General features: G+C 64.0%; 131 protein-coding genes and 1 tRNA gene. 88 read left to right on the top strand and 44 right to left on the bottom strand.

Features of this window, described 5'->3' with window-relative positions; translation table 11 throughout:
• The first annotated feature begins 141 nt into the window (after nt 1–141).
• From fusA to ASE85_RS17890, 27 genes are all read left to right on the top strand, one after another.
• Nucleotides 142–2,235, top strand: a complete 2,094-nt coding sequence (gene fusA, locus ASE85_RS18015; protein ID WP_056691718.1) for an elongation factor G — start codon at nt 142–144, stop codon at nt 2,233–2,235.
• 136 nt (nt 2,236–2,371) lie between these two features.
• Nucleotides 2,372–3,562 carry an elongation factor Tu gene (tuf, locus tag ASE85_RS18010; RefSeq protein WP_056691715.1) on the top strand — a complete coding sequence of 397 codons (1,191 nt, stop codon included), beginning with the start codon at nt 2,372–2,374 and terminating at the stop codon, nt 3,560–3,562.
• Nucleotides 3,563–3,769: 207 nt separating this feature from the next.
• Nucleotides 3,770–4,078, top strand: a complete 309-nt coding sequence (gene rpsJ / locus ASE85_RS18005) for a 30S ribosomal protein S10 (RefSeq protein WP_006960299.1) — start codon at nt 3,770–3,772, stop codon at nt 4,076–4,078.
• 315 nt (nt 4,079–4,393) lie between these two features.
• Nucleotides 4,394–5,143, top strand: coding sequence for a 50S ribosomal protein L3 (gene rplC / locus ASE85_RS18000; protein WP_056691712.1), 750 nt, complete (start codon nt 4,394–4,396; stop codon nt 5,141–5,143).
• A gap of 2 nt (nt 5,144–5,145) precedes the next feature.
• A complete protein-coding gene (gene rplD, locus ASE85_RS17995; protein WP_056691710.1) occupies nt 5,146–5,769 on the top strand; it encodes a 50S ribosomal protein L4 in 624 nt (207 codons plus the stop codon).
• Nucleotides 5,762–6,079 (top strand): 50S ribosomal protein L23, encoded by a 318-nt coding sequence (locus ASE85_RS17990; protein ID WP_056691707.1) that lies wholly within the window; start codon nt 5,762–5,764, stop codon nt 6,077–6,079. Before rplD ends, ASE85_RS17990 begins: the two co-directional genes overlap by 8 nt.
• A 1-nt stretch (nt 6,080) precedes the next feature.
• Nucleotides 6,081–6,917: a 50S ribosomal protein L2 gene (gene rplB / locus ASE85_RS17985; protein ID WP_056691704.1), complete on the top strand. Its 837-nt coding sequence runs from the start codon at nt 6,081–6,083 to the stop codon at nt 6,915–6,917.
• 5 nt (nt 6,918–6,922) lie between these two features.
• Nucleotides 6,923–7,198 (top strand): 30S ribosomal protein S19, encoded by a 276-nt coding sequence (gene rpsS, locus ASE85_RS17980; protein ID WP_056691701.1) that lies wholly within the window; start codon nt 6,923–6,925, stop codon nt 7,196–7,198.
• Nucleotides 7,198–7,584, top strand: a complete 387-nt coding sequence (rplV, locus tag ASE85_RS17975) for a 50S ribosomal protein L22 (protein WP_056691698.1) — start codon at nt 7,198–7,200, stop codon at nt 7,582–7,584. The genes rpsS and rplV overlap by 1 nt, the downstream gene beginning before the upstream one ends.
• Before the next feature lie 4 nt (nt 7,585–7,588).
• Nucleotides 7,589–8,284, top strand: a complete 696-nt coding sequence (gene rpsC, locus ASE85_RS17970; protein WP_056691695.1) for a 30S ribosomal protein S3 — start codon at nt 7,589–7,591, stop codon at nt 8,282–8,284.
• Nucleotides 8,285–8,305: 21 nt separating this feature from the next.
• A complete protein-coding gene (gene rplP, locus ASE85_RS17965) occupies nt 8,306–8,737 on the top strand; it encodes a 50S ribosomal protein L16 (RefSeq protein WP_056691692.1) in 432 nt (143 codons plus the stop codon).
• Between the two features lie 4 nt (nt 8,738–8,741).
• Nucleotides 8,742–8,945 (top strand): 50S ribosomal protein L29, encoded by a 204-nt coding sequence (gene rpmC, locus ASE85_RS17960; protein ID WP_056691689.1) that lies wholly within the window; start codon nt 8,742–8,744, stop codon nt 8,943–8,945.
• 12 nt (nt 8,946–8,957) lie between these two features.
• Entirely contained in the window at nt 8,958–9,221 is a 264-nt protein-coding gene (rpsQ, locus tag ASE85_RS17955) for a 30S ribosomal protein S17 (protein WP_006960320.1), read from the top strand.
• A 166-nt stretch (nt 9,222–9,387) separates the two neighbouring features.
• Nucleotides 9,388–9,756 carry a 50S ribosomal protein L14 gene (rplN, locus tag ASE85_RS17950; RefSeq protein ID WP_056691686.1) on the top strand — a complete coding sequence of 123 codons (369 nt, stop codon included), beginning with the start codon at nt 9,388–9,390 and terminating at the stop codon, nt 9,754–9,756.
• On the top strand, nt 9,756–10,067 hold the full coding sequence (rplX, locus tag ASE85_RS17945) for a 50S ribosomal protein L24 (protein ID WP_056691684.1): 312 nt from the start codon (nt 9,756–9,758) through the stop codon (nt 10,065–10,067). Before rplN ends, rplX begins: the two co-directional genes overlap by 1 nt.
• A complete protein-coding gene (rplE, locus tag ASE85_RS17940) occupies nt 10,067–10,639 on the top strand; it encodes a 50S ribosomal protein L5 (protein WP_056691681.1) in 573 nt (190 codons plus the stop codon). The genes rplX and rplE overlap by 1 nt, the downstream gene beginning before the upstream one ends.
• 51 nt (nt 10,640–10,690) lie before the next feature.
• Nucleotides 10,691–10,996: a 30S ribosomal protein S14 gene (rpsN, locus tag ASE85_RS17935; protein ID WP_007707881.1), complete on the top strand. Its 306-nt coding sequence runs from the start codon at nt 10,691–10,693 to the stop codon at nt 10,994–10,996.
• A gap of 12 nt (nt 10,997–11,008) precedes the next feature.
• The gene (rpsH, locus tag ASE85_RS17930; RefSeq protein ID WP_056691679.1) at nt 11,009–11,404 is read left to right on the top strand and encodes a 30S ribosomal protein S8; all 396 of its coding nucleotides are present in this window, start codon (nt 11,009–11,011) and stop codon (nt 11,402–11,404) included.
• Nucleotides 11,404–11,937 (top strand): 50S ribosomal protein L6, encoded by a 534-nt coding sequence (gene rplF / locus ASE85_RS17925; protein WP_056691676.1) that lies wholly within the window; start codon nt 11,404–11,406, stop codon nt 11,935–11,937. The genes rpsH and rplF overlap by 1 nt, the downstream gene beginning before the upstream one ends.
• Nucleotide 11,938: 1 nt before the next feature.
• On the top strand, nt 11,939–12,304 hold the full coding sequence (gene rplR / locus ASE85_RS17920) for a 50S ribosomal protein L18 (protein ID WP_056691673.1): 366 nt from the start codon (nt 11,939–11,941) through the stop codon (nt 12,302–12,304).
• A gap of 2 nt (nt 12,305–12,306) precedes the next feature.
• Nucleotides 12,307–13,029 (top strand): 30S ribosomal protein S5, encoded by a 723-nt coding sequence (gene rpsE, locus ASE85_RS17915; RefSeq protein WP_056691670.1) that lies wholly within the window; start codon nt 12,307–12,309, stop codon nt 13,027–13,029.
• A 5-nt stretch (nt 13,030–13,034) separates the two neighbouring features.
• Nucleotides 13,035–13,214 (top strand): 50S ribosomal protein L30, encoded by a 180-nt coding sequence (gene rpmD, locus ASE85_RS17910; protein ID WP_056691667.1) that lies wholly within the window; start codon nt 13,035–13,037, stop codon nt 13,212–13,214.
• Between the two features lie 352 nt (nt 13,215–13,566).
• Nucleotides 13,567–14,106 (top strand): 50S ribosomal protein L15, encoded by a 540-nt coding sequence (gene rplO / locus ASE85_RS17905; RefSeq protein WP_056691664.1) that lies wholly within the window; start codon nt 13,567–13,569, stop codon nt 14,104–14,106.
• A gap of 195 nt (nt 14,107–14,301) precedes the next feature.
• Nucleotides 14,302–15,666: a preprotein translocase subunit SecY gene (gene secY / locus ASE85_RS17900; RefSeq protein WP_056691660.1), complete on the top strand. Its 1,365-nt coding sequence runs from the start codon at nt 14,302–14,304 to the stop codon at nt 15,664–15,666.
• Nucleotides 15,667–15,719: 53 nt separating this feature from the next.
• Nucleotides 15,720–16,376 carry an adenylate kinase gene (locus tag ASE85_RS17895; RefSeq protein ID WP_056691657.1) on the top strand — a complete coding sequence of 219 codons (657 nt, stop codon included), beginning with the start codon at nt 15,720–15,722 and terminating at the stop codon, nt 16,374–16,376.
• Nucleotides 16,377–16,465: 89 nt separating this feature from the next.
• Nucleotides 16,466–16,648 (top strand): hypothetical protein, encoded by a 183-nt coding sequence (locus ASE85_RS23205; RefSeq protein WP_156358415.1) that lies wholly within the window; start codon nt 16,466–16,468, stop codon nt 16,646–16,648.
• 105 nt (nt 16,649–16,753) lie between these two features.
• Nucleotides 16,754–17,797, top strand: a complete 1,044-nt coding sequence (locus ASE85_RS17890; RefSeq protein ID WP_056691654.1) for an acyltransferase family protein — start codon at nt 16,754–16,756, stop codon at nt 17,795–17,797.
• Nucleotides 17,798–17,855: 58 nt separating this feature from the next.
• On the opposite strand, the gene ASE85_RS17885 is transcribed toward ASE85_RS17890, so the two are convergent.
• Nucleotides 17,856–18,626, bottom strand: a complete 771-nt coding sequence (locus ASE85_RS17885) for a CsgG/HfaB family protein (RefSeq protein ID WP_056691651.1) — start codon at nt 18,624–18,626, stop codon at nt 17,856–17,858.
• 177 nt (nt 18,627–18,803) lie between these two features.
• Here ASE85_RS17885 and lepA point away from each other — a divergent pair, with 177 nt between their 5' ends.
• From lepA to ASE85_RS17870, 3 genes are all read left to right on the top strand, one after another.
• Nucleotides 18,804–20,612 (top strand): translation elongation factor 4, encoded by a 1,809-nt coding sequence (gene lepA / locus ASE85_RS17880; RefSeq protein ID WP_056691648.1) that lies wholly within the window; start codon nt 18,804–18,806, stop codon nt 20,610–20,612.
• Nucleotides 20,613–20,638: 26 nt separating this feature from the next.
• Nucleotides 20,639–21,103, top strand: a complete 465-nt coding sequence (locus ASE85_RS17875; protein ID WP_235523607.1) for a hypothetical protein — start codon at nt 20,639–20,641, stop codon at nt 21,101–21,103.
• An 87-nt stretch (nt 21,104–21,190) separates the two neighbouring features.
• Nucleotides 21,191–21,556 carry a DUF2322 family protein gene (locus tag ASE85_RS17870; protein ID WP_056691645.1) on the top strand — a complete coding sequence of 122 codons (366 nt, stop codon included), beginning with the start codon at nt 21,191–21,193 and terminating at the stop codon, nt 21,554–21,556.
• Nucleotides 21,557–21,584: 28 nt separating this feature from the next.
• Here the strand turns inward: ASE85_RS17870 and ASE85_RS17865 are convergent, their stop codons facing one another.
• A complete protein-coding gene (locus tag ASE85_RS17865) occupies nt 21,585–22,136 on the bottom strand; it encodes a hypothetical protein (RefSeq protein WP_056691642.1) in 552 nt (183 codons plus the stop codon).
• 141 nt (nt 22,137–22,277) lie between these two features.
• On the opposite strand from ASE85_RS17865, the gene ASE85_RS17860 reads away from it, so the two are divergent.
• Together ASE85_RS17860 and ASE85_RS17855 are read left to right on the top strand one after the other, a co-directional pair.
• Nucleotides 22,278–22,664, top strand: coding sequence for a PH domain-containing protein (locus tag ASE85_RS17860; RefSeq protein ID WP_056691639.1), 387 nt, complete (start codon nt 22,278–22,280; stop codon nt 22,662–22,664).
• A 179-nt stretch (nt 22,665–22,843) separates the two neighbouring features.
• On the top strand, nt 22,844–23,527 hold the full coding sequence (locus tag ASE85_RS17855; RefSeq protein WP_200928400.1) for a hypothetical protein: 684 nt from the start codon (nt 22,844–22,846) through the stop codon (nt 23,525–23,527).
• Here the strand turns inward: ASE85_RS17855 and ASE85_RS17850 are convergent.
• From ASE85_RS17850 to ASE85_RS17840, 3 genes are read right to left on the bottom strand one after another with little or no spacing between them, the layout of a single operon-like run.
• Entirely contained in the window at nt 23,524–24,066 is a 543-nt protein-coding gene (locus tag ASE85_RS17850; protein WP_082462912.1) for a GDYXXLXY domain-containing protein, read from the bottom strand. The genes ASE85_RS17855 and ASE85_RS17850 overlap by 4 nt on opposite strands.
• The gene (locus ASE85_RS17845; protein WP_056691628.1) at nt 24,063–25,214 is read right to left on the bottom strand and encodes a DUF2157 domain-containing protein; all 1,152 of its coding nucleotides are present in this window, start codon (nt 25,212–25,214) and stop codon (nt 24,063–24,065) included. The genes ASE85_RS17850 and ASE85_RS17845 overlap by 4 nt, the downstream gene beginning before the upstream one ends.
• Before the next feature lie 46 nt (nt 25,215–25,260).
• Nucleotides 25,261–25,746 carry an Lrp/AsnC family transcriptional regulator gene (locus tag ASE85_RS17840; RefSeq protein WP_056691625.1) on the bottom strand — a complete coding sequence of 162 codons (486 nt, stop codon included), beginning with the start codon at nt 25,744–25,746 and terminating at the stop codon, nt 25,261–25,263.
• Nucleotides 25,747–25,839: 93 nt separating this feature from the next.
• Here ASE85_RS17840 and ASE85_RS17835 point away from each other — a divergent pair, with 93 nt between their 5' ends.
• The 7 genes from ASE85_RS17835 (at nt 25,840) to ASE85_RS17805 (ending at nt 31,137) form a co-directional block, all read left to right on the top strand.
• On the top strand, nt 25,840–26,802 hold the full coding sequence (locus ASE85_RS17835) for a DMT family transporter (protein ID WP_056692052.1): 963 nt from the start codon (nt 25,840–25,842) through the stop codon (nt 26,800–26,802).
• A gap of 44 nt (nt 26,803–26,846) precedes the next feature.
• Nucleotides 26,847–27,233, top strand: a complete 387-nt coding sequence (gene crcB / locus ASE85_RS17830) for a fluoride efflux transporter CrcB (RefSeq protein WP_056691623.1) — start codon at nt 26,847–26,849, stop codon at nt 27,231–27,233.
• A complete protein-coding gene (locus tag ASE85_RS17825) occupies nt 27,230–28,657 on the top strand; it encodes an RluA family pseudouridine synthase (RefSeq protein WP_056691620.1) in 1,428 nt (475 codons plus the stop codon). Before crcB ends, ASE85_RS17825 begins: the two co-directional genes overlap by 4 nt.
• On the top strand, nt 28,654–29,313 hold the full coding sequence (locus ASE85_RS17820) for an HAD-IA family hydrolase (protein ID WP_056691617.1): 660 nt from the start codon (nt 28,654–28,656) through the stop codon (nt 29,311–29,313). The genes ASE85_RS17825 and ASE85_RS17820 overlap by 4 nt, the downstream gene beginning before the upstream one ends.
• Nucleotides 29,310–29,567 carry a hypothetical protein gene (locus ASE85_RS17815; RefSeq protein ID WP_056691614.1) on the top strand — a complete coding sequence of 86 codons (258 nt, stop codon included), beginning with the start codon at nt 29,310–29,312 and terminating at the stop codon, nt 29,565–29,567. Before ASE85_RS17820 ends, ASE85_RS17815 begins: the two co-directional genes overlap by 4 nt.
• Nucleotides 29,564–30,259 carry an ATP12 family chaperone protein gene (locus tag ASE85_RS17810; RefSeq protein ID WP_056691612.1) on the top strand — a complete coding sequence of 232 codons (696 nt, stop codon included), beginning with the start codon at nt 29,564–29,566 and terminating at the stop codon, nt 30,257–30,259. Before ASE85_RS17815 ends, ASE85_RS17810 begins: the two co-directional genes overlap by 4 nt.
• Nucleotides 30,260–30,402: 143 nt before the next feature.
• Nucleotides 30,403–31,137 carry a hypothetical protein gene (locus tag ASE85_RS17805; protein WP_056692049.1) on the top strand — a complete coding sequence of 245 codons (735 nt, stop codon included), beginning with the start codon at nt 30,403–30,405 and terminating at the stop codon, nt 31,135–31,137.
• A gap of 41 nt (nt 31,138–31,178) precedes the next feature.
• Here ASE85_RS17805 and ASE85_RS17800 read toward each other — a convergent pair whose 3' ends face one another.
• From ASE85_RS17800 to ASE85_RS17790, 3 genes are read right to left on the bottom strand one after another with little or no spacing between them, the layout of a single operon-like run.
• Nucleotides 31,179–31,856, bottom strand: a complete 678-nt coding sequence (locus ASE85_RS17800) for a murein L,D-transpeptidase catalytic domain family protein (RefSeq protein ID WP_056691609.1) — start codon at nt 31,854–31,856, stop codon at nt 31,179–31,181.
• A gap of 52 nt (nt 31,857–31,908) precedes the next feature.
• Nucleotides 31,909–32,223: a hypothetical protein gene (locus ASE85_RS17795; RefSeq protein WP_056691607.1), complete on the bottom strand. Its 315-nt coding sequence runs from the start codon at nt 32,221–32,223 to the stop codon at nt 31,909–31,911.
• Nucleotides 32,224–32,232: 9 nt separating this feature from the next.
• The gene (locus ASE85_RS17790) at nt 32,233–33,681 is read right to left on the bottom strand and encodes a L,D-transpeptidase family protein (protein WP_056691604.1); all 1,449 of its coding nucleotides are present in this window, start codon (nt 33,679–33,681) and stop codon (nt 32,233–32,235) included.
• Between the two features lie 57 nt (nt 33,682–33,738).
• Between ASE85_RS17790 and ASE85_RS17785 the strand changes: the two genes are divergently transcribed.
• Nucleotides 33,739–34,632: a histone deacetylase family protein gene (locus ASE85_RS17785; protein WP_056691599.1), complete on the top strand. Its 894-nt coding sequence runs from the start codon at nt 33,739–33,741 to the stop codon at nt 34,630–34,632.
• Here ASE85_RS17785 and ASE85_RS17780 read toward each other — a convergent pair.
• From ASE85_RS17780 to hisB, 8 genes are all read right to left on the bottom strand, one after another.
• Nucleotides 34,629–35,210 (bottom strand): hypothetical protein, encoded by a 582-nt coding sequence (locus ASE85_RS17780; RefSeq protein WP_056691595.1) that lies wholly within the window; start codon nt 35,208–35,210, stop codon nt 34,629–34,631. The genes ASE85_RS17785 and ASE85_RS17780 overlap by 4 nt on opposite strands.
• Before the next feature lie 69 nt (nt 35,211–35,279).
• Nucleotides 35,280–35,600 carry a phosphoribosyl-ATP diphosphatase gene (locus ASE85_RS17775; protein WP_056691592.1) on the bottom strand — a complete coding sequence of 107 codons (321 nt, stop codon included), beginning with the start codon at nt 35,598–35,600 and terminating at the stop codon, nt 35,280–35,282.
• Nucleotides 35,601–35,639: 39 nt separating this feature from the next.
• The gene (locus ASE85_RS17770; RefSeq protein ID WP_056691590.1) at nt 35,640–35,924 is read right to left on the bottom strand and encodes a PEP-CTERM sorting domain-containing protein; all 285 of its coding nucleotides are present in this window, start codon (nt 35,922–35,924) and stop codon (nt 35,640–35,642) included.
• Nucleotides 35,925–36,097: 173 nt separating this feature from the next.
• Nucleotides 36,098–36,862 carry an imidazole glycerol phosphate synthase subunit HisF gene (hisF, locus tag ASE85_RS17765; protein WP_056691587.1) on the bottom strand — a complete coding sequence of 255 codons (765 nt, stop codon included), beginning with the start codon at nt 36,860–36,862 and terminating at the stop codon, nt 36,098–36,100.
• Between the two features lie 153 nt (nt 36,863–37,015).
• Nucleotides 37,016–37,753, bottom strand: a complete 738-nt coding sequence (gene hisA / locus ASE85_RS17760) for a 1-(5-phosphoribosyl)-5-[(5-phosphoribosylamino)methylideneamino]imidazole-4-carboxamide isomerase (RefSeq protein WP_056691584.1) — start codon at nt 37,751–37,753, stop codon at nt 37,016–37,018.
• Nucleotides 37,754–37,780: 27 nt separating this feature from the next.
• On the bottom strand, nt 37,781–38,407 hold the full coding sequence (gene hisH, locus ASE85_RS17755; RefSeq protein ID WP_056691581.1) for an imidazole glycerol phosphate synthase subunit HisH: 627 nt from the start codon (nt 38,405–38,407) through the stop codon (nt 37,781–37,783).
• Complete coding sequence (locus ASE85_RS17750) at nt 38,404–38,694, bottom strand: YciI family protein (RefSeq protein ID WP_056691578.1); 291 nt, start codon at nt 38,692–38,694, stop codon at nt 38,404–38,406. The genes hisH and ASE85_RS17750 overlap by 4 nt, the downstream gene beginning before the upstream one ends.
• A 21-nt stretch (nt 38,695–38,715) precedes the next feature.
• Nucleotides 38,716–39,303, bottom strand: coding sequence for an imidazoleglycerol-phosphate dehydratase HisB (gene hisB, locus ASE85_RS17745; protein WP_056692047.1), 588 nt, complete (start codon nt 39,301–39,303; stop codon nt 38,716–38,718).
• Nucleotides 39,304–39,388: 85 nt separating this feature from the next.
• Between hisB and ASE85_RS17740 the strand changes: the two genes are divergently transcribed.
• The 6 genes from ASE85_RS17740 to ASE85_RS17715 all read left to right on the top strand — a co-directional run bounded on the left by ASE85_RS17740 (nt 39,389) and on the right by ASE85_RS17715 (nt 43,879).
• Nucleotides 39,389–39,865: an SspB family protein gene (locus ASE85_RS17740; protein ID WP_056691576.1), complete on the top strand. Its 477-nt coding sequence runs from the start codon at nt 39,389–39,391 to the stop codon at nt 39,863–39,865.
• The gene (locus tag ASE85_RS17735; RefSeq protein ID WP_056691574.1) at nt 39,862–40,173 is read left to right on the top strand and encodes a hypothetical protein; all 312 of its coding nucleotides are present in this window, start codon (nt 39,862–39,864) and stop codon (nt 40,171–40,173) included. The genes ASE85_RS17740 and ASE85_RS17735 overlap by 4 nt, the downstream gene beginning before the upstream one ends.
• A gap of 99 nt (nt 40,174–40,272) precedes the next feature.
• Nucleotides 40,273–41,658 (top strand): class II fumarate hydratase, encoded by a 1,386-nt coding sequence (gene fumC, locus ASE85_RS17730; RefSeq protein ID WP_056691571.1) that lies wholly within the window; start codon nt 40,273–40,275, stop codon nt 41,656–41,658.
• Between the two features lie 60 nt (nt 41,659–41,718).
• On the top strand, nt 41,719–42,066 hold the full coding sequence (locus ASE85_RS17725; RefSeq protein ID WP_443018543.1) for a hypothetical protein: 348 nt from the start codon (nt 41,719–41,721) through the stop codon (nt 42,064–42,066).
• A 64-nt stretch (nt 42,067–42,130) separates the two neighbouring features.
• A complete protein-coding gene (gene gmk, locus ASE85_RS17720; protein ID WP_056691568.1) occupies nt 42,131–42,796 on the top strand; it encodes a guanylate kinase in 666 nt (221 codons plus the stop codon).
• A 33-nt stretch (nt 42,797–42,829) separates the two neighbouring features.
• Nucleotides 42,830–43,879 carry a glycosyltransferase family 4 protein gene (locus ASE85_RS17715; protein WP_056691562.1) on the top strand — a complete coding sequence of 350 codons (1,050 nt, stop codon included), beginning with the start codon at nt 42,830–42,832 and terminating at the stop codon, nt 43,877–43,879.
• A 31-nt stretch (nt 43,880–43,910) separates the two neighbouring features.
• Here the strand turns inward: ASE85_RS17715 and ASE85_RS17710 are convergent, their stop codons facing one another.
• From ASE85_RS17710 to flgB, 16 genes are all read right to left on the bottom strand, one after another.
• The gene (locus tag ASE85_RS17710; protein ID WP_056691559.1) at nt 43,911–44,975 is read right to left on the bottom strand and encodes a class I SAM-dependent methyltransferase; all 1,065 of its coding nucleotides are present in this window, start codon (nt 44,973–44,975) and stop codon (nt 43,911–43,913) included.
• The gene (gene lgt, locus ASE85_RS17705) at nt 44,965–45,831 is read right to left on the bottom strand and encodes a prolipoprotein diacylglyceryl transferase (RefSeq protein ID WP_056691556.1); all 867 of its coding nucleotides are present in this window, start codon (nt 45,829–45,831) and stop codon (nt 44,965–44,967) included. Before lgt ends, ASE85_RS17710 begins: the two co-directional genes overlap by 11 nt.
• A 638-nt stretch (nt 45,832–46,469) precedes the next feature.
• Entirely contained in the window at nt 46,470–47,642 is a 1,173-nt protein-coding gene (locus ASE85_RS17700) for a rhomboid family intramembrane serine protease (RefSeq protein ID WP_235523605.1), read from the bottom strand.
• A gap of 384 nt (nt 47,643–48,026) precedes the next feature.
• Nucleotides 48,027–49,076: a flagellar motor protein MotB gene (locus ASE85_RS17695; protein WP_056691546.1), complete on the bottom strand. Its 1,050-nt coding sequence runs from the start codon at nt 49,074–49,076 to the stop codon at nt 48,027–48,029.
• Nucleotides 49,077–49,079: 3 nt separating this feature from the next.
• Nucleotides 49,080–49,943, bottom strand: coding sequence for a flagellar motor stator protein MotA (gene motA / locus ASE85_RS17690; protein WP_056691543.1), 864 nt, complete (start codon nt 49,941–49,943; stop codon nt 49,080–49,082).
• A 127-nt stretch (nt 49,944–50,070) separates the two neighbouring features.
• Nucleotides 50,071–50,913, bottom strand: coding sequence for a flagellin (locus ASE85_RS17685; protein ID WP_056691540.1), 843 nt, complete (start codon nt 50,911–50,913; stop codon nt 50,071–50,073).
• 14 nt (nt 50,914–50,927) lie between these two features.
• A complete protein-coding gene (gene flgK / locus ASE85_RS17680) occupies nt 50,928–52,262 on the bottom strand; it encodes a flagellar hook-associated protein FlgK (protein ID WP_056691538.1) in 1,335 nt (444 codons plus the stop codon).
• Nucleotides 52,259–52,579 (bottom strand): rod-binding protein, encoded by a 321-nt coding sequence (locus ASE85_RS17675; protein ID WP_056691535.1) that lies wholly within the window; start codon nt 52,577–52,579, stop codon nt 52,259–52,261. Before ASE85_RS17675 ends, flgK begins: the two co-directional genes overlap by 4 nt.
• Entirely contained in the window at nt 52,579–53,709 is a 1,131-nt protein-coding gene (locus ASE85_RS17670; RefSeq protein WP_056691532.1) for a flagellar basal body P-ring protein FlgI, read from the bottom strand. The genes ASE85_RS17675 and ASE85_RS17670 overlap by 1 nt, the downstream gene beginning before the upstream one ends.
• Nucleotides 53,709–54,389: a flagellar basal body L-ring protein FlgH gene (locus ASE85_RS17665; RefSeq protein ID WP_443018547.1), complete on the bottom strand. Its 681-nt coding sequence runs from the start codon at nt 54,387–54,389 to the stop codon at nt 53,709–53,711. Before ASE85_RS17665 ends, ASE85_RS17670 begins: the two co-directional genes overlap by 1 nt.
• Nucleotides 54,390–54,398: 9 nt before the next feature.
• Complete coding sequence (flgG, locus tag ASE85_RS17660) at nt 54,399–55,187, bottom strand: flagellar basal-body rod protein FlgG (RefSeq protein WP_056691525.1); 789 nt, start codon at nt 55,185–55,187, stop codon at nt 54,399–54,401.
• 77 nt (nt 55,188–55,264) lie between these two features.
• Entirely contained in the window at nt 55,265–56,008 is a 744-nt protein-coding gene (locus ASE85_RS17655) for a flagellar basal body rod protein FlgF (protein ID WP_056691522.1), read from the bottom strand.
• 31 nt (nt 56,009–56,039) lie between these two features.
• Nucleotides 56,040–56,882, bottom strand: a complete 843-nt coding sequence (locus ASE85_RS17650; RefSeq protein ID WP_056691520.1) for a flagellar hook-basal body complex protein — start codon at nt 56,880–56,882, stop codon at nt 56,040–56,042.
• An 82-nt stretch (nt 56,883–56,964) separates the two neighbouring features.
• A complete protein-coding gene (locus tag ASE85_RS17645; RefSeq protein ID WP_056691517.1) occupies nt 56,965–57,624 on the bottom strand; it encodes a flagellar hook assembly protein FlgD in 660 nt (219 codons plus the stop codon).
• The gene (gene flgC, locus ASE85_RS17640; RefSeq protein ID WP_056691514.1) at nt 57,621–58,031 is read right to left on the bottom strand and encodes a flagellar basal body rod protein FlgC; all 411 of its coding nucleotides are present in this window, start codon (nt 58,029–58,031) and stop codon (nt 57,621–57,623) included. The genes ASE85_RS17645 and flgC overlap by 4 nt, the downstream gene beginning before the upstream one ends.
• A 2-nt stretch (nt 58,032–58,033) precedes the next feature.
• Nucleotides 58,034–58,402: a flagellar basal body rod protein FlgB gene (gene flgB / locus ASE85_RS17635; RefSeq protein WP_056691510.1), complete on the bottom strand. Its 369-nt coding sequence runs from the start codon at nt 58,400–58,402 to the stop codon at nt 58,034–58,036.
• Between the two features lie 243 nt (nt 58,403–58,645).
• Between flgB and ASE85_RS17630 the strand changes: the two genes are divergently transcribed.
• The 8 genes from ASE85_RS17630 (at nt 58,646) to ASE85_RS17595 (ending at nt 64,922) form a co-directional block, all read left to right on the top strand.
• Nucleotides 58,646–59,314, top strand: a complete 669-nt coding sequence (locus tag ASE85_RS17630) for a MotA/TolQ/ExbB proton channel family protein (protein WP_056691507.1) — start codon at nt 58,646–58,648, stop codon at nt 59,312–59,314.
• On the top strand, nt 59,311–59,808 hold the full coding sequence (locus tag ASE85_RS17625; RefSeq protein ID WP_056691504.1) for a flagellar motor protein MotB: 498 nt from the start codon (nt 59,311–59,313) through the stop codon (nt 59,806–59,808). The genes ASE85_RS17630 and ASE85_RS17625 overlap by 4 nt, the downstream gene beginning before the upstream one ends.
• 61 nt (nt 59,809–59,869) lie before the next feature.
• On the top strand, nt 59,870–60,439 hold the full coding sequence (locus ASE85_RS17620; protein WP_056691501.1) for a flagella basal body P-ring formation protein FlgA: 570 nt from the start codon (nt 59,870–59,872) through the stop codon (nt 60,437–60,439).
• Nucleotides 60,440–60,482: 43 nt separating this feature from the next.
• Nucleotides 60,483–60,758 (top strand): flagellar biosynthesis anti-sigma factor FlgM, encoded by a 276-nt coding sequence (gene flgM / locus ASE85_RS17615; RefSeq protein WP_056691498.1) that lies wholly within the window; start codon nt 60,483–60,485, stop codon nt 60,756–60,758.
• Nucleotides 60,759–60,773: 15 nt separating this feature from the next.
• Nucleotides 60,774–61,082, top strand: a complete 309-nt coding sequence (locus ASE85_RS17610) for a hypothetical protein (protein ID WP_056691495.1) — start codon at nt 60,774–60,776, stop codon at nt 61,080–61,082.
• 138 nt (nt 61,083–61,220) lie between these two features.
• Complete coding sequence (locus ASE85_RS17605; protein WP_056691492.1) at nt 61,221–62,036, top strand: hypothetical protein; 816 nt, start codon at nt 61,221–61,223, stop codon at nt 62,034–62,036.
• Nucleotides 62,037–62,045: 9 nt separating this feature from the next.
• A complete protein-coding gene (gene flhA / locus ASE85_RS17600) occupies nt 62,046–64,175 on the top strand; it encodes a flagellar biosynthesis protein FlhA (RefSeq protein WP_056691488.1) in 2,130 nt (709 codons plus the stop codon).
• 15 nt (nt 64,176–64,190) lie between these two features.
• Nucleotides 64,191–64,922, top strand: coding sequence for a sigma-70 family RNA polymerase sigma factor (locus ASE85_RS17595; protein WP_056691486.1), 732 nt, complete (start codon nt 64,191–64,193; stop codon nt 64,920–64,922).
• An 83-nt stretch (nt 64,923–65,005) separates the two neighbouring features.
• Here the strand turns inward: ASE85_RS17595 and mdoH are convergent, their stop codons facing one another.
• The 3 genes from mdoH to ASE85_RS17580 form a co-directional block, all read right to left on the bottom strand.
• A complete protein-coding gene (mdoH, locus tag ASE85_RS17590; RefSeq protein WP_056691484.1) occupies nt 65,006–66,895 on the bottom strand; it encodes a glucans biosynthesis glucosyltransferase MdoH in 1,890 nt (629 codons plus the stop codon).
• Nucleotides 66,896–66,958: 63 nt separating this feature from the next.
• Nucleotides 66,959–68,446, bottom strand: a complete 1,488-nt coding sequence (locus ASE85_RS17585) for a glucan biosynthesis protein (protein WP_056692044.1) — start codon at nt 68,444–68,446, stop codon at nt 66,959–66,961.
• Between the two features lie 211 nt (nt 68,447–68,657).
• Nucleotides 68,658–69,467, bottom strand: coding sequence for a flagellin N-terminal helical domain-containing protein (locus ASE85_RS17580; RefSeq protein WP_056691481.1), 810 nt, complete (start codon nt 69,465–69,467; stop codon nt 68,658–68,660).
• Between the two features lie 356 nt (nt 69,468–69,823).
• On the opposite strand from ASE85_RS17580, the gene ASE85_RS17575 reads away from it, so the two are divergent.
• The 26 genes from ASE85_RS17575 (at nt 69,824) to queE (ending at nt 93,878) form a co-directional block, all read left to right on the top strand.
• Nucleotides 69,824–71,116, top strand: a complete 1,293-nt coding sequence (locus ASE85_RS17575; protein ID WP_056691478.1) for a sigma-54 interaction domain-containing protein — start codon at nt 69,824–69,826, stop codon at nt 71,114–71,116.
• 20 nt (nt 71,117–71,136) lie between these two features.
• Nucleotides 71,137–71,484: a flagellar hook-basal body complex protein FliE gene (gene fliE, locus ASE85_RS17570; protein WP_056692041.1), complete on the top strand. Its 348-nt coding sequence runs from the start codon at nt 71,137–71,139 to the stop codon at nt 71,482–71,484.
• A 3-nt stretch (nt 71,485–71,487) separates the two neighbouring features.
• Nucleotides 71,488–73,242, top strand: coding sequence for a flagellar basal-body MS-ring/collar protein FliF (gene fliF, locus ASE85_RS17565; protein ID WP_056691475.1), 1,755 nt, complete (start codon nt 71,488–71,490; stop codon nt 73,240–73,242).
• Nucleotides 73,235–74,251, top strand: a complete 1,017-nt coding sequence (fliG, locus tag ASE85_RS17560) for a flagellar motor switch protein FliG (protein ID WP_056691472.1) — start codon at nt 73,235–73,237, stop codon at nt 74,249–74,251. Before fliF ends, fliG begins: the two co-directional genes overlap by 8 nt.
• 55 nt (nt 74,252–74,306) lie before the next feature.
• Nucleotides 74,307–74,936, top strand: coding sequence for a FliH/SctL family protein (locus ASE85_RS17555; protein ID WP_056692038.1), 630 nt, complete (start codon nt 74,307–74,309; stop codon nt 74,934–74,936).
• On the top strand, nt 74,933–76,261 hold the full coding sequence (locus tag ASE85_RS17550; RefSeq protein WP_056691469.1) for a FliI/YscN family ATPase: 1,329 nt from the start codon (nt 74,933–74,935) through the stop codon (nt 76,259–76,261). The genes ASE85_RS17555 and ASE85_RS17550 overlap by 4 nt, the downstream gene beginning before the upstream one ends.
• Nucleotides 76,258–76,683 (top strand): hypothetical protein, encoded by a 426-nt coding sequence (locus ASE85_RS17545; RefSeq protein WP_056691466.1) that lies wholly within the window; start codon nt 76,258–76,260, stop codon nt 76,681–76,683. Before ASE85_RS17550 ends, ASE85_RS17545 begins: the two co-directional genes overlap by 4 nt.
• A 2-nt stretch (nt 76,684–76,685) precedes the next feature.
• Nucleotides 76,686–79,310 carry a flagellar hook-length control protein FliK gene (locus ASE85_RS17540; protein ID WP_056691463.1) on the top strand — a complete coding sequence of 875 codons (2,625 nt, stop codon included), beginning with the start codon at nt 76,686–76,688 and terminating at the stop codon, nt 79,308–79,310.
• A 28-nt stretch (nt 79,311–79,338) separates the two neighbouring features.
• Complete coding sequence (locus ASE85_RS17535; protein ID WP_056691460.1) at nt 79,339–80,013, top strand: flagellar basal body-associated FliL family protein; 675 nt, start codon at nt 79,339–79,341, stop codon at nt 80,011–80,013.
• 148 nt (nt 80,014–80,161) lie between these two features.
• A complete protein-coding gene (locus ASE85_RS17530) occupies nt 80,162–81,046 on the top strand; it encodes a flagellar motor switch protein FliM (protein WP_056692035.1) in 885 nt (294 codons plus the stop codon).
• A complete protein-coding gene (fliN, locus tag ASE85_RS17525) occupies nt 81,043–81,378 on the top strand; it encodes a flagellar motor switch protein FliN (protein WP_056691458.1) in 336 nt (111 codons plus the stop codon). The genes ASE85_RS17530 and fliN overlap by 4 nt, the downstream gene beginning before the upstream one ends.
• 101 nt (nt 81,379–81,479) lie before the next feature.
• Entirely contained in the window at nt 81,480–81,743 is a 264-nt protein-coding gene (locus ASE85_RS17520; RefSeq protein WP_056691455.1) for a FliO/MopB family protein, read from the top strand.
• 37 nt (nt 81,744–81,780) lie between these two features.
• Entirely contained in the window at nt 81,781–82,554 is a 774-nt protein-coding gene (gene fliP / locus ASE85_RS17515) for a flagellar type III secretion system pore protein FliP (RefSeq protein ID WP_056691452.1), read from the top strand.
• 29 nt (nt 82,555–82,583) lie between these two features.
• Nucleotides 82,584–82,856 carry a flagellar biosynthesis protein FliQ gene (gene fliQ / locus ASE85_RS17510; protein ID WP_056691450.1) on the top strand — a complete coding sequence of 91 codons (273 nt, stop codon included), beginning with the start codon at nt 82,584–82,586 and terminating at the stop codon, nt 82,854–82,856.
• Between the two features lie 28 nt (nt 82,857–82,884).
• Nucleotides 82,885–83,667, top strand: coding sequence for a flagellar biosynthetic protein FliR (gene fliR / locus ASE85_RS17505; RefSeq protein ID WP_056691447.1), 783 nt, complete (start codon nt 82,885–82,887; stop codon nt 83,665–83,667).
• A 4-nt stretch (nt 83,668–83,671) separates the two neighbouring features.
• Nucleotides 83,672–84,808 (top strand): flagellar type III secretion system protein FlhB, encoded by a 1,137-nt coding sequence (gene flhB, locus ASE85_RS17500; RefSeq protein ID WP_056691441.1) that lies wholly within the window; start codon nt 83,672–83,674, stop codon nt 84,806–84,808.
• A 5-nt stretch (nt 84,809–84,813) separates the two neighbouring features.
• Entirely contained in the window at nt 84,814–85,986 is a 1,173-nt protein-coding gene (locus ASE85_RS17495; protein ID WP_056691438.1) for a glycosyltransferase family 87 protein, read from the top strand.
• 34 nt (nt 85,987–86,020) lie between these two features.
• Entirely contained in the window at nt 86,021–86,488 is a 468-nt protein-coding gene (locus tag ASE85_RS17490; protein ID WP_056691435.1) for a hypothetical protein, read from the top strand.
• Between the two features lie 168 nt (nt 86,489–86,656).
• Nucleotides 86,657–88,051, top strand: coding sequence for a flagellar filament capping protein FliD (fliD, locus tag ASE85_RS17485; protein WP_056691431.1), 1,395 nt, complete (start codon nt 86,657–86,659; stop codon nt 88,049–88,051).
• A gap of 19 nt (nt 88,052–88,070) precedes the next feature.
• Nucleotides 88,071–88,469, top strand: coding sequence for a flagellar export chaperone FliS (locus tag ASE85_RS17480; RefSeq protein WP_056691428.1), 399 nt, complete (start codon nt 88,071–88,073; stop codon nt 88,467–88,469).
• Between the two features lie 175 nt (nt 88,470–88,644).
• On the top strand, nt 88,645–89,841 hold the full coding sequence (locus ASE85_RS17475; protein ID WP_056691425.1) for an aspartate aminotransferase family protein: 1,197 nt from the start codon (nt 88,645–88,647) through the stop codon (nt 89,839–89,841).
• Nucleotides 89,842–89,943: 102 nt separating this feature from the next.
• A complete protein-coding gene (gene argF / locus ASE85_RS17470) occupies nt 89,944–90,870 on the top strand; it encodes an ornithine carbamoyltransferase (protein WP_056691422.1) in 927 nt (308 codons plus the stop codon).
• Between the two features lie 123 nt (nt 90,871–90,993).
• Nucleotides 90,994–91,899 carry an Hsp33 family molecular chaperone HslO gene (gene hslO / locus ASE85_RS17465; RefSeq protein WP_056691419.1) on the top strand — a complete coding sequence of 302 codons (906 nt, stop codon included), beginning with the start codon at nt 90,994–90,996 and terminating at the stop codon, nt 91,897–91,899.
• Between the two features lie 191 nt (nt 91,900–92,090).
• The gene (locus ASE85_RS17460) at nt 92,091–92,465 is read left to right on the top strand and encodes a DUF3617 domain-containing protein (protein WP_156358414.1); all 375 of its coding nucleotides are present in this window, start codon (nt 92,091–92,093) and stop codon (nt 92,463–92,465) included.
• A 59-nt stretch (nt 92,466–92,524) separates the two neighbouring features.
• Nucleotides 92,525–93,217, top strand: coding sequence for a 7-cyano-7-deazaguanine synthase QueC (queC, locus tag ASE85_RS17455; RefSeq protein ID WP_056691413.1), 693 nt, complete (start codon nt 92,525–92,527; stop codon nt 93,215–93,217).
• Between the two features lie 13 nt (nt 93,218–93,230).
• Nucleotides 93,231–93,878 (top strand): 7-carboxy-7-deazaguanine synthase, encoded by a 648-nt coding sequence (queE, locus tag ASE85_RS17450; RefSeq protein ID WP_056691409.1) that lies wholly within the window; start codon nt 93,231–93,233, stop codon nt 93,876–93,878.
• Nucleotides 93,879–93,884: 6 nt separating this feature from the next.
• Here the strand turns inward: queE and ASE85_RS17445 are convergent, their stop codons facing one another.
• The 3 genes from ASE85_RS17445 to lipB all read right to left on the bottom strand — a co-directional run bounded on the left by ASE85_RS17445 (nt 93,885) and on the right by lipB (nt 95,719).
• Nucleotides 93,885–94,577 carry a hypothetical protein gene (locus tag ASE85_RS17445; RefSeq protein ID WP_056691406.1) on the bottom strand — a complete coding sequence of 231 codons (693 nt, stop codon included), beginning with the start codon at nt 94,575–94,577 and terminating at the stop codon, nt 93,885–93,887.
• An 87-nt stretch (nt 94,578–94,664) separates the two neighbouring features.
• Nucleotides 94,665–94,952, bottom strand: coding sequence for a hypothetical protein (locus tag ASE85_RS17440; RefSeq protein ID WP_056691402.1), 288 nt, complete (start codon nt 94,950–94,952; stop codon nt 94,665–94,667).
• A gap of 59 nt (nt 94,953–95,011) precedes the next feature.
• Nucleotides 95,012–95,719, bottom strand: a complete 708-nt coding sequence (lipB, locus tag ASE85_RS17435; RefSeq protein ID WP_056691399.1) for a lipoyl(octanoyl) transferase LipB — start codon at nt 95,717–95,719, stop codon at nt 95,012–95,014.
• Nucleotides 95,720–95,796: 77 nt separating this feature from the next.
• Here lipB and ASE85_RS17430 point away from each other — a divergent pair, with 77 nt between their 5' ends.
• A complete protein-coding gene (locus ASE85_RS17430; RefSeq protein ID WP_056691396.1) occupies nt 95,797–96,612 on the top strand; it encodes a hypothetical protein in 816 nt (271 codons plus the stop codon).
• A gap of 5 nt (nt 96,613–96,617) precedes the next feature.
• Here the strand turns inward: ASE85_RS17430 and ASE85_RS17425 are convergent, their stop codons facing one another.
• Genes ASE85_RS17425 through ASE85_RS17415 form a run of 3 tightly spaced genes read right to left on the bottom strand, consistent with a single transcriptional unit; the run spans nt 96,618 to nt 98,565 of the window.
• Entirely contained in the window at nt 96,618–97,208 is a 591-nt protein-coding gene (locus tag ASE85_RS17425) for a GNAT family N-acetyltransferase (RefSeq protein WP_056691394.1), read from the bottom strand.
• A complete protein-coding gene (gene hemF, locus ASE85_RS17420) occupies nt 97,208–98,098 on the bottom strand; it encodes an oxygen-dependent coproporphyrinogen oxidase (protein ID WP_056691391.1) in 891 nt (296 codons plus the stop codon). The genes ASE85_RS17425 and hemF overlap by 1 nt, the downstream gene beginning before the upstream one ends.
• Entirely contained in the window at nt 98,095–98,565 is a 471-nt protein-coding gene (locus ASE85_RS17415; RefSeq protein ID WP_082462911.1) for a tRNA (cytidine(34)-2'-O)-methyltransferase, read from the bottom strand. Before ASE85_RS17415 ends, hemF begins: the two co-directional genes overlap by 4 nt.
• 194 nt (nt 98,566–98,759) lie before the next feature.
• Between ASE85_RS17415 and petA the strand changes: the two genes are divergently transcribed.
• From petA to ASE85_RS17390, 5 genes are all read left to right on the top strand, one after another.
• Nucleotides 98,760–99,326, top strand: coding sequence for a ubiquinol-cytochrome c reductase iron-sulfur subunit (gene petA, locus ASE85_RS17410; protein ID WP_056691384.1), 567 nt, complete (start codon nt 98,760–98,762; stop codon nt 99,324–99,326).
• 11 nt (nt 99,327–99,337) lie between these two features.
• Entirely contained in the window at nt 99,338–100,630 is a 1,293-nt protein-coding gene (locus tag ASE85_RS17405) for a cytochrome b (RefSeq protein WP_056691381.1), read from the top strand.
• 15 nt (nt 100,631–100,645) lie between these two features.
• Nucleotides 100,646–101,497 carry a cytochrome c1 gene (locus ASE85_RS17400; RefSeq protein WP_056691378.1) on the top strand — a complete coding sequence of 284 codons (852 nt, stop codon included), beginning with the start codon at nt 100,646–100,648 and terminating at the stop codon, nt 101,495–101,497.
• A gap of 89 nt (nt 101,498–101,586) precedes the next feature.
• Nucleotides 101,587–102,123, top strand: a complete 537-nt coding sequence (locus ASE85_RS17395) for an adenine phosphoribosyltransferase (RefSeq protein ID WP_056691375.1) — start codon at nt 101,587–101,589, stop codon at nt 102,121–102,123.
• A gap of 166 nt (nt 102,124–102,289) precedes the next feature.
• A complete protein-coding gene (locus ASE85_RS17390) occupies nt 102,290–103,213 on the top strand; it encodes an endonuclease/exonuclease/phosphatase family protein (protein WP_235523604.1) in 924 nt (307 codons plus the stop codon).
• Here ASE85_RS17390 and ASE85_RS17385 read toward each other — a convergent pair.
• On the bottom strand, nt 103,168–103,830 hold the full coding sequence (locus ASE85_RS17385; RefSeq protein ID WP_056691370.1) for a 5'-methylthioadenosine/S-adenosylhomocysteine nucleosidase: 663 nt from the start codon (nt 103,828–103,830) through the stop codon (nt 103,168–103,170). The genes ASE85_RS17390 and ASE85_RS17385 overlap by 46 nt on opposite strands.
• Before the next feature lie 108 nt (nt 103,831–103,938).
• Between ASE85_RS17385 and ASE85_RS23200 the strand changes: the two genes are divergently transcribed.
• Nucleotides 103,939–104,091: a hypothetical protein gene (locus ASE85_RS23200; RefSeq protein ID WP_156358413.1), complete on the top strand. Its 153-nt coding sequence runs from the start codon at nt 103,939–103,941 to the stop codon at nt 104,089–104,091.
• A gap of 67 nt (nt 104,092–104,158) precedes the next feature.
• Here ASE85_RS23200 and ASE85_RS17380 read toward each other — a convergent pair.
• Nucleotides 104,159–104,233, bottom strand: a tRNA-Val gene (locus tag ASE85_RS17380).
• 129 nt (nt 104,234–104,362) lie between these two features.
• On the opposite strand from ASE85_RS17380, the gene ASE85_RS17375 reads away from it, so the two are divergent.
• Entirely contained in the window at nt 104,363–105,694 is a 1,332-nt protein-coding gene (locus ASE85_RS17375) for a dicarboxylate/amino acid:cation symporter (RefSeq protein ID WP_056691366.1), read from the top strand.
• 181 nt (nt 105,695–105,875) lie between these two features.
• On the opposite strand, the gene ASE85_RS22650 is transcribed toward ASE85_RS17375, so the two are convergent.
• Nucleotides 105,876–106,939 (bottom strand): IS630 family transposase gene (locus ASE85_RS22650; protein WP_156358420.1). Its coding sequence is split into 2 segments (ribosomal slippage): nt 105,876–106,445 and nt 106,448–106,939, totalling 1,062 coding nucleotides; the frame shifts between segments, so codons are not numbered across the junction.
• Nucleotides 106,940–107,027 lie beyond the last annotated feature (88 nt).

The raw sequence follows: 107,027 nt of genomic DNA, 5'->3' as shown, positions 1-107,027 counted from the left end.
ATGTGCCCGCTTTGTCATTCGGCTACCAAAATCGGTCCGTTCGCCGGGGGTGTCTACCCATGGCGGACGGATTGGTTTAGGGGCCACGCGCAATATAAACGAATCCCCTCACAGCCGGTGCGCCGGCAACGGAGAAGCATCATGGCCCGCAGCCATCCGCTCGAACATTATCGAAACTTCGGTATCATGGCGCATATCGACGCCGGCAAGACCACGACGACCGAGCGTATCCTTTACTATACCGGCAAGTCCTACAAGATCGGCGAAGTCCATGACGGCGCCGCCACGATGGACTGGATGGAGCAGGAGCAGGAGCGTGGTATCACCATCACGTCGGCTGCGACGACGTGCGTGTGGAAGGCTGCCGAGGGTCAAGGCCCCGAGCATCGTCTGAACATCATCGACACCCCCGGCCACGTCGACTTCACCATCGAAGTCGAACGTTCGCTGCGCGTGCTCGACGGCGCGGTCGCCGCATTCGACGGCGTTGCCGGCGTTGAGCCGCAGTCGGAAACGGTGTGGCGTCAGGCGGACAAGTACAAGGTTCCGCGGATGTGCTTCATCAACAAGCTCGACCGTACCGGCGCCAACTTCTATTATTGCGTGCAGACGATCATCGACCGTCTGGGTGCCAAGCCTGCCGTCCTGTATCTGCCCATCGGTGCGGAAGCGGACTTCAAGGGTCTGGTCGACCTGGTCGAAAACCGCGCGATCATCTGGAAGGATGAAAGCCTGGGCGCCGAATTCTTCTATGAGGAAATTCCGGCCGACCTGGCTGACAAGGCTGCCGAATATCGCGAAAAGCTGATCGAACTCGCCGTCGAACAGGACGACGAGGCGATGGAAGCCTATCTGGAAGGCAATGAGCCGGACACCGCGACCCTGAAGACGCTGATCCGCAAGGGCACGCTCAACCAGTCGTTTGTGCCGGTGCTGTGCGGTTCGGCCTTCAAGAACAAGGGCGTTCAGACCCTGCTCGACGCGGTCGTGGACTATCTGCCTTCGCCGCTGGACATCGAAGACGTGCAGGGCGTCAACCCCGACACCGACGAGCCGGACAGCCGCGAAACGTCGGACGACGCGCCCTTCTCTGGCCTGGCGTTCAAGATCATGAACGATCCGTTCGTCGGCTCGCTGACCTTCCTGCGCGTCTATTCGGGCACCCTGACCAAGGGCACCTATCTGAACTCGGTCAAGGACAAGAAGGAAAAGATCGGCCGCATGCTGCTGATGCACGCGAACAGCCGTGAAGACATCGATGCGGCCTATGCCGGCGACATCGTCGCGCTGGCCGGCATGAAGGAAACCACCACCGGGGACACGCTGTGCGCCGAGCGCAAGCCGATCATCCTGGAGCGGATGGAATTCCCCGAGCCGGTCATCGAACTGTCGGTGGAACCCAAGACCAAGGCCGACCAGGAAAAGATGGGCGTCGCGCTCAACCGCCTGGCTGCCGAAGATCCCTCGTTCCGCGTCTCGACCGATCACGAATCGGGCCAGACCATCATCAAGGGCATGGGCGAACTTCACCTCGAAATCCTGGTCGACCGCATGAAGCGCGAGTTCAAGGTCGAGGCGAATGTCGGTGCGCCGCAGGTGGCCTATCGCGAATATCTCAAGAAGCCGGTCGACATCGACTACACCCACAAGAAGCAGTCGGGCGGCACCGGCCAGTTCGGCCGCGTCAAGGTGAAGCTGACGCCGGGCGAGCGCGGTGCGGGCATCCTGTTCAAGGACGAGATCAAGGGCGGCAATATTCCCAAGGAATATATCCCCGCGATCGAGAAGGGCTTCCGCGAAACGGCGGCCACCGGTTCGCTGATCGGCTTCCCGATCATCGATTTCGAGATCGTGCTGTATGACGGCGCCTATCATGACGTCGATTCGTCGGCGCTGGCGTTCGAAATCTGCGCCCGCGCCGCGATGCGCGAAGCGGCGCAGAAGTCGGGCATCACCCTGCTCGAACCGGTCATGAAGGTCGAAGTCGTGACCCCGGAAGAATATCTGGGCGACGTCATCGGCGACATGAACAGCCGTCGTGGTCAGATCCAGGGCACCGACACGCGCGGCAACGCGCAGATCGTCGAGGCCATGGTTCCGCTGGCGAACATGTTCGGCTATGTGAACTCGCTGCGTTCCTTCACCCAGGGCCGTGCGAATTACTCGATGACCTTCTCGCATTATGACGAAGTGCCGCAGAATGTTGCGGACGAAGTCAAGGCGAAGATGGCCTGATGATTTCCCTGGCCGAGCCGTGCAATCGGCTCGGTTAGGGGCTGGTAATCTGTAAATTTGCTGCTATGGACGCGCCTTCGCGAGGCGCGGCCGAGCGGTCAGACCCAAGCTGATTTTGATTAGAAGGTAGGATAAAATGGCTAAGGCTAAGTTTGAGCGGAATAAGCCGCACTGCAACATCGGCACCATCGGTCACGTCGACCATGGCAAGACCTCGCTGACCGCAGCGATCACCAAGGTGCTGGCCGAAACCGGCGGCGCGACCTTTACGTCGTACGACAACATCGACAAGGCGCCCGAAGAGCGTGAGCGCGGCATCACCATTTCGACCGCCCACGTCGAATATGAAACCGAAGCCCGCCACTATGCGCACGTCGACTGCCCCGGCCACGCTGACTATGTGAAGAACATGATCACCGGTGCCGCTCAGATGGACGGCGCGATCCTGGTCGTTTCGGCCACCGACGGCCCGATGCCCCAGACCCGTGAGCACATCCTGCTCGCCCGTCAGGTCGGCGTGCCGCAGCTCGTCGTGTTCATGAACAAGGTCGATCTGGTCGACGACGCCGAAATCCTCGAGCTGGTCGAGCTGGAAATCCGCGAGCTGCTCAGCAGCTACGATTTCGACGGCGACAACATCCCCGTCATCCCCGGTTCGGCTGCTGCTGCCCTTCAGGACAAGACCCCTGAAATCGGCCATGACGCCGTGCTCAAGCTGATGGCTGCCGTCGACAGCTTCATCCCGCAGCCGGAGCGTCCGGTTGACCGTCCGTTCCTGATGCCGATCGAAGACGTGTTCTCGATCTCGGGTCGTGGTACGGTCGTGACCGGCCGCGTCGAAACCGGCATCGTCAAGGTTGGTGAAGAAGTCGAAATCGTTGGTCTGAAGGCCACCGCCAAGACCACCGTCACCGGCGTGGAAATGTTCCGCAAGCTGCTCGACGAAGGTCGTGCAGGCGACAACATCGGCGCCCTGGTGCGCGGCACGAAGCGTGAAGAAGTCGAGCGCGGCCAGGTTCTGGCCAAGCCCGGCACCATCACCCCGCACACCGAATTCGACGCCGAAGTCTATGTGCTGTCGAAGGAAGAAGGCGGCCGTCACACGCCGTTCTTCGCGAACTATCGTCCGCAGTTCTACTTCCGCACCACGGACGTGACCGGCGAAGTGATCCTGCCCGAAGGCACCGAAATGGTCATGCCTGGCGACAATGTGAAGCTCGGCATCAAGCTGATCGCCCCGATCGCCATGGATCCGGGTCTGCGCTTCGCCATCCGTGAAGGCGGTCGTACCGTCGGCGCAGGGGTTGTCGGCACGATCTCGAAGTAATATAGGACCGCAGCGGCGCGAATCGCCTGATTCGCGCCGCTGAGTTTTTAACCGCCCCGGATCGCCTTTCTCCTGCTCTGATGAGCTAGAAGGGCAGTTTACGGGGCGGATATTTTTTGGTTGGCGCATTTTTGTAAATCATCGGCTGCTCCGGCTGATTTTCATAAGCGCGCTGCGTTTTGGCTCTTTCGCATCGGTACAGGAACTATGGACAGCAACATCCGCATTCGCCTCAAGGCGTTCGATCATCGCGTGCTCGATCAGGCGACCGGCGACATCGCCGACACCGCCCGCCGCACCGGCGCCCTTATCCGCGGTCCCATTCCCCTTCCGACGCGCATCGAAAAGTTCACGGTCAACCGTGGCCCGCATGTCGACAAGAAGTCGCGCGAGCAGTTCGAGGTCCGCACCTACAAGCGTATGCTTGACATTGTGCAGCCGACGCCGCAGACGGTCGACGCGCTGATGAAGCTGGACCTCGCGGCCGGCGTCAACGTCGAGATCAAACTCGCTTAAGCGGGTTTGCCTATAGCCCCGGCGAAGGCCGGGGTGGGCAAGCCGGCAAGTCCCTGCCTTCCTCGAAGAGGGCAGGGTATCGGGTATTACGCCAAGGCGTAAGCTCAAACGGACACAAGGGATACCGCACGGCCTCATCCGGTTAACCGGAATGGCCCGTGGTTATGGTCCCCCGTCGTCTTTCCCGAGAGGGATTGGCATCTAACCCGGACGGGGTGATCTATAGTTGGGTTGGGCCGCAAAGGAGAAATCCTGAGCGGTTTTTTCGTTGGATACGCCCGCTGCTAAGGCGGGCCTCTATGGGAGTAACAAGTGATGCGCACAGGCGTGATCGCTAAGAAAGTCGGGATGACCCGTCTGTTCCAGGAGGACGGACGTCACGTTCCAGTTACGGTTCTGGCCCTTGAGGGCAACCAGGTCGTGGCACGCAAGGATGTCGACAGCGACGGCTATGTGGCCGTTCAGCTCGGTGCCGGCGTTGCCAAGGTGAAGAATGTCGCCAAGCCGCAGCGTGGCCACTTCGCCAAGGCCGAAGTCGAGCCAAAGGCTCGCCTGGTCGAATTCCGCGTCGCCGAGGATGCACTCCTCGACGTCGGCGTCGAAATCGCCGCAGACCATTTCATCGCCGGCCAGCTGGTCGACGTTGCAGGGCACACCCAGGGTAAGGGTTTTGCCGGTGCCATGAAGCGCTGGGGCTTCGGCGGTATGCGCGCCACGCACGGCGTGTCGATCAGCCACCGTGCCCATGGTTCGACTGGTAACCGTCAGGATCCGGGTCGCGTCTTCAAGAACAAGAAGATGGCCGGCCACATGGGTGACCGCGAGCGTACGCAGCAGAACCTCGAAATCGTCCGTACGGACGTCGAGCGTGGCCTGCTGTTCGTCAAGGGTTCGGTCCCCGGTGCCAAGGGCACCTGGCTGACCGTCAGCGACGCCGTCAAGGTGAAGCGCCCGGCCGACGCGCCGTACCCGGCCAGCCTGAAGGCTGCCGCCAACAGCAACACCGCTGCGGAAACGCCTGCTGAAGCAGCCGCGCCCGAAGCGACCGAAGGCCAGGAGGGCTAATCATGAAGGTCAATGTACAGACCCTCGACGCGCAGGCCGCCGGCGAACTGGAGCTGAATGACGACGTGTTCGGTGTAGAACCGCGCGCCGACATCCTGCACCGCGTCGTCACCTGGCAGCTCGAAAAGCGTCGTGGCACCGCCCGCGGCACCCGCGAGCGTTCCGACGTCGCCCGCACCGGCAAGAAGTTCGGTCGCCAGAAGGGCGGCGGTACCGCTCGTCACGGCGATCGCCGCGCACCCATCTTCATCGGTGGTGGTAAGGCTCACGGTGCCCGCGTCCGCGACTTCAACCCCTCGCTGAACAAGAAGGTTCGCGCGCTGGGTCTGAAGATGGCGCTGTCCTCGAAGGTCAAGGCCGGCACGCTGACGATCATCGACAGCCTGGACGTCGCCGAAGGCAAGACCAAGGCGCTGGTCGCCAACCTGGCCAAGCTGAACCTGACCAAGGTGCTGTTCATCGACGGCGACGCCGTGAACGTCAGCTTCGCGAAGGCTTCGGCGAACATCATCGGCGTGGATCTGCTGCCTGCCGTTGGCGCCAACGTCTACGACATCCTGAAGGCCGACTCGCTGGTGCTCACCCGCGCCGCGGTCGAAAAGCTGGAGGCCCGTTTCAATGGCTAAAAAAGAAGCCGCCGCCGTCGCCAATCGTCATTATGACGTCGTTGTCGCCCCGCACATCACCGAGAAGTCGACCCTTCTCTCCGAGAACAACGCCGTGGTCTTCAAGGTTGCTGGCGATGCCACCAAGCCGGAGATCAAGGCTGCCGTCGAGGCGATCTGGGGTGTCAACGTCAAGAGCGTCAACACGCTGGTGACCAAGGGCAAGACGAAGCGCTGGAAGGGCAAGCCCTACACGCGCTCGGACGTGAAGAAGGCGATCGTCCGTCTGGCCGACGGCCAGTCGATCGATATCACCGAGGGAGTCCGCTAAGATGGCTCTTAAGCATTATAACCCGACCAGCCCGGCCCGCCGCGGCCTGATCCTGGTCGACAAGTCCAGCCTGCACAAGGGCAAGCCCGTCAAGGCGCTGACCGAAGGCAAGCGCAAGACCGGTGGCCGTAACAACAAGGGTCATGTGACCTCGCGTGGTATCGGTGGCGGTCATAAGCAGCGCTATCGTATCATCGACTTCAAGCGTCGCTTGTGGGATGTCGAAGGTACGGTCGAGCGTCTGGAATATGACCCCAACCGCACCGCCTTCATCGCGCTGGTCAACTATCCCGACGGTACGCAGACCTATATCATCGCGCCGCAGCGTCTTGCGCCGGGTGACAAGGTCATCGCCGGCAAGAAGACCGACGTGAAGCCGGGCAACGCGATGGAACTGGGTCAGATGCCAGTCGGCACGATCATCCACAACATCGAAATGAAGCCGGGCAAGGGCGCGCAGCTCTGCCGTTCGGCAGGCACCTATGCCCAGCTCGTCGGTCGCGACCGTGGCATGGTCATGGTCCGTCTGTCGTCGGGTGAGCAGCGCTACATCCGTTCGGACTGCATGGGCACCATTGGCGCCGTGTCGAACCCCGACAACGGCAACACCAATCTTGCCAAGGCTGGCCGCAACCGTTGGAACGGCATCCGCCCTCTGACGCGCGGTGTCGCGAAGAACCCGGTCGATCACCCGCATGGTGGTGGTGAAGGCCGCACCTCGGGCGGCCGTCATCCGGTTACCCCGTGGGGCAAGCCGACCAAGGGTGCACGCACCCGCCACAACAAGGCGACGGACAAGATGATTATCCGTAGCCGCCACGCGAAGAAGAAGAGGTAAGCGAGATGGCTCGTTCCGTCTGGAAAGGTCCGTTCGTGGACCTCAGCCTTCTGAAGAAGGCGGAAGCCGCGCAGGACGCGGGTGGCCGTGCGCCGATCAAGACCTGGTCGCGTCGTTCCACCATCCTGCCGCAGTTCGTCGGCCTGACGTTCAGCGTCTATAATGGCCGCAAGCATGTTCCGGTTTCCGTGAACGAGGATATGGTGGGTCACAAGCTGGGCGAATTCGCCCCGACCCGCTTCTTCCCCGGCCACGCCGCCGACAAGAAGGGCAAGCGCTAATGAGCAAGCCTAAGGCTCCCCGTCGCGTCGCCGACAACGAGGCTCTGGCCGTCGGCACGCAGATCCGCGGTTCGGCCCAGAAGCTGAACCTGGTCGCCACGCTGATCCGCGGCCGCAAGGTCGAGGAAGCGCTCAACATCCTCGCCTTCTCGAAGAAGGCGATGGCTGTCGACGTGCGCAAGGTGCTGGCTTCGGCCATCGCCAACGCGGAAAACAACCACAATCTCGACGTCGACTCGCTGGTCGTCGCGGAAGCATCGGTAGGCAAGGCGTTCACGCTCAAGCGCTTCCATGCTCGCGGACGCGGCAAGTCGACCCGGATCCTCAAGCCCTACAGCCGAGTGCGCATCGTCGTGCGTGAAGCTGGCGAAGAAGCGGAGGCGTAAGCACATGGGTCACAAGAGCAATCCGATCGGTCTGCGTCTCCAGATCAACCGTACCTGGGACAGCCGCTGGTTCGCCGAAGGCGCCGACTATGGTCGCCTGCTGCTGGAGGATCTCAAGATCCGCCAGTTCATCTTCAAGACCCTGCCGCAGGCAGCGATCTCGAAGGTGGTCATCGAGCGTCCGGCCAAGCTGTGCCGCGTGTCGATCTATGCCGCCCGTCCGGGCGTCATCATCGGCAAGAAGGGCGCGGACATCGAAAAGCTGCGTCGCAAGCTCGGCGCGCTGACGTCGTCGGACGTGTCGCTGAACATCGTCGAAATCCGCAAGCCGGAAATCGATAGCAAGCTCGTCGCACAGGGTATCGCCGACCAGCTGGAACGCCGTGTCGCTTTCCGTCGCGCCATGAAGCGTGCGGTGCAGTCGGCTCTGCGTCTCGGCGCCGAAGGCATCAAGATCACCTGCGGCGGCCGTCTTGGCGGTGCAGAGATCGCCCGCGTCGAATGGTATCGCGAAGGCCGCGTTCCGCTGCACACGCTGCGTGCGAACGTCGACTATGCCGACGCCACGGCACACACCGCCTATGGCGTGTGCGGCATCAAGGTCTGGATCTTCAAGGGCGAAATCCTTGGTCACGATCCGATGGCCACCGACCGGCTGATGCTGGAGGCTCAGACCTCCGGCGTGCGCCCGGCGCGCTGAAGATAAGAAGGTAATAGCGTCATGCTGCAACCGAAGAAAATGAAGTTCCGCAAGACCTTCAAGGGTCGGATCAAGGGCGATGCCAAGGGTGGCTCGGCTTTGAACTTCGGCTCCTATGGTCTCAAAGCCATGGAACCCGAGCGCGTCACCGCCCGCCAGATCGAAGCGGCCCGCCGTGCGATCACCCGCCACATCCGCCGTCAGGGCCGGTTGTGGATCCGTATCTTCCCCGACGTGCCGGTTTCCAAGAAGCCTGCCGAAGTCCGTCAGGGCAAGGGCAAGGGTTCGGTCGAATATTGGGCCGCCCGCGTCAAGCCGGGTCGCATCCTGTTCGAACTGGACGGCGTGCCCGGTCCGCTCGCAGCAGAGGCCTTCTCGCGCGCCGCGATGAAGCTGCCCATCAAGACGAAGGTCGTTGCCCGCCTCGGCGACACCTCGCATCTGGAGGGTTAAGCACATGGCGAATGTTGCAGACCTGAAAACCAAGACGGACGACGAACTGTCGACCGAACTCAACAACCTGAAGCGCGAGCAGTTCAATCTGCGTTTCCAGGCGGCCACCAACCAGCTGGAAAAGCCCAGCCGCGTCAAGGAAGTCCGCCGGTCGATCGCGCAGATCAAGACCCTCCAGACCGAGCGTAACAGCTCGGCCGCGAAGTAAAGGAACCACACGATGCCCAAGCGCGTGCTGACGGGAACTGTGGTTTCCGACAAGACCGACAAGACGGTGGTCGTTCGCGTGGAGCGCAAGGTAAAGCATGCGCTCTACGGCAAGATCATCCGCCGCTCGAAGAAGTACCATGCCCATGATGAGGGCAATGTCTACAAGGAAGGCGAAACGGTCCGAATCGAAGAGACCGCTCCGATTTCCAAGCTCAAGACCTGGAAGGTCATCGAGCGCGTGGACACCCACAAGTCGCCGGAAACGGCCGCTTAAGGGCAGGCTCGCTGAGCCTTTGGTGAAAAATGCGGCGCGGGGCTGGCCTTTTCCTTTGGAAAGGGTTACAGGCCCGCGCTTCGCGTAGAGTCACCGGGCTTTAGGCTGATGAATTCGGAACCGCCGGGAATTGCCCCGGTAGGCCAAATAAGAAGGAACCGGATCTATGATCCAGATGCAATCCAATCTTGACGTCGCTGACAACAGCGGCGCCAAGCGCGTCCAGTGCATCAAGGTGCTGGGCGGCTCGAAGCGTCGCTTCGCTGGCGTGGGCGACATCATCGTCGTCTCGATCAAGGAAGCTGCGCCGCGTGGCAAGGTGAAGAAGGGTGACGTGCATCGTGCCGTCATCGTGCGTACCGCCAAGGATATCCGCCGTGCAGACGGTTCGGTCATCCGTTTCGACGGTAACGCCGCTGTGCTCATCAACAAGAACGAGGAGCCGATCGGCACCCGTATCTTTGGCCCGGTCGTTCGCGAACTGCGCGCCAAGAAGCACATGAAGATCATCAGCCTTGCTCCCGAGGTGCTGTAATGAGCGCTGCTAAGATCAAGAAGGGCGACAAGGTCGTCATCCTGGCCGGCAAGGACAAGGGCCGTACCGGCGCTGTCCTGGCTGTGATGCCAAAGGACGACAAGGTCCTGGTGGAAGGCATCAACGTGCATGCCAAGCATCGCAAGCCCGACCAGGCGAACCCTCAGGGTGGCATCGAGCGCAAGCCCGCGCCGCTCCACATTTCGAACGTCGCTATGGCCGGCGCCGACGGCAAGCCGACCCGCGTCCGTTTCGAGGATCGCGACGGCAAGAAGGTCCGCGTCGCCGTCAAGTCCGGTGAGGTGCTGTAATGGCCGACAAGTACATTCCGCGCTCGAAGGCGCAGTATGACGCTGAAATCGTCAAGGCGATGACCGAGAAGTTCGGTTACAAGAACGTCATGGAAATCCCCCGGATCGAAAAGATCACGCTCAACATGGGCGTGGGCGAAGCGACTCAGGACAAGAAGAAGGTCACCTCGGCCGCCGAAGAGATGGAGCTGATCGCTGGTCAGAAGCCCGTCATCACCAAGGCGAAGAAGTCGATCGCGCAGTTCAAGCTGCGTGAAGGCATGCCGATCGGTGCCAAGGTCACGCTGCGTCGCGAACGCATGTATGAATTCCTGGATCGCATGATCAACGTCGCGCTCCCCCGCGTGCGCGATTTTCGGGGCCTGAACCCGAAGAGCTTCGATGGCCGTGGCAATTATGCCTTCGGTATCAAGGAGCAGATCATCTTCCCGGAGATCAGCTATGACCGCGTCGACAAGGTGCGCGGCATGGACATCATCGTGACCACCTCGGCGAAGACGGACGACGAAGCGCGCGAACTGCTGCGCCTCTTCGGCTTCCCTTTCCCGATCGAAGAGAAGCAGGCGGCCTAATTCGGCCCCGCTTCTCTCCCAACGCTTAAGCTAAGGAAGAGAACTTAAGTCATGGCGAAACTGAGTTCGATCAACAAGAACGAGCGCCGCAAGAAGCTGGTAAAGAAATATGCCGGCCGTTATGCGAAGCTCAAGGCGATCGCGAATGATACCGCGGCCGATGACAGCGATCGTCTGATCGCGCGTCTGAAGATGGCGGAGATCCCCCGCAACGGCAATCCGACCCGCGTTCGGAACCGCTGCGAACTGACGGGGCGTCCCCGCGCATATTACCGCAAATTCCGCCTCTGCCGCGTGCAGCTGCGTGATCTGGCCAACAAGGGCCTGATCCCCGGCGTCACCAAGTCGAGCTGGTAAGGATCATTTGAAATGGCATTGACCGATCCCCTGGGTGATATGCTCACCCGCATCCGCAACGGGCAGCAGGCGAAGAAGGACAGCGTTATGTCCCCCGCTTCCAAGCTGCGCGCCCGCGTGCTCGACGTGCTCCAGCGTGAAGGCTACATCCGTGGCTATTCCGAAGAGCTGCTTGGCCAGCATCCTGGTCTGCGCATCGAGCTGAAATATTTCGAAGGCCAGCCGGCGATCAAGCATGTCGCCCGCGTGTCCAAGCCTGGCCGCCGCGTCTATTCGGGTTCCAAGGAACTTCCGGTGATCCGCAACGGTCTGGGCATCACCATTGTCTCGACGCCTCGCGGCGTTCTGTCCGACGCCGAAGCGCGTGAGCAGAATGTCGGCGGCGAAGTGCTGGCGGAGGTGTTCTGATGAGCCGCACAGGCAAAAAGCCGGTCACAGTGCCTTCGGGCGTGACCGCGTCCATCGCCGACGGTCAGCTGTCGGTGAAGGGTCCCAAGGGCACCCTGTCGCTGCCGCTGGCTAACGAAGTCACCTACAGCATCGAAGACGGTGTGATCGCGGTGAAGCCTGCCAACGACGGTAAGCGCGCCCGCGCTTTCTGGGGCATGCAGCGCACCCTGGTCGCCAACCTGATCACTGGTGTGACCGAAGGCTACACCAAGAAGCTGCTGATCACCGGCGTCGGTTATCGCGCGGATTCGAAGGGCAAGGTTCTGAACCTGAAGCTCGGCTATTCGCATGATGTCGACTTCGAGATCCCCGAAGGTATCGAGATCAAGACCCCGGATAACACCACGGTCGAGATCAGCGGCATCGACAAGCAGCAGGTCGGTCAGGTTGCGGCCGAGATCCGTCGCTGGCGCAAGCCCGAACCCTATAAGGGCAAGGGCATCAAGTACGCCGGCGAGTTCATCTTCCGCAAGGAAGGGAAGAAGAAGTAAGATGGCAAAGCTTTCCCTCTTCGCGCGGCGTCGTCGCCGCGTTCGCACCGCGCTCAAGGCTGTTTCGGGTCACAAGCCCCGTCTTAGCGTTCACCGTTCGGGCCAGCACATCTACGCCCAGGTCATCGATGACGTCGCCGGCAAGACCGTCGCCGCTGCATCGACCCTGGACAAGGATGTCGGTTCGAAGGCTCTGGGCAAGACCGGTGCTTCGTCCGAAGCCGCTGCCGATGTCGGCAAGCGCGTCGCTGCTGCGGCGACTGCTGCCGGCGTCACCAAGGTCGTTTTCGACCGCGGAGGCTTCCTCTTCCATGGCCGCGTCAAGGCGCTGGCCGATGCGGCCCGTGAAGCCGGGCTGGAGTTCTGATCATGGCTGACGAAAACACCAACGAAGTCGTCGCACCCGTCGAGGGCGCAGAAGCGACTGCACCGACCGAAGGTCGTGGTCCCGGCCGTGGCCGTGGCAACCGTGGCGGCGGCGATCGCAACCGTGGCGAGCGTGGAGGCCGTGGCCGTCGCGACGACCGTCGCGGTGGCAACCGTGACGAGGATCAGGGCGAAGAACTGATCGAGAAGCTGGTTCACATCAACCGCGTCAGCAAGACCGTCAAGGGCGGCAAGCGCTTCGGTTTCGCGGCTCTCGTCGTCGTCGGCGATGGCAAGGGTCGTGCGGGCTTCGGCCATGGCAAGGCGCGCGAAGTGCCTGAAGCCATCAGCAAGGCGACCGCCGCCGCCAAGAAGGCGATGGTCCGCGTTCCGCTGAAGGAAGGCCGCACCCTGCATCATGACGGCCTCGGCCACTTCGGTGCCGGCAAGGTGACTGTCCGTTCGGCCCCGGCCGGTACGGGTATCATCGCCGGTGGTCCGATGCGCGCCGTGTTCGAAAGCCTCGGCGTCGCTGACGTCGTGACCAAGTCGAACGGCACGTCGAACCCCTATAACATGATCCGTGCGACCTTCGCGGCTCTGGTCGAACAGACCAGCCCGAAGTCGGTGGCGCAGCGCCGTGGCAAGAAGGTCGCCGACCTTCTGCGTCGTGGCGGTGCCTCGGCCGACGTCGCGCAGGCTGATGCCGAAGCGATTGCGGAGTAACTGACATGGCGAAGATCAAGATCAAGCAGATCGGTTCCCCGATCCGTCGCCCCGCCGACCAGAAGAAGATTCTGATCGGCCTGGGCCTTGGCAAGATGAACCGCGTGGTGGAATTGGAAGACACGGCGGAAGTCCGCGGTGCCATCAAGAAGCTGCCCCACATGGTGGCCGTGGTCGAGGGTTAAGCCTTCCGACTTCCGGGAAACAGCAAAGGGCCGATTCGCGCAGGCGAATCGGCCCTTTCTGCGTTCAGGGTCGTGGGGTAGAGGCTGCTGTCCTACAGGGGCCGCTTTTGCTATCCGAAAGGCCGCACAGTCCGCTCGCATCGGACGCAGCCTGAAGCCTGTCGCTGAAACATAATGTCCGACTTTTGTTATGGAATGTCGAAACTTGCGGGAAATGTGCGAAGTTAAGCGCCCATTCTCCGACAGCGGCGTGGCGGGAGCCTTGCCGCATTAGGGGGTGACAAGGACCGTGCATCCCGCTATGGGCGCCGCTTCCATTCAAGCGCGAACCAAGCGAAAGCGAGTGCACATCATGACTTTCAGACTCAACGACATCAGCGACAATGCCGGCGCCCGCAAGGGCCGTATGCGCGTGGGCCGCGGCATCGGTTCGGGCAAGGGCAAGACCGCCGGTCGCGGCCAGAAGGGCGCCAAGGCGCGTTCGGGCGTGGCCATCAACGGTTTCGAGGGCGGCCAGATGCCGCTCCACATGCGCATCCCGAAGCGCGGCTTCAACAACATTTTCGGTAGCGACTATGCGATCGTGAACCTGGGCGCCGTCCAGAAGGCGATCGACGAAGGCAAGCTGGACGCCAAGGCGACCATCGACCAGGCCGCTTTGAACGCCGCCAACCTGACCCGCGGTGGCAAGGACGGCGTCCGTCTGCTCGCCAAGGGTGAACTGACCGCCAAGGTCAGCTTCCTGGTGGCCGGCGCGTCGAAGAGCGCCGTCGAAGCCGTCGCAAAGGCCGGTGGCAAGGTCGACGTGATCGAAGTCGTTCCGGCGGCCGAGAAGGCCAAGGCGAAGAAGGGCACCACCCTTGCCGCCAAGAAGGCCGCTGCGAAGGCCTGATTTACGGCCTGACAGTCTTGCAAGCACGACCCCGCTGCCCGATATGGGTCGGCGGGGTCATGTGTTTCGGGGGATCTGCTCGTCGCTTGCGCGACAACTCCCGTTCGACATGGCCAATCCGCCCCGCTAAGGGGATGAGCGATTCCGCGCCGGAGCCTTGATGCTTCGGCAAGAGTGATTTGAAGGGCAGCCACCATGGCATCGAGAGCCGACCAGCTCGCATCCAATCTCAGCCTCGCGAAGTTCAGCCAGGCGACCGACCTCAAGAAGCGCCTGTGGTTTACGCTCGGCGCCTTGATCGTGTTCCGTTTCCTCAGCTTCGTGCCGCTGCCCGGCGTCGATCCGACCGCCCTGTCGCAGCTTTACAGCCAGACCAACGGCGGCATCCTCGACATCTTCAACACCTTCTCGGGTGGGTCGCTGTCGCGCATGAGCCTGATCGCGCTGGGCGTCATGCCCTATATCACCGCGTCGATCGTGGTGCAGCTCGCCTCCAGCCTTTCGCCGCAGCTCGCGGCGATCAAGAAGGAAGGCGAAAGCGGCCGCAAGAAGATGAATCAGTGGACCCGCTACGGCACCGTCGGCCTGACCGCGGTGCAGGGCTATTTCATCGCCGTGGGCCTGGAGGGCTTCGGTGCCCAGCAAGGCATGCAGGCGGTGATCGAGCCGGGCCTGCTGTTCCGCCTGACCGCCGTCGTCTCGCTGATCGGCGGCACCATGTTCCTGATGTGGCTGGGTGAGCAGATCACATCGCGCGGCATCGGCAACGGCGTGTCGCTCATCATCATGGCGGGCATCGTCGCCCAGTTGCCGGTGACGCTCAGCAACCTGTTCAAGTCGGGCAGCGAAGGCTCGATCTCGGGCCTGCTGATCTTCCTGGTCATGGTGATGGCCGTCGGCCTCGTCCTTTTGATCTGCTTCATGGAGCGCGCCCAGCGCCGCGTCCTGATCCAATATCCCAAGCGCCAGACGCGCCAGGGCCTGATGCAGGCGGATCGCAGCCATCTGCCGCTCAAGGTCAACACCGCCGGCGTCATCCCGCCGATCTTCGCCAGCTCGCTGCTGCTGATGCCGCTGACCATCTCGCAGTTCGCTGGCCAGACGGTCGCGGGTGAAAGCAAGTGGGGCGATTTCGTCCTGACGCTGAACCAGTATCTGTCGCATGGCAGCCCGGTCTATATGGGCCTTTACGGCCTGGGCATCGTCTTCTTCTGCTTCTTCTATACCGCCGTGGTGTTCAACCCGGAAGAGACGGCCGATAATCTCAAGCGCAATGGCGGCTTCATCCCCGGCATCCGTCCGGGTAAGAATACCGAAAATTATCTGGATTATGTGCTGACGCGCATCACCGTCATCGGCGCGGCCTATCTGGCCTTCATCTGCCTGGTGCCGGAATTCGCGATCGCGCGGGCGGGCATTCCCTTCTACCTTGGTGGGACTAGCCTGTTGATCGTCGTCAATGTTACGGTCGACACCGTGACCCAGATTCAGAGCCATCTGCTCGCCCACCAATATGGCGATCTGATCAAGAAGGCGAAGCTAAAGGGTCGACTGCGCTGAGGGGCGTTTCGAGACTCTGATTACAGCGCAACGAACAGGGGAGTATGCGCGCAATGAATATCATTCTGCTTGGCCCTCCGGGGGCCGGCAAGGGCACCCAGGCGACCCGTCTGGTTGACGATCGTGGCATGGTGCAACTGTCGACGGGGGACATGCTGCGCGCGGCGGTGAAGGCGGGAACGCCCGTGGGCCTCCAGGCCAAGGCGCTGATGGAATCGGGTGCCCTGGTCCCTGACGAAGTCGTGTCGGGCATCATCGGCGAAGCGCTCGACGCGCTGGCCCCTGATACCGGCGTGATCTTCGACGGCTATCCTCGCACGGAAGCGCAGGCCCATTCGCTCGACACTATTTTGGGTGACCGTAACCGGACCCTCGACCATGTGATCGAGCTGGAAGTGAATGAGGATGCGCTGGTCGAGCGCATCACCGGCCGCTTCACCTGCGCCAGTTGTGGCGCGGGCTATCATGACAGGTTCAAGATCCCCAAGGTCGAGGGCGAGTGCGACAAGTGCCACGGGCATGAGTTCAAGCGCCGTCCCGACGACAATGAGGAAACGGTGCGTACCCGCATGGCCGAATATCGCGCCAAGACCGCGCCGATCCTGCCGATCTACGAATCGCGCGGCATCGTGTCGCGCGTGGACGGCATGGCGGACATGAACGATGTGACCGTCGCGATCGCGGCGATCCTGGACGGCGACGCGGCCTGAGCTACGCTTCCTGCCCGAACAGGGGCGGGATGACATGCGGAGGATCGGACTTTTGGCATGGGCTGGCGCGGCGATGGCTGCGCCGGCCCATGCTGCTGTTACGGCCAGTGCCGGTGCGCTTCGTGATCGGAAGCAGCGTGAAGGTCGCCATGACCCATGTGGTGGATGGCTGGCTGCGCGGGGGCGGCGCCGCGATCGCACATGTCGTGGATCAGGTGCTGGCCGCGAATGTGCAATGGCTCAAGCGCACCGCCGCAACGCCGCCGTCCTGAACCGGCACATCGCCGGAAAGAAAGCAGCAAAGAAAAAGCGCGGCCAACTGCGGCGTTAACCACGATCATAACGGATTCATTGCTCCGTTGTTGCTATAGGGGGTCATGGTTGGATCACCGCCTTCCCGTGGCCGTTTGACGGAACTGGATGCCCTGCGCGGCATCGGCGCGCTGTGCGTGCTGATCTTCCATTATTCGACGCGCTTCCATGAGCTGTTTCCGCAGGCCAGCCATGTGCCCTTCAGTTTCCCCGGCGGCAATTATCGCGTCCTGTTGTTCTTCACCATTTCGGGTTTCGCGATCTTCTTCACACTGGATCGCATCCGTACCGTGGCGGACTTCGTGGTCAATCGCTTCGCGCGCCTCTATCCCGCCTATCTGGTGGCGATGCTGCTGACACTGTCGATCGAATATCTGGCCCACGCGACCCAGTTGCTGATCGGGCCGGTCGCGATCCTGGCCAACTTCACCATGCTTCAGGGCTTTGCCTTCATGCCGGAAGTGGATGGTGCCTATTGGACGCTGACGGTGGAGATAGCCTTTTATTTCTGCATGATCGCCATGTGGAAATTCGTCGGCATCCGGCGGCTGGAGCCGATGCTGATCCTGTGGCTGGCGGCGCGCTGGCTCTACTGGCTGTGGCCCGACATGCCCGAACGGATCGTGATGCTGCTGGTGCTTCGCTACACGCCCTTCTTCGTCATCGGCATGCTGGCCTATCGCGTCTGGTCGGGGCAACGGACGCTGCGCCAGCAAATTCCCTATGCAGCGCTCGCCCTGCTGTCGATCGCGACCATGGAGACATGGGATGTCGCGATCGTAGGCTGCGTATTGTTGGCGAGCTTCGTAGCGCTGATCCACGGCCATCTGCGCTTCCTCAGCCTGCGCCCGCTCGTGTGGCTGGGCGGGATCAGCTACAGCTTCTACCTGATCCACCAGCATGTCGGCTTCGTCGTAATGCTGGAGTTCGCCAAAGCGGGCTACAGCCCCTGGATCGGCTTTGCCGCCGCGTTCCTGGTGGCGCTGACGCTGGGCACGGCCATCAACCGCTTGGTGGAGCGCCCGGCAGGCGAGGCGATCATCGCCTGGTGGAAACGCCGGCGCGAGACGCGACGGATGCCGATCGACGCCGCACCGAGTCAGGGCTGAACCAAAAAGGGCGCTGCCGTCACCGGCCGCGCCCTTTCCTGTTGCGATTCGATGCGCCTTATTGCGCGACGGGCGCCGCAGCGGCCGCATTTTCGGGCAGGCCGCCCATCTGCGTGACCATTTTCGTATAGGCGTCGAGATAGGCCAGCACGATCACCTGGCCGATGGCGGTATTCTGATAGCCGCCGCCGCCGACCGCGGCGAGGCCGCCCATCCAGCCAAGGCCGCCACCGCCGCCGAAGCTGAGGTCCGATTTGCGGAAATAGCCTTCGGCCATCACCTCTTCCTCGGTTGTGCGGGCATTGACCACGGAGAGCATGACATTGGCCTCGCTCTTCTTCACCGAAATGCCGCCCGCCAGCGCGCCGAGCGTGCGGCCGCCAAGGAGGCCGCCGACCAGACCGCCGATGGCGTTGCCGCCGCTGTTGTTGTTGGTGGTGACGATGTCGGGCTGGATGAAATAGTCCGCCGCCTTGACCTGCCCTTTGCCCAGGTTGGATCCGGCCTGCAATTCGCCCGAATCCGCCATGGCGCGTTCCATGTTGCGGCTGGCCATCGACCGGCCGCGATTGACGATGCCGAAACAGCCGGACTGCTGCACGAACAGCTTGATGATGGCTTCGGGGCTGCCCAGATTCAGCTCACGCCACCACTGATTGTCCGGTTCCACGATCGCGACGGTGCCGAGGCGCTTGGTGCAGCGCGGGATTTCCATCTGTTTCCTGGTCTGGGCCTGACGACCCGACGACCCCTTGTCCGCCGCCATCGCCTGCGGCGCAACCATAGACAGACAGACAGCCGCCATGGTCAGCTTTTTCAATCCACGCATTTCAAGAACCCCGTTTGTTGCTTGAGTTTGAAAATCGTTGCCCCGTTCCTGCGAATACTTATCACAGGGGTCAATCGCTTCCAAGCGAAGGGGCATGGAAATGACGGGTTTTGTCATCGAATCCCGCCAACGCGCGATCCTGCTGACAGCGCGTCGAATCGCTGCTATCGGGCGCCGATGACCGATCTGTCCCACATCCGTAATTTTTCGATCATTGCGCATATCGACCACGGCAAATCCACGCTGGCCGACCGCCTGATCCAGCGTACCGGCGGCCTGACCGACCGGGAGATGAGCGCGCAAGTCCTTGACAATATGGACATCGAAAAGGAGCGCGGCATCACCATCAAGGCGCAGACCGTGCGCCTCGACTATACCGCCAAAAATGGCGAGACCTATGAGCTGAACCTCATGGACACGCCGGGCCATGTCGACTTCGCCTATGAAGTGTCGCGCAGCCTGGCCGCGTGCGAAGGCGCTCTGCTGGTCGTGGACGCCGCGCAGGGCGTGGAAGCGCAGACCCTGGCCAATGTCTATCAGTCGATCGAACATGATCATGAGATCGTGCCGGTCCTGAACAAGATTGACCTGCCCGCCGCCGAGCCGGAAAAGGTGCGCAAGGAAATCGAGGATGTGATCGGCCTCGATGCGTCCGAAGCGGTGCTGGCCAGCGCGAAGTCGGGCATTGGCATCGACGAAATTCTGGAAGCCGTCGTCAAGAAGATCCCGCCGCCCAAGGGTGATCGCAATGCCCCGCTGGAGGCGATGCTGGTCGATAGCTGGTACGACCCCTATCTGGGCGTCGTCATTCTGGTGCGGGTCGTCAACGGCGTCATCAAGAAGGGGCAGGCGATCAAGTTCATGATCGGCGGCACCGAACATCTGATCGACCGTGTCGGCTGCATGCGGCCCAAGATCGAGACGCTGACCGAATTGGCGGCGGGGGAAATCGGCTTCATCACCGCGCAGATCAAGGAAATCGCCCAGACCCGCGTCGGCGACACCATCACCACGGTCAAGAATGGCGCGACCAAGCCGCTCCCCGGCTTCAAGGAAGTGCAGCCGGTAGTGTTCTGCGGCCTGTTCCCCGTGGACGCGAACGACTTCGACAAGCTGCGTGATAGCATCAGCAAGTTGCGCCTGAACGACGCCAGCTTCAGTTTCGAGATGGAGAGCAGCGCGGCGCTGGGCTTCGGCTTCCGTTGCGGGTTCCTGGGGCTGCTGCATCTGGAGATCATTCAGGAGCGGCTGACCCGCGAATATGACCTGGACCTCATCACCACCGCGCCGTCGGTGGTGTACAAGATCCAGCTCACCTATGGCGCAGGCGAGATCGAACTGCACAACCCGGCCGACATGCCCGATCCAACCAAGATCGACGAGATCGAGGAGCCGTGGATCGAGGCGATCATCTATTGCCCCGACGAATATCTCGGCTCCATCCTGAAACTTTGCCAGGATCGGCGCGGCATCCAGAAGAACCTGACCTATGTCGGCGGGCGCGCGCAGGTGACCTACGAACTGCCGCTCAACGAAGTCGTCTTCGACTTCTATGATCGCCTGAAGAGCATCAGCCGTGGCTATGCCAGCTTCGACTATCACCAGATCGGCTATCGCGAGGGCGACCTCGTCAAGATGAGCATCATGGTCAATTCGGAGCCGGTCGATGCACTCAGCATGATCGTGCATCGCGGCACCGCCGAATCGCGCGGTCGCGGCATGTGCGAGCGGCTGAAGGATCTGATCCCCCGCCATTTGTTCAAGATCCCGATTCAGGCGGCGATCGGCGGCAAGGTGATCGCGCGCGAGACGATCGCCGCGATGCGCAAGGACGTGACCGCCAAATGCTATGGCGGGGACATCAGCCGCAAGAAGAAGCTGCTCGACAAGCAGAAGGAAGGCAAGAAGCGCATGCGCGAATATGGCAGCGTCCAGATTCCGCAGGAAGCTTTCATCGCCGCGCTGCGCATGGGCGACGAGAGCTGACCGGCACGGGCGACCGCTGCGCAGCCATGGCGGGGCAGGTCGCTCATATCCGGCGCGCCGCTGCCTTTCTGTCCAACGGCATGTCGCTCGGGCTTTGTCCCGATGCTGCGATGCGCCGCCGGGATGCCATGCCTGCCAAGCTGATCGGCAATGGCCTGCGTGAACTGGACCTGTTTCTGACCGACCTGATCGTGGAAGCGGGCCGCGTCGACCGGCTGGGGATTGCGGCCGGGCGCGATCCCGGCATCCATCCGGGTCGCCGCATCTTCAGCGCGGCGGAGGCGTGGCGGCGGACGGGGCCGCAACTGGGGCTGGCAGAGGAGAGCCGTACCCGCCTGCGCCAGATGCGCGCGGCGCAGAACCGTCAATGTTTCGGCCGGTTGCGCGGCGATGGCGCGGAAGCGGCGATGCAGCGCGCCTGCGCCGATTATGCCCGGTTGGCGGACGATGTGCTGGCGGCCGTCAGGGGAAGGGCGACGCCTGCGCCGTAGCAGTGAGCGGGCGCATGATGGCGCATAGGTTCGGATGCTGTTAGAGGCCCGCGCCCGGACGATCTACAGACAGGAAAGAGGCGGACGATGATTCAACCGGGCGCGACGTTCAAGGATAATCTGGCGCAACTGCCGTCGATCGCGGGCGTGGCGCGAATCGACCTGCTCGACCCCGCAGGCGCCGTGGTTGCCAGCATAGAGAACCAGCCGGGCAAGCAGGGGTCGCTGGCGGTCTATCATTATCTGGCGGGGGCCTTTGGTGCATTGGACGCAGCCGCTGCGGATATTGGGCTGGCGCTGTTTGCCGAACATGTGCCCGACGCCCGCGACCGTCCGGGCGCGCATCCCAATGTCGATCGCCTGCTTGCGATCGTGGCGGGTGGCGATCCGCTGACGATCAGGCCGCTGACGATCAGGCCGCTGACGATCAGGGTCGTCGTCGCCGATCAGTGATGGGGGGCGTCGCGCGTGGCTCGCGCGTTCAGCCTTTGCACCAGTTGGTCGGCTTGCCCGACCAGGGCTTCGCATGGCCCTTCATGACCATCAACTGGCCGATCGAGACATTGTCACGCAGGAGGATGCGGGCGGACGGGTCAGTATCGGCGGCGTCCGGCAAAGCCTGGAACGCGCCACCGTTCATCATCGCCAGCAAGGCGGCGCGGCCCTTTCGGGCGCGGTCGGCTTCCTGCGGGCAGCGCGCGTCGATGGCGCTGGGCACGCTGATATCGGCGATGTGATAGCGCTGGCCGCGCCAGGCATAGGCATCGGCGCCCAGCACGCAGGCATCGCCCCTGCTATCGTCGCACAGCGCGAATTCGTCGGTGATGCTCGTGGTTGCGGCGGCGGTCCTGTCCGCCTCGCTGGAGGCGGGGAGCAGCCACCCGAACATTAGCGCTCCGCCGATCGCCAGCGCCATGGCGCCGAACAGCATGCCGATCGGCAGCACGCGGGCGCGCTTTTCCTGCTTTTCATTCAGCCAGCTACCCGTGTCGTCCGGGGTGCGATCGCCGACATCATAGAGGTTTCGTGCCATGATCCGTCCCAAATGGAGCGGATGCTTTACCGTCGCTTATGGAAAATTTCGGTTAACCAGCCGGCGCTGCGTCATCTGCCTGCGGCTTGACGGGCGCGCCGGGCCATGGTCAAGTCAGCATGCTGTAGCAAGGGAGACGGCGTGAGCGACATCTGGCTGTATGACGAGCATCCCGCCATGGTCCGGGCGCACCCTGTCCTGTTCCTGCTGCTGCTGGTGTCGGTGGTGGGCATCATCGCCATCGGCATCTGGTGGGTGCTGCACAAGGGCGAGCGACTGGCGCTGAGCGAGCGGGAGGTGCTGCTGGAGCGCGGGCTGCTGGCCAAGCAGCGGACCGAGATCGCACTGAGCAGCATAAGGTCGGTGCGGATCACCCAGACACTGGGCCAGCGCATTTTCGGCGTCGGCCATGTCGAGCTGTTCAGCGCCGGCGACATCGCCGAGATCGCGATCAAGAATATGCCACGGCCCGACCGCATCCGCGCGATCGCCGCCGCGCGCAATGTCGATCTGTTGCCGCAAAGATAGCGGAAAAGATGAGGTAATTCGTTCAGGCCCTTGACTTGGGCCGATAAATTTAAACGATAGGGCTAACAAGGAAGGGGCCGAAGAGCCCCATATTCGCAAGAGGACGCCATGTCAGGAACGTCCGTTCACATCTGGGTGAACGGCGGAAAAAGGGGTCGTCCATGGTTGGCTTGCGAGTGATGCCGTCGTTGCCGGATCTGACGGCCGAGCAGCGCGCCGATATACGGCAGGCCTGCGGTTTTGCCTGTGTGCGCTGCGGCGTGACCATCTATCGCTATCTGGGGCTGCCGGACGGGCCGGGGGCGACCCTGCTCTGTCCGACCTGCCACGGGCTGGTGGAAGAAGGGCGGCTGACCGCCACCCAGGTCCAGAGTTTCCACGCCAACCCGGTGGTGCGCCAGCGCCATTTCGCGCGGGACCGGCTGCCCTTTTCGGCGGAACTGCCGCAGCTGATCGTCGGCGGATCGCGGCTGCTGCGCGATACGCCGATCCCGATCACGCTGGAGGGTGAGCCGATCCTGATCTTCGCGCCGCCGCGCCGGATGAACGGGGCGACCCGCATCAGCGTGCGGCTGGGATCGCCGGATGGGGTCGCGACCCAGATTATCGACGGCAATGAATGGAAGCCGACCGATGGTAGCTGGCATTTCCTGCTGCGCGGCGACCGCTACAGCATGATGGCGGCGCGGGGCGACGGGCTGGCGGTGTTGCGCATCGTGGCGCGCAACCGGATCGCGGTGGAGCATCTGCGCACCACCATCAACGGCCGTCGGCTGGAAGTGACGCCCGACTGGCTGGAAATCGACGGCAAACGCTATATCGACAAGATCGGCAGCGGGACGCTGATCGGGCTGGAGCTTTAAGGCGTCGGGCGTGGGCGACGACGAAATTCCATCGCGATCGGGCGCAGCATGCCGTCAGGGCGGACCCGCACGCGAATCAACCCCTGCACATCGGGATCGGCCAGTTTGCGGGAGAGGACCAGCGCCTGTGATTGCGAGGCGTAGAAGATGCCGCGGTCCAGCCCCCGTATTTCGCGTCGGGTGCCCAGCGTCCCGCGCAGGATGATGGCGCAATCCTTGTCCACGATCGGATCGGAACTGCTTGGCAGGGGCCGGACCGCGCGGACATGAGGCGCGCTGCCTATGATGCAAAGCGCGTCGGCATCACCGGGCGACACGGCGCTCTCCGTCTGCTGCTGTTCTGGCGATGTCGGCCAGTCGTAGCGATACTGGACATAATGGCCGCGCAGCAGGTCGCGCGGGTCATAGCCCTGAATCGGGATCAGCCAGTCCTGACCCTGTTGCGCCTGATGGTGGGTGACGGCCCAACTGACGGCCAAAGCGGCGAGCGGCAGCAACAACGTGGCGGCGAGCATGAGGCGACTGTGGCGAAATGTCATGCGGCGTCTCCCCGCGCCGGAGCATAGCGGCGGGACAGGCGGATCGTTGCCCAGGCGACTGCCATGGCGAACAGGCCGGACAGGATCAGGCCGACGCCGCTGCCCAGCAGATCGTCGTTCAGCTCGAAACTCAAGATGATGATGCGCAGCGCCACCATCGCCACGCCGAGCTGGAACAGGCGCCGCCAGCCGGCATGGATGGCGGCCGCCGCAACTGCGCCCCAGAGGAGGCAGAAGAACAGGCTGCTGATCCAGGCGCGGGCGGCGCCATGGCCATAGGGTACCAGCGCCTGAATCAGGTGCAGCGCGGCCGCGATCAGCAGCAGCGCGGCGGTCGCCCGGCCGGATGCGGTGCGCCGGGCATAGGCGATGGCGGCTGCGGCGGCGAGCAGGGCGATGCTGTGGATCAGCGCGCTGCCGGGCAGAAGGCTGCCGTCGCCATCCCAGCCGTGGAGCAGGATGGCGAGGCTGAGGCCGGTGAAGATGGTGGCGACGGCCATCTGTTCGAGCAGGCGCCAGAAAGCGGGGCGCTCGCTCCGGCTGCGTAGGAGTGCGGCGGCGCCGGCGACCAGCATCGGCGGGCAGGCGATCAGGCCCCAATAGAGCCAGGGGGGTTCCGTCCGGCCGAACAACGACCAGATATGGCCATGATCCTCCGCATGCGTCCACATCGTGCCCAGCAGGCCGGCCATCCAGAGGCCCGCGACCGGCCAGCCGCGTCCGAACAGCAGCAGGAACGGGGAGAATAGCAGCAGCCAGGCGAGCAGTGGCTGCCAGAGCGGCGAACTGGTTTGATAGACCTGCCCCAGATGGCCGAAGAAGGTGAGGCCCAGCACCGCGCCGACGAAGAGCAGCGCGTCATGCACCTGATCGTGCATCCGGCCCCTGGGCAGGCTCCACCAAGTCCATGCCGCCAGCGCGATCATGAGGAGCATGTGTATGGCAAGCCGCGTGGTGCCGGGAATCTGCTCCCAATTGGCGGCGATCAGCGAGACGAGGCCAAGCCCGATCGTCAGCGCGCCCAGGCCCACGATCGCCCACACGCCGATCGACCGACTATGCGCCGCCTCCCATGCGCTGATCCGGCTGGCGGTGTCGGCGTCGATCAGTCCCGCCGCCTGCCACGCCCTGAGTTTCCGCTCCGACATGGCGGCAGACTAGCCGGCTTGGGCCAAAGGGCAACGGATTGTTCGTTCAGCGGATGACCAGTTCCATCCCGGCCTTGACCCGGCTGAGCGCCAGATAGCTGTGATAGCTGGCCACCGTCGCATTCTCCGCGAACAGGCGGCGGGTGGTCGCTTCATAACTGCGCATGTCGGGCGCGACGATGATCATGATGAAGCTGCGGCCGCCGGTGACATAATAGCATTGCTGTACGTCGGGATCGTTACGGAATAGCGTCTTGGCCCGATCGACGGTCGTCGCCTTTTCATCGACCAGATTGACCTCCACGATCGATGTGACGCCCAGGCCGACCGCATCGGGATCGACGATCGCGGCATTGGCGGCGATCACGCCCTGTCTTTCCATCGCGGCGATCCGGCGTTGCACGGCGGCGGTGGACAGGTTCACCGCCTCGGCAATGGCGCGCTGAGGCGTTCGGTTGTCACGCTGGATGATTCGCAAAATCGCCCGGTCGAACGGGTCGAGGGGACGGGTAGGGGGAGTCGGGATGGGCATTATCGAGTAATTGTTGCAATCAGATGCCCAATCAAGAGCATTTTTCCCGGTGCAATGATGATAATTCTCATCGCCATGATCGAAGGGCAGGGCATGGACGGAACATCCAGAGAGAGTGGGCATCTGACCGGCATCCTGTGCGGCATGGGAGCGGGCGCCTTATGGGGACTGGTCTTCCTTGCCCCGGCGCTGGTGCGCGATTTCCGCCCGCTCGACCTCGCCATCGGGCGTTACCTTGCCTATGGCCTGATGTCCGGCCTGTTGATCGCGCCGCGCTGGCGCAGCCTGATCGCGCAGATGCGTTCGGGCGCCTGGTGGGCGCTTGGCTGGCTCGCCCTGGCCGGCAATCTCTTTTATTACGTCCTGCTGGCAACCGCCGTGCAGATGGGCGGCATCGCCATGACCTCCCTGGTGATCGGCTTCCTGCCGGTGGCGGTCACGATCATTGGGAGCCGTGAGCGCGGCGCAGTGTCGCTGCGCCGGCTGGCGCCCTCCCTGCTGCTCTGCGGCGCGGGCGCATTATGCATCGGCTGGCAGGCGATCGCAGTCCCGGGCACGGCGTCGCTCGGCCCCCGGATCATCGGCTTCCTCTGTGCGGTGGGTGCCCTTATCTCCTGGAGCGCCTTTGCGGTCGGCAACAGCCGCTGGCTCGGCCGATTGGGCGGCATATCGGCGCAGGACTGGAACCTGGCGATCGGCCTGATGACCGGCGCACAGGCGTTTCTGTTGCTACCGGTCGCCCTGGCCATGGGCATCGGCCATCATGACGCGGCGGCCTGGACCAAATTTTTATCTGTCTCACTCGCTGTCGCACTCTTCGCCTCGATCGTCGGCAACATGCTCTGGAACCGCATGAGCCGCCTGCTGCCGCTGACCATGGTGGGACAGATGATCCTGTTCGAAACCGGCTTTGCGCTGATCTACGGCTTTATGTGGGAACGGCGGTTGCCGACCCTGCTGGAAAGCGTGGCCTTTGCGCTGGTGGTGGGCAGCGTCATCAGTTGCATTGCCGTTCATCGGCGGCCGACATCGGCAGAAGCGACGATTGCGGCCTGACTGCGGCCTTTCCCCTTTGGCGGAATCGCTATAGGGCGGGTTTCATGACCAACATGTTTCTTGTGATGGGCGGCGGCGCTGTCGGCGCGGCTCTGCGCTATCAGCTTGGCCGTTTCATCGGCCCCATGACTCCCGGTGCCGCATGGCCCTGGGGTACCTTCGCCGCCAATCTGATCGGCGGCTTCGCCATGGGGCTGCTTGCCGGCTGGCTGGGGCGGGGCAGCGCCGTCTCCGGCGAACCGATCCGCCTGTTGCTCGGCGTCGGCGTGCTGGGTGGCTTCACCACCTTCTCCGCCTTCAGCCTGGAAACCATGATGATGATCGAACGCGGCCAGGCCGCACTCGCCATGAGCTATGCGGTGGCATCCGTGATCGGCGCGGTCGGCGCGCTGGCGCTGGGCCTTACCGTCATGCGGAGTGCAGTGGCATGAAGGGGCGTCCTCCAGCCAAGAGCGGCGGCGCAGGCGCGCGCGGCGGCCAGTCTTCGAGCAAAGGGTCTTCTGGTAAGGGGCCTTCGGCTGGCCGGCCTTCGGACCGCAAGCCGGGCGATCGCAAAGCCGGTGCTGCGTCGGGCCGTGGCAAGCCCGCCGGCCCGCGCAAGCCCGCCGGCCCGCGCAAGGACGGCAAACCGGCGTTCAAGGACGGCAAGCCAGCCTTCAAGCCCAAGGCGCCTGCCGCCGCGAAATCGGCTGCGGCCAAGCCTGTGGTGGCTGCGCCCGCAAAGCCGTCCAAGCCCAACCCGGCCAAGGGCGTTTCGCTCGACGTGCGGCAATATCGGGTGCAGGCGGATGATGACGGCATACGGCTCGACCGCTGGTTCCAGCGGCATTTGCCCGATGTCGGCTTCAACCTGGTGTCGCGCTGGTCGCGCACGGGCCAGCTCCGCGTCGATGGCGCGCGCGCCGCGCCGGGCGACCGCATCGTCGAAGGCCAGATGATCCGCGTGCCCCCGGCCGAAGCCAAGCCGGAGGCTCCCGAACGTCCCAAGCGCGTCCGCGTCATCGACCTGACCCCGGACGAGATCGCTTATGTTCAGGACATGGTGATCCATCGCGACGAACAGGCGATCGTCATCAACAAGCCCCCCGGCCTCGCCACCCAGGGCGGGACGAAGACCGACGAGCATGTCGACAAGTTGCTCGACGGCCTGTTGTTCGACGCCGAATCGCGGCCCAAGCTGGTGCACCGGCTGGACAAGGATACGTCGGGCGCGTTGCTGCTGGCGCGGTCCAGTCGCTCCGCCGCGCATTTCGCCAAGGCCTTCTCCAGCCGCACCGCGCGCAAAGTCTATTGGGCGCTGGTGATCGGCATGCCGTCGATCAACGATGGCATGATCGAACTGCCGCTCGCCAAGCAGCCGGGCACCGGTGGCGAAAAGATGCACGTCGATGAGGAGGAGGGCCTGCCCGCCCGCACCCGTTACCGCGTGATCGAACGGGCCGGCAACCGTGCCGCCTGGGTCGAACTGCAACCCTATACCGGTCGCACCCACCAGTTGCGCGTACATCTGGCGGCGATCGGCTTCCCGATCGTGGGCGACGGCAAATATGGCGGCAAGGACGCTTTCCTGTCCGGCACGATCAGCCGCAAGATGCACCTGCATGCGCGGCGCATCCGCGTGGATCATCCCGATGGCGGCCGGGTGGACGTGATGGCGGACCTGCCGCCGCATTTCGCCAACAGCCTTCAGGAACTCGGCTTCGACCTGAAGCTGGGCGACATGCCGCTGGACGACGAGATCGACCGGACCCCGACCCGCGAGGATGAGAAGAAGTTCGCGCGGCAGCATGCCAAGCAGGTGCGCAAGGATCGCAAGGGCGAGCGCCGGTCGCGTGGGAGCAGTCGTCAGGGATGAGCAATCGCCTCGTCGTCTTCGATTGCGACGGCACGCTGGTCGACAGCCAGCATAGCATCTGCACCGCCATGGCGCGCGCGTTCGAGGATGTGAAGCTGCCGCCACCGGAGCGGCTGGCGATCCTGGCGGCTGTCGGCCTGTCGCTGCCGGTTGCCATGGCGCGACTGCTGCCCGATGCGGAAGCCGATTTCCATGATCATCTCGCCGATCGCTACAAGCTGGCTTTTCAGGCGATGCGGCGGGATCAGGGGGTGCAGGAGCCGCTCTATCCCGGCATCGCGGAACTGGTGCAGGAACTGGAGGGGGCCGGATGGCTGCTGGGCGTGGCCACGGGCAAGTCGGATAGGGGACTCAATCTCTGCCTCACCCATCATGGCATCATCGACCGGTTCGTGACGCTCCAGACCGCCGATCGTCACCCGTCCAAGCCGCATCCCTCAATGCTGCTGACCGCCATGGCGGAGGCCGGGGCGGAGCCGGACACGACAGTCATGATCGGCGACACCAGTTTCGACATCGACATGGGCCGGGCCGCAGGCGTGCGCAGTATCGGCGTTGCCTGGGGCTATCATCTGCCCGACGAGCTGATCGCGGCGGGTGCGCATGCCGTGGCGATGGACAGCGGAGATTTGCGCGGCCATATCGGCGCGCCATGACCAACCTTCCACCGCCGCAAAAGCCCGATCCCGATTCCGTCGCGCGTCAGCGCCACTTCGCGATCGGCCTGTTCCGCCTGTCCGGCGCCTTCATCGTCATGTTCGGCTTCCTGGCCATCATGCAGCGCTTTTCCTGGGTGCAGGGGGACAAGGCGAAGGCGTTCGGTGCGATCATGGTCGTCACCGGCCTGGTCCAGTTCGTCGTCGTCCCGCGCCTGCTGCTGGCGTTGTTCCGCCAGAGGCCGCCACAATGAAGCGTTTCTACACCGATGTGACCGTGGTTGCCGAGGAGGGCGGCTTTGGCATCCGGCTGGACGGGCGTCCGGTCCGCACCCCCGCTCGCGCATCGCTGACGCTGCCGACAGCTGCACTCGCCGAAGCGATCGCGCAGGAATGGCGCGCGCAGGGCGAGACGGTCGATCCTGCGTCCATGCCGATGACCGGCCTTGCCAACGCCGCGATCGACCATGTCGCGCCGGACCCGGCTACATTCGCCGAAGGGGTGGCCCGCTACGCGCAGTCCGACCTGCTCTGCTACCGCGCCGATGGACCGGACACGCTGGTCGCGCGGCAGGTGGCGGCGTGGGAGCCTTTGCTCGACTGGGCAAGAAGCCGCTATGATGTGACCTTCGCCGTCACGCAGGGAATCATTCCCGTGCCCCAGCCGGAAGAAACGCTGGCTCGGCTGGCCGCGGCGGTTGTGGCGATCAACCCCTTCATCCTCACCGGCCTGTCGACGCTGGTGACGCTCAGCGGATCGCTGGTCTGCGGCCTTGCCGTGGTGGAGGGCGGCCGTGAGATCGGCGCCATCTGGCAGGCGGCCGAAATAGACGAAGCCTGGCAGGTCGAACAATGGGGCGAGGATGCGGAGGCCGCCGCACGCAGCGTTCGGCGCGCCGACGACTTTGCCACCGCCGCCGCTTTCTGTGCGCTCAGCCGGGGATAGGAACAAGCGCTGGAACCGGGGTGCCGCTTCGTTCATTCTGTCACCAGTACGGACAGTCTATGTCCGGCTTCAATCCCTCTGCAACGCTATAGGAGAACTCGACGTTGGCCTCGACGTTTGCAAAATCCGTTCTGACGGCGCTGATGGCCGTTTCCGCCCCGGTTCTTGCCCAGCAGGTGCCGGACGCGCCACCGCCCGAAGCGCCGCCGGTGGAGGAGGCTGCTCCTGTGGCCGAAGCCCCCGTCGCGCGGGAACTGACGTCTGCGGAAATCACCGCCTTCAACAAGGCCGTGACCGATTTCACCGCCGGTCAGACCGCGCAGCAGAAAGGCGACAACGCCACCGCCATCGCCAAATATGACGCGGCGCTGCCGCCGATCCGTACCGCTGCGGCGGCCGACCCGTCGAAGATCGACAATGTCAATTTCCTCGCCAACGCGCTCTATGCGCAGGCGGCCGCCTATGGCGCGCTGGGGCAGATGGACCGGATCGTCCCCATCTATGACGAATCCGTGCCTTATTGGCGCAAGCTGGTGGAGGCGAAGCCGACCGATACCGCCAGCCGCAACATTCTGGCCGGCATTCTCATCCAGTTGGGTAACCAGAATCTGCGCGACCATGATCTCGGCGGCGCCGATCCCTTTTTCAAGGAAGCGCTGACGCTGGCGCGCCAGACGGTCGCGGATCAGCCCGCCGACGCGGCATCGAAGAACGTCCTTTTGGCCGCTCTGGTCGGTGCCAGCCAGACCGGCACCGAAGAGGGGATTCGTGACGAGGCCATCAGCATGGGTCAGGCGATGATCGCCGACGGGTCGATCGACGCGATCAACAGGCCGCAGATCGACACCATGACCGGCGCGCCCGCGACCGAGGGATAAGCTGCCGACATCCTCCCCGGTCAAGATCGGGGAGCGTCGGGTCAGCCATTGCCGATCTTGTCGGCGTAGAGCATCCGCCCCGGTCCCAGCAGGCCCAGCACCTGCGGAACGATATGTGGCGCCACGGCAAAGCAGCCCTCCGAGCGTCCGCACTTGCCCCAGGCGGCGACATGGTCCTCGCTCACATAATCGGCGCCATGGATGACGATGGCACGCTGTTCGGCATTGTTGTTCTGCGGGTCGAGGCCGAGCAGGCGCATCGAGCGACCATGCTGGCCGAAATACATGTCGCCTGTCTTGAACGCGCCAGACGAACTGGCCAGCGAGTTGAACTCGTTGGAGAAACTGTGCAGCCAGCCGGAATGGGCCGGATCGGACCCGCGACCGTGCGACACCAGATAGCTGCTGGTCTGCCCGCCGATCAGGTCGACGATGTGCATGCGCGGGTTTTTCGACGGTGCGTCGAAGTCCACGATCGCCAGTCGATCGCGCAATTCGAAATGATGGGCATGGTCGTCGAGCGCGGCCCTGGCCCGCTCCAGCAGCGCCGAATAGGGCTTCTGCGAAACCGCGCGCGGCGTGGCGGGCACGGTCGGAACCGAAGCCGGCGGCGCGGGTTCAGAACCCGTCACGGGAAGCGCGGCGCGACCCATGCTGTCCGACAGAAACGAGAAGGCGAGTCCGCTTAAAGCGAACTTCGTAAAATTGCGGCGATCCATGGCCGCAATATAGCAAAGGAGACGCCCCGGTCCAAGACCGGGGTGCAGGGTCTTACTCGCCCGTCTTGCTCGCTTCGTCCGCAGGCTGGCTCTGTTCGCCGCCTTCAGGCAAACGCGCCGTCATGCCGCTGGCTTCCGCGTCATCCAGAATCTGCTGTTGTTCCGACACCTTGGGTGGTGCCGCGACCGGAGTCGCGCTGGCATTGTTCTGCACTTCGGGCAACGGCGCCTCCGGCTCCTCGACGATCACATTTTCGACCGGCGGTTCGACCAGATTGTTGGTGGCGTCAGGGGCCGGCTCTTCCTTCTTGCCGCAAGCGGCGAGGGCAAGGGCGCCGGCGAGGGCGATGAAAGCGATCTTGCGCATGGGGTGTCGTCAGTCCTTGGATGCGAGGTTGGGGGAAGGGGCTGCGGTGGGATCGACGCGGCGGCTCGACGCCTCGATCTTCTGCGCGAGCAGTTTGTCCCAGCCATAGGGATCGGCGCGGAAGCTGACCGTGCCGTTATTGCCGGCAAAGGCGGTCCAGTAGAGCAGATAGACCGCGACCTGGCTGGGCAGCGACACGCGCTGCGTCTTGCCCTCGTCGATCAGCGTCTGGATCTGGCCGTTCAGATTCGGATCGGCCGCGACCATCTGTTCTGCCAGTGCCACCGGCTTTTCCAGGCGGATGCAGCCATGGCTGGCGAGTCTGTCATAGCTGGAGAATTTGCCCCGCGACGGGGTGTCGTGCAGATAGACGGCGAAGGGATTGTTGAAGTCGAACTTCAACCGACCGAGCGCGCTGCCCGGTCCTGCCGGCTGGACGATCCGCTCGCCGCCCTCGGGCGTCTTGATGATCTTGTAGCCCTGCCTGGCCAGAGTCGCGCGGCCCTTGGGGAACAGTTCCCGCCTGGCGATCGACATCGGCACGTTCCAGGGCGGATTGACGACGATCGAATGAATGCTGGACGTCAGCATCGGCGTCTGATTGTCCGGGCTGCCGGTGACGGCGCGCATCGAACTGACCGGCTGGTCGCCCTCGAACACGGTCAGTACGGCCGCAGCGATGTTCACCTGCACGCGGTTGACCGGCAGGCTGCGCGGCATCCAGCGCCACCGCTCCATATTGGCCATGATCGCGGCGATGCGATCATTCACGCCGACATTGAGCGCCTCCAGCGTCCGGGCGCCGAGCGCGCCGGTCGGCTCCAGCCCATAGCGGCGCTGGGCGCGCTGGATCACGTCGACCAGCCTCTCGTCCTGCGTGACGGCAGGGTCTTCCAGCGCGATGCGCGCGCGCACCACATCGGGTGCGGACGCGGCGGTCAGCGTCGGCCAGCCGCCCCTGTCGCGGATCGCCTCATATTTGGCGAGGCCCTTGCGCAGTGTGTCATAGCCTGCCCAGGGCGGTGTCAGGCCGGCGGACCATTGCGCCAGCCGATCTTCGCTCACGGCCTTGGCCAGGCCGGGGCGTGGGTCGAACGCGGCGGGGCGCAAGGCCCAGATATTGAGGAAGTCGGCTGTGTCCACCCGCCCGGTGCTGAGCGCCTTGGCCCGATCGAGCAAGGCGCTCACCAGTGCATCGCCCTTCAGCGGGCCGCTAGCCTTCTGCCGGGCCATCAGCCCCTGCGCCGCGCCGCTTTTCAGCCAGTCATTGGCCCAGGCTTCCTGCGCCGACGATAGCGCCGGGATCGGCACCGGCGGCGGGGGTGCGGGAATGGGCTGCACCGTCGGCAACGGCAAAGTGGGCGCCACCACAGGCGGCGGCGTCTGCGCCGCGATCGGCAGTGCGGTGACGCCGGCAATTGCCAGCAGCGGGAAACGGATCATCTTGGAAAGGTTCATGCTGGACCAGATAGCGCAAAGCCGCCACGGTTCAAATCGCGATAGCGGGAAAAGATCATGCTGCACGTTGTTCATCATCCCGCCTATGTCTCCCCTGCAACACTGGGCAGTCGATTTCGTTTCGACAAATATGGTTTGGTGATGGAGGCGCTGCATGAAACCGCCGTGCCCTTCCATAGTGTTGAGCCCGAACCGATGCCCCGCATCTGGATCGACGCCGTCCATGATCCGGCCTATGTCGATGAAGTGTTGACCCTGACCGTCCCGCCGGAAAAGGCGCGGCGGATCGGCTTTGCGGTGACGGAACGGGTGATGCGCCGATCCCTGTTGTCGCCCGGCGGCACATGGCTGGCGGCAAAGCTGGCCATGATTCACGGCTATGCCGCCAATGCGGCGGGTGGCAGCCATCATGCGCTGGCCGATACAGGCGCGGGCTATTGCGTGTTGAACGACCTGGCCATTGCCGCCAATCGGTTGATTGCGGAGGGGGATGCCGCACGCATCCTGATCCTCGACCTCGACGTACATCAGGGGGATGGCACCGCGTCGCTGCTGGCCGGCCGAGCCGACATCTTCACCTTGTCGATCCATGCGGAAAAGAATTTCCCGGTGCGCAAGGCGCGCTCGACGCTCGATATCGGGTTGGACGACGGCACCGGTGACGACGCTTATCTGACGGTGCTGGCCGATGTGCTGCCGCGCGTGCTGGACGATTTCGCGCCGGACCTGATCCTCTATCAGGCCGGCGTCGATCCGCATGGGGAGGACAGGTTGGGCCGGCTGGCCCTGACCGACGCCGGGCTGGATGCGCGCGACCGCTATGTCATGCGGCAGGCGCGGGGGCGGGGCATGCCCGTCGCCAGCACCATGGGCGGCGGCTATGGCGAAGATCGCATGGCCGTCGCCCACCGCCATGCCGCCTGCATGATCCGGATGGCGCAGGAGATTTAGTGCAGTGTGCCCGCGTCAGTCGTTGCCATGCCGGCATCCGCCTTGCTCTCCATCAACTTGGCGGCGATCAGGCCGGCCGCAGCCAGCGCCACGAAATCGCTGAAGGCGAGGTAGAGGATATAGCCCCAGGGTGCGTGGTTGAACACGGCCTGGCCGATATGCAGCCATAGCACCGCCGCCAGCGCAAACAGCAAGGTGACACGCGCCCGGCTGGAGAAATCGCTCAACGCAAAGCGCAGAGCCAAAGCGATGACGACACCCACGATCAGCGACAGGATCAGCCCGCCGATCAGCGCGCTGCTATCCATCACCGGAAAGCCCCCTTCGTTGTAGAAGACCTGCGCGACCGGCCCACGCCCGTAGAGGATGGTGCCTTGCGCGGTCGCGGGATCGGGGATCACATAGACGCCGGTGCCGGTCGGGGTGAGCGCCTGCGCCATCGCCGCCTGCAAATTGGCGCTCGCCTGATCGTCTACGCGGCTCAAAGCCAGCGCGGACAGCGGTGTGCCCCAAAAGATAAAGCCTGTGATGAACATGGCGAGGCCGCCGAGCAGGCCCCCGATCAAGCTGCGAACCATATCTCTCCCCCTTTGCATGTCGTGACGATCGAAGCATCAACGCCAGGAAGGTGATTTATGTCCGTGCCGTCAGTCTTTGGGACGCGCGGCCTTTTCCGCGATGCCGGACATGCCTTCCCGCCGCTCCAGTTCGTCCAGCACGGCATCGAACGGCACGTCCATGTCGGCCAGCAACATCATCAGGTGAAAGATCAGGTCGGCGCTCTCGCCGACAATTTCCGTGCGGTCGTTCGCCATGGCGGCGATCACCGTCTCTACGGCTTCCTCGCCGACCTTCTGCGCGATCTTGGCGCGGCCCCTGGCCGCCAGCTTGGCAACATAGGAAGCCGAAGGATCGGCCCTCCGCCGCTGGCGGATGGTCTGTTCGAGGGTTTGAAGGGTCGCGCGCATGCAGTGCATCAAGCGCCGCGCGCGCGACCCGTCAATCCATTATTTGCGCTTGCGGCTCGCGAAGAACATGCGACCGGCCAGAACGGCCGCGCCCATGCCGAACAGCGCCATCTGTTCCGGTTCGGGCACCGGGGTCGGCGCGCCGCCCGAAGAGCTGCCGCCGCTGGTCGAACCACCGCTGGTCGAACCGCCGGTGCTGCCGCCGCTGGACGATCCGCCGCACTTGCCGAACCAGCACCAGAAGGTGGCGTTGGCAGGCGCCGGGACCGCCAGGCCCATCAGGCTGGCCGATCCGGCAACAAGAAGAAGTTTGCTGATTTTCATGTTCGTCACCCTGTTTCGAAAAGAACGCATCGTTCTGAAACGACCCTGTCTTCCCTACGCAGATTGCGTGCCAATTCTGCCAAGTGACGCATTTGCGCGATTATCCGACGGAACAAGCGCCGGGTGAACATGGTTAATGTCAATTAACCCGACATATCTGAACCGCGTAAACCTTAATGGCTGCGCACCGGAATATGCGCGGCGGCCAAAGCCTGATGCGCCTCGGCAATGGTATGTTGACCGAAGTGAAATATGGAAGCGGCCAGCACGGCGCTGGCATGGCCTTCGACCACGCCTTCGACCAGATGGTCGAGCGTGCCTACGCCGCCGCTGGCGATCACCGGCACCGACACGGCATCGGCAATGGCGCGGATGAGGGCAAGGTCATAGCCTCGGCGTGTACCGTCCCCGTCCATCGAGGTGACGAGCAGTTCCCCCGCGCCCAGTTCCGCGAGGCGCAGCGCATGCTCCAGCGCGTCGATGCCGGTCGGCTTGCGGCCGCCATGGGTGAAGATTTCCCAGCGATTCTCGCCCACCCGCCGGGCGTCGACCGATCCCACGATGCACTGGCTGCCGAAGCGGTCGGCAATGTCGGCGACCAGTTCTGGCCGCGCGACCGCCGCGCTGTTGACCGCCACCTTGTCCGCGCCGGCGAGCAGCAAGGCGCGCGCATCCTCCGGCGTGCGCACGCCGCCGCCGACAGTGACAGGCATGAAGCAGACTTCGGCGGTGCGCCGCACCACATCCAATATGGTCCCGCGCGCCTCATGAGTGGCGGTGATGTCGAGGAAGCAAAGTTCGTCCGCCCCGGCCGCATCGTAAAGTTTCGCCTGCTCCACCGGATCGCCGGCGTCCTTCAGGTCGACGAAATTGACGCCCTTGACCACGCGGCCATTGGCGACGTCGAGACAGGGGATGACACGGGTGCGGACTGTCAATTTTCTACTCCACTTTAACCGTTCGTGCCGCGTAGGGTCTGAACTTGTCGAAGACCCGTATCGAAGCATCGATCCTTCGATACGCCATTTGCCCTTCGGTCGTCTTCGACTCCGACTTCGCTCAATGGCTACTCAGGACGAACGAACGTTATTTCACGCCGCCGCCTGCGCCACCGCCAGCGCGGTTTTCAGGTCCAGTCGCCCGTCATACAGTGCGCGACCGGTGATCACGCCTTCGATCCCCTCGTCGGCATGCAGGCTCAATATGCGGATATCCGCGATTCCTGCCACGCCGCCACTGGCGATCACCGGCATGGCGGTCGCGCGGGCAAGGTCGACGGTGGCCTCGATATTCACGCCCTTGAGCAGCCCGTCGCGGCCGACATCGGTGAACAGCAGGCTGGCGACGCCGGCATCCTCGAACCGGCGGGCGAGGTCGATCACCGGCATGTCGCTTTTTTCCGCCCAGCCGTCGGTCGCGACGAAGCCGTCGCGCGCATCGACCGCGACGACGATGCCGCCGGGAAAGTCGCGCGCCGCCGCCTTGACGAAAGCCGGGTCTTTCAACGCCGCCGTGCCGATGACGATGCGCGATACGCCAAGGTCGAACCAGCGCTCCACCGACTCGCGGTTGCGGATGCCGCCGCCTAGCTGGACATGGCCGGGAAAGGCTTCGACGATCGCCTCGACCGCTGCGGCATTGACCGCATGGCCGGCAAAGCTGCCGTCCAGATCGACCACATGCAGATGTTGCGCGCCGCTCTCAGCGAACAAAAGCGCCTGCGCGGCGGGATCGTCGCCATAGACGGTGGCGCGATCCATATCGCCTTCGGCCAGGCGCACGACCTGGCCGCCTTTGAGGTCGATGGCGGGAAAGACGATCAGGGACATGGGATCAACCTTTGCGCGAGCGGAGCCTCAAGGGCGCCAGTCGAGAAAACGGGACAGGAAGGACAGGCCGTAACGCTGGCTCTTTTCCGGGTGGAACTGGCAGCCGATGATGGTGTCGCGCGCGACCGCAGCGACCAGTGGCCCGCCATGGTCGGTCACGGCGGCGACATGCGCCGGGTCGGCGGCCTCATAATGATAGCTGTGCAGGAAATAGGCCTCCCCCGCTTCGATCAGCGCCGAAATCCCGCTGTTTGCGCCGTTCAGCACCACATCGTTCCAGCCCATATGCGGCACCTTCACGGTGGGGTCGGTCGGTTCGATCAGCCGTACCGTGCCGGGAATCCAGCCCAGCCCTTCATGCCGGCCGAATTCCTCGCCCGCATCGGCCAGCAACTGCATGCCCACGCAGACGCCGAGGAAGGGCGTCCCGCGCTGATTCACCGCGTCGTTCATCGCATCGACCATGCCGGGGATCGCCACCAGCGCATCGCGGCACGCGCGAAACGCGCCCACGCCCGGCAGGACGATACGGTCGGCCTTCGCCACGATATCGGCATCGGCGGTGATGACGACATTCTCCGCGCCCGCCTTGCGCAGGGCATTGTGCACCGAATGGAGGTTGCCCGCGCCATAGTCGATCAGGGCGATGGTCATGCCAGCAGGCTCTCCAGACTGACGCCGGCGGCCGCGCGCACCGGATGAAATTCGATCACCTCGACCGTGGCTGCGCCGTTCCGCACGAAGGGGTCGGTCGCGGCCAGCCGTTCGACGTCAGCCCGCTCGCCCCGCGCCAGCAATATGCCGCCGGTGCGCGGTTCGCGCCGCCCGGCCAGCAACAGCCAGCCGTCCGCAATGCCCTGGTCCAGCCATGCCCGATGATCCGCCAGATGCCCGTCCAGCACTTCGATCGAAGCGGTATAGGTGAGCGCAATGACGAACATGGAATGGCCCTTCGGTAAGATTTACAGGATGCCCTTGGTCGACGGGATCGCGTCCGCCTTGCGCGGGTCGATCTCCACCGCCTGTCGCAGCGCGCGGGCCAGACCCTTGAACGCGCTTTCGACGATATGATGGTTGTTGCTGCCATAGAGCAGTTCGATGTGCAGCGTGATGCCGGCGGCCTGCGCGAAGCTGTGGAAGAAATGCTCCACCATCTCCGTGTCCCATTCGCCGATCTTGGTGACGGTGAAGGGTAGTTTGCACACCAGCCAGGGACGGCCCGAAATGTCGAGCGCCACGCGGCTCAGCGTTTCGTCCATCGGCGAATAGACGCTGCCATAGCGGCTGATGCCGCGCTTGTCGGCCAGCGCCCTGGCCACCGCTTCGCCGATGGCGATCGCGGTATCCTCGGTCGTGTGATGCTGGTCCACATGCAGGTCGCCTACGGTCTTGACGGTCATGTCGATCAGCGAATGGCGCGAAAGCTGTTCGATCATATGATCGAAAAAGCCGATGCCCGTCGACACCGTATAGAGGCCAGTCCCGTCGAGGTTGACGGTGACGTCGATCTGGGTTTCCGCCGTGTTGCGGTGAATCTCGGCCGTGCGCATGGCCGCCCTATAGCGTGTGTCGCCGTTCATGCAATCTGTCAGGACGGGGTTGACCGTCGGTTTCGTGCCGCTAGGACATTGGGCCATGAGCGAAGACCTGCCCGACAGCCTGATTCCCTATGACGAAATCGTGCAGGAGGCCCTGCGCGCAGTCGTCGGCCGCGTGCTGGGCGAAGTGCAGCAGTCCGGCGGACTGCCGGGCGCGCATCATTTCTATATCACCTTCAAGACGAGCGCGCCGGGCGTCGACATCCCCAAGCATCTTGTGGAGCGTTTCCCGGACGAAATGACCATCGTCCTCCAGAATAAATATTGGGACTTGAAGGTACAGAGCGACCTGTTCCAGGTCAGCCTGACCTTCAACCAGGTCGCGGCGCTGCTGACCATTCCCTTCTCGGCGATCACGGCCTTCGTCGATCCGGCGGTCAATTTCGCGCTCCAGTTCCAGGTCGCGGCGGACGAATTGCCTGAGCCGCACGACGTGGCCGAAAATGACGGGCCGGTGGTGACGAACGAAGACGGGTCCAACGTCGTGACCGTGGACTTCGGGAAGAAGAAATGACCCTGGCTTCCCAGGACAAGGGAAGTTTTTTTGGACAATGGGGCCTGACGGCGCTGGTCGGGCTGCCCCTGTCGCTCATACTTTTCATGGCTCCGCTCGGTCTTGGTTTTTCGCCGATCTGGTCGGAGGAAACAAGCCGCGCGGCTGTGATGCGCATTGTCACGCTTGGGGCTCTCGTTTCGCCCTATCTCTTCTGGACCGCCATGATGCTGGCTTGGCCACTGCATTTGCGGGGCAAGGACTGGGCGATGGATATGGCGCTCTGGCTCCTTGCGATTCAGTTTCTGGCACTTTTCCTTTTGCTGTGAATGGCTTCGGCCGCTGCTTTGCAAACAGCGCTTGGTTTTTTTCGGCTCCACCCTACATCGGACCCAGATTTGCGATTGATTCTTAACTGGGAGTCCTGAATGTCCGCCACCCGCACCGAAACCGACAGCATTGGCGCCATCGCGGTTCCGGCCGACGCCTATTGGGGCGCGCAGACGCAGCGCAGCATCGAGAATTTTCCGTTTGGCGACACGGAGCGGATGCCGCTCGGTATCGTTCATGCCCAGGCGATCGTGAAGCAGGCGGCAGCGCGGGTGAATGGCAAGCATGGGCTGGACGGCAAGATCGTCGCCGCCATCGAGGATGCGGCGCAGACCATCGTGTCGGGCCGGCTGGACGACCAGTTCCCGCTCGTCATCTGGCAGACCGGGTCGGGCACCCAGACCAACATGAATGTCAACGAGGTGATCGCCGGCTTCGCCAATGAGCAACTGGCGGGCACGCGCGGCGGCAAGACGCCGGTGCATCCCAACGACCATGTGAATATGAGCCAGTCGTCCAACGACAGCTTCCCGACCGCGCTGCATGTCGCGACCGTGATCGCCACACGCGACCGTCTGATCCCGGCGCTGGAAAAGCTGACCGGCGCGCTGACCGCCAAGGCGCAGGCCTGGGGCCATATCGTCAAGATCGGTCGCACCCATACGCAGGATGCGACGCCGCTGACGCTGGGACAGGAATTTTCCGGCTATGCCGCGCAACTCATCAGCGCGAAGGCGCGAATCGAAGGGGCGCTCAACGGCAATATCCGCAAGCTGGCGATCGGCGGCACGGCGGTCGGCACCGGCCTCAATGCGCCGGACGGCTGGGCGCAGGATATGGTCGCGGCGATCAGCGACATTGCCGGCACCGGTTTCGAAAGCGCGCCCAACAAGTTCGAGCAGCTTGCCGCCAAAGACGGCCTCGTCTTCTTCTCCGGCGCGCTCAATACGCTGGCGGTGGCGCTGACCAAGATCGCCAACGACATTCGTTTCCTGGGGTCGGGACCGCGGTCCGGCCTTGGCGAACTCGACCTGCCGGCCAATGAGCCGGGCAGCTCGATCATGCCGGGCAAGGTCAACCCGACCCAGTGCGAATCGCTGACCATGGTGGCGGCGCAGGTGATCGGCAATCATCAGGCGGTGACGGTCGGCGGAATGCAGGGCCATTTCGAGCTGAACGTGTTCATGCCGCTGATCGGCGCCAATGTGCTGCGCTCCATCCATCTGCTGAGCGTGGGCATGGAGAGTTTCGCCGAACGCTGCGTCGACGGGCTGGTCGCCAATGAGGCGCGGATCGCCGAACTGGTCGACCGGTCGCTGATGCTGGTGACGGCGCTGGCGCCGGAGATCGGCTATGACAATGCCGCCGCCATCGCCAAACATGCGCACAAGACAGGCCAGACACTGAAGCAGGCCGGGCTGGAACTGGGGCTGGTGGATGAGCCGACCTTCGACCGGCTGGTGCGGCCGGAAAATATGGTCTGATCCAGAGCAACTGGCGGAACCGGCGGGGCTGCGATACATTAACCCTCTATGAAGAGGAAAATGCCCAAGCCTGCCGCACCTTTGGTGACGATCCGTCCGCCCAAGAAGGCCGGGCTGCTGCGAAAAGCGGCCCGCGTCGGCGCCACCGTGGTCGCCGCGCGGGTCGCGGCGGCGACCGGCAAGAAGGGTATATTCGGCCTGGTCGCCGGGGCTGGGGTCAAGCGGATCATCATGCGCTATCCCGCCGGCGCCCTGTTCGTGACCGGCGCCTATATGGCGGGCAAATTGTTCGAGGCGAAGCGGGAGGTCGACCGCAAGAAGGCGATCAAGCTGCTGCCGGACAAGAGCGGCGATCCGGTCCCGCCCGGCCCCATCCCGATCGAAAGCGCGCGCAAGGCCAAGGGATAAAGCCGGCAATAGCATGCGGGCATAGCCCTCTTGCAAAAGCGCGTCGGCGGAGGCACTAGCGGCCATGGCCGACAGCATCCCCACCGAGACTCCGGATTTCAAGCGCCGTGGCGTGCTTTTCGTACTGTCCTCGCCGTCCGGCGCGGGCAAATCCACGATCGCGCGCAAGCTGCTGGCGGCGGAAACGGACCTGTCCATGTCGGTATCCGCGACGACGCGGCCGATGCGGCCGGGCGAGGTCGACGGCAAGGACTATCATTTCGTCGATCTGGAAGCGTTTCGCCGCATGACGGCGGACCATGAATTTCTCGAATGGGCGCATGTCTTCGGCCAGCGTTACGGCACGCCGCGCGCCCCGGTCGAGGCGATGCTGAAGTCGGGCAAGGACGTCCTGTTCGACATCGACTGGCAGGGCGCGCAGCAGTTGCACCAGATTGCCGGCGGCGATGTCGTCCGTATCTTCATCCTGCCGCCGTCGATGGAAGAACTGGAACGCCGCCTGCGCGGGCGCGCGACGGACAGCAACGACGTCATCGAAGGCCGCATGGCCCGCGCCGCCGGCGAGATCGCCCATTGGGACGGCTATGACTATGTGCTGTGCAATGTCGATGCGGATGCCTGTTTCCAGCGCGTCCAGACCATCCTGCATGCCGAACGGATGAAGCGCAGCCGCCAGACCGGCCTGATCGGTTTCATCCGCAGGCTGGGCCGTTATCACCAGGAAGACTAGGCGGATAATGCCGCCTGCCTTCAGGGGAACCACATGCCGATAGACCCTGCCACTGTCGTCAGCGGTAGCCTGCTGAGCCGCCGATATCCGGTCTATGCGGTTGGCCTCAGTAATGCCGATCTTCCGGCCAGCATGGTGAGCGTGCCGGAATTCATGGACACGCCGGTCCGCCATTTCTTCTTGATGAACCCGATGTGGACACTGGGGCCGGGCGGATTTTCGCAGCGGGTGATCGCCGCAGTGAACGAAGCGGCCACTGCCTTTCCCCAGCATGGCTATGTGCTGCTGGTCAATGACCCGTTCGATTTCGTGATCCGCGACCAGCTTCATCCGGCCGTCATGCTTTACGCCTGTGGCGAGCATTCGTTGGCCGATCCGGGCAAGTTTGCACCAGCCGATCCGCAGCCTGTTTCCAGAAGCGGATGGATGCGCCGGTCCAGGCCGGTGGAGCCAGCGGGTCCATCCCTGTTCGACGCCGTCTACATCGCCGGGCACCAGCCCTATAAACGGATCGCGCTGGCATCGAAGATTGCGTCGCTCTGCCTGATTTCCGTCGACATCACGAGCGAGGCGGTGGACCGGATGCAGGCGGTTCAGCCGGGCCTGACCTGTCCCAATATCCGCGACGGCGCCTATCATTGGCTGGGGGTGGAGGATGTGGCGCAGCACCTGCGGGACGCGCGTTGCGGGCTGATTCTGTCCGAACGGGAAGGGCAGAATCGGGCGACGATCGAATATCTGCTGTCGGGTTTGCCGGTGGTGACGACGGCGAACCGGGGCGGCCGGGACCGCTATCTGACGCCGGCCAATTCCGTCTATGTCGAGGCGGCCGCCGATGCGGTGGCGGAAGGAGTGGCCTATCTGCGGGCCTCGTCCCCGGACCGGCAGCGGATTGCGGCTGCGGCGCGGGAGGCGGTGGACGCCGACTTTGCCCGGCTTTGCCATATCGTAGACCGCACGCTGGAACGGTTCGGCCTGCCCGGCGCGGATATCGTGCGGGGGGACCTGCCGCACCACGGCTTTTCCCGCCTTGTCGGTCTGGCTGACCTGATAGCTCAGCGCAATTGCCAGTTCCCGGCCTGAATCCGCCGCATCAGAGTAAGGCGCATCAGGGTCAGGCGCCGAATCCCGCCGGGTCGGCCCAGTCAGGGTGGGTCCAGGCCATCGCCTTGAACAATATGCCCATTTCCGCCTCGTCGGTCAGGCGGTGGCGGGCGGTTTCGACTTCGGCGGCGCGCGCCGGGGCGGTGTTGGCAAGCTGCTCAGCGCGGGCGTCGATGCCCAATTGTCGCAGGAAGGCGCCCTGGCCGACCGGGCCATGGACGCGCAATCCGGCCTGCCGCGCCATATTGCCCAGCACCGTGAAATCGACATGGATGGTGAGGTCGGCTTCGCCGGGATCGGCGAAGGGATCGGCGAACTGGTGCGCCTTGACCGCCTGTAACGTGTCGCCCAGCGCCGGGCCTTCATAGCCATAGTCGATGATGATCGCCGCGCCGCCCTGCCGGGCGATGCGATGGGCGAGGGCATAGGCGATGCCGGCGCCGACGATGGGGGATTCGATGATCGCCCCCTCCGGCGCCTCCACCGCAAGCGGGGGCAGGCCCGATTCGATGCGGCGATAACCCGGCACCGGGATGAAGCGTCCCTCCACTTCCCGGCTGACGACGACGCGCTCGCGCCATTCGTCGCCGACGCGGATGCACTGGCGCACCGGCAGAGCGTCGAAAAATTCATTGGCGACCACCAGCAGCGGCCCGGTTTCGGGCAGGCTGTCGATCGTGTCGTGATGGGCGACATGGGGCAGCAAGGCGCGCTGCCGTTCCCGCAGGGTAGGGCTGGTTTCGACCAGATGGAGATGGGGCGCCAGCGCGGCGCGCGCCATCGCGCGGATCGCGTCCGACGCCAGCGTGCCGCGTCCCGGCCCCAATTCGACATAGGCGGGATCGGGACGCCGGCCTGAGCGCATCCAGATATCGGCCAGCGCCAGCCCCACCAGTTCGCCGAACATCTGGCTGATTTCCGGCGCGGTGGTGAAATCGCCGTCCGCGCCCAGCGGATCGCGGTTGGCGTAATAATGCTGGTTCGCTTCGCCGATATAATGGGCGACCGAGATCGGGCCGCCCGAAGCAATCTGGCCGGCGAGACGCCGGGCCAGATCGGGCTGTTCAGGCGACACTGCTGGTCCCGGCCACCGGCTCGACACGCAGGCGGCGGCCCTTGGCGGTAACGATCAGATAGAGGCCGCCCAGGATCATCGGCAGGCACAGCCACTGGCCCATGTGCAGGCCGGTGCGCGCGGCGAACTCCATCAACTGCGCATCGGCCTCGCGGAAATATTCGACGCCGAAGCGGAAGCAGCCATAGCCAGCCAGGAAAATGCCCACCAGCATGCCCGGCTTGTAGCGGGCGTTCGTCTTCCAGAAGGCGAAGGCGAGGATGAGAAACAGGACAACGCCCTCCAGCGCGGCTTCATAAAGCTGGCTGGGATGGCGGGCGAAGGGGCCGCCGGTCGGGAAGACCATCGCCCAGGGGACGTCGGTTTCCTTGCCCCAGAGTTCGCCATTCACGAAATTGGCGAGGCGGCCGAAGAACAGGCCGAAGGGCACGACGCAGGCGACATAGTCATGGATGCGCAGCCAGCTCAGCTTTTCCTTGCGCGCCATGTAGAGGATGCCGAGCGACACGCCCGCCGCGCCGCCATGGAAGGACATGCCGCCATTCCACAGCTTGAAGACGTCGAGCGGATGCTGGAGAATTTCGGGCTGGTAGAAGATCACATAGGCCAGCCGCCCGCCGATGATGATGCCCAGCGTCGCGTAGAAGATCATGTCGTCGGCATGGCGCCGCGCCATCGGCGATCCGGGCTGGTCGACCAGTTTGAGCAGGTACCAGTAGCCGATCAGGATGCCGGCCAGATAGGCAAGGCTGTACCATTTCAGCGTGAAGAAGCCCAGATTGAGGGCCACCGGGTCCAGCCCGAGATCTTTGAATTGAATGGCGCCCGAAGCGGCGGCGGCGATATCCAGGATCAAAATGGCGTCCTTCTGGGAATGGGAATGCGGGCATAGAACAAGCGCGCGGCAAGATGAAGGGGAAGCTGGAGCAGCGGCGCGGATTTGGCGGGGAAAGGGGGCTTCATGGTCACGCCGGGGTCACGCCGCCAAAGTTCACACCGTTGATGGGGTGCATTTCGGGGCGGATGTGGGCGAAATGCGCCCGTGACGCGACAGCGACACGCCCGTGATGCGCCGGCTGGGTCAGGGGTATGCGTCGCCTGGGTCATGGTGCCGCGCCATCAGGGTCACACTCGCGCGCCACCGGCGCGTCGGTTCGGGTGAACGAATGCGGCGGTGCGATGCGGGCTGACGGGGTCATCCGGGAGGACAGATCAGAGAAAATCCTATTAGGAAAGCCTTTCGGGGGGAGCGGGCCGGGTTCGGAGGGTCCGGTAGCGACCAGATGTCGTCATGCAGGTGCTTTCGTTACTTCCAGAAACCGGACATCGATAAAGCGACCGCATTTGAGAAGTTGGGCCGTCAGCGGCCTGTCCGCTTTCAGAGCGGGAACAAGGAATTCCGGCCGTTCGTCCGCACGCGGGACTAATGTTAGCAACCGGTCCGATGCGGAGATTGCCGGACTACTTCCATTACCCCGGTCTGGCCCTCAACGCCTATTTAGCAGGCACGAAAGTTTCGGGAGGCAGCGCCTCATCGAGCGTGGTCGCCCCAGCGCGCGGCAGCAGCTTCGGGCCGATGCACAAGCCGAACAGGAAGCCGCCCAGATGTGCCTCCCACGCCAGACCTCCGGCGGTGCCGCTCGCCCATGCCATAAACGCGAGCATCAAAAAGAGGAATGCGTTCTGCTTTATCAGGTCCAAGCCAATGCGCTGTACTCGCTTGGACCTGACCGCCAGCACGCCCCCCCCATCCGAAGGCGTTCGGATCATCAGGCCGAGAAGGCCGTATAGGCCGCCCGACGCACCGACCATCGGCACTGCGCCGAAAGGGTGCAGCGCCAGATAGGCGGCAGCCCCGGCCAATGCGCTGAGAAAGAATAATAGCCCGAAGCGCAGACCGTTGATCGGGACGGGTCCAAGCCGCGATGTAAGCGTGGGGCCGATTGCTGCCAGCGCGGTCATGTTCATCATCAGATGCATCCCGCCGCCATGCGCGAACATGTGCAGGAAGATCGTCTCGAATCGTCCCTCGGACAGCGCTTTGGCGGACAGCCCCCAGCGGAGCAGGCCCTCCGGTCCACCGGTGAATAATGTCCAGACCATCGAGACCACGCAGCCCGTACCAAGCAGCACCGCAGGCACCTTCATTTGCCAAGATAGCTCGGGTTCGGGTTCGGGCGGTTCGAACGCGAAGGGCTGGGCCTCCGAGGCGAACCGCAACTCACCATGTTCTTCCAACAGTTCAAGGCTGCCGCGTAGCGCCTCCATCACTTCGCGCGGCGCGATCACCGTCACGGTGTCGCCGGGGACAAATTCGATGAACTGATGCGGCCACCGCTGCCACCACTTCTTTTCGATAATTCGCCAGCGGGCATCGGTTTCGGATTTGGCAAAAAAGCCCTGCGCCTCCAGCACGGCCTCCAGCCACGCTGCCTGATCCGTCGAGACGATCATCAAGGAGGGCCTGAGGACGAACTGCAACAACCAGCCCAGCATCAGGAGTAGAATAAGGGTCGGCGGGAAATGCCCCAGCCTATCGCTCAGCCAAAGAAAAAGCCCGACGGCAATCAGATTGGGAAGCAGTTGATAAAGGCTGTAGATTGGCACCAAGTCGCGCAGCAGCCCGTAACGCGACCTGATTGAAAGCTCATTGTCCTCGGCAGCCATAGTGAGGATGTGACCCGGCAAAATCCGGTTTGCAATGCCGAATTATCGACTCTGCTACAAATACCGCAACCGCTTTCCCCGACAGAACAGATTGCCGTGACACCCGGACGAACGTCCGCTTTCGGTATCACGGCCGCCTCCCTGAACGACCGAGATTGGCGGCAAGCGAAAACCGTGCCCTTGCAGGGCAACGTCCGCTTAGCCTGATTGTCCGCCCCAAAAGCTGACTGACTGAAATCCACCCAAATCTGTCCTATCCCGCCGCTTCAAGCTATGCTGGGCGCCGCTTCGACACATAATGGCCGTCTCGCGACAGGAAATGTCGAATCCGGCGGGAAAAGTGCGAAGTTAAGGCCGCGACGTCCAGCATCGCCGCCCTTAGGGTCAATGCTTGCCGGGCTTGTTCGACGTGCCCGGTGCGGCCGGGTTGACCAGTGCCGCGCCTGTCGGCAGGCCGGTGCCGCCCATGTCCAGCTTCTGCGCCTGCTCGCGGGCCACACGCTGCGGATTGTCGCGTTCCCTGATCGCCGCCTGGGTTTCGGGATCCTGATCCTCGGCATCATCCTTGCCGCTGCCACGGGTCCAGCCCAGGATGATCGACATGCGCCGGTTGCGCGGGTCATAGGCATCGTCCTTGATGAACGGTTCGCGGTCGGCGACGCCCTCGATCCGGGCGAAGCGGTCATTGCCGATGCCCGACTGGCTGAGCACCTGCCGCGTCGATTCGGCGCGGCTGGATGACAGCATCCAGTTGTTCATGGTCCGGCCCGACGCATAGGGCAGGCCATCGGTATGGCCGCGCACGATCAGGGGATTGGGCATGGTCTGCAACACGCTGGCCACTTCGCCGATCAGGGTGCGGGCCTGCGGCACCAGCCGGTCCGTGCCCATGGCGAACATCGCGAAATCGGCCTCGTCGATCAGGTCGATGCGCAGCCCTTCGCGCGTCTCGGTAAAGCGCACATTCTTGCGCAGCTTGCCCAGCCCCCTGGCGATCATGCGCTCTTCCAGGCTCTTCTTGATCGCCTCGAACTTCTGCCGGTCGGCCGCGCGGGTGGCCTTGCCGCCCTGATCCTTCGTGCCGCTGGCGTCGCGGGGAATGGTGATGGCCAGATTGCCCTGACCGCCGGTAGTGGGGTAATTGTCCTTGCCCATCATGCTGTCGCCGCCGAACATGCCGTTGGACCCGGCCGAATTTTCCTTCATCTGCACCAGCGTCGGCGTAAAATAGTCGGCCAGGCCCTTGCGCTGCTTTTCGGTGGTCGCGCCCAGCAGCCACATCAGCAGGAAGAACGCCATCATCGCCGTCACGAAATCGGCATAGGCGACCTTCCAGGCGCCGCCATGATGGCCGCCATGCCCTTCGACGATGATCTTCTTGACGATGATCGGCCGGGGTTCCGGCTCGTTCGCGCCGCGCTTCTTTTCCGCCATGGCTTATTTGCCCCGCATGCCGTCGAACACTTCGGCAAAGCCGGGCTGGTTGGCGTGGGTCAGGCCCGAACGGGCGGCTTCGATCACCAGCGGCTGCGGATGGCCGTGGAGCGAGGCGATGATGATCTGCTTGACGACCTGATAGATGGCCCCGTCCGCCTCGATCACCGACCGGCAGCGATTGGCGAAGGGATTGACCATGCCATAGGCGAGCAGAATGCCCAGGAAGGTGCCGACCAGCGCCGACCCGATCATCGCGCCCAGGATCGCGGGCGGCTGGTCGATCGACCCCATGGTCTTCACCACGCCCAGAACCGCCGCGACGATGCCGAGCGCGGGCAGGGCGTCGGCCAGCCCTTGCAGATTGTCGGCCGGCTTGATTGCTTCGTGGTGATGGGTCTTGAGCGCGTTATCCATCACATCCTCGACCGCGTGCGGATCGAGCGTGCCGGACGAGATGACGACCAGACGCAGCGTGTCGCTGATCAGGTGGACCAGCGCCTTGTCCTTCATCAGCTTGGGATATTCGGTGAAGATGGTGGAGCTGGACGGGTCTTCGATATGCGGTTCCAGCGCGACCGGCCCTTCGACCCGCAGCGTCTTCATCAGCTTGCTGACGAGGAAGATGCAGTCGAGAAAATCCTGCTTCTTATATTTGGCGCCCTTGAACACTTTGCCCAGACCGCCGCCCAGCGCCTTTAAGTCCGCGCCGCTATTGCCGATGACGAGCGCGCCGACGGCGGCGCCGCCGATGATCAGCATTTCATGGGGCAGGGCGTGCAACACCGGGCCAAGGTCGCCGCCGGTGAAGGCGAAGCCGCCGAACACCATGACGATCAGAATGACGAGGCCGATGGCTGCGAACATGATTATCCCCGATTGAAACGCCCCGCAGGCGGTAGTCCGATGGCGTCTGTGATGGTGACGCCGTTCTTAAGGTTAATACGGACTGGTTAGCGTCCGGTTTAGGACCGTGGCGCCTTTTTACGGCGGATCATTTGATCAGGTCGAACAGCGTCTGCTGGTTGATCCGTGCGAAGGTCGTCTGCGCCGCATCAAGCTGCAACAGCCCCGACTTCACCCTGGCGATCACCTCTTCCAGCTTGGTCGATTCCAGATTCGACCGCTTTTCGGTCAGGCCCAGGTCGACATCGGTCAGGCGCGTGCCGATCACTTCCAGTCGGTCGCTGCGCACGCCCTGTTTCGCCTGCTCGACGGTGATATGGCCCTGCGCGGTCTGGGTGGCGGTCACCGCCGAGGCCATGGCGGCGTCGTCCCCGCTTTGCACGGCGGCGATGCCCTGCGCCAATATATCGTCGATCGACATGGACGTGCCGTCGACGTCGACGGTCGTAACCTCCTGCTTCGTGCCCACGACGGCCAGGTTGAGGCCGCGGCTGACCGGCACCAGAACGCTCTGGTCCTCATCGAACACGGATACGCCCTGATAATCCTTCTGGTTCACCAATTCGTCGATGGTGGTGCGGATGGTCGACATTTCCTCGACGATCGCGGCCCGGTTGGTTGCGTTGAGCGAGCCGTTGCGGGCCGACGTCACCAGTTCCTGCGCGCGGGTCAGCAGATTGTCGATTTCCGACAGATTGGCTTCCGCACTGCCGGACCGCGCATTGCCATAGCTGACATTGGCCTGCCAGGCGGCCTGCTGGGCCTGCGCCCGGCCGACGTCGGATACCTGCACCCAGGCGAGCGCATCGTCCGACGGCTTGTTGAGCGTGATGCCGGTCGAGATCGCGGTCTGGCCCGCGACCAGTTCCTGCGACAGTTTCTGCTGCCGGCGGATTTCGGCGAGCATGATCTTGTTGGTGATGCCTACCATGACTCAGTCCTCCGTCAGATGATGTTCATGATGGAATCGAGGGTATCCTTGGCGACTTGAAGGATCTTGGCGGACGCCGAATAGGCTTGTTGCAACCGCAACAGGTCCGCCGCTTCCATATCCAGATCGACGCCGCTCACCGCTTCGCGTGCTGCGACCGACTGGTCGTTGCGGCTCGACGCCGTTTCCGCTTCCGCCTTGGTCGACGACAATAAGGTGGCTTGCTGGGCGATCAGCGACGTCCAGTTCTGCTCCACGCTGCCATTGCCGCGCAGGGCGGTGCCGACCGTCAGCAGATTGCCGTTGGCCGTGCCATCGGACGATTTGAGCGCAAGCTGGGCCGGGTCTGTCACCAGCGCCGAAAGTGTCGCCGCCGTCGTGCCGGACAATAGCGCGGCACCCGCGCCGCCGCCATCGGTCACGCCCTGCGCATGCCATTCATTGAGGTCGGTGACGAACTGCGCCGCCAGCGTGTCCAGGCTTTCACGGCGGTCCGCTACCGTGTTGGCGGCCGAAAACAGCCCGCCCAGCGTCCCGCTGGCCGGTGCGGTCAGCGCCGTGCCATCCGCCAGCCCCAGCGACAGCGTACCATCGTCATTGGCCGTCAGGGCGACGGGCGTGGCGGCATTGCCGCTCACCAGCGTCTGCCCGTTGAAGCTGACTTCGGCGCTGTCATTGGCGCCGAAGCTGATGGTGATGTTCATATTCTCCGACAGCGTCTGGAGCGCGGAATCGCGGCTGTCGAGCAACTGCGCATAGGCAGACGTACCCGGCTGCGCGCGCAACAGGCTGTTGTTGATGTCGGCCAGCGCGTCGAGCGACTGGTTGATCGTGGCGACCGATGCCTGGCCTTCGGTGGCGATGCCCTCGGACACGGTCTTGAGGTCGGCGGAGGTCTGGTTGAAACCCTGTGCGACGCGGCTGATGCTGTCCAGCGTGGTCACGCGCAATGACGTGTCGGTCGGGCTGGCTGCCAGCTTTTCCATATTCTGGAACATGCCGGTCATCAACTGGCCGATGCCGGTGCTGGTGTCGTTCATCGCCGTTTCGGTATCGCTCAGCCAGCGCAGGCGCGCATTGGCGCTGCCCAGCGCCATGCCGGTATTGCGGACCGTTGCGTCCAGATAGGGGTCGGATGCGCGATTGACGCCCGCTACCTGCGTACCGCCGAAATTGGCGCGCGAAATATAGAGCGACATGGTCGCCGTCGATGCGCCGGATTCGATCGTCGTCACGGACCGGCGGGCATAGCCTTCGGTGCTCGCGTTGGAGATGTTCTCCGCGATCGCGGCCATGGCCGTGCGATAGGCTTTCGTGCCGGACGCGCCGATGACGAACAGGTCGCTCATGCGCCGGTCGCCCTTGTGCCGTCAGTCGCGACAGGCGTGTCCGACACACGGGCGCCGAACTGCTTCATCAGCAATTCGGCGATGCCCATCGCGCCCTTGCCGGCCATGGCATCGGCGGTGCGGGCGTCGGCCATGTCCTGGAATTGCTGGGTCGCGCTGGAATCAGTGATGCCCTCGGCCAGGCTGGCCGAGCGCATCGCGCCGATCATCTGGCGCAGGAACACGGCCTCGAACTGCTGCGCGGCCTTTTGAAGCTGCGCCTTTTGCGAGGATGTGGCGCCGGTCGTGGCGGCACTGGTCGTCGTCGTTACCTGCATCACAGCACCACCAGTTCCGCTTTCATCGCGCCCGCCTGTTTCAAGGCTTCGAGGATTGCGACCATATCCGCCGGGGAAGCCCCGATCGCATTGACCGCCTTCACTATATCGGCCAGCGAGGCTCCACCTTTAAAATTAATCATCGGTTTCTTTTGCTCGTCGATGCTGATGCTGCTGGATTGCTCCAGCGCGGTCTGGCCCTGGCTGAAGGGGGCGGGCTGCGAAATGCGCGGGCTTTCGTTGACGCTGACGGTCAGTTTGCCGTGCGCCACGGCGGCCGGATGGATCTTCACCGCGCCGTTGATGACGACCGTTCCGGTGCGCGCGTTGACGATCACCTTGGCTGGCGCGTCGGCCGGCGACACCTCGATATTCTCGATCATGCCCATCATCATGATGCGGTCTTCGGCGCCGGGGGTCGCGTCGATCGCGACCGACACGGCGTCGGTCGCGCGGGCGCGGCGATCGCCAAAGGCATGGTTGATGCCGTCCGCCACGCGCAGAGCCGTGGTCAGATCGGCTTCGGCCAGGTTGAAGGTCAGCGTCGGCGCGGTGTCGAAGCCGGTCGCGACCGCCCGTTCCACCGTCGCGCCGCCGGGAATGCGACCGGCCGACGGCACATTGACCGACACCTGGCTGCCATCCGCGCCGGTGACGCCCAGGCCGCCGACGGCCAGGTTGCCCTGCGCCATGCCATAGATTTCGTTATCCGCACCGCGCAGCGGCGTCATGATCAGCGTACCGCCGCGCAGCGACTTGGCCTTGCCCAGCGCCGATACGGTGACGTCGAGGCGCTGGCCGGGCTTCGCGAAAGCGGGCAGGTCGGCGGTGACGAGGACCGCCGCCGCATTCTTCAGCGCGGGGTTGACGCCCTGCGGCAGGGTCAGGCCAAAGCGCGAGACGACGCCCTTCATGCCTTCGGTCGCATATTGGATGCTGTCGTCGCCGGTGCCGGCCAGACCCACGACAATGCCATATCCGGTGAGCTGGTTGGGACGGACGCCCTGGAACGTGCCCAGATCCTTGATCCGTTCGGCGTGGGCCGGCACGGCAAGGACCGCAAGGATCGGCAGGATCAGGCGAAGCATCCGAATAAGGACGGGACGGATCATGGCGGTTCCGGTTTCCATCAGAAGGGGCTGATTGCGGAGAAGAAGCGCTGGAACCAGCCCTGACGGCTGGCATTGGCGATTTCGCCCTTGCCCTTGTAAATGATCTTGGCGTCGGCCACGCGGGTCGATGCGATGCGGTTGTCGGGCGCGATATCGGCCTGGCGGACCAGACCGCTGATCTGGATGAACTCGTCGCCGCGATTGAGCGTCAGCGCCTTCTCCCCCTTCACCAGCATCGTGCCGTTGGGATAGACCGCCGCGATCGTCACGGTGATTTCGCCGGTCAGCGCGTTCGACTGGCTGGCGCCACCCTTGCCGGTGAACGTATTCTGGCCGCTGGCGCCGATGTCGGTGGGCGAAATCAGCTTGGACAGGATGCCGGTCGTCGGCGGGGTCAGGCCGACCGAGCCGTTGCGGGCGGTGTCGGCGCTGGTGGTCTTGCTCGCCTGCGTCCGTTCGACCAGCACGATGGTGATGATGTCGCCGACCGTGGTGGCGCGCGCGCCGCTGGTCAGCGGGGTATAGCCCATCGACGCCTGAAAGATGGAGCCGTTCGCGGCCGGCGCGATCGGCTGGGCCACCGTCGGCATATAATAGTCGCGCTCGACCTCGCGCTTTTTCTTCCTGGCGGCTTCCAGCGGGGAAGCGGCCAGGGCGATCAGCGAGACGGCGGCGAGGACGGCGTGGGACAGGCGCATCATTCAGCCTTAGATATTCTGGTTGACGTACTGGAGCATCTCGTCGGTCGCCTTGATCATCTTGCTGTTGACCTCATAGGCGCGCTGCGTCTCGATCATGTCGACCAGTTCCTCGACGATGTTGACGTTCGACGTTTCCAGATAGCCCGACCGCATCAGGCCCCGGCCTTCCAGACCCGCGACGCCGACCTGCGGCACGCCGCTCGCGGCGCTCTCGGTCAGCAAATTGCCACCGATGGAGGTCAGGCCCGACGGGTTCATGAAGGTGGCGATTTCGATCTGGCCGAGGTTGCTGGGTTCGGCTTCCCCCTGCAACGTCGCGGTCACGGTGCCGTCATTGCCGATCGCGACCGACGTCGCGCCCTGCGGCACGGTGATCTGCGGGATCAGCGACAGGCCGTCGCTGGTGACGACGGTGCCTTCGGCGGTGACGCTGAAATTGCCGGCGCGGGTATAGGCGATGGAGCCGTCGGGCTGCTGCACCTGGAAATAGCCGGACCCTTCGATCGCGATGTCCAGCACATTGTTGGTCTGGTTCAGCGTACCCTGGGTGTTGATCTTGCTGGTGCCCTGCAACGCGACGCCGGAGCCGAGGTTCAGGCCGTTGGCGAACTTGTTCTCGCTGTCCGAATTGGAACCGGCCTGGATGATCTGCTGATAGGCCAGCGTCTCGAAATCGGCGCGGTCCTTCTTGAACCCGGTCGTGTTGACGTTCGCCAGGTTGTTGGCGATCACGCGCATCTTCGTGTTCTGCGCGTCAAGGCCGGTGCGGGCGACATGAAGGGCGGCGTTGCTCATCGTTCATTTCTCCGTGGCGGCATCCCGGAAGATGCTCATGCGTCCATCACAGCAAGATGCGTGCCAGAATTAACCAATTAACTGTCGAGGCGCATCAGCGAAGCGCCGCCATCGTCAAGCTGCTTGGCGGTATCGATCATCTTTACCTGGGTTTCCCAGGCGCGGCTGGCCTCGATCATCTGAATGAGGGCCTGGGTCGCGTTGACGTTGGACCCTTCCAGCGCGCCCGACGTCACGGTCGCCAGCGGATCGCCGGGCAGCGTGCCGCCATTCATCTCGCGGAACAGGCCGTCCGTGCCCTTGGCGATGCTGGAGCCTGCGGCATTGACCAGCTTCAGCTTGTCGACCTGCGCCGGGTTGGCGGGGTCGCCGCCCTGCGGCACGCCCCAGATGCTGCCGTCCTTGGCGATCGACACGCTGTCCATCTGCGGCAGGGTGATCGGACCGCCTTCGCCCATGACGGGCAGGCCGTCGCCAGTGGTCAGAAGGCCGCTGTCGGTGACTTTGAGGTCGCCACGGCGCGTATAGGCCTCACTGCCGTCCGCGGCCTGAACGGCGAGCAGAGCATCGCCGTTCATGGCCACGTCCAGCGTGTTGCCGGTTTCGGTCATCGCGCCTTGCGCCATGTCGGCGGCGATGACCTGTTCCGAAGCCTGGGCACGGGTGTCGAAGGTGTCGCCCTGAATCCAGCGCGTCTCGGCATTGGCGATTTCGGCGCGAAAGCCGACGGTGTTGACGTTCGCGAGGTTGTTCGCGACCGACGCCTGCCGCGCCATCGCGCCGCGCATCGCCGTAAGGGCCGTGTTGACGAGCCGATCCATGGGCTAAACCTTCTGTCCCGTGCCTAAGCGATTAGGTGCGCAGGTTGACGATCGTGGTGGTCAGCGTGTTCGCTGCCTCGATCGCCTTGCTGTTCGCCTGGAAATTGCGCTGCGCCGCGATCAGGTTCACCAGTTCGTCGGTGATGTCGACGTTGGAGCGTTCCAGAAAGCCGGAGTTGACGGCGCCGAACAGGCCCTGATTGGCGGTGCCCAGCGTGGGCTGGCCGCTGGCCACGGTCGAGGTCCAGTGGGCATCGCCCTCCTGACGCAGGCCTTCCTGGCTGTTGAACGAAGCCATGGCGACCTGACCCAGATAGACGGTGCTGCCATCGGCATAGACGGCCGAGACCAGACCTTCCTTCGACACGGCGACGCTGTTCAACTGCGCGCCGTCGGCTGCGCCGTTCAGCGTGGTGGGGACTTGCAGGTCGCTCAGGTCGGCCGGCGTCGCGCCCGTGGTGGCGCCAGTGCGATCGCCGGTTGCGGGATCGACGGAGAACACCTGAATGCGCGACCCGGTCGTGTCGACGGCATAGCGGTCCTCATCGACCGAGAAAGCGCCGTTGCGGGTATAGCTGACGGTGCCGTCCTCACCCTTCACGGTGAAGAAGCCTTCGCCGGTGATGGCGAGGTCGAGCGTCTTGTCGGTGCCTTCGATCGTGCCCTGCGTGAACTGCTGGGCGACGTCCTGCACGCGCACGCCCTGACCCGCGACCTGGTTGGTGGTCTGCATCGGCGCGGCCGCGAAGATGTCGCCGAACTGCGCCTTGCTCTTCTTGAACGCGGTCGAGCTGACGTTGGCGACGTTGTTGGACGTGGTGGCGAGGTCGATCTGGGCGGCTTTCAGGCCCGACAGGGAGATGTAGAAGGACATGGCGTTGCTCCTTGGGTGAAAAGGATTTGGGGGTGAAAAGGATTTGGGAGTGAAAAGGATTTGGGAGTGAGGGTGAGAAAAATTACATCAGGCTGATCGCGTCGGACGGGCTGTAGCTGCCGAGCGCGGTGATGAGTTTCGAGGATGATCCATCGGCGGGCGACTGGACGGCGGCGATCGTGGCCCAGGTCGCCACCTTGCTGGTGGTCGCGCCGTTGACCTTCACCTGAAGGGCGGACGTGGCGATGGTTTCGCCCGCGTCATTCTTGCCGTCCCAGTAGAAGGTGAGGTCGCCGGCCGGCTGCGCGCCGGTTTCGATCGTCTTGACCACATTGCCGGCCGAATCGACCAGATCGATGGTCGCGCCGCTGGTGGCGGCGGACAGGGTGATCTGGCCCGCATAGGTGCCGGTCGCGTCGGGCGCGGCGATATTGCTCTGGACCAGCATCGACTTGCCGATCCAGCTTGCCGCATCGCCCAGCCGCGTGCCGGTCATCTCGCTCGCCAGATTCTTCAGCGTCTGGTTCATTTCCGCGATGCCGGTCGAATTGGTGATGGTCGCCATCTGCGACACCATCTGCGCGTTATCGACCGGCTCGAACGGATCCTGATATTGCATCTGCGCGGTCAGCAATGTCAGGAAACCGGCCTGACCCATTTCCGCGCTGCCGGTGCCGACATTCTTGGTCGGATTATAGACCGAAAGGCCCGCGCTGTCGGTGACCGTGGATGTGGTCGTCATTTGCCGATCCTTATGGTTTCCATCATCAGGGACTTGGCTGTGTTCAAGACCTGGACGTTGTTCTGGTACATGCGGGCCGTTTCGATCATGTCGATCAGCTCGGCATTGCCGTCCACGGCGGCTTCCCACACATCGCCATTGGCATCGGCCAGCGGGTGGTTGGGGTCGTGCCGTTTGGTCGGCTCGGCGCTGGTGGTGACGACATTCCTGACCTTCACCGTCGATACGCCGGGCGTGTCGGTGACGCTTTCGAACACTGGCTTGATCGCGCGATAGGCTTCGCCGGCGGTGCCGGTGACGTTGCCCGCATTGGCCATGTTGGACGCGGTGGCGTTCAGGCGCACGAGCTGGGCGCTCATGGCGCGGCCGGCGATATCGAAGATGTTCATGGGCGTATTGCTGCTCATGCTCATTCTCCCTTCAGGGCGCGGTTGATGGTGTTGATGCGGCCCTCAAGGAAGGAGAGGGTCGTGCGATATTTGACCGCATTTTCGGCGAACAGCGTCTGTTCGGTGCTCAGTTCGACCGTATTGCCGTCCAGGCTGGGCTGGAGCGGCACGCGATAGCCCATGGAATCATCGACCGCCTTGGACACGTCGGTCGCGCTGTTGCCGGCCTGCGTCGTCGCTTCCTTCAGCGCGGACTCGAAATCGATGTCGCGCGCCTTGTAATTGGGCGTCGAGGCGTTGGCGATGTTGGACGCGAGCAGGGACAGACGCTGCGAACGAAGCGCCAGCGCCTTTCCGTGTATCCCGAACAGATTGTCTTCCACCGACATGGTCAAATTCGCTCTAAAAGTTTTGCGTCCCCCGCCGTTCTGACACCTGATGGCGTCTCCTTCCGGGTGATCCTGTCGGAGATCAGCAAGAGCCGTGCCAATTTGCGTGGGTGACGCATCGGCAGCGCGGAAATCCCCGGTAACCGGGGTGCTTGCTGGGGGAGGCGGCAAGGGCGGCAGTTTCTTGCCGGTCGGCGGCAGGGCGTTGCCGCTGGTCGATGAAATGATGGGAAACAGGCGTTCATGATCGCGATATTCAGCCATTTGTTCGATCCACTGACGCTGGCAGCGATGCTGGCCGGGATCGCGGCGGTGGCGCTGTTCCAGAATGGCGTTGGCGCGATGGGGCGTGCCATGGCGGCCTTGCGTCCGTTGCTGACGGCCGATCCTGCGCGGGACCGGGATGCCGCTCGCGCCGCGATGCTCAAGATCGACCAGGTGGCGCAATTGCGCGGCCTGTCCTGCACCGACCGGGTGAAGACCGCCAACATCTTCCTGACCGAAGCCGCGCGCAAGCTGGCCAATAGCGAGCGCACCGACCTGTTCGAACTGTGGGCGGCGCAGGCGCTGGCCGACCGGGCGCAGCGTCATGGCGCCGTGCACAAGGTCTGGTTGTCGATCGCCGACGCCGCGCCGGCGCTCGGCATGGCCGGCACCATCATCGGTCTGGTCGGCATGTTCGCCGCGATGGACGATCCCGCCGCGCTCGGTCCGTCCATGGCGCTGGCGTTGCTCACCACCTTTTACGGCGTCGTCATCGCCAACCTATTCGCTGCGCCGATCGCCGCGCGCCTGACCGACCTGTCCGAACGCGAACTGGCCTGGCAGCGCGAAGTGGCGGACCGGATGCTTGGCATAGCCCGGCGCGAAAATGCGCCGCTGCGCCGCGCTACGATCCGCGAAGTCGCATGATCGCGCCTTCCCTCACCGCATCGGCCTCTGCTGCCCGGCGCAATCGCTGGGCGGTCAGCTTTGCCGATCTGCTGCTGCTCCTGCTCGCCTTCTTCGTGTTGTTGCAGGCCAGCGGATCGCGCCGCGACGCCATGCTCTCGCAGGTCAGCCAGCAATTTGGCGGCCGGCCGATGCAGCAGGGCGTGGACCTGCGCGCCGCTGACCTGTTCCTGCCCGGTGAAGCGCTGCTCAGCGATGCCGGGCGTGCCCGGCTGTCCGCTGCGGCTCAACCTTTCGCGCGCCAGCGTGGCGGGCTGGACATCCGCAGCGACGGGTCCGACCGGGGCCGACAGCGCTTCGACGACTGGGATCTGGCCGCCGCCCGTCTGGGCGCGGTCGCGCGCGCGCTGCGGATGGACGGCATTGCGCAGGACAGGCTGCGGATACGCGGCCTTGACCAAGGGGATGGGCGGGGCGGACAGGGGCAGGTCATTCACATCGCGCCGGGGCGTTAACGATATCTGGCACGAAAATTGCTGATATCCCGACGAATGTTTTTCCGTCAGGAGACGCGCCGTGTTTCGATTTTCGTCCATCCTCCTTGCCGCTGTTGCACTCAGCAGCGCGCAGGCTCAGGCACAGCAGAAATTCGAGAATCTCGACCGTATCGACAGTCTGGTGGCGATGACCGTCGGCGCCAATCTGGGCGAACCGGGCGGTCCCGCCGCGCCGGTCGATCGCCGTTTGCGGCTGGCCGCCTGCCCGGCCACGCCCAGTGTCGAAGGTCCGATCTTCGGCGCCGCGATGGTGAAGTGCGATGCGTTGAACTGGCGCATCCGCGTGCCGCTGGTCGCCGGATCAGCCGCTGCCGCGTCCGGCCCGGTGCCCCGCACCGCTTATGGCGCTGCCAATCGCTTCGCCCGCCCGGCGCCTGCCGCCGCGAAGGAAGCGGTCGTGCGCAAGGGCGATCCGGTGCAACTGATGGCCGGAAACGCGGTTTTCAGCGTGTCACGCCCGATGGTCGCGGACGAGGACGGCGCCATGGGCGAGACGATCCGCGTGCGTGAAGACAAAAAAAGCGCGCCGATTTTCGCCCAGGTCATAGAAATGGGCGTTGTGCGCGTTCCGGGATTTAATGATTTTTGAACTTGTCCGTTATAGTCAGTAGGGACGAGTGAAGGATTATCCAATGATCAAGTCAGTGGGCCAGAATATCAGCGCCGCCATCGAGGCTTCCCGTCTGCGGGAAGGCACCAAGACGCGCGCGACTGCCTCCACCGGATCGACCATGGCCGCTTCCGCCGCCGCGTCGAGCAGCCCTGCCGCGCGCATGGCCGCCGAAGGCGCGCCGGTCGACATGGACCGCATCGCCGCCATCAAATCGGCCATCGCATCGGGCAATTACCCGGTAAACCCGTCCGCCATCGCCGAGCGCATGATCGCGCTCGACCTGTCGGCGGCCTGATAAAGGACTAAAGCCATGCCGCTGGGTCTTGCCGCGCTGGATGATCTGTTCGAGGCTTTCGAGGATCTTCGCGACGTGCTCGACGGCACAGATGCCGCCGCGATCGAAATCGCCAGCAATCGTGTCAGCCGCGCGGCCTCGTCCGTCCGCGCGATCGGCGCCTGGCGTTCGGACCCTGCGGTGGTGGAGCGGCTCAGCAAGATGGTGCCGTTGCTCGACAGCGCCCGCGTCCGGGTGAAGTTGCTGGCCGATCATGCGCATCAGCGCCTCGCCATCCTCGCCGCCCATGGCGCGCAGGCCGCACCGCTGACTTACGGCCGCTAAATTTATTTCGAGTTTCGACTAAAGCGGCGCCCTTCGGCGCCGTTTTTCGTTGTGGGACACGAATCCCTTACCCGCGTTAACCAAATCTTGGCACAAACATTGCTCTAATGTCCTCGCTAGCAAGTGAGGATTTTAGTCGTGTCCGCTTTCGCAGACATATCAGCAACCGGGACTTCGACGGGTAATCGCGTGACCAACGCGATTGCGATGGCGAGCCGCCGTACGGGTGTCGACTTCTCTTACTTGCTGGGTCAGGCCAAGATCGAATCGAGCCTGAACCCGACGGCCCGCGCGGCGACATCGTCCGCGACCGGGCTTTATCAGTTCATCGACCAGAGCTGGCTCGCCGTCATCGACAAGCATGGCAGCGAATATGGCCTGGGCTGGGCCGCCAATGCGATCCAGCAGAGCGGCGGCCGTTATTATGTGGCCGACCCGGACATGCGCAAACAGATACTCGACCTGCGCAAGCATCCCGAAACCGCCTCGGTCATGGCGGCGGAGCATGCCGCCGACAACAAGGCCTATCTGGAATCGAAGCTGGGCCGCGAAGCCGAGCCGGTCGATCTCTATCTCGCCCATTTCCTGGGCGTCGGCGGGGCATCCAAATTCCTGTCGGTGCACGACCGCGCGCCCGCTGCCACCGCCGCCTCGCTATTCCCGTCGGCCGCCCGCGCCAACCGTTCGATCTTCTACGACAAGCAGGGCAATGCCCGCAGCTTCGCCGACATCCGCGATCGCTTCGCCTCGAAGCTCCAGAAAAGCTCGGACAGCCTGGGCGGCGACGTTCAATATGCCTCCGCATCGCTGCCCACCGGCGCGAAGACGGTCCAGCCCGCCGACTATGTGCGGATCGAAACCCAGCGCCTGAGCGAGCAGCCTGACATCATGGTCAAGCCGCAGCCGCAGACCGCACGCCTCGCCTATCTCATGCTCGCCACCCTCGGAAGGTAATCGGCCGCAATGTCCCCTGCCCAAGTCAAAGCGAAGATCTGGATGAGCGCCGTGAAGGGCGCCGTGCTGCCGTTCGCGACATTGATGGTCGTGCTGTTCATGATGGTGCCGGTTCCGGCCATCATGCTGGACATCGGCTTCATCACCAACATCATGATTTCGCTGGCCGTGCTGATGGTGGCGCTGAACGCGGCCAAGCCGCTCGATTTCTCAAGCTTCCCGACCGTGCTGCTGTTCGCCACGCTGCTGCGCCTCGCGCTCAACGTCGCGTCCACCCGCGTCGTGCTGGTATCGGGCCATGAAGGGTCGGACGCAGCGGGACAGGTGATCGAGGCATTCGGCCACTTCCTGATCGGCGGCGACTATGTCGTGGGCATCTTCGTCTTCGCCATCCTGATGATCATCAATCTGGTCGTCATCACCAAGGGCGCGGGCCGCGTGTCCGAAGTGTCGGCGCGCTTCACCCTGGACGCCTTGCCGGGCAAGCAGATGGCGATCGACGCCGACCTCAATGCCGGCCTGATGACGCCCGAAGAAGCCAAGATCCGCCGCGCCGAAGTCGCGACCGAGGCCGACTTCTACGGCTCGATGGACGGCGCCAGCAAGTTCGTGAAGGGCGACGCGGTCGCGGGCATCCTGATCCTGGTCATCAACATCGTCGGCGGCATCATATTGGGCGTCGTCAGCCACAAGCTGGCGATCGGCGAAGCTGCGCAGACCTACATCATCCTCGCCATCGGCGACGCGCTGGTCGCGCAGATTCCCGCGCTGCTGCTCTCGATCGCGGCCGCGTCCATCGTCACCCGCGTCAAGAGCGAGCAGGATCTGGGCAGCCAGGTCGCGGGGCAATTCGGCTCCGGCAAGTCCTGGGTGCCGGTTGCCGCGATCCTGGGCTTCCTGGGCATCCTGCCCGGCATGCCGCACATCATCATCCTGACCGCCGCCGCCATTGCCGGTGGCATCGCCTGGCAATTGCGCAAGGCCAGCCAGAAGAAGGCCGCCGAACCGGCGCCCGCGCCACCCGTGCCCAACCCGGCCATCATCGAATGGGACGATGTGTCGGACGGCGCGATCCTTGGCCTTGAAATCGGCTATGGCCTCATCAGTCTGGTGGACGAGCGCAAGGGCGCGCCGCTCATGGCCCGCATCACCGGCATCCGTCGCCAGTTGTCGAAGGAACTGGGCTTCGTCGTGCCGATGGTCCGCGTGAAGGACAATCTGGCGCTGGAACCCAACCAGTATCGCATCACCATCGCCGGCGTCGTCGTCGGCGAAGATGAAATCTGGCCCGAAGACCTGCTCGCGCTCGACAGCGGCGCGCTGGAAGGCACGGTCGCCGGCCGGATGGCGAAAGACCCGACCTTCGGCCTCGACGCCGTGTGGATTGCGCAGGGCAAGCGGAGCGAAGCCGTGGTCGCCGGCTATACCGTGGTCGATCCGCCGACGGTTGTTGCGACGCACCTCAACCAGTTGATCGCGATGAACGCATCGGAAATGTTCGGTCTGGACGAAGCGCGCAAGCTGCTCGACAACCTCAAGGACGCCGCGCCGCAACTGGTCGATGGCCTGACCCCCGGCACGCTCACCCTGACGCAGATCAGCGCGCTCTGCCGTGCGCTCCTGTCCGAAGGCATCGCGCTCAAGGATTTCCGTCGCATCTGCGAAGCCATGGTCGACGCCGCACGCCCGGACATGAGCCACGAGCAACTGGTCGAAGCCGTGCGCCAGCGGATCGGCGCGCTCATCATCCAGGGTCTCGTGCCCGTGAAGATGCCGTTGCCGGTCATCACCCTCGACGGCGATCTGGAAGGCTTGCTGGCACAGGCCATGCGCGTTGCGGGCGATGCCAAACATCCGATCGAACCTGCGCTGGCCAACCGCATCGTCGAAGCGGTGATCCATGCCGCCCGTCCGCTGATGGGGCAGGCGCGCGCCTTCGCCATCGTCACCTCGCCAGTGGCGCGCCGCGCGCTCGCTCGCCTGTTCAAGCCGCATCTGCCCGAAACGCCGGTGCTGTCCTTCCTCGAAATTCCCGATGGCAAGGGCGTCGAGGTCGTGGCTGTCGTCGGCAACGAGCGTCCCACGCCCCGGCACGACCCCGCGCCGCGCCACGAACACACGCGCGAGCGGGTCGCCTGAAAGGAGGGTTGAGCCATGTATATGAACAAGATTTCGGCTGGCGCTCACACCTACGCCAAGCCGGGTGAAAACAGCCCGGAACGGCTGGCGCGCCAATATATGCCGCTGGTGCGCAAGATCGCCTGGCACGTCCATGGCCGCATGTCGACCGCGATCGAGGTGGAGGATCTGCTCCAGATCGGCATGGTCGCGCTGGTCGAGGCCGCCAACAGTTTCGAGGATCGCGGCCTTGGCTTTGCCGCCTATGCGCAATTGCGCGTGCGCGGCGCGATGATCGACCATCTGCGGCGGCAGGCAACAATTTGCCGGTCGGCAATGGCCAAGCGGAAAGAACTTGCCAAGGTGCGCAACCGGCTGGAGCAAAAGCTCGGCCGCCTGCCGACCGAAGCGGAAATGTCCGATGACATGGGTCTGGAGCCGGCCGCCTATCGCGAAGTCGCCGACAGCGTGGAGATGGTCCAGCATACCAGCATGGACGAAGTCTATTCCGACCAGTCCATGTGGTTCGCCGACGTGGAGGATCGCGCCGACGACATCATGGAACGGGAATCGCTGAAGAAGGCGCTGGCCGGCTGCATCGGCGAACTGCCCCAGCGTGAGGCGCTGGTGCTGCAACTCTATTTCGTCGAGGAAATGAACCTGGAGGAAATCGGCCAGACGCTGGATATCGGCGCGGCGCGCGTCTGCCAGATCAAGAAGGCCGCGCTCGACAAGCTGCGCGAGAAACTGCGCGACTGGGACGACTGAGGTCAAACCTTGTCGTTCCCCGGCGAAGGCCGGGGTCCAGTCCGGCCCTATCGACTGAACCGGCCTTCGCCGGGGAACTCATCCTATTCGTCGTTCGCCGCGAGCGGTCCCACATCCTTCTTGTCGCTGGTCGGCCAGCGGAAGCGCAGCGGCCGATAGCTTTGCGTCCGCCACCATGGATCGGCGACCTGAAACAGGCCGCTTTCCTCGGCCCGGCGGCCCAGATCCTTGCGCGCCGTCACCGCCGCCAGTATCGGCGCGGCGAACAGGCCAGCCAGCACCGGCGACATCCAGGCGACGCTGCCGGCCTTCACCGCCATCGCGGTCAGCACCACGCCCAGCAGCAAATGCCATTTGAACAGCCACATCGCACTGGTGATGGCCATGCCGTCGCGGTCGCGGGTCTGCCCGTTCCAGCTCGCCTTCTTGCCCATCAGGATACCGAACAGGTTGATCGTCTGGGTCAGCATCGCCACCGGCGCCATCAGGATCGACAATAATATGTCGGCGACCACGCCGCGCGTCATGCGCGCCGCCCCGCCAAAACCGATGCGCCGGGCCGGGTCGGCCATCGCCCACAAAATCGCCAATATCTTGGGGCCAAACAGCAGCACCACGGTCAGCGCCAGCAGTTCGCCTGACGGCAGCACCGCCGTAGGCGGCCACAATCCGCCGATCGCGCCGCCCAGCACGACGAGCATCAGCAACAGCCATAGCGGCGACGTGCAATAGGCGGAAGCGCCGACCAGCAACTGGAACCGGCTGACCGGATGCAGGCCCTTGATCTTCGCCAGCAGCGGCACATGCTGGATATTGCCCTGACACCATCGACGGTCGCGGGTGAACAGGTCCGGCATGGAGGGCGGAAATTCCTCGAAACTGTCGTCGGCCGTGACCATATGGACGTCCCAGCCGCGTCGGCGCAGCAGGGCGGCCTCCAGCATGTCGTGGCTCAATATATGCCCGCCGAACGGCGCACGGCCGGGCAGTTCGGGCAGGCCACAGCTCTGCGCAAAGGCGCTGACCCGCACGATCGCATTATGGCCCCAGAACATGCCTTCCGATCCCGCCCACCAGATCATGCCGGCGGCGGAGGTCGGGCCGAACAGGCGGCTGGCAAATTGCTGCCAGCGGGCGAACAGCGTCGCAGCGCCCATCACCGTGGGCACGGTCTGGATCAGGCCGACATGCGGGTGCCGCTCCATGTCGGCGGCCAGGCGCGCCATGGTCTGGCCGCTGACCACGCTGTCCGCGTCCAGAACGACCATATAGTCGTAGCCACCGCCAAAGCGTTGCACCCACTCGGCGATGTTGCCGGGCTTCCGCCCGATATTGAGCGCCCGGCGGCGATAATGGACGGGCCGCGAGAAGGAATCGCGCATTTCCTGATAGGCGCGCCGCTCCGTCTCGCCGCTTTCGACGTTGGAATCGGACAGGATGAAGAATTCGAACCGCTCGCCGCCCATTACCTGCGCCAGCGACCGCTCCATGATCGACAGCCGGCCCAGCACGCCCAGAAAATCCTCGTTGCACACCGGCAGCAGGATCGCGGTCTTGCCCTTGAGCGGGGTCGCGGCATTGAGCGGGCGCGGGGTCACGCTGCGACCCTTGCCCACCGTCAGCAGCAGGAAACCGATCATCGCGGTGGCAAAGCCGAAGGCGATCCAGGCGAACAGGGGGATGAACAGGGCCAGATAGATGCCCTCCACCAGGTCGATGCCATCCAGTCCGATCGACTGGCGCATCTCATGCCCGGCCATAGCGGCGGGCAGCAGGGCCAGCAGCACGACCAGCAGGCGCCGCGCCCAGATGTCGATGTTGAGCGGGCGAACCACGGTCGGCGCCGGTTTCGTGCCGAAATCCTGTTCCGGCATCGCCAGCGGAGTTTCCGCCGGTACATGTTCAAAGGCGTGCGCCAATAACTTGCCCTCCGCATCGCCATGCGGCGCTTGCACGCCCCCGTTCCCCGTCATCTGCAAGCCCCATCGCGATTGACCCAAGTTAAGGGGAACCGCTCAATAGGCCGACGGTTCCCTTCAAGCCCCTAGCGGATAATGGACATATTCGCTGATGGCACGATCACCCGACCGCAATTGCAGCCGGATATCCGCTGCTTTACCCTGTGGACGCACGACATCAAGCACCGTGCGGAACAGCCGGTCCTGCCCCAGCACCGGATAGCCCGCCTGCTTGGCGATCGTGCCGCCGCTCACATCGACCCATATGTCGGGCTTGGGATCGGCCGCCACGCCGGCAAAGTCGATCACAAGCTTTTCCGCGCCCTTCTGCTCGCTATGGCCGCGCCAGACATTCTGTACGATGGCGAGGCCCGCCGATGCCGGCGCGCGGGCGGCCGACCAGTCGAGATGATAGCTGGCGTCGATCCGCGTTCCGGGCCGCGCGGCGCCGTCCGGCGTCCAGTAGGCGCAGACATTGTCGGTATATTCACTGTCGGTGGGAAAGGCGTAGAGCCGGACCTGCCCCTTGCCCCAGGGCGTGTTGGGCGTGGCCCAGAGCGAAGGGCGACGATCATAGAAGACGCCGTCATCCTGATAATGGCTGAAGTCGCGATCGCGCTGCAACAGGCCGAACCCCTTGGGGCTGACCTCGGTAAAGGCGCTGAAATGCGGCGCGGAGGGGTTCACGATCGGGCGGACATGGGCGGTCCCGTCGGCATCGGCTATCGACAGCATGTCATTGTCATGCACGGCCGGGCGCCAGTCGGTGCCCTGCGTCCGGTTCGCCTGATTATACCAGAACATGCTCGTCATCGGCATCAGGCCGAGTTCCTGGATCGGCCGGCGGGGGAAGAGCGCTGCGGTCACGTCCTGCTTGACGCCCTCCGGCCCCAGGCTGCTGACGAAGCGATAGGCGCCGGTGATCGACGCACCGTCCAGCAACGCATAGATGGTGACGCTGCTGTTGCCGGTCCGCTCCAGCCAGAAATGGGTGAAGGCGGGAAATTCCTCCTTGCCCGGCAGGCTGGTATTGATCGCGATGCCGCGCGCGGACATGCCGAACTGCTTCTGCGGGCTGGGCGCGCGAAAATAGCTGGCGCCCAGAAAGGACAGCCAGTCGCCATCGCGCTTGGCATTCATGATGCGGAAACCGGCAAAGCCCGCATCCGGACCCAGCTTCGCCACCGCATTGTCGGCCGGCATGTCGAAAACCGTCGGGTCATAGCGCAGCGGCGTGGCGCGCCCCTTCTCGACGGTGGCGATCTGGACGGGCTGGGTCGAATATTGCGACAGCGGGAAGAAGCGGATGCCGGTATCGCCGGGCAGGTCGTTCCACAGCGTACGCTCGTCGCGGAACCGCGCTTCATGCTGGGCGATATAGTCGACCTTCGCCGCGCCGGGATGGCGGGGCACTTCCTTATAGGGGGTGCGCGACAGGCGCTGCGCTGATGCGATCAGCTTTTCCCAGGAAAAGGCGGCGCCCTTCGTCTGCGCCAACAGCATGTCGGGGAGCAGCAGGGCAGCGGCGGAGGCGGCGATCATCGCGCGCCGGTCTATCTGTGTCATGGCGTTCATCATGGACGGCGAAAACGACCGAGCCAAGACTTGTATCCATGTCGTAATGAAGAAGCCTCCGCCCGGGGGGACGGAGACTTCTAAATGCTGACCGTTCGATCGAAGGTGCGCCCCCGGCACGGTGGGGACTGTTGATGTGCCGGGGGCACCATGGTCGGCTGGCGGTGGTCAATACCTCAGCCGACCAATCTGGTGTCGGCTATCAGCCGATCAGCTTCAGCACGCCCTGCTGGCTCTGGTTGGCCTGGGCCAGCATCGCGGTCGAAGCCTGGCTCAGGATCTGCTGCTTGGCGAGAGCGGTCGTTTCGGCCGAGAAGTCGGCGTCTTCGATGCGGCTGCGGGCGTCCGTCAGGTTGGTGACGTTGTTGGTCAGGTTGCTGACCGTCGATTCGAGGCGGTTCTGCACCGCACCGAGGTTGGCGCGGGTCGTCGCGACCGAAGCCAGCGCGGTGTCGAACGTGTCGAGGTCGGCCGTGGTGGTGGTGGTGGCATCGACGGCCAGGGCGCCAGCCATCGCGGTCGTCACATTGTCCAGCGTGATGGCGACGGTGTCCGAAGCGTTGGCGCCGGCCTGGATCGTCACGCTGGCGGTGGAACCGTCGAACAGCTTGGTGCCGTTGAATTCGGTATTGGCCAGCGTGTCGGTGATCTGGGTCTGCAACTGGGCGACTTCCGCCTGGATGTTCGCCTTGGCGTCGGTGTCGTTGGTGCCGTTCAGCGACTGGACGGTCAGTTCACGCATACGCTGCAACATGTTGCTGACTTCGTTCAGCGCGCCTTCCGCCGTCTGCGCCAGGCTGATGCCGTCATTGGCGTTGCGGACGCCCTGGGTCATGCCGCGGATCTGGGCGGTCATGCTCGAAGCGATGGCGAGGCCGGCGGCGTCGTCCTTCGCGCTGTTGATGCGCTTGCCGGTCGACAGGCGCTCCATGGCGGTGCCCAGTGCCTTGCTGGCAGCCGAAGAAGCGTTGGCCGAGCGCAGAGCAGCGGTGTTGGTTGCGATAACAGTCATGGTGTTCCCTTTCCATTCATCAATCAGGTCGCTGCCATCAGTCAGAGCGCTTGCGGCCTCGAAAGGGGATAACGGCGAGGTGCGGGAAGCTTTTAGCGCCGATGTCGATTTTTTTCCGAAACAGTGCGAATCGGGTGGCCCGGAAACGCCCTTACGCGGGCGTCACGTGCGCGCGACGGGCGCGGATTAGACTTAGGTCGCAAAGATTGCCGCTTTTGCCGGAAAAAACCTGCCGGTCTGCGGCAAGCTGCCGTGTCACGTTAACTATCTGATAACCACAGAACGGGTATTTGTTAACCATCGAAGGGGGCTGGGGCGTGCGGGGGCACAAACCACCCAAAATATGGGATCTGTTCATGTCCATGCTTGACGTGAGCCGTGGGGTTTGCGCGCTTCTTCCGGGGCTGCAACACTGGCTTGAGAATGCCTATTACACCGTCCGCATCGTCGATGCCGCCAGCCCCCGTGAACGGGCCAATAGCCGTGAACAAGAGGGGCGGCGGATATTGCTGGCGACCGAAATCGGTCATGCCACGCATCGCGATATCCTGATCAACGTGCATGACGGCGCGCCGTCGCTGGTTGCCGCCGCCAACGGCCTTCCATCCCGCGTGGCGTTCGGTATCGGCGACATGGGCTTTGCCTTTGCCCTGATCGCCGAACTCGTTCGCCCGGCATCGGTTCCCGCGGTCGGCGACAGCGGCAGCGCCCGCCTGATGACGCTGGCAGGACGTGTCGCCCGCAGCGACGCGACCGTCCTCATCCAGGGCGACACCGGCACCGGCAAGGAAGGCATGGCGCGTTTCCTGCACGCCCAGTCCGGCCGCACCGGCCATGACTTCATCGCCGTCAACTGCGCCGCGCTCCCTGAAACCATGATGGAAGCGATGCTGTTCGGCCATAAGAAGGGCAGCTTCACCGGCGCGTCCAACGCTTCGGAGGGTCTGTTCCTGGCCGCTGACGGCGGCACGCTGTTCCTCGACGAAATCGCCGAACTGCCGCTCTCGCTCCAGTCCAAGCTGCTGCGCGCCTTGCAGGAAGGCGAAGTGCTGCCGGTCGGCGCCACCCATCCGGTGCCGGTCAATGTCCGCATCATCGCGGCCTGCAACCGTAATCTGGTCGATGAAGTGGCTGCCGGTCGCTTCCGCGAAGACCTCTACTGGCGCCTCAATGTCATGCCGCTGGAACTGCGCCCGCTGGCCGAGCGTCCCGGCGATGTCGCCGCGATCGCGGCCGCCATGCTCCTGCGCCAGCAGGACATGGGCAAGACCGGCTTCGTCTGGCCGACTGCCGACGCCATGGACAAGCTGGGCGCCCATAACTGGCGCGGCAATGCCCGCGAACTGGGCAACGTGCTCCAGCGCGCGCTGGTCCTGCGCGATGGCGCGATGATCGAGGCGGACGACCTGCACCTGGCCGGTGCGCCGCAGCCGCTGCGTGTCGTTTCGCCGGCCGCCGCCACGCCGGTCCTCACCACGGCCGAACCGATCCGCCTGCGCGATGTCGCGCATCACAGCAAGCTGGAGGCCATCCGCATCGCCCTGCGCGAAACCGATGGTCACCGCGCCGCCGCCGCCCGCAAGCTGGGCATTTCCGAACGCACGCTTCGCTATCGGCTCGCCGAAATGCGTGAGCTGGCAGCGGCTTGAAGGAGGGCTGAACCATGGCGATCAACGGCGTTTCCCCGACGGACAGTGTGATGGCGATCCGCAATGCCATCCTGCAAAAGAACGCTGCCCTGCGCGACGTCGCCTCCACCGGCGCGCCCGGCGTCGGCGGTACCCAGGGCACGGCGCCCGGCGGCTTTACCGAAGCGCTCAACAGCGCGCTGCAACAGGTCAACGGCCTGCAAAATCAGGCGGGTGAGGCGGCTGCCTCGTTCGAGCGTGGCGAAACCACCGATATCGCCGCCGTCATGCTGGCCAAGCAGCAGGCGTCGGTCAGCTTCGAAGCGACCCTTCAGGTCCGCAACAAACTCCTGTCCGCCTATAAGGACATTATGAGCATGCCGGTCTAACCCATGGAAAACGCACTCAGCACCAATGTCGGCGCATCGGCGCCCGCTCTCCCCGCCAGCACCGCCTTTGGTGGCGGCAACGCCAAGGGCATGGACGCGCTCAAGGCGCGCTTCACCGGCTTCATCAAACAGCCCGCCGTGGCCAAGAGCCTGCCGCTGCTCGGCCTGCTCGGCACGGTAGCGGTGGCAGGGGCCGCCTGGCTCGCGCTGCGCGAACCGCCCCAGCGCGACCTGTTCCGCGCCCTGCCCGATACGGACAAGTCCGCCGTCGCGCAGGTGCTGGACCAGAATGGCATCAAGTACGACTTCGACAATAGCGGCGGCATGACCGTGGGCGAAGGCGATTATTTCAAGGCGAAGATGATGCTCGCCGCCCAGGGCCTGCCCAAGAGCGCGCCGGACGGCAACAGCATGATCGACAGCCTGCCGATGGGCGCCAGCCGCGCCGTCGAAGGCGAAAAGCTGCGCTCCGCCCGCGAAATGGATCTGGCCCGCACGATCGAGGCGATCGACAGCGTCGAAACCGCCAAGGTGCATCTCGCCGTCGAACCGCCCAGCGTGTTCCTGCGCGAACGGTCGAAGCCCTCCGCCTCGGTCATGCTGCGTCTGGCCAATGGCCGCACGCTCACCGACCAGCAGGTCAGCGCCATCGTCCATCTCGTCGCCTCGTCCATCCCTGAACTCAATCCCGGCGATATCTCGCTGGTCGACCAGAATGGCCGGCTGCTGAGCGACAATGACAGCAATGCCGGCGACGATCGCCAGCTCGCCGTGCAGGGCAAGATCGAGGATCGCTATCGCCAGTCGGTGATCGCGCTGCTCACTCCGATCCTGGGACAGGGCAATTTCTCGACCGAAGTCCATGCCGAACTGAACTTCGCCGAGCGTCAGGCCACCCGCGAAACCTATCCGCAGGATGAAGCGCGCCTGCGCACCGAAAACGGCACCTGGGCCTCCGACCCGCGCGGTCAGGGCACCGGCGAAGCGTCCGGCATCCCCGGCGCGCTCAGCAATCAGGCGCCGGTCAACCCGACCGTCACCCAGACCAATCCCAATGGTCAGGCCGTGGCGCAGGGCCAGACGGCGCAGGGCGCGCAAGCAACCCCCGGCACGCCGCCCAACCCGCTGATGAAGACGGAGGAGACCTTCAACCGCAGCTTCGAGCTGGGCCGTGAAGTGTCCGTCACCCGCGACGCCATCGGCACCGTCAAGCGCCTGTCGGTCGCCGTCGCGCTCGACACTGCGCCGGATGGCAAAGCCCGCACGCCGCAGGAAATCGCCGCACTCGAAGCACTGGTGAAGGGCGCGGTCGGCTTCGACCAGGCGCGCGGCGACGTGGTGGCCCTGTCCTCGCGCAGCTTCCTCAAGACGGCGGAGGTGACGCCGCCCTGGTATGAAGCCGACTGGGTGTCGCCGCTGGTGCGCAACGTGTCGGCCCTGCTGGTCGCCTTGCTCGTCATCTTCGGCATCGGCCGCCCGCTGCTCAAGCGCCGCGCCGCGCCGCAGGAGGCGCTGGCGGCTGCGAAGCCCGAAGAGGGTCAGCGCATCGGCCGCGAGATTTCGACCGAGATCACCAAGCAGGCCGCCGTGCTCACGACCGAAAACGGTGAACCGAAGGTCACGCTCGACATGATCTCTTCCACCTACGACTATGCCCAGCGTGCTGACCTGATCCGCAACTTCGTGAAGCAGGATCCCGATCGTGCCGCCCTGGTCGTTCGCGACCTGCTGAAGGAGGCTAAGAAGGAAAATGCCTGAGATCGTCCCCGGTCGCCCCGAAGCGCTCAAAGGCAGCGCCGCCGCCGCCGTCCTCCTGATGCTGTTCGATGAGGATGAAGCCGCCCAGATACTGTCTCGCCTGGAACCCGAAGAAGTCCGTCAACTCGGCTATGCCATGTACGACGTGCAGGATGTCGATCCTGAGGAAGTGAACGAAGCGCTCGACCATTTCGTCACCAAGGCCAAGAAGCGCACCACCATCGGCTATGGCGCCACCCGCCATATCCGGGGCGCGATGACCAAGGCTCTGGGCGAGGAGCGCGCGGAAACCATCCTGGCCCGCATCACCCCGCCGACCCGCTCCACCCAGCTCGAAATGCTCAAGTGGATGGACGCCAAGGAGATCGGCACCCTGATCGAGGCGGAGCATCCGCAGATCATGGCGATCGTGCTCGCCCATCTGGAGGCGCCCGTCGCCGCCGACGTGCTGCAATTGCTGCCGGTCGAATATCAGGAAGAGATCGTATATCGCATCGCCACGCTCGGCCCGGTGTCGAACGAGGCGCTGGAGGATCTGGAGCAGTTGTTGCTGCGCGGCCCGGTGAACAAGCAGGGCGCGGCGTCGCAGCGCGGTGGCACGGTCGAAGCGGCCGCAATGATGAACAATGTCCGCAAGGACAATGAACAGCGGATCATGAAGGCGCTGTCCAAGCGCGACAAGATGATCGCCCAGACGATCGAGGAGGAGATGTTCGTCTTCGACAATCTCATCGACATGGACGACAAGAATCTGGGCACGCTGATGCGTACCGTCGACAGCGCCGTGCTGGTGGTGGCGCTCAAGGGCGTCAACGACCTGCTCAAGGCCAAGATCTTCAGTTGCATGTCTGCCCGTGCGGCGCAGGCGATCGCCGACGAGATCGAGGAACGCGGCCCGATCCGCCTGGCCGAGGTCATGGACTCGCAAAAGCTGATCATCGCCACCGCGCGCCGCATGGCCGACGCCGGCACCATCATGCTGGGTGGCAAGGGGAACGACTTTGTCTGAAGCATTTTCAGGCCGGCTTTTTGCCGACGACGCGGGAAATGCGCCCACCGGAAGGATTTGGGGTGCGCAGGCGACTCAGGACGCCGCGCCGGTCGCGGTCGCGGGCTTCCGCCCCGCAAATGGCGGCTTCCGCACGCTGTATGCCTCGCCCGAAGCCCCGATCGCGGCGACGATGCGCAATGGCGTGATCGAACCCGAACCGGAAATCGACCTGCTGGAAGAAGCCCGCATGGAGGCCTTCACCCAGGGCTTCGATGAAGGCTGCCGCGTCACTGCGGAGGCCCATGGCGAGGAAGCCGACGCCCGCACGCGCCTGACCGAAGCGCTGGAGATGCTTGCGCCCGCGCCCAGCGGCATGCTCTCGACCATGCTCTCCGCCACGGTCGTCCGTCTGGTCGAACAGATTGTGGGAGAGGTGGAGATCGACATCGAACGCCTCGTCCAGCGCTGCGACACCGTGGCCGCCTTCATCGAAAATGAAGAGGGCAAGAACGCGCTGCACCTCCACCCCGAAGACATCACGCTGCTGGAAGGGGAGGCGATCGGCGTCAAGCTGGTGGCCGACAAGAGCATGCACCGGGGTTGCGTGCGCCTCGAAACCAGCGAAGGCTGGGTCGAGGATGGCCCGGACATTCGCCTGTCTCGCCTGCGCGCGCTGATGGACGATATGGAGGGCAAGGCGTGATCCGTGCCCAGATCGCCCAGGCCGAAACCCTGTTCGACCATTTGCAGGTCCAGAACCGCGCACCCCGCCATGTCGGCCGTTTGGTCAGCCATGATGCGGGCATGCTGGAAGTCACCGGCTTCCGTCGTCCGATCGGATCGGGCGCGCGCGTATTGGCCAGCGACGGTTCTGTCTGTCGCGCCGAAGTCGTCGGCTTTCGCGGTGACCGCGCGCTTCTCGTCCCATTGGATGCCGACGCGCCGCTGGAAAACGGCATCCGCGTCGAACCGGACAGCCAGGCGAACATGGTGCAGGTGGGCGATGGCCTGATCGGTCGCGTCATCGACGCCATGGGTCAGCCGCTCGACCGCAAGGGACCGATCATCGCCGGGGCCGTCTGGCCATTGAATGGCGTGAAGGGCAATGTGCTGGATCGCGGCCGCGTGACCGAAGCCTTCGACCTGGGTGTCCGCGCCGTCAACGCGCTGCTCACCGCCGGACGCGGCCAGCGCATCGCCATCATCGCCGGATCGGGCGTGGGCAAATCCGTCCTCATGGGCCAGATGATCGCCGGCGCCGAAGCCGATGTCGTCGTCGTCGGCCTGATCGGCGAACGTGGCCGCGAAGTCAGCGACTTCCTCGAAACCAAGCTCAAGCACACGATGGGCAAGAGCGTCGTCGTCGCCGTGCCCGCAGACCATCCGCCGGTGCTGCGCCTGCGCGCCGCCGCGCGCGCCACCGCCATCGCCGAATATTTCCGCGCCCGTGGCAAGAAGGTGCTGCTGCTGATCGACAGCCTCACGCGCTGCGCCCATGCCCAGCGTGAAATCGGTCTGGCGCTGGGTGAGCCGCCCGCGATGAAGGGCTATCCGCCCTCGGCGCTGGCGCTCATTCCGCGTCTGGTCGAACGCGCCGGCGTCGATGCCCGCACCGGCGGCTCGATCACCGCGCTTTATACCGTGCTGGCCGATGGCGACGATACCGACGATCCTATCGTGGACGCGGCCCGCGCCATCGTGGACGGCCACTTCGTTTTGTCGCGTCAGTTGTCCGAACAGGCGATCTTCCCCGCCATCGATATCGGCAAGTCGCTCTCGCGCGTCATGGCCGACGTGGTGCCGGACGAGCATCGCATGGCCGCCGCTGCCTACCGTCGCCTCTGGGCGGCTTATGAGGAAAATCGCGACCTCATCCTGATGGGCGCCTATCGCCCCGGCAACGACCCGGCCATCGACGAAGCGGTCCGCCGCCGTCAGGAAATCCTCGACTTCATCCGTCAGGATCAGAAGAGCCGCATCGACCTCGACACCAGCGCCAACGCCCTCATCGCCGGTTTCGGCGCATGAAGGGGCTGGTCGGCCGCCGCCAGCGTGTGCTGCGCGTCCGCCATGTCCAGCATGCGATGGCCGTGGCCGAAACCGCGCGCGCGCGCGACGAAGCCAATGCGCTCTCTCATAATATCGATCGCCTGAACAAGGTGCGCAGCGAATTGTTCGAAACGGAAGGGATGGCCAGCGGCGCCTCCTTCGCGGCGATGCAGGAACTGGCGACACGCCTCGAACAGGCCGGCCGCCAGCTTGACGGCGCCCTTTATGACGCAAAGCGCAATGTCGAGACGAAAGAAGGCATGACTCTTGCAGCGAACCGCGAGAAGGAAATCGCCACCCGCCTCAAGGACCGCGCCCGCGCGAACCTGGAGGAGTGGCGCGAGAACAAGCTCGCGGCCTTGCCGCGCTATCGCCGCATGCAGCGGACCGGGGACGTTTGACGATGATGATGCTGACCAGCCTCAAGGCGCTGTTGTTCCCGACCTCCGCCAAACAGGGCGTGAAGGGGGATGCTGCGCCGACGGAAGGCAGCGGCGGCTTCGCGCAATTGTTGAACAGCGTTGGCATCGCTCCGACCGCAGACGCGCAGCCGGTTGCGCTTACGTCGGTTGCCGCAGATGGCACTGGAGTTGATAATAATAGTTTTGAATATCAACAGGTTGATGTTAATTCATGGCATCCGGCGCTCGCCAGTGCGACGCCTTCGGCTGCCCTCGTGACGCCTTTGCCGGATACCGGAAAACCGCAATTACCTGTCCAACTCGCTGTCGCACTTCCAACGACTGACGAGGCCGCCGCCGCGCCCGTCCCGCCGCCCACGATAAGGATCGCACCATCCGCCGATCCCGTCCCCGCGAAGGATGATGAGGCACGGACCCATTCTGTCCTGCAAAACGAGGCCGAGGCTCTGACCGACCTCGTCCCGGTCAGGACGGCACAAGCGCCGATCGACCCCATTCCGGTAGCGGGCGACGAGGCTGCGAAGGATGTCCCGGCGATGGCCGATGCCGCGCCATCGACCGCAACGGCTTCACCGGAACAGGCGGAAGATACAGCAGCCACCCATACGCCGATCATGCCCATGGCCGTTACCCCCGCACCGATTGCGCCAGCGGCTGTCGAAGAGGCATCCGCGCCTGCGCCGGTCAAATTGCCTCCTGCCCACCTGCACCACGCGGCACCGGTCGAAACAATCATGCCTTCACTGCCAGCCACGATGTCCGATGTGCCGGAAACGGATGCAGCGTCCGATGAAGACGCCGCCCCCGCCACTCAGGACGACAGCAAGCCCGTGGCCGATCCGACCTTGGCAGTCGTAGCATCGCCGGTACCCGTAGTCGGACCCATCGTGGCGCAGATCGAACCGGTGCCGGCAGAAACCATGCCGGTCGCCGCCTCAGGCCCATCCCTCGCATCGCCCGCAGCTGCTGCCCCGTCCATCGGGAAGCCGTCCACCGGGAAGCCGTCCGGTTGGGACGCCCCGGTCGACCGCGCCAGCAGGATCGTCACTGAAGCGGACAAATCGCCGCGCCCCATTGCGGCCATGCCCCCTGCTGCCACACCGCCGCTTGCCGGGCCTGCACCCACGCCGCCTTCCCCCGTCGCGATCGCGCCGGCGGTGAGCGCCGCACCCGCCTCGCCGGCCAAAACCGTAATCGCTCCCGTCGATGATCTGGCTGTCGATGAGCCAGCCATCGGCCAGCCCGCATCCACCCCGGCTCCGGCTCCTGCCGCCAGGACGCCGTCCGCCTCGGACGTCCCGATCGACAGCGTCAGCATGATCGCGACCGAAGCGGATATATCGCCAAGCCCCATCGCGGCCGTTCCCCTTGCCGCCACACCGTCGCTTGCCGGGCTTGCACCACCGCCAGCATCCTCCGTCGCGACAGCGCCGGCGGTGAGCGCCGCACCCGCCTTGCCGGACGAAGTCGCGATCGCCCAGGCCGATCTGCCTGTGGATGCGCCGGCTATCGGCCAGCCCGCAGCCGCCCCTGCTTCGTCCTCCGCACCAACGTCAGCCGCTCCACCGGCTCCCACCGCCATACCGCCTGCCGGCCAGCACATTTCGGCGACCCCCGCCCAAGCTGCCAGGCCCTCATCCGAGATGCTGCCGGTTTCGGAGTCGGTAGTCCCGATCGCTGAAGTCGGAACGGTCGCTGCACCAACCGAGCCGGAACCGGCGACAGCAGCGATCCCCGAATTGGCCCCGGACCTGGCCGAAATCGCGGACCAGGCCCCCGATCTGGCTCAGGTTGCCACCCCCACCGCACCGGTGAAGCCGCGCGCGGAAGCCGTTTCGCTGCTCCAGCTCGTCCGTGACCATATGAGCCTGCGCGCGCCGCGCCGGACCGAAACTGCGGTGCCCGTCGGCGATACCTCAGCTGATACCGCGTCGGTAATCCTGACCACGGCCGTGAACGACAGCACGCCGCCGCTGGCACCGCTGGTCCAGCCGGCCGCGCCGCCGCTTGCGACCGCTGCACCCGCCATCCCAACGGTCGACCTGTCCGCCAGCCTTGGCGCGCAGGTGGTCGACATGGGCGTGTCGGGCCAGTGGATCGACGGGCTGGCGCGCGACATTGCCGGCCTTTCGGCCAATGGTGCGCAGGGCCGGTTCCAGATCAATGCGACGGAGCTTGGCCCCATTCAGGTCGATATCCGTCAGGGCGACGATGGCGCCGCCATCAGCCTGACCGTCGCGACCGAAGCGGCCGAACAGGCATTGCGGCAGGACAGCGACCGGCTGAAACTGGACGCCAGCCTGTCCGCCGTACGGATCAGCGAGGTGAAGATCGAGCGGGCGCCGCACGCTGCCGATGTCGCACGTACCGACAGCGCGACCAGCCAGAGCACAACGCAGCAACAGTCCGGTAGCAGCAGCCAGAATCCGGGTCAGGCAGCCGGTCAGAATATGGGCCAGTCCTCGGCTCAGTCGAACATGCAGGGCCGTGGCCAGCAACGTGAAAATATCGCTTTCGGGCATAAAGCGGGGAATGACGGCGCCGTTCTTAACCATATGGACGCCGGTGACACCGCAGGCGGAGCCGCGCGCGCGCGCTATGCGTGATCCGCTTTAATCCCAGGGGACAAGACAGATGAGCGACGAGCCAAAGGCCAAGAAGAAAAAAGGCGGGGGCATGAAGATGATCCTGCTGCTGGTCGTGGGTGTCGTCGTGGGTGGCGCCGGCGCGGCAGGCGGCCTGTATGCCGCAGGCTTCTTCAGTCCGAAGGCCGAAGGGCCGAAGGAAGATCCCAACAAGCCTGTGCTGGTGCTGGCCGGTGAAGATGCGCAGGCCGTCGCGACTGCCCATGGCTGGGCCGGCGAGGGTGGCGGCGGTGGCGGTGAAGGTGGCGGCCATGAGGGCGGCGGTGGTGGTGAAAGCCATGCCGTCTCGGCCGGTCACGCGCCGGGCAAGGGCATAGACCTGCCGTCGCCTGCCAATTCGGCTGCCTATCAGGCAACATATTTCCAGCTTCAGGCACCCTTCACGTCCAACATGTCGGATACGGATGCCTTCGCTCAGATCTCCATCGCGGTATCGACCTATTATGACTATCGCGTCATTGCCGCGATCAAGCAGCATGAAATGCCGATCCGCAGCCAGGTGTTGATGATGCTGGCCGAACAGCCTCAGGAACTGCTCGATACGCCCAAGGGCAAGCAGATGCTTCAAGGCAAGATCAAGGGCGTTATCAACGATATATTGAAGCAGAAGACCGGCTATGGTGGGGTCGACAACGTCTATTTCACCAACTTCGTGATCCAGTGAAGATAGCCGTGGAAACGCCCTGCGTTCGCGATCGACGCAGGGGCACGGCACGGTCCTGTTAACTCCAATTTTACCATTTTCGTTATTAATGGGCCTCGCACCAAAGGATCGGGATGGCCCCTGATCCGCTATGGGGCAGGGGACCAAGATGGACGACGTACAAACCTACGCCTTCGGGCGCGGGGATTCTCAGGCGCCGATCATGCTGTCGGGGCTGGACCGGCTGAGCGAGAAGCTCGGCCGGCGCATGCGCGCCCTGATCGAGCCGATCGCCGGCGTGCGCCCGATGGTCGAGGCGCAGGATACGCGCGTACTCGACTTCGGTGCCTGGTCGGCTGAAATTCCGGCCTTTTGCAGCCTGTCCATCTATCGCCTGCTGCCTTTGAAGGGGCAAATGCTGCTGCGCATGGACGCGGCGATGATCTCCACCATGGTGGATTGCTTCTATGGCGGCATCGGCAATCGCCCGCTGCCCGCGCGCGGTGAGTTCACCCCGACCGAAGACCGGCTGATCGCCCGCCTATCCGACGCGATCGTCACGCGCCTGGTCGAAACCTGGGCCGACATCCTGCCGCTGGAACAGGGGCTGATCCTGCGTGAAAGCGCGGTCGGCTATGCCGCCGCTGCGCAGCCCGGCGACCAGATGGTGCTGCAACGCTTCTTGATCTCCATCACCCGCGAGCAGGAATGGCCGATCGACCTTCTCTTCCCGCTGTCCGCCCTGCGCGGCGTCGAGGCGTTGATGGGCAGCAACCTGCCCGCTGACGAGGAGCATCGCGATCCCGTCTGGCAGACGCGGATCGCCCGGCGGATGCGCGACATCCGCTTGCCCGCCCGCACCGTGCTGGCGCGCCCCAATCTCTCGCTGGCCGAGCTGATGCAGCTCAAGGTTGGCGACGTCATCCCCGTGACCATCGGCCGATCGCTGCCGCTGATCGTCGGAAACCGCATCGTCGCGCATGGCACGATCGGCGAACAGGAAGGCCGCGCCGCCTTCCAGATTGAAAAGCTTGCACAGGAACCCGATCAATGAGCGACATGAGCGAAGCCCCCCGCATGGAGCGTGGCGAAGATCCGCTGAGCCGCATGACCAATAATCGCCAGTTCAAGCTGCTGGCCGACATCCCGGTCCGCATGTCGGTAGAGGTCGGTTCGACCTCGCTGCGCCTGGCCGAGGTCATGGATCTGGCGGAGGGCAGCATCGTCGAACTGGACCGCCAGGCCGATGATCTGCTCGACATCATGGTCAATGGTGCATTGATCGCGAAGGGCGAAGTCGTGACGGTCAACGGCCGCTATGGCATCCGTATCGTGGATATCGCCGCGACCGAAAATCGTCTTGCCGGCATCGAACGGCGCGGTTGACGGCGATCGACTGATTGTACGCCGTTGAATTTAAGCTTGCCTTCCGCCGCGAAACTGCGGATCGCAGGCGTGGTTAACCATGACTGCGGGCAGGCCATTTCATGTTCTGGTATTTCGTCAAACTGCTGATCCTGCTGCCGCTCGTGGGCGGCATGGCCTTTGGCGCGCTGTGGCTGTGGCGCAAATATCAGCCGGGCATGATCGCGGGGCAGGGCGACCGCTCGCTCAAGTTGCTCGAAGCGCTGCCGATGGGCGCCTTCGGCAAGCTCGCGGTGGTCGAGTTCGAGGGCAAGAAAATCCTGCTGTCCGTCACCCGCAGCCGGATCGAGAAGATCGCGGAAGGCGATCATGTCCGCCTGCGCTGATCCGGTCATTCCTGCGAAGGCGGGAAGTCATTTCCCCATGTTCGCGGCCGTCGCGATTGTGCTTTTGGCCGCGCTGTTCTTCGCCGCACCCGCCTTAGCGCAAGTCGCTCCCGCCGCCCCGCCGGCAGACAATGGCGGCGCGCTGAGCCGCGCCATGGGCCAGATTTCCGGCGACGGCCGCTCGCTCTCGCTCAGTCTCCAGATCCTGGTCCTGATGAGCCTGCTGACGGTCTTGCCGTCGCTCGTGCTCATGATGACCAGCTTCACCCGCATCATCATCGTCCTGTCGCTGCTCCGTCAGGCGCTGGGCCTGCAACAGACGCCGCCCAATCAGGTGCTGGTGGGGCTGACCCTGTTCCTGTCGCTGTTCGTGATGCGCCCGGCGATCGACGCGATCAACGCGCAGGCGTTCGACCCTTATGGCAAGGGGCAGATCAGCATTGAGGAGGCTGTCGGCCGGTCGGGCAAGGTGCTGCACGGCTTCATGGCCAAGCAGACCCGTGAAAGCGACCTCAAGCTGTTCCAGAATCTCGCCAAGGCCCCGGCCTTCAACACGCCCGACGACATCCCGTTCACGATTCTGTTGCCCGCCTTCGTCACCAGCGAGTTGAAGACCGCGTTCCAGATCGGCTTCATGATCTTCCTGCCCTTCCTCATCATCGACCTTGTCGTCGCGTCCACGCTGATGGCGCTCGGCATGATGATGCTTTCGCCGACCATCATCTCCATGCCGTTCAAGCTGCTGCTGTTCGTGCTTGTCGATGGCTGGGCGCTGACCATGGGGTCTCTTGCAGCGTCGTTCGCGACATGACCTGTCTCCTGCGATCGAGCATCTAGGACATGGAAAACGCCGATTTCTTCATGGGATTGGCCCAGCAGGCGCTGTGGATCACAGCGCTTGCCGCCGCGCCCGTGCTGATCCCGGCGCTGATTGCCGGCGTCATCATCGGCATGGTTCAGGCCGCGACGTCGATCAACGAGCAGACGTTGAGTTTCATTCCCAAGATCATCGTCGTGGGCGGCATGCTGGCGCTGTTCGGCGGGTCGATCATGGTGCTGATCGCCGACTTCACCCGCGAAATCTTCGAGCGTATCCCGGACCTGCTGCAATGACGGGGCCGTTCGCCAAGGCGACCGCGCGATGATCGCGCCGGGCTTCACCGGCGTCGAAACGCAGTTGTGGATCTGGCTGATCGCCATGATCCGGCCGGGTGCCGCCTTCATCGCCGCGCCGGTCTTCGGCGCACCGGCCGTGCCGCTGCAACTGCGCCTGATCCTCAGCCTGGCGCTGGGCCTCGCCGCGCTCAACAGTGTCACCATCACCCTGCCGCACGATGGCGTCGCCAGTTTCGAAGGGGTGATGATGGTCGCGGGCGAAGTGTTGGCTGGCCTCGCCCTCGGTTTCGCGGTCCAGATCGGCTATGCCGCCGCCTTCGTCGCGGGGGAAACGATCGGCAACGCGATGGGCCTCAACTTCGCGGCGATGATCGATCCGTCGTCGGGCCAGTCGACTCAGGTGCTCGGCACCTTCCTGTCGGTCCTTGCCACCTTCCTGCTGCTCGGCATGGACGGCCATCTGCTGCTCGCCAGCTTCGTCGTCCAAAGCTATCAGGCGATCCCGCCGGGCGGTGCGTTTCTGCCCAATGACACGGTCTGGCGGTTGATCACTTTTGGCGGATCGCTGCTCGGTGCGGGCGTGACCGTGGCGCTGCCGGTCGGCTTTGCGCTGGTGCTGGTGCAGATCATCATGGGCATGCTGGCGCGGGCCGCACCTTCGCTCAACCTGTTCGCGGTCGGCATGCCGGTGGCGATGATGGCGGGCATCGTCCTGCTGGCCATCGCCGCGCCGATCATGGCGGAAGGCATCACCGCTTCGCTCAAGGCTGGTCTGGAACAGGCCCAGTCGATCGCGGAAGGACGGTAGGCCCATGGCAGACAGTCCGGGTGGCGGTGAAAAGACCGAGAAACCAACCCCGAAAAAACTGAGCGACGCCGCCAAGAAGGGCGACATCCTCCAGTCGCGCGAACTGGGCACGGCGCTGGTGGTCATGGCCGGCATCGCCTGGCTGGCGATCACTGGTCCATCGCTGATTGACGCATTGTCGGACATGCTGGCCGACGCGCTGCGTTTCCGGCGCGAGGATATCGTCGATTTCTCTCCTGCCGCGCGGGGTGCAGCCTTGCTCGGTGCGATCGCCCTGCCGGCTGCGGGCGTGATGCTCGCTACCTTCATCGCCGCGATCGCCGCGCCGGCCCTGCTTGGATCGCTCGGCTTTCGGCCCGGCGCCTTCGCGCCCAAGGCGTCGAAGATGAATCCCGCCGCCGGGATCAAGAAGATTTTCGGTACGCAGGGCCTGATCGAACTGGTCAAGTCGATCGCCAAGGTCGGCTTGCTTGGCAGCATCGGCGTCTGGCTGATCTGGGATCGGCTGACGGAGATCACCGCGCTCGGCAAGATGGGTGTGGCGCCGGCCATGGCCGACCTCGGCAATATCTTCATCCTCACCTGTCTCGTCATGGCGGGCGGCCTGTTCCTGATCGCGGGCATCGACGTGCCGGCGCAGATCATGCAGCGGGCCAAGCGGCTGGGCATGAGCAAGCAGGAAGTGAAGGACGAACATAAGGAAAGCGAAGGCTCGCCGGAGCTGAAGGGGCAGATCCGTCGCCGCCAGTTCGAGGTGCTGAATGGCTCCACCCGACAGGCCGTGGCCGAAGCCAGCGTCATCATCACCAACCCGACCCACTTTGCCGTCGCCCTGCGCTACAAGCCTGGCGTGGATGCCGCCCCGGTCGTGGTCGCCCGCGGCTGCGACGCGATCGCGGCTTCGATCCGCGAATTGGCGGATCAGAATGGCGTTGCCGTTCTTCAATATCCCGACCTCGCCCGCGCCATCTACTTCACGTCGCGCGCCGGGCAGATCGTCAATGAGGGACTTTTCATGGCGGTCGCGACCGTGCTGGCTTTCGTTTTCCGGGTCGAAAACAAGATGGCGACGGAAATGGACCGTCCCTTCATCACCGTCCCGGAAGATATGCGCTTCGACACGAACGGGCAGAAGCAATAGCGGGGATGGCCGATCGGTTGCGCATATTGTGGGTCGGTGCGGGCCTGCTGCTGCTGGTCTTCGTACCCGCCTATCTGTTCACCCTGACGCCCGGCCGGGGCATACCGCGCGACGGCACGTCGCTGGCGGTGGGGCGCGACTTTCTGAATATCTGGATGTATGGCCGTGCGGCGTGGGAAGCCGGTCCCGAACGCTATTATGACATGGCGACCTATCTCGCCGCGTTGGGACCGATCGTGGGGGAGGGCTATCCGGGCCAGCTCTGGTCCTATCCGCCGGTCGCACTGCTGGTTGCTGCGCCCTTTGGTCTGCTGCCCTATCTGCCGGCGCTGGCGCTCTGGACCCTGATCGGCGCTGCCTGCTTCGCTGCATCGCTCCGGCTATGGATGCGCGATTATCGGCCGCTTGCCCTTTTGCTGGCCTCGCCCGCCGCGCTGCTCGGCATCATGTCCGGCCAGTTCGCGCTGTTCGCCGCTGCGATCATTCTGGCGGTCCTGCGCTGGCGTGAGGAGCGGCCCTGGCTGGCCGGCGCGTTGGTCGGCCTTTTGCTGGTCAAGCCGCAACTGGCTTTGCTGCTGCCGGTTCTGTTCATCGCAACCCGCAACTGGCGTGCTTTCGTCGCCGCTGCCCTGTCCAGCCTGACATTGGTTGCGCTCGTCGCCCTGCTCTGGGGCGGCGATATCTGGCGCATCTACATTCAGACCGGCATCGCCAACCAGTCGCTGGTGCTCAGCGATCCGGATCATCTCGCCGGCCCGTTCATGGCGACCTTGTTCATGAACCTGCGCGTCGTTGGCGTTCCCGTGGCGTTGGCGAGCGGGCTACAGATGATGCTCGCCCTCATTGCTGCCACGCTCGTCTGGCTGCATTTCCGCCACCGTCCGCTCGCAACCGACCTGCCGGCGAATCTGCTTTTCCTGGCCTGCGCCATGTCGGCCACACCCTATATGCTGTCCTACGACACCCTGTCCTTCGCGGCGATGGCAGTGCTTTTCCTGGCAGTCGGACAGGGGTGTGTGATGCCCGTTCTGGTCTATTTTTTGCCGCTGTTCCAGTTGGTTGCCGGCATGATTGGGTTGCCCGGACCGGGCCTCGTCCCGATCACCATCGCCCTCCATTTAATCTTGTCAGGAAAGAATTTCGTTTTTCCATTAAAGTTTAACCGCAGCCGGTCGTAATGGCTCTTGTGGGGATGCATTCAGGTGGTGCGTCATGAACGACTATGTATCTAGGAGCGAGCTGCCGCCGGTGGACCGGGTGGTGTCGCGTGCGCCGTCTCCCGTCCAGGCCATGCAGTCTGGGGCGGCCAGTCGTTCTGCCCAGGCACCGGTGCGGGAGCGCGCGAGTGCGCAGCAGTCCAGCGCGCCGCAGGTCGACACCGTCGTGGTCGATGACGATCTGGCCAGTGTCGCCGAATATGTCGAGGTTCATGCCCGCGTTGCTGACATACTGGCCGATCTCCAGTCCGGCGTCGGCAGCGTTGACGATGCCGCCGGTGCGATCCAGGCGATGATCCCGCGCCCGATGGTGCTGGTCCCGTTGCCGCCCGCCAGCAAGGAGGCGGTCGAACATGCCGCAGTGCTGGCCAAGCGCATTGTCGAACGGGCGTCTTATTCCCATGCGGCGCATGCCCAGATTTCACGCGGCACCGTCGAACAGGTGGCGATCTCCACCAACTGACATTTGCCCCCGCTACTGGCTTGAAAGGCATGATCCGTTCCGTGCGGCTCATGCCTTTTCCTGTCTCGTAGTCGATGACTGCGGCTCAACCGACCCGAACCTCGTCGCGAAAATCATTCCTAAAGATGTTGCCGCTACCGCCGTTCTATCCCCTGAAAGGAAGATGGCATGACCGCGGTAGGCAGCAGCATTTTGACAGCACTCAATGCCGGGTCGGGCATCGACACTTCGGCGTTGGTGTCCAGCCTCGTCAGCGCGACCCGCGAGCCCAAGCAGACGGCGATCACCGATCGCCAGTCGCTCAACAGCTCGCGTATCTCTGCCCTGGCCTCCGCCATCAGCTCGCTCGATACCTTTGCCGACGCGCTGACCGAAGTATTGTCCGGCGCGGCCTATACCGGCGCGGCGTCGTCGAACGACGCCAGCATCGCATCGGTCACATTGCTCAGCGGCGGCAGCCCCAGCGGCCTGCCCGCCCAGTTGACCGTCGAGCAGCTTGCAACTGCGCGTGTCTACTCCTCCGCCGCCACCAGCGGTGCGACCGGTACTACCGCGATCGGCACCGGCAGCTTCACCATCACCAATGCGGCGGGCGAAGCCACCACGATCACGCTGGATTCGACCAACAACACATTTGCTGGTCTGGCATCGGCCATCAACGCCGCCGACACCGGCGTCACCGCTCGCGTCGTCACCGACACGCAGGGTACCCGCCTCGTGTTCAAGGGCGAAACAGGCGCGGCCAACGACTTCACGATCAGCGCCAGCGCCGACGATGGCAGCAGCATCTTGGGCGGCATGAGCTTTACCAGTTCATCCACCGCGCAAAATGCCAAGGTCACGCTCGACGGCGTCGCCTATGAATATGCCAGCAACACCGTCGATGACGCGATCCCCTATCTGCGGATCGATTTGAACAAGGCGTCGCCGGGCACCAGTGTGACCTTGTCGATGAGCCAGCCGACCGCAGGGCTGTCGGACCTGCTCAAGGAATTTGTCGAGGCCTATAACACGCTGATGACGGCGCTGAACACGGCGACGGCCACTGGCGCGGACTCGTCCAGTTCCGGCGTGCTGAACGGCGTGGCGGGGGTGCGCGACATGAAGCGCCAGCTATCGGGCATCACCTCGACCCAGCTTGCATCGACCGGCACCTACAAGACCCTGGCCGATATCGGCGTCTCGACCAATCGCGATGGTACGTTGAAGCTGGACACCACCCGGCTTGCGGCCGTGATGGAAGCCGATCCGGAAGCCATCACCAACATGGTCAATCCCAAGGCATCGACTACCGCCAATCCAGGTCTGTCCGCGCTGATGGATACGGTTCGCGACAATATCCAGAAGGACGATGGTCCGCTCAAGACGGCGCAGAAGCGCTATGACGCCCTGTCCGAGGAATTCACCAAGCAACTTGAAGACCTGGACGAGAAGATGGCCAATTACGAGGAACATCTGACCAAGGTCTATTCCGCCATGGAAACGCGGCTCTCCGCGCTCAAGGCGACACAAAGCTACCTCGAACAGCAGATCGAGGTCTGGAACAATAGCGGCAATAATTAATCGGGGACGGAAGCAGACGATGTTCTACAATCAGGGTTATGCAGGCGCCAGCGCGGCACGCCGTTACGCAGCGGTCCATTCGGGCAGCCGTACCGAAGGCGCGACGCCGCACGCATTGGTCAAGATCCTGTTCGACGAGTTGCTGCTGGCGCTTGAAGCGGCGGCGCTGGCCGAACGGCAGGGCGACCGGATGAAGGTGTCCGACAAGCAGGCGCGCGCCATGTCGATCCTCTTCGCGCTTGAATCGAGCCTGGACTTCGACAAGGGCGGCGACATTTCGGTCGGCCTGGCGCAAATCTATCGCGAAGCCCGCCGGCTGCTGCTGGTCGGCGCCAAGGACCGCTCGGCCGGGCCGGTCGATCAGGCGCGCGACATCATCGCCGAAATCGCCGAAGCCTGGGGCCAGATCGGCCGCTGATACGGGGCTGATACAGGGCTGATACGGGGCGCGAGCGCCCCTCCGGGCGGGGTTGCGCCCCCAACATGCCGCTTGTATAGGCGGTGCTCGCGAAGGGCGGCCCGGCGGGGGCCGCCTTTTTGCGTTGTACCCAATGCGCACAGGACGCGCAGCATCACCCAGAAAGGGAAGGCTCATGTCGATTACGCCGCTCATGCCCGTTTACCCCCGGTGCGATGTCCGTCCGGTGCGAGGCGAGGGCTGCTACCTGATCGGGGAGCGCGGCGAACGTTATCTCGACTTCGCCAGCGGCATCGCGGTCAACCTGCTGGGTCATGGCCATCCCCGGCTGGTGCAGACCATCGCCGATCAGGCCGCGACGCTGATGCACATTTCCAACCTCTACGGATCGCCGTTGGGGGAACAATTTGCGCAGAAGCTGGTCGATAAAAGTTTCGCCGACACCGTTTTCTTCACCAATTCGGGGGCGGAAGCGGTGGAGTGCGCGATCAAGACCGCGCGCCGCTATCACTTCGCCAATGGCGAGGCGCATCGGCACAAGATCATCAGCTTCGACAACGCCTTCCATGGCCGCACGCTGGGCACCATCTCAGCGACCAGCCAGCCCAAGATGCGCGACGGTTTCGAGCCGCTATTGCCCGGCTTCCAGGTCGTGCCCTTCAACGATCTCGACGCGGCGCTGGCCGCGATCGACGACAACACCGCCGGCTTCCTGCTGGAGCCGGTGCAGGGCGAAGGCGGCGTGACCCCGGCGACGCAGGACTTCCTCAAGGGCCTGCGCAAGGCGTGCGACGAGCATGGCCTGCTGCTGATCCTGGACGAGGTGCAGTGCGGCTATGCCCGGACCGGCACTTTTTTTGCCCATGAACAATATGGCATCACGCCAGACGTCATGGCTGTGGCCAAGGGCATCGGTGCGGGCTTCCCGCTCGGCGCCTGCCTTGCCACCGAGGAAGCGGCCAAGGGCATGGTGTTCGGCACCCACGGCTCGACCTATGGCGGCAATCCGCTTGCCATGGCGGTGGGCATCACCGTGCTGGAAGAAGTGCTGGCCGACGGGTTCCTGGATCAGGTGACGGCCATGGGCGCACGTCTGCGTTCGGCGCTGGAGCAGCTCATCCCCAATCATGACGACATGTTCGAGGATGTACGCGGCATGGGCCTGATGCTGGGCGTCAAGATGAAGGACGCCTATGATGCGCGCACCTTCGTCGCCCATCTGCGCGACCACCATGGCCTGCTGGCGGTGTCGGCCGGCCAGAATGTGCTGCGCATCCTGCCGCCCCTCGTCATCGAGGAAAGCCACATCGCCGAGTGTATCGAGAAGATTTCCGCCGGCGCGCGGACCTTCGCCGAAGCCAAGGCGGCTTAAAGCCAACCTCCGTTCGCTCTGAGCCTGTCGAAGGGCCGTTCTTCTTTAAAGGACGGCGCGGGCTTCGACAGGTTCAGCCCGAACGGTTGTGGGGGTAATGATATGACCAAGCATTTCCTGAATCTCACCGATGCGGGCGGCGACGCTATCGCCGCGATGATCGCCGACGCCATCGACCGCAAGGCGGCGCGGGCGGGTAAGCCCAAGGGCTGGGTGGACGCGGACGCACCGCTCGCCGGCCACACGCTGGCCATGATCTTCGAGAAGAACAGCACGCGCACCCGTGTCAGCTTCGACATGGCGATCCGCCAGCTTGGCGGCACGTCGCTGATTCTGGAGGGCGCGACCAGCCAGATCGGCCGTGGCGAAACCATTGCCGACACGGCACGCGTGCTCAGCCGCATGTGCGATGCCATCATGATCCGCACCGACGATCATGCCAAGATCGAAGAGATGGCCGCCTATGCCAGCGTCCCGGTCGTCAACGGCCTCACCGACCTGTCGCATCCCTGCCAGATCGTCGCCGACCTGCTGACCGTGGTCGAACATGGCGTGGCACTACCCGGCAGCCAATGGGCCTGGTTGGGTGATGGCAATAATGTCCTCCATTCGATCGTCGAGGCGGCGGGTCTGCTCAAGTTCGACGTGCGCATGGGCATTCCCGAGGGCTATGATCCCGATCCGTCCTTTGCAGCGGCGGCGCAGGCGGCCGGATCGACCATCACCCTGACCCGCGATGCGGCGCAGGCGGTGGCGGGTGCCGATGTGGTCGTCACCGACACGTGGATCTCCATGGGGCAGACCCATGCCGAAGCCAAGCTGGCGGCGATGATGCCCTATCAGGTGACACCAGAACTGATGGCGGGCGCCAAGGCCGATGCCAAATTCCTCCATTGCCTGCCCGCTCACCGCGGTGAGGAAGTGGTCGAGGCGGTGATCGACGGTCCGCAATCGCTGATCTGGGATGAGGCGGAAAACCGCATCCATGCCCAGAAGTCGGTTCTGCTCTGGGCGCTTGGAAAGTTGTAGGCGGACCTTATATTCGGGCGAAGTTTCCCGTTCGCCCTCGGAATCGTCGGGGCCTGTCCTGCGCTGAAGAGCGAAGGGCGGGCCTTCGCGGCTTTCAGGACGGCGGGATCGGAAGGAAATATCGTGACCAGTCCCCATCTCGACCACGCCCTCGGCTTTACCATCCCCTCGCGACATGCGCGCGGCCGCCTCGTGCGGCTGGGGCCGGTGCTCGATCAGGTGCTTGCCGCTCATGCCTACCCGCCCGCGATCGAGCGGCTGCTTGCCTCCGCTTTGGTGCTGGCGGCGTTGCTGGGGAGCACGCTCAAGCAGGCCAATGGCCAGTTGACGCTACAAGCGCAGACCGAAAATGGCGTCGTCAGCCTGCTGGTTGCCGATTACAAGGATGGCGCCCTGCGCGGTTATGTGAAGTTCGACGCGGACCGGCTGGCGGAGCAGGGGGCGGACCCGACCCTGTTCGGCCTGTTCGGCAAGGGCTATCTGGCCATCACCTTCGACCAGGCCGTATCGGGTGAACGCTATCAGGGCATCGTTCCGCTGGAGGGGCAATCTCTTGCCCAGGCGGCGGAACATTATTTCTTCCAGTCCGAACAGATCCCCAGCATCATCCAGATCGACACGCGCCATGATGCCGGCGCGGGCTGTATCGCCGCGGGCTTGCTGCTCCAGCATCTGCCGGAGGGTGAAGTCGGGCGCGAACGCCTGCATGTGCGCCACGATCATCCCGAATGGGAACATGTTCAGGCGCTGGCCCAGACGCTGAAAGCGGAAGAACTGACCGATGATGCGCTGCCGCTGACCGATATCCTCTGGCGCCTGTTCCATGAGGAGGATGAGGTGCGTGTTTCCGAAGCGGCGCCGCTCGCGAAGGGCTGCCGCTGCGACCTTGGCCATATTCGCGATGTGATCGGTCGTTTCCCCGCCAGCGAGCGTGCGGAGATGGCGGATGAAAAGGGTATTATCGGCGTTGACTGCGCTTTCTGTTCGCGCCTCTTCCCGCTGGCGCTGGACAGTTTTGCTGCGCATTGACGGCAATCGTTTCGCTAACGATATTTGTAATTGGGGCAGTTGCCGCAAGCCGCGCTATGAAAAAGCCGCAATTGGCCGGCATGGCGTGACGCGAGCGATGGGCGCTCCGAAACATTTTGAAATCGGCAACGGGATCGGACGGAATCATGAAGAGGGCGGGACGGCACGCGCTCGGCGTGCTTGCGGTAGGTATGACGATAGTGGCGGCGCCAGGCGCTGGCGTTGCTGCGGCGGGCTTGTCCGCACCCCAGGCGCTGCAAGCTTTGGAAGCCGGCGAGTGGGAATTGCGAGGTCTGGGAGAAGGCGCACAGACGCGCAAGCTCTGCATCAGCGACTTGCGCCAGTTGCTCCAGGTCCAGCACGGCCGAACCTTGTGCCGCAGTTTCACCGTCAGTGACAGCGCGCATGCCGTTACGGTTATCTATGACTGCGCGGCGGCTGGCAATGGTCGCACCGATCTGCGGGTCGAAACCACCCGCCTTGTGCAGATTCGTTCGCAGGGCGTGGCCGATGGCGCGCCCTTCGCTTTCGCGGCCGAAGTCCGACGGATCGGCGACTGTTCATGATCTGCCGCTCGTTGCGCCTCATGCTTGCGCTGCGGCGCAACGAGGCGTAGCGCGGGGCCATGGTTGCCAAAGAAGGAAAATTCGCTGTCGTCCTGCTCTCCGGCGGGCTGGATTCCATGGTCGCGGGCGGGCTCGCGCGTGAAGCGGGCTATCGCATCTTCGCGCTCTCGATCGACTATAATCAGCGCCACCGCGTCGAACTGCGCGCCGCTGCGCGCATCGCCGAATCGCTCAACGCCATTCGCCACATCGTCCTGCCGCTGGATTTGACCGCCTTTGGCGGGTCGGCGCTGACCGCCGATATCGCCGTGCCCAAGGGCGGCGTCGGGGAAGAAATTCCGGTCACCTATGTGCCGGCGCGCAACACCATATTCCTGTCGCTGACGCTGGGGCTGGCCGAGGTGGCGGGAGCCAGCGATATCTTCATTGGCGTGAACGCGCTCGACTATTCGGGCTATCCCGACTGCCGGCCGGAGTTTATCGACGCTTTCCAGAAGATGGCGACGCTGGCGACCAAGGCCGGGGTGGAGGGGCATCCGATCCGTATCCAGACGCCGCTCCAATATATGAGCAAGGCGGACATAGCCCGCGAGGCCCATCGGCTGGGCCTGGATGCCGGCATTAGCTGGTCCTGCTACGACCCTACGCCCGACAACAAACATTGCGGCCTGTGTGACAGTTGTCGGTTGCGGTCGAAGGGCTATGAGGAAGCGGGCCTGCCCGATCCCACCATCTACGCCGCGCGACCCTGAAAGGCGGACGGCGATGGCTTATGCGGTCAAGGAAATGTTCCTGACCCTGCAAGGGGAGGGCGTGCAGGCCGGACGGCGTGCGGTGTTCCTGCGTTTTGCCGGCTGCAACCTGTGGAGCGGTCGGGAACAGGACAGGCGTGACGCCGTTTGCCGCTTCTGCGACACGGATTTTGTTGGAACGGATGGGCTTGGCGGCGGCAAGTTCGCCGATGCCGATGCACTGGCCGACGCCGCGCTCGCCTTTTGGGGTGAGGGCGTCGCAGGTCATTATATCGTGCTGACCGGCGGTGAGCCCATGCTCCAGGTCGACGATGCGCTGGTCGATGCGCTGCATGCGCGCGGCTTCACCATCGCGATCGAAAGCAACGGCACCTTGGCGGCCCATGCCGGAATCGACTGGATCTGCATCAGCCCGAAGGCGGGCAGCGACGTGGTGCAGCGGTCCGGCCACGAATTGAAGCTGGTTTGGCCGCAGCCCGATGGCGGACACAGCCTGAACGATGTGGCGGCGATGGAGGGATGGGCTTTCGAGCATCATCTGCTCCAGCCGCTGGATGATCCTCACGCGGCCGACAATGCCCGCGCCGCGATCGCTCTGGTCATGGAGCGACCGCAATGGCGGCTGACGGTACAGGCCCATAAATATCTGGGCCTGCGCTGAACCTGATCAGGGCGTCACGCCAGCCTTGTCGTTCCATGCCTGATGGCAGACGGGGAGCAACACGCCCTTTTTCCAGCATTTGGGATCGAAGGATGGCAGGGCGACGTTATAGTCATAGCCTGGCGTACCATAATATTGCTCCCCTGCCGCGATGAGCGATTTTTTGATCGGCCCAAGTCCGACGCGACCCACTTCATGGAGCGTGCCGCGATCGGCAAAGATGGCCTGCCGGCCGACTTCCGCAGTCGTCTGGCAGAATCCCTTCTGCGCCTGCACCGTCGAATAGCTCGAATAGATGCGGGTATTATACATGTCGGACGCAGACTGACCTGCCTTGCCTTTGCCGACGGTGCGCTGGAAATAGCCGAGCAGCGCGGCCTGTGCCACATCCAGTTCCGCGTCATGATGGGCGATCATGGCGTTGTAATTGCTGGTCGACAGCAGGGTCGGCTCGAACTGGCATTGCAGCGCCGCGACATTGAGCGCGGCGCGCAGGTTCCAGGCGAGGCCCGCCTTGATTTCCGCCGGCGTGGCGCCGGGCAGGCCGAGTGCTGTCGCGGCGGCCGCATCGGTCAGCGGCGGCGCGCTCATGTCGGGCGGGGACCAGAAGAATTGGGCCGATGCCGGCTGCGCCATCATCGGCGCGATCGCCAAAGTCAGACCGGCGAGCGCGCGGCGCAACGGGAAACGCGAAATCATCTATTACTGCCTCTCTGGAAAGGCGTCGGAACCGGCGCCCTCATTCCGTCCGGCCCCTTGTACCAACCCTGAACGATCGCGCCAGCCCTACTGGTCTGACAGGACTTCCGCTTCCTGGGCCGGCGCTTTTTCCGGCGCGGGCCTGGCTGGCGCGCTGCTATTGTCCGCGCTGTTGTTGCCGGGCAGGGCGACGGCAGTGCCTTCGCTCTGTACGCCGTCAAGATCGGTCATGGCGTCGGTTGCGGTGCCGTCCACCACTTCCATATCTTTCATCTGTACCTTGTTGCCGCTCTCTTCCTTGCCGCCGCAAGCCGCCAGCGGCAGGGTCGCGGCGATCAGGGTCAGGGTAGAGAGTATATTTGCGCCAAAACGCATCCGGGTTTCCTTAAACGATGGGTGCCCGGCAATTCCCCCGCCCGGCGAAAGCGGCAAACCTAACGGCCTATGTCACATTGCTCAACCCCCGCGCCACAGCGCCTGAGGCTGGCAAGAAAGGTCGGGAAATGCGCCTTGAGCGCCGAATCCAGCGCTGGCATCGACGGATTGCCGCCGAGGGCCGCGATGCTGGTAACGGGATATTCGCTGATGCCGCATGGCACGATGCCCCCGAAATGGGACAGGTCGGGATCGACGTTGATCGAAAAGCCGTGCAGCGTGACCCAGCGTCGTACCCGGATACCCAGTGCGCCGATCTTGGCCTCGCGCCCCTGCGGATCGTCGGTCCAGATACCGATCCGACCCTCTGCCCGGCGGGCCACTATGCCCAGGTCGCCCAGCGCCGCGATCATCCAGCCTTCCAGATGATGCACGAAATTGCGGACGTCCTTACCGCGTTCGCGCAGGTCGATGTTGAGATAGCCGATCCGCTGCCCCGGTCCATGATAGGTATAGCGTCCGCCGCGTCCCGCATCATACACCGGAAAGCGCGGGTCCAGCAGTTCAGCCGGATCGGCGCTGGTTCCGGCGGTGTAGAGCGGCGGATGTTCCAGCAGCCAGACCCGCTCCTGCGCCTCGCCCTCGTAAATGGCGGCAGCGCGCGCTTCCATTTCTGCCAGAGCGCCCGGATAGTCGACCAGGCCGGGATCGACCCGCCATTCGACGGAAACTGGGAAGGCGGTGGGATCGGAAGAAACATCGGACATGGGGCGCTTCCTTGACTTGGGCGGGCCGAGCGATCAAGTCTCGCGCCGCATTTTCAGCATGAGGCAGGCACATAGATATGGCGACAATGTCGATCGGCAAGGCGTGGGAACAGGCGGTGGCCTTCGTCGCGCGCGAGGCGACCTTGCTCTTCCCCGTGGCCCTGCTGTTCGTGGCACTGCCGGGCCTCATTCTCCAGGAAATGATGCCCTCCGAATTGCAGGCCTGGTTCGCCCAGCCCAAGCCGGACACGATTCCGGCCATGCCAGCCAGTTTCGGACTGGCGATGCTGGTGACTATCCTCCTCATCTGGTTCGGCTCGCTGACTCTGTTCGCGCTGGCATTGCGTCCCGGCATCAGCGTGGGGGAGGCGCTGCGCCTCAGCTTCGCACGCCTGCCGGTGCTGATCGGCACGGCGCTGGTCGTCCTGGGTGTCGTGGCCGGTATATTCGTGGCGGCCGCACTGATCGGCGTCCTATTGTCTCTGGCGTCGAAACAACTGGCGGCCGGGATCGGCCTGTTGCTGGGTTTCGGTGCGGCAGGTCTTATCTTCTTCGCCAGTATCCGGCTCGTGCTGCTCAATCCGGTGGTGATTGACATGCGGCTTGGCGTCATGGATTCGTTGCGACAGGCCTGGGCTTTGACCCGCGGTTATTTCTGGCGCCTGTTCGGCTTCTTCATCATCGTCATGCTGCTGTCCACGATCGCCGGATCGGCGGCGCAGGCCATTATCGGTTCGCTGGGTGGGCTTGCCGGCGGGCCTGACGTCGCGCGACTGGCGGGGGGGCTCGCGGGTGCGGCGGTGTCCAGTATCGTTCAGGTCTATATGCTCGTGATGCTGGCGCGCCTCTATCGGCAGGCGCAACCGCAGGATGTCTCGGATATATTCAGCTGAGTGGCCTATCGCATGCCCAGCAACGGCACATGGGGCGCGGCCTCGCTCGGTAGCACGCCTGCCAGCCGCGGGTCGGCGAAGGTTTCGATTTCGCGCCCATAGGCGGTGAAGCCTGACCGGATGTAAAAGCCGAGCGCTGCCGGGCTGTCCAGCGTACAGGTGTGGACCCAGAAGCGCTCCACGCCCTTGCGCCAGGCGAGCGACCTGGCCTGTGCCATCAGCCAGCGGCCCAGCCCCTTGCCGTTCAGTTCCGGCACGAGTCCGAAAAAGCTCAACTCGCAATCGGGCGGCGAGCGGAAATCCAGTTCCAGCAAGCCGACTTCGGTCCCGCGCGGATCAGTGACCGCATAGACCTCCACCGCTGGATCATGAAGGATCGCCGCCAGGTCCGAATCGGCCATTACCAGCCGCGAAAACCATAGCCAGGGCGCCCCGACGCGGCGGAACAGGGTGCGATAGGCATCCAGATCCGGTCGCCTCCACGGCACCAGCCGCAGCGGTGTGGGCGGGATCGGGGCTGGCTTCGGTCGTTCCAGCATCTCCAGATGGGTGACGACCGTCGCCACCATGCCGGGTTCGACCGGAAGGAAGGGCATCAGTTCCAGCTCGCCATCGGTGGCAGGCTCATCAGGATCGCATCGATATTGCCGCCGGTCTTGAGGCCGAACAATGTGCCGCGATCATGGACCAGGTTGAATTCGGCATAGCGACCGCGCCATTCCAGCATGGTGCGATAGTCTGCTTCGTTCCACGATTCGCTCATGCGCCGTCGCACGATCGGCGGGAAGGCGTTGAGAAAAGCGTCGCCGACCGCACGGGTGAAGGCGAAATGCGCGTCGAACGCGGTATCGTCGGCGCACTCCAGATGATCGTAGAAGATGCCGCCGACACCGCGATGCACATTGCGATGCGGGATGAAGAAATATTCGTCCGCCCACGCCTTGAAGCGTGAATAGTGATTTGTGTCATGTGCGTCGCAGGCACCCTTCAGCACATCATGGAAATGCGCTGTATCTTCGTCGCGCGGCAGGGGCGGGTTGAGATCCGCGCCGCCACCGAACCAGCTTTTGGTCGTCATCAGATAGCGGGTGTTCATATGCACGGCCGGAACATGCGGATTGGCCATATGCGCGACCAGGCTGATGCCGGTGGCGAAGAAGGCGGGATTGTCGGCCGCGCCATGGATGGTCTGGGCAAAGCCGGGGGCAAATTCGCCACCGACGGTCGACACATTGACGCCGACCTTCTCGAAGACCTTGCCCTTCATAACACCGCGCACGCCCCCCCCGCCTTCACCGGGCGCCTGCCCTTCGGCTTCGCGATCCCATGCGGTGAAATCGAAACGCGCATCGCTGCCCGCTTCCCGCTCGATCGCCTCGAACTCGGCGCAGATCCGGTCCCGTAGCGATTCGAACCATGCGCGCGCCGCCTGCTGTCGGGCGTCCAGCGCGAAGGGGACGGCGGGAATCGGATTGCTGACGGTCATTCGGGAAACTTTCCGGTCTGGCGAAGGGCTTCGGCGACAGCGATGCCGGTGGAAACGGCGATGTTCAAGGATCGAAAACCCGGCGCCATCGGGATGCGAATGCGGATGTCCGCCAGATCGCGCACGTCGATCGGTACGCCGGCGCTTTCCGATCCCATCAGCAGCACGTCGTCGGGCTGGAACTGCACTTCCGGCAATTTCTGCGAGGCGTGGGCGCTCATCAGCAGCAGGCGGCGGCCCTGCGCCCGCCGCTCCGCATCGAAAGCGGCAAAATTGGCGTGTCGGGTGACGTCCGCGGATTCCCCATAATCCATCGCCGCGCGTTTCAGGCGGGCGTCGGAAAAGGCGAATCCGGTGGGCATGATGATGTCGACCGGCACCTGAAAGCAGGCGGCCAGGCGCAATATGGCGCCGACATTGCCGGCAATCTCCGGTTGATAAAGGGCGATACGCATAGGTTGCGCCATAGTCGATCAAGAGCATTTGCAATAGGCTAGGTGATATTGCGACTGGCAAAGCGGGCGCAGTGCGGTTATCACGCCCCTCGAACCACGCCGGGGGGAGGCGGGTCGACCCTTGGTCGAGTGCCCAAAACCCTTGATAATCAGCGCCGGCAACGGCATTCCGGTGTGACAGGGAAGTCTTGCAAGGGTAGAGGTGCATGGCGAGCGTTGAACAGATAGACGGTACGGGTCCATCCGGCGAAGATGGCGTACGCCGCCGGGATTTTATCAACATCGCCGCAGTGAGCTTCGCCGGGGTCGGCGCGGTCGCTGTGGTCCTCCCACTCGTCGACCAGATGAATCCCAGCGCCGACGTGCTGGCGCTGGCATCGGCTGAGGTCGATCTTTCGGCAATCCAGCCCGGTCAGGCGATCAAGACCACGTTCCGCAGTCAGCCGCTGTTCGTGCGCCAACTGACGCCGAAGGAAATTGCCGAAGCCGACAAGGTCGATCCTTCCACGCTGCGCGACCCGCAGACGCTGGAAGAGCGCACCGTTGACGGCAAGAAGCAGTGGCTGGTGACCATGGGCGTGTGCACCCATCTGGGCTGCGTGCCGCTGGGCGCGGGCGAAGGCGAGAATCGCGGCGAATTCGGCGGTTATTTCTGCCCTTGCCACGGATCGTCCTATGACACTGCCGCCCGCATCCGTAAGGGGCCTGCCCCCAAAAATCTGGAAGTGCCGAAGTACAGCTTCACTTCCGACACCGCCATTCTCGTGGGTTGAGGGGGACCGACATGAGCTTTCCTTGGGCTGAGCAATATACCCCCAAGCATCCCGTGATGCAGTGGGTCGATGAGAAGCTGCCTTTGCCGCGCCTCGTCTACAACGCCGTCGGTGCTGGCTATCCGGTTCCGCGCAACCTCAATTATTTTTGGAACTTCGGTGTTCTCGCTGGCCTTGCGCTGGTTATCCAGATCGTTACCGGCGTCATCATGGCGATGCATTATGGCGCCAATGATCTGGTCGCCTTCGGCACCGTCGAACAGACGATGCGCGACGTGAATGCGGGCTGGCTGATGCGCTATGCCCACGCCAACGGCGCCAGCTTCTTCTTCATCGTGGTCTATCTCCACATCTTCCGCGGCCTCTATTTCGGCTCCTACAAGGCGCCCCGTGAAATGGTGTGGCTGCTCGGCCTCGTCATCTTCCTGCTGATGATGGCGACCGCTTTCATGGGCTATGTGCTTCCCTGGGGCCAGATGAGCTACTGGGGCGCGAAGGTCATTACCGGCCTGTTCGGCGCGATCCCGGTCGTGGGCGAGCCGATCCAGACCTGGCTGCTGGGCGGCTTCGCGCCCGGCAACGCCTCGCTGAACCGCTTCTTCTCGCTCCACTTCCTGCTGCCCTTCGTGATTGCGGGCGTCATCATCCTGCACATCTGGGCGCTGCATATTCCGGGTTCCTCGAACCCGACCGGCGTGGAAGTGAAGGGGCCGCAGGACACCGTGCCCTTCCATCCCTATTACACCGCCAAGGACGGCTTCGGCGCGGGCATCTTCCTGATCGCCTTCTCGATCCTGCTGTTCTTCGCGCCCAATTTCCTGGGGCACCCGGATAACTATATCGAGGCGAACCCGCTTTCGACTCCCGCGCACATCGTGCCGGAATGGTATTTCTGGCCCTTCTACGCGATCCTGCGCGCCTTCACGGTGGACTTCTTCTTCGTCCCCGCGAAGCTGCTGGGCGTGCTGGCGATGTTCGCGTCGATCCTGCTGCTCTTCTTCCTTCCCTGGCTGGACACGTCGCCGGTGCGATCGGGCAAGTATCGGCCGACCTTCAACAAGTTTTTCTGGATCCTCGTCATCGACGTATTGATCCTGGGCTGGTTGGGCGGCGCGCCGGCGGAAGAACCCTATGTCATGATGAGCCAGGTCGCGGCGGCCTATTATTTCGCCCATTTCCTGATTATTCTTCCGCTGATATCGCGCTTTGAAAAGCCGCTGCCGCTGCCCGGCTCGATCACCGAGGCGGTGCTGGCGAAATATGGCAAGACCGACGGCGAAACCGTCGCGGTCCCGGCCGAATAAGGGGTAGATAAGACCATGGTTCGCATTGGCGCATTCCTCGTCGGCCTCTTCTTTGCAGGCTGGCTGTTCATTTCCTTCCTGATCGGTGCGGTGGCATATGTCTCCGAACCGCCCGTACCTACGGTGGAACATGAGTTCCATGAGCCGGTAAAGCATGTCTCCTTCTCGTTCGACGGCCCCTTCGGCAAATATGACAAGCAGCAGCTCCAGCGCGGCTTCCAGGTGTTCAAGGAAGTCTGCTCCGCCTGTCACAGCCTGAAGTTCGTTGCCTTCCGCGATCTCGAGGCGCTCGGCTATAACGAGGCCGAAGTGAAGGCGATCGCCAAGCAGTGGGCGATCAAGACCCCATCGGTCGACCCCGCCACCGGCGAGGCGTCGACCCGTGACCCGGTCCCGGCCGATCACTTCCCCAAGCCCTTCGCGAACAATGTCGCGGCGGCGGCGGCGAACAACAATGCGATCCCGCCGGATCTGTCGCTGATGACCAAGGCTCGCCACCACGGCAGCGCCTATGTCTATTCGCTGCTGACGGGCTTCCAGGAACAACCGGCAGAACTGCTCAAGCATTTCCCGGATGCCAAGACGCCGGAGGGGCTGCACTACAACCCCTATTTCCCCAACCTCAACCTCGCCATGGCGCCCCCGCTGTCGGCCGAAGGTCAGGTGACCTATGGCGACGGCACCAAGGCGACCGTGGACCAGATGGCGCAGGACGTGTCGGCATTCCTGACCTGGACCGCCGAACCGAAGCTTGAGAATCGCCGCAGCGCGGGCCTGGCGACGATCATCTTCCTGCTGATCGCCACGGGCCTGGCCTATATGTCCTACCAGAATATCTGGGCGGACAAGAAGAAGGCGGCCGTCTGAAATCTGACGATCTGAGACAAAATGCCATATTTCATAGAGAATGGGCGCGGTTCCTTGAGGGAGCCGCGCCCATTCTCTATGGAGGCGGCATGAGCATCGACAGCCTGACGGCCCTGATCCGCACTATTCCCGACTTTCCAAAGCCGGGCATCATGTTCCGAGACGTGACGACATTGCTGGCCGATGGTCCCGGTTTTGCCGAACTGGTAGACCGGCTGGTCAACGTCGCGCGCCCGCTGGATGCCGACCTGATCGTCGGGATCGAGGCGCGCGGCTTCATCCTCGGCGCGGCGCTCGCCCATGCGCTGGGCAAGGGCTTCGTGCCGGTGCGCAAAAAGGGCAAGCTGCCGGGCAAGGTCGTGGGGATCGACTATGTGCTGGAATATGGCACGGACCGGCTGGAACTGCATGAAGGGCAGGTGCCCCAGGGCGCGCGCGTCATCCTGGTCGACGATCTGATCGCCACCGGGGGCACCGCTTTGGCGGCTGCGCAACTGTTGCGTGAACAGGGCGCGAGTGTCCTCATGGCGCTGTTCGCGGTCGATCTGCCCGATCTGGGCGGCAAGGCGGCACTGGAGGCCGACGGCGTCGCATCGCAGGCGCTGATCGTCTTCGAGGGCGAATAGGCCGGGCAGACCCATGGCGGCGCTACAGCGATGGATCAGGGGTATGCGGGGCACGGCGCTGGCATTTGCCCTGTTGACGACCGGTTGTGCCACGCCACTTCCCCGCCGTGCCCTAAGTTGCGCGGAGGCAACTCCGCCCATCTTCGCCGCACCGGATCGGGAGCGCGTGACCACGACCCTGTCGGTTCTAACCTATAATATCGAGGGTCTGGGCTGGCCCGCCCGATCGGGCCGGGCCCCCTCGCTGCGGGCCATCGGCGAACGACTGGCCGGCTTGCGCGCAGAGGGACGGGCGCCCGATGTCGTTCTTTTCCAGGAAATGTTCAGCGGCGCAGCCAAGCAGGCGATCGCCGCCACCGGCTATCCCGCCATCGTTACCGGCCCGCGCCGCACGACCCGCGCGCAGGGCGTAACGAAGGAGACGCTGCCCGGACGATCGCACATCAAGCGCGGTGAAGTCGGCCTGCACCTGACCGGCAGCGGCCTTGCCATCGCCTCGCGCTACCCGATCGTCCATGTCGATATGCACGCCTACGGCCGGCGCTCCTGCGCCGGGATCGACTGCCTTGCCAACAAGGGGATCATGTTGGCGCGCATCGCTATCCCCGGCGCGCCGACGCCGATCGACATATACGACACCCATATGAACAGCCGTGGCGCTTCCCGCGCGCCGGCTCACCGCAATCTCGCCGCCCATGATCGGCAATCGCTCGAAGCCTCCGTCTTCATCGACCGCAGCCATGATGACGCCTATCCGCTGATCTTCGGCGGCGATTTCAACATGCGTCATTCCGAAGATCGTTGGGAGAGTTTCTCTCGCTACCAGTCGCTCGACTTGGTCCATCGCGTCTGCGCCGATCCCGCATCGGGTTGCGATGTGCAGATGTCATGGGATGGCGACGAACCCTGGATGGACACGCAGGATCTGCATTTTTTTTGGCCTGGCGATACGGTTTCGGTTCACCCAATCCGCGTCGAGGCGATGTTCGACGGTGGCCCCAGCGGTCCCGAACTGTCAGACCATGACGGCTTTCTGGTGACCTATCAGTTGTCCTGGCCGCGCAGCGCCGTCATGAAAGGCGGCTGCTGACGGTTTAGCGCTTCAGGCAACAGGTCCACGACCTGCGCCAACCGCTCGTCAATCAGGCCGAGCAATTCCATCCAGCCATGGATATGGTCCAGTTCGCCAGGACCATCGGACACGCCGCGCAGCCCCATCAATGGCACACCGAACCGCTCACAGGCGCGCGCCACCGCAAATGTCTCCATATCGACCATGTCCGCGTCGATCGCGGCATAGTCATCGCCGCCCACCACATTGGCGCCGGTCGATAATCGGACCGAGGGGAGGGTGAGCGGCGTCACCAGCGGTACGTCGATCGGATGATCGGTGAGCGGCGTTACGCCCTTGGTAAAACCCAGGCGGGAGGCATCCATGTCGCGCCACGACACGCTGGCGATCTGGAAAATCTCGCCCAGCGGGCAGATGCGCGATCCGGCTGATCCCAGGGAGACGGCAAGATCGGGTCGAACCTGTTGCCGCTCCAACTCCTGTAATGCCATGCCGGTGGCGAGCGCCGCCTCTATCGGCCCGACGCCGGTCAGCAGTGGCGTGAAGCGCGCCCGCAGGTGCGGGCCATATTCGGCGTCCACCGCCATGACGAACAGCACCCGCTGCCCGCCGATCGTCTCGCATGCTGTCGCCATTCTCGCTCCGATCCGGCGCATTGCCAGTCTGTAATGTTCAGGACACCCCCGTGACATTGGCACAGGCTATAGTCGAGCCTGTGTTCGTCCCCTGAGTTGATCTTGCCCATGTCCGTTCTGATTTCGCTCCCCGCCCGCTCTTTCGATGAAGAGACGATTACCGCTGCCGACATAGTCGTCTGGGCAAAGGTCGAGCGTGCCCTGTCGGCGAAGCGCGAAGCCTGCCGCAAGCTGGGTGACGCCAAGGTCGCCTTGCGCTGATCTGCGGTTGGTCAGAAGCTGGAAAAGAGAAAGCCCGCCGCTTCATCGGAAGCGACGGGCTTTGTCATGGTGGGCGTGGCAAGGATTGAACTTGCGACCCCTGCGATGTCAACACAGTGCTCTACCACTGAGCTACACGCCCGCCGTGGAGGGGGCCAATAACGAGGGTCGGTGGCTCGCGCAAGCAGGAAATTGAAACGGGTCGATATTCTTCTGGACAGGGCAGGGGCCGCCCATATGCTGCGGCGCAAACAGGGGGACGCCAACCATCATGCTGCCATCGCCAAACTCGCCGGTTCAGGCGACGCCCCGGCTGCCTTTCTATCGTCAACTCTATGTTCAGGTGCTGGCTGCGATCGCGCTGGGCGTACTGATCGGCCATGTCTGGCCCGATGTTGGCAAGCAGTTGAAACCGCTGGGCGAAGCCTTCATCAAGCTGGTGAAGATGATCATCGCCCCGGTGATCTTCCTGACGATCGTTACCGGTATTGCCGGCATGAAGGAATTGGGGGCGATCGGCCGGGTCGCCGCCAAGGCATTCGGCTATTTCCTGACATTCTCAACTCTGGCGCTAGTGGTCGGCCTGATCGTCGCCAATTTCGTCCAGCCGGGCGCTGGCCTTAATATTGATCCCGCCACGCTCGATGCCGGCAAGGTCGCCGATTATGCGCATCAGGCGCATGAGCGCACCCTGACCGGCTTCCTGATGAGCATCATCCCGTCGACGATGGTGTCGGCGGTGGCGGACGGCAACATATTGCAGGTGCTGTTCGTGGCGATCCTGTTCGGCATCGCGTTGACCCTGATCGGGGACAAGGCGCAACCACTGATGACGGTGCTGGAATCGGCCAGTCACGCCGTGTTCAAGCTGGTGTCGATCCTGATGAAGGCGGCGCCGATCGGGGCCTTTGGCGCCATGGCCTTCACCATTGCCGAATATGGCGTTGGCACGCTTGCCAATCTGGCCGGGCTGGTTGCGACCTTCTACCTGACGTCGCTTTTGTTCGTGCTGGTCGTGTTGGGTGCAGTCGCCTGGGCGGTGGGCTTCAACATCCTGCACCTGATCCGTTATCTGAAGGCGGAACTATTGCTTGTGCTGGGCACATCTTCTTCGGAAGCGGCATTGCCCAGCCTGATCGAGAAGATGGAGCGGGCAGGGTGTCGCAAGTCGGTGGTCGGGCTGGTCGTGCCGACCGGATACAGTTTCAACCTCGACGGCACCAATATCTACATGACGCTGGCGGCGTTGTTCATCGCCCAGGCGTGCAATGTCGATCTCAGCCTGGAGCAGCAGATATTGCTGCTGTTGGTGGCGATGATCTCGTCCAAGGGTGCCGCGGGCGTTACCGGCGCGGGGTTCATCACGCTGGCGGCGACGCTGTCGATCGTGCCGTCGGTGCCGGTGGCGGGTATGACGCTGATCCTGGGTGTCGATCGTTTCATGAGTGAATGCCGGAGTCTGACCAACTTCGTCGGCAATGCCGTGGCGACGGTAGTGGTGTCGGCATGGGAAAAGGGGCTGGATCGCGAGCGCTTCAACGCTGCGATGGCGGGTCTTCCGCTTGACCCCACGCCTGATATGCAGGAGGTCGTGCCCGACTAATACCAATCTGCATTGATCACGACCCACGCGCCCATTTGCGGCGTCCGATGGTCATGATGCGCCATGGCTGATCGACCAGCCTGTTCCAGGCTTCGCAGCAAAGGTCGATGATATTGTCGTGGAATGTGAAAACGCGGTTGGATAGGCGCCGCTGCTGGCCATGNATACCAATCTGCATTGATCACGACCCACGCGCCCATTTGCGGCGTCCGATGGTCATGATGCGCCATGGCTGATCGACCAGCCTGTTCCAGGCTTCGCAGCAAAGGTCGATGATATTGTCGTGGAATGTGAAAACGCGGTTGGATAGCCAGTTATCGCGCATAAACTGCCAGATATTTTCTACCGGGTTGAGTTCGGGGCATTTGGGCGGCAGCGGAACGATGCTGATATTATCGGGTACTTCGAGCTTTCCGGTCATGTGCCATCCGGCTTGATCCATCAGCAACACGCCGTGGGCACCTGGTTCGATAGCGAGCGATATCTCCGCCAAGTGCAGCGACATGGTCTGGGTGTTGCAGAACGGGAGGACCAAGCCTGCCCCCTTGCCAAGCTCTGGGCAGATGGCGCCGAAGATGTAGGCCGATTTCGTTCTTTGGTCCTTGGGTGCCGACGGCCGCGTGCCGCGCCTGGCCCAGCGGCGGGTGATCTTGTTTTTCTGGCCGACCCGGGCCTCATCCTGGAACCAGACCTCTATCGGCGTGCCGCGCGGGAGGGCGACTTTGATCTTTGCCAGCTCGGCTGCAAAGCCCCCTTTTTGAAGTCCTCCATCGCATATTCATTCTGCGCATGGTGACGCGGGCGCGCCGTCAGTTTGACATAGCCCAGCTTCTTCAACGCCCGCCCCACGGTCGTTTCCGTCAGGGACACCCCGAACTCATCATGGAGCCACCGCGCCAGATCGATCAGTCGCCAGCGGACAACGCCATGGATCGCCGGTATCGGGCCGCTTTCAACGATCTCCGCAAGAGCCTGGCGCTGGGCATCATTCAACAAGGGGGGCTTGCCCGGCGCCTTGCCATCAAGGAGCCCATCAGGACCTCGATCATTGAATCGTACGACCCAGTCGCGCACGATCTGCAATGTTACCCCGCCGATCCGCGCCGCATCGCTGCGGCTCCCGCCATCATAAATTTCCGCTAACACCAGCAGCCTACGACCCTGGTTCGCGCTTCTGGTCGCGCGCGCCAGTCGTCTCAAGCCGGCCGCATCAAAGTCGTCCCGCATTCCGATCGCTGCACCCATGGCCATGCCCTCCAATCGGCACCCATAGAGTCAGAAATTTGCCGCTTTGGGAATCCCCACGTGAGTCAGTATCATGGGAGGTTGGTAT

Origin of the sequence: Sphingobium sp. Leaf26 (assembly GCF_001421665.1) — a bacterium.
In the GTDB taxonomy this organism is placed as follows: Bacteria; Pseudomonadota; Alphaproteobacteria; order Sphingomonadales; family Sphingomonadaceae; genus Sphingobium.
Note: the sequence above shows the minus strand (reverse complement) of the source record. Positions and strands in the feature narration are given on the sequence as shown.

Bases quoted from the DNA above. Each gene is read 5' to 3' on its own strand.
- fusA (WP_056691718.1), top strand. From the start codon at position 142: ATGGCCCGCAGCCATCCGCTCGAACATTATCGAAACTTCGGTATCATG.
- tuf (WP_056691715.1), top strand. From the start codon at position 2,372: ATGGCTAAGGCTAAGTTTGAGCGGAATAAGCCGCACTGCAACATCGGC.
- rpsJ (WP_006960299.1), top strand. From the start codon at position 3,770: ATGGACAGCAACATCCGCATTCGCCTCAAGGCGTTCGATCATCGCGTG.
- rplC (WP_056691712.1), top strand. From the start codon at position 4,394: ATGCGCACAGGCGTGATCGCTAAGAAAGTCGGGATGACCCGTCTGTTC.
- rplD (WP_056691710.1), top strand. From the start codon at position 5,146: ATGAAGGTCAATGTACAGACCCTCGACGCGCAGGCCGCCGGCGAACTG.
- ASE85_RS17990 (WP_056691707.1), top strand. From the start codon at position 5,762: ATGGCTAAAAAAGAAGCCGCCGCCGTCGCCAATCGTCATTATGACGTC.
- rplB (WP_056691704.1), top strand. From the start codon at position 6,081: ATGGCTCTTAAGCATTATAACCCGACCAGCCCGGCCCGCCGCGGCCTG.
- rpsS (WP_056691701.1), top strand. From the start codon at position 6,923: ATGGCTCGTTCCGTCTGGAAAGGTCCGTTCGTGGACCTCAGCCTTCTG.
- rplV (WP_056691698.1), top strand. From the start codon at position 7,198: ATGAGCAAGCCTAAGGCTCCCCGTCGCGTCGCCGACAACGAGGCTCTG.
- rpsC (WP_056691695.1), top strand. From the start codon at position 7,589: ATGGGTCACAAGAGCAATCCGATCGGTCTGCGTCTCCAGATCAACCGT.
- rplP (WP_056691692.1), top strand. From the start codon at position 8,306: ATGCTGCAACCGAAGAAAATGAAGTTCCGCAAGACCTTCAAGGGTCGG.
- rpmC (WP_056691689.1), top strand. From the start codon at position 8,742: ATGGCGAATGTTGCAGACCTGAAAACCAAGACGGACGACGAACTGTCG.
- rpsQ (WP_006960320.1), top strand. From the start codon at position 8,958: ATGCCCAAGCGCGTGCTGACGGGAACTGTGGTTTCCGACAAGACCGAC.
- rplN (WP_056691686.1), top strand. From the start codon at position 9,388: ATGATCCAGATGCAATCCAATCTTGACGTCGCTGACAACAGCGGCGCC.
- rplX (WP_056691684.1), top strand. From the start codon at position 9,756: ATGAGCGCTGCTAAGATCAAGAAGGGCGACAAGGTCGTCATCCTGGCC.
- rplE (WP_056691681.1), top strand. From the start codon at position 10,067: ATGGCCGACAAGTACATTCCGCGCTCGAAGGCGCAGTATGACGCTGAA.
- rpsN (WP_007707881.1), top strand. From the start codon at position 10,691: ATGGCGAAACTGAGTTCGATCAACAAGAACGAGCGCCGCAAGAAGCTG.
- rpsH (WP_056691679.1), top strand. From the start codon at position 11,009: ATGGCATTGACCGATCCCCTGGGTGATATGCTCACCCGCATCCGCAAC.
- rplF (WP_056691676.1), top strand. From the start codon at position 11,404: ATGAGCCGCACAGGCAAAAAGCCGGTCACAGTGCCTTCGGGCGTGACC.
- rplR (WP_056691673.1), top strand. From the start codon at position 11,939: ATGGCAAAGCTTTCCCTCTTCGCGCGGCGTCGTCGCCGCGTTCGCACC.
- rpsE (WP_056691670.1), top strand. From the start codon at position 12,307: ATGGCTGACGAAAACACCAACGAAGTCGTCGCACCCGTCGAGGGCGCA.
- rpmD (WP_056691667.1), top strand. From the start codon at position 13,035: ATGGCGAAGATCAAGATCAAGCAGATCGGTTCCCCGATCCGTCGCCCC.
- rplO (WP_056691664.1), top strand. From the start codon at position 13,567: ATGACTTTCAGACTCAACGACATCAGCGACAATGCCGGCGCCCGCAAG.
- secY (WP_056691660.1), top strand. From the start codon at position 14,302: ATGGCATCGAGAGCCGACCAGCTCGCATCCAATCTCAGCCTCGCGAAG.
- ASE85_RS17895 (WP_056691657.1), top strand. From the start codon at position 15,720: ATGAATATCATTCTGCTTGGCCCTCCGGGGGCCGGCAAGGGCACCCAG.
- ASE85_RS23205 (WP_156358415.1), top strand. From the start codon at position 16,466: ATGCTGCTGTTACGGCCAGTGCCGGTGCGCTTCGTGATCGGAAGCAGC.
- ASE85_RS17890 (WP_056691654.1), top strand. From the start codon at position 16,754: ATGGTTGGATCACCGCCTTCCCGTGGCCGTTTGACGGAACTGGATGCC.
- ASE85_RS17885 (WP_056691651.1), bottom strand. From the start codon at position 18,626: ATGCGTGGATTGAAAAAGCTGACCATGGCGGCTGTCTGTCTGTCTATG.
- lepA (WP_056691648.1), top strand. From the start codon at position 18,804: ATGACCGATCTGTCCCACATCCGTAATTTTTCGATCATTGCGCATATC.
- ASE85_RS17875 (WP_235523607.1), top strand. From the start codon at position 20,639: ATGGCGGGGCAGGTCGCTCATATCCGGCGCGCCGCTGCCTTTCTGTCC.
- ASE85_RS17870 (WP_056691645.1), top strand. From the start codon at position 21,191: ATGATTCAACCGGGCGCGACGTTCAAGGATAATCTGGCGCAACTGCCG.
- ASE85_RS17865 (WP_056691642.1), bottom strand. From the start codon at position 22,136: ATGGCACGAAACCTCTATGATGTCGGCGATCGCACCCCGGACGACACG.
- ASE85_RS17855 (WP_200928400.1), top strand. From the start codon at position 22,844: ATGCCGTCGTTGCCGGATCTGACGGCCGAGCAGCGCGCCGATATACGG.
- ASE85_RS17850 (WP_082462912.1), bottom strand. From the start codon at position 24,066: ATGACATTTCGCCACAGTCGCCTCATGCTCGCCGCCACGTTGTTGCTG.
- ASE85_RS17845 (WP_056691628.1), bottom strand. From the start codon at position 25,214: ATGTCGGAGCGGAAACTCAGGGCGTGGCAGGCGGCGGGACTGATCGAC.
- ASE85_RS17840 (WP_056691625.1), bottom strand. From the start codon at position 25,746: ATGCCCATCCCGACTCCCCCTACCCGTCCCCTCGACCCGTTCGACCGG.
- ASE85_RS17835 (WP_056692052.1), top strand. From the start codon at position 25,840: ATGGACGGAACATCCAGAGAGAGTGGGCATCTGACCGGCATCCTGTGC.
- crcB (WP_056691623.1), top strand. From the start codon at position 26,847: ATGACCAACATGTTTCTTGTGATGGGCGGCGGCGCTGTCGGCGCGGCT.
- ASE85_RS17825 (WP_056691620.1), top strand. From the start codon at position 27,230: ATGAAGGGGCGTCCTCCAGCCAAGAGCGGCGGCGCAGGCGCGCGCGGC.
- ASE85_RS17820 (WP_056691617.1), top strand. From the start codon at position 28,654: ATGAGCAATCGCCTCGTCGTCTTCGATTGCGACGGCACGCTGGTCGAC.
- ASE85_RS17815 (WP_056691614.1), top strand. From the start codon at position 29,310: ATGACCAACCTTCCACCGCCGCAAAAGCCCGATCCCGATTCCGTCGCG.
- ASE85_RS17810 (WP_056691612.1), top strand. From the start codon at position 29,564: ATGAAGCGTTTCTACACCGATGTGACCGTGGTTGCCGAGGAGGGCGGC.
- ASE85_RS17805 (WP_056692049.1), top strand. From the start codon at position 30,403: ATGGCCGTTTCCGCCCCGGTTCTTGCCCAGCAGGTGCCGGACGCGCCA.
- ASE85_RS17800 (WP_056691609.1), bottom strand. From the start codon at position 31,856: ATGGATCGCCGCAATTTTACGAAGTTCGCTTTAAGCGGACTCGCCTTC.
- ASE85_RS17795 (WP_056691607.1), bottom strand. From the start codon at position 32,223: ATGCGCAAGATCGCTTTCATCGCCCTCGCCGGCGCCCTTGCCCTCGCC.
- ASE85_RS17790 (WP_056691604.1), bottom strand. From the start codon at position 33,681: ATGAACCTTTCCAAGATGATCCGTTTCCCGCTGCTGGCAATTGCCGGC.
- ASE85_RS17785 (WP_056691599.1), top strand. From the start codon at position 33,739: ATGCTGCACGTTGTTCATCATCCCGCCTATGTCTCCCCTGCAACACTG.
- ASE85_RS17780 (WP_056691595.1), bottom strand. From the start codon at position 35,210: ATGGTTCGCAGCTTGATCGGGGGCCTGCTCGGCGGCCTCGCCATGTTC.
- ASE85_RS17775 (WP_056691592.1), bottom strand. From the start codon at position 35,600: ATGCGCGCGACCCTTCAAACCCTCGAACAGACCATCCGCCAGCGGCGG.
- ASE85_RS17770 (WP_056691590.1), bottom strand. From the start codon at position 35,924: ATGAAAATCAGCAAACTTCTTCTTGTTGCCGGATCGGCCAGCCTGATG.
- hisA (WP_056691584.1), bottom strand. From the start codon at position 37,753: ATGTCCCTGATCGTCTTTCCCGCCATCGACCTCAAAGGCGGCCAGGTC.
- hisH (WP_056691581.1), bottom strand. From the start codon at position 38,407: ATGACCATCGCCCTGATCGACTATGGCGCGGGCAACCTCCATTCGGTG.
- ASE85_RS17750 (WP_056691578.1), bottom strand. From the start codon at position 38,694: ATGTTCGTCATTGCGCTCACCTATACCGCTTCGATCGAAGTGCTGGAC.
- hisB (WP_056692047.1), bottom strand. From the start codon at position 39,303: ATGCGCACGGCCGAGATTCACCGCAACACGGCGGAAACCCAGATCGAC.
- ASE85_RS17740 (WP_056691576.1), top strand. From the start codon at position 39,389: ATGAGCGAAGACCTGCCCGACAGCCTGATTCCCTATGACGAAATCGTG.
- ASE85_RS17735 (WP_056691574.1), top strand. From the start codon at position 39,862: ATGACCCTGGCTTCCCAGGACAAGGGAAGTTTTTTTGGACAATGGGGC.
- fumC (WP_056691571.1), top strand. From the start codon at position 40,273: ATGTCCGCCACCCGCACCGAAACCGACAGCATTGGCGCCATCGCGGTT.
- ASE85_RS17725 (WP_443018543.1), top strand. From the start codon at position 41,719: ATGCCCAAGCCTGCCGCACCTTTGGTGACGATCCGTCCGCCCAAGAAG.
- gmk (WP_056691568.1), top strand. From the start codon at position 42,131: ATGGCCGACAGCATCCCCACCGAGACTCCGGATTTCAAGCGCCGTGGC.
- ASE85_RS17715 (WP_056691562.1), top strand. From the start codon at position 42,830: ATGCCGATAGACCCTGCCACTGTCGTCAGCGGTAGCCTGCTGAGCCGC.
- ASE85_RS17700 (WP_235523605.1), bottom strand. From the start codon at position 47,642: ATGGCTGCCGAGGACAATGAGCTTTCAATCAGGTCGCGTTACGGGCTG.
- ASE85_RS17695 (WP_056691546.1), bottom strand. From the start codon at position 49,076: ATGGCGGAAAAGAAGCGCGGCGCGAACGAGCCGGAACCCCGGCCGATC.
- motA (WP_056691543.1), bottom strand. From the start codon at position 49,943: ATGTTCGCAGCCATCGGCCTCGTCATTCTGATCGTCATGGTGTTCGGC.
- ASE85_RS17685 (WP_056691540.1), bottom strand. From the start codon at position 50,913: ATGGTAGGCATCACCAACAAGATCATGCTCGCCGAAATCCGCCGGCAG.
- flgK (WP_056691538.1), bottom strand. From the start codon at position 52,262: ATGAGCGACCTGTTCGTCATCGGCGCGTCCGGCACGAAAGCCTATCGC.
- ASE85_RS17675 (WP_056691535.1), bottom strand. From the start codon at position 52,579: ATGCAGGTAACGACGACGACCAGTGCCGCCACGACCGGCGCCACATCC.
- ASE85_RS17670 (WP_056691532.1), bottom strand. From the start codon at position 53,709: ATGGAAACCGGAACCGCCATGATCCGTCCCGTCCTTATTCGGATGCTT.
- ASE85_RS17665 (WP_443018547.1), bottom strand. From the start codon at position 54,389: ATGCGCCTGTCCCACGCCGTCCTCGCCGCCGTCTCGCTGATCGCCCTG.
- flgG (WP_056691525.1), bottom strand. From the start codon at position 55,187: ATGAGCAACGCCGCCCTTCATGTCGCCCGCACCGGCCTTGACGCGCAG.
- ASE85_RS17655 (WP_056691522.1), bottom strand. From the start codon at position 56,008: ATGGATCGGCTCGTCAACACGGCCCTTACGGCGATGCGCGGCGCGATG.
- ASE85_RS17650 (WP_056691520.1), bottom strand. From the start codon at position 56,882: ATGTCCTTCTACATCTCCCTGTCGGGCCTGAAAGCCGCCCAGATCGAC.
- ASE85_RS17645 (WP_056691517.1), bottom strand. From the start codon at position 57,624: ATGACGACCACATCCACGGTCACCGACAGCGCGGGCCTTTCGGTCTAT.
- flgC (WP_056691514.1), bottom strand. From the start codon at position 58,031: ATGAGCAGCAATACGCCCATGAACATCTTCGATATCGCCGGCCGCGCC.
- flgB (WP_056691510.1), bottom strand. From the start codon at position 58,402: ATGTCGGTGGAAGACAATCTGTTCGGGATACACGGAAAGGCGCTGGCG.
- ASE85_RS17630 (WP_056691507.1), top strand. From the start codon at position 58,646: ATGATCGCGATATTCAGCCATTTGTTCGATCCACTGACGCTGGCAGCG.
- ASE85_RS17625 (WP_056691504.1), top strand. From the start codon at position 59,311: ATGATCGCGCCTTCCCTCACCGCATCGGCCTCTGCTGCCCGGCGCAAT.
- flgM (WP_056691498.1), top strand. From the start codon at position 60,483: ATGATCAAGTCAGTGGGCCAGAATATCAGCGCCGCCATCGAGGCTTCC.
- ASE85_RS17610 (WP_056691495.1), top strand. From the start codon at position 60,774: ATGCCGCTGGGTCTTGCCGCGCTGGATGATCTGTTCGAGGCTTTCGAG.
- flhA (WP_056691488.1), top strand. From the start codon at position 62,046: ATGTCCCCTGCCCAAGTCAAAGCGAAGATCTGGATGAGCGCCGTGAAG.
- ASE85_RS17595 (WP_056691486.1), top strand. From the start codon at position 64,191: ATGTATATGAACAAGATTTCGGCTGGCGCTCACACCTACGCCAAGCCG.
- mdoH (WP_056691484.1), bottom strand. From the start codon at position 66,895: ATGACGGGGAACGGGGGCGTGCAAGCGCCGCATGGCGATGCGGAGGGC.
- ASE85_RS17585 (WP_056692044.1), bottom strand. From the start codon at position 68,446: ATGACACAGATAGACCGGCGCGCGATGATCGCCGCCTCCGCCGCTGCC.
- ASE85_RS17580 (WP_056691481.1), bottom strand. From the start codon at position 69,467: ATGACTGTTATCGCAACCAACACCGCTGCTCTGCGCTCGGCCAACGCT.
- ASE85_RS17575 (WP_056691478.1), top strand. From the start codon at position 69,824: ATGTCCATGCTTGACGTGAGCCGTGGGGTTTGCGCGCTTCTTCCGGGG.
- fliF (WP_056691475.1), top strand. From the start codon at position 71,488: ATGGAAAACGCACTCAGCACCAATGTCGGCGCATCGGCGCCCGCTCTC.
- fliG (WP_056691472.1), top strand. From the start codon at position 73,235: ATGCCTGAGATCGTCCCCGGTCGCCCCGAAGCGCTCAAAGGCAGCGCC.
- ASE85_RS17545 (WP_056691466.1), top strand. From the start codon at position 76,258: ATGAAGGGGCTGGTCGGCCGCCGCCAGCGTGTGCTGCGCGTCCGCCAT.
- ASE85_RS17540 (WP_056691463.1), top strand. From the start codon at position 76,686: ATGATGATGCTGACCAGCCTCAAGGCGCTGTTGTTCCCGACCTCCGCC.
- ASE85_RS17535 (WP_056691460.1), top strand. From the start codon at position 79,339: ATGAGCGACGAGCCAAAGGCCAAGAAGAAAAAAGGCGGGGGCATGAAG.
- ASE85_RS17530 (WP_056692035.1), top strand. From the start codon at position 80,162: ATGGACGACGTACAAACCTACGCCTTCGGGCGCGGGGATTCTCAGGCG.
- fliN (WP_056691458.1), top strand. From the start codon at position 81,043: ATGAGCGACATGAGCGAAGCCCCCCGCATGGAGCGTGGCGAAGATCCG.
- ASE85_RS17520 (WP_056691455.1), top strand. From the start codon at position 81,480: ATGTTCTGGTATTTCGTCAAACTGCTGATCCTGCTGCCGCTCGTGGGC.
- fliP (WP_056691452.1), top strand. From the start codon at position 81,781: ATGTTCGCGGCCGTCGCGATTGTGCTTTTGGCCGCGCTGTTCTTCGCC.
- fliQ (WP_056691450.1), top strand. From the start codon at position 82,584: ATGGAAAACGCCGATTTCTTCATGGGATTGGCCCAGCAGGCGCTGTGG.
- fliR (WP_056691447.1), top strand. From the start codon at position 82,885: ATGATCGCGCCGGGCTTCACCGGCGTCGAAACGCAGTTGTGGATCTGG.
- flhB (WP_056691441.1), top strand. From the start codon at position 83,672: ATGGCAGACAGTCCGGGTGGCGGTGAAAAGACCGAGAAACCAACCCCG.
- ASE85_RS17495 (WP_056691438.1), top strand. From the start codon at position 84,814: ATGGCCGATCGGTTGCGCATATTGTGGGTCGGTGCGGGCCTGCTGCTG.
- ASE85_RS17490 (WP_056691435.1), top strand. From the start codon at position 86,021: ATGAACGACTATGTATCTAGGAGCGAGCTGCCGCCGGTGGACCGGGTG.
- fliD (WP_056691431.1), top strand. From the start codon at position 86,657: ATGACCGCGGTAGGCAGCAGCATTTTGACAGCACTCAATGCCGGGTCG.
- ASE85_RS17480 (WP_056691428.1), top strand. From the start codon at position 88,071: ATGTTCTACAATCAGGGTTATGCAGGCGCCAGCGCGGCACGCCGTTAC.
- ASE85_RS17475 (WP_056691425.1), top strand. From the start codon at position 88,645: ATGTCGATTACGCCGCTCATGCCCGTTTACCCCCGGTGCGATGTCCGT.
- argF (WP_056691422.1), top strand. From the start codon at position 89,944: ATGACCAAGCATTTCCTGAATCTCACCGATGCGGGCGGCGACGCTATC.
- ASE85_RS17460 (WP_156358414.1), top strand. From the start codon at position 92,091: ATGACGATAGTGGCGGCGCCAGGCGCTGGCGTTGCTGCGGCGGGCTTG.
- queC (WP_056691413.1), top strand. From the start codon at position 92,525: ATGGTTGCCAAAGAAGGAAAATTCGCTGTCGTCCTGCTCTCCGGCGGG.
- queE (WP_056691409.1), top strand. From the start codon at position 93,231: ATGGCTTATGCGGTCAAGGAAATGTTCCTGACCCTGCAAGGGGAGGGC.
- ASE85_RS17445 (WP_056691406.1), bottom strand. From the start codon at position 94,577: ATGATTTCGCGTTTCCCGTTGCGCCGCGCGCTCGCCGGTCTGACTTTG.
- ASE85_RS17440 (WP_056691402.1), bottom strand. From the start codon at position 94,952: ATGCGTTTTGGCGCAAATATACTCTCTACCCTGACCCTGATCGCCGCG.
- lipB (WP_056691399.1), bottom strand. From the start codon at position 95,719: ATGTCCGATGTTTCTTCCGATCCCACCGCCTTCCCAGTTTCCGTCGAA.
- ASE85_RS17430 (WP_056691396.1), top strand. From the start codon at position 95,797: ATGGCGACAATGTCGATCGGCAAGGCGTGGGAACAGGCGGTGGCCTTC.
- ASE85_RS17425 (WP_056691394.1), bottom strand. From the start codon at position 97,208: ATGCCCTTCCTTCCGGTCGAACCCGGCATGGTGGCGACGGTCGTCACC.
- hemF (WP_056691391.1), bottom strand. From the start codon at position 98,098: ATGACCGTCAGCAATCCGATTCCCGCCGTCCCCTTCGCGCTGGACGCC.
- ASE85_RS17415 (WP_082462911.1), bottom strand. From the start codon at position 98,565: ATGGCGCAACCTATGCGTATCGCCCTTTATCAACCGGAGATTGCCGGC.
- petA (WP_056691384.1), top strand. From the start codon at position 98,760: ATGGCGAGCGTTGAACAGATAGACGGTACGGGTCCATCCGGCGAAGAT.
- ASE85_RS17405 (WP_056691381.1), top strand. From the start codon at position 99,338: ATGAGCTTTCCTTGGGCTGAGCAATATACCCCCAAGCATCCCGTGATG.
- ASE85_RS17400 (WP_056691378.1), top strand. From the start codon at position 100,646: ATGGTTCGCATTGGCGCATTCCTCGTCGGCCTCTTCTTTGCAGGCTGG.
- ASE85_RS17395 (WP_056691375.1), top strand. From the start codon at position 101,587: ATGAGCATCGACAGCCTGACGGCCCTGATCCGCACTATTCCCGACTTT.
- ASE85_RS17385 (WP_056691370.1), bottom strand. From the start codon at position 103,830: ATGGCGACAGCATGCGAGACGATCGGCGGGCAGCGGGTGCTGTTCGTC.
- ASE85_RS23200 (WP_156358413.1), top strand. From the start codon at position 103,939: ATGTCCGTTCTGATTTCGCTCCCCGCCCGCTCTTTCGATGAAGAGACG.
- ASE85_RS17375 (WP_056691366.1), top strand. From the start codon at position 104,363: ATGCTGCCATCGCCAAACTCGCCGGTTCAGGCGACGCCCCGGCTGCCT.